Source organism: Phycicoccus endophyticus (assembly GCF_011326735.1).
Lineage (GTDB): Bacteria > Actinomycetota > Actinomycetes > Actinomycetales > Dermatophilaceae > Phycicoccus > Phycicoccus endophyticus.
In genome coordinates, this window is the sequence record NZ_JAANCN010000001.1 from 1 (window position 1) to 112,185 (window position 112,185).

The window sequence follows — 112,185 nt, forward strand, 5'->3', positions numbered from 1 at the left end:
GCCGGCCGTGGTGTCCTCCCGGCCGTCGTCCTCGCCGCCGTTCGCGTCGTCCGCCGCGCTCGGCTGCTCGGCGGAGGCCTCCGGCGGGGTCTGCGCACCGCCGTCGGTGGGGGTGTCGGCCGAGGCGGCGCCGTCCGGGTCCGGCGGCGCGGGCGGCCCGGGCCCGTCGTCCTGCGGGCCCTCGCCGCCGGGGTCGGGCGGCTCGGGGTCGTCCTCGAGGTCCTCGAGCAGCCGGTCGAGCAGGCCCTCGTCGAGTCCGGGCGCGTCGAACGGGTTGCGCCGGCGGCGGTGGGGGAGGGAGAGGCGGGCGGCCGCCCGCACGTCGGCCCGGGTCACCCGGGTGCGGCCGTGCCAGGCGGCGTGCGCCTTCGCCGCCCGGGCGGTGACGATGTCGGCCCGCATCCCGTCGACGTCGAAGCCGGCGCAGACCCGGGCGATGGCCGCGAGCGCGGCATCGGTGAGCTCGACGTCGCCGACGGCCTCGCGGGCGGCGGCGACCCGCCGCGCGAGGTCGGCCTGGGCCGGCGCGTAGCGCGCCGCGAAGGCTCGCGGGTCCGCGTCGAAGGCGAGCCGGCGGCGGACGACCTCGGCCCGCTCGTGCGGCTCACGGCTCGCGGCGACCTCGACGGTCAGGCCGAACCGGTCGAGCAGCTGGGGGCGCAGCTCACCCTCCTCGGGGTTCATCGTCCCGACGAGGACGAGGTCGGCCGCGTGGCTCACCGAGACCCCGTCGCGCTCGACACTCGTGCGGCCCATCGCCGCGGCGTCGAGCAGCAGGTCGACGAGGTGGTCGTGCAGGAGGTTGACCTCGTCGACGTACAGCAGCCCCCGGTGGGCGGCCGCGAGCAGACCGGGCTGGAAGGTCGCGCGGCCCTCGCCGAGCGCGCGGCCGAGGTCGAGGGAGCCGACGACCCGGTCCTCGGTGGCACCGACGGGCAGCTCGACGAGCCGGGCCGGACGCTGCTCGACGGGGGCGTCGGCCGCGTGCGGGCCGTCGGGGCAGCCGGGGTCCGGCGCGTGCGGGTCGCAGGCGAACCGGCATCCGGCGACGACCCGCTGGGCGGGCAGCAGGTCCACGAGCGCGCGGACGATCGTCGACTTGGCCGTCCCCTTCTCCCCACGCACGAGGACGCCGCCGACCGACGGGGAGACGGTGGTCAGGACGAGGGCTAGGGCCAGGTCGTCGGAACCGACGACGGCGGAGAACGGGTAGCGGACCACGGGGTGACGGACTCCTCCTGCGGCGAGTGACCACGCTCGCCCGAGCGACGGACGCCGCCGGTGTCGCGCGGCGGCGGGCCGACGCGACGTCCTGGCTCTCCCCGGGGGGATGACAGTGGCGGGACCGCTCCGGACTCTCACCGGATTCCTCGCGTCGGCCGGGGACATCATGGCACGGGCGCCGACCGCGCGCCGGGGGCCGGCCGCCGCGGCCTACGCTGAGCGCCGTGATCGACGTCGTCGGGGTCCCCGCGGACGGGCCGGAGGCCCTGCCGCCCGCGATCCGCGCCCTCGTGCGGGACGCCCGCGTCCTCCTCGGCTCGCCCCGCCTGCTCGGGCTGCTCGGGCCGCAGGACCCGGCCGACCGCCGGCCGTGGCCGGCGCCGCTCGCCACGGGGCTGCCCCGGCTGCTCGCCGACGTCGCCGGTGAGGGCGTCGTCGCGCTCGCCAGCGGCGACCCGATGGTCTCGGGCATCGGCACCACCCTCGTGCGCCACCTCGGGGCCGAGGCGGTGCGCATCCACCCGGCCGTCTCGTCGGTCGCGCTCGCGCGCGCGGCGATGCGCTGGTCGGCCGAGGAGGCGCGCGTCGTCGGCCTCGTGTCGGCACCGCCCGCCGCGCTCGTGCCCCACCTGGCGCCCGGTGCCCGGCTGCTCGTGCTGTCGGCGGACGAGACCACCCCTCTCGCGCTCGCGCGCCTGCTCGTGCAGCACGGGTGTGGGCGGGCCGAGCTCACCGTCCTCGGCGACCTCGGTGCGCCCTCCCAGAGCCGGCACGAGGTGACCGCGGAGGCCCTCGTGGCCTCCCCGCGGCCGCTGCCGCGGCTCCACGTGCTCGCGGTCCGGCTGCCGGACGACGTCGGCCTGCCCGGTACCGCCCCCGGCCTGCCCGACGACGCCTTCGCGCACGACGGCCAGCTGACCAAGGCCGAGCTGCGCGCGCTCGCCGTCTGCGCCCTGCGTCCACTGCCCGGACAGCTGCTGTGGGACCTCGGTGCCGGGGCCGGCTCGGTGGCCGTGGAGTGGTGCCGGTCCGCGGACCGCGCGCGGGCGCTCGCCGTGGAGCGCGACCCCCGGCGAGCAGAACGCATCCGGGAGAACGCGGCCCGGCACGGGGTCCCCGTCCAGGTGGTCGTCGGCGACGTGCAGGGTGCGGTGGCCGGGCTGCCGGAGCCGGGCGCGGTGTTCGTCGGGGGCGGGGCGAGCGAGCCGCTGCTCGAGGCGGCCTGGGCGGCGCTGCGCCCCGGCGGCCGACTCGTCGTGCACGCCGTGACCCTCGGCACCGAGGCGCTGGCCGTGGCCGCCCACGCACGCCACGGTGGTGCGCTGCGCCGGTTCACCGTCGAGCGCGCCGAGCCGCTCGGCCGGCACCTGTCGTGGACCCCGGCCCGGCCCGTCACCCAGTGGTCCGCGACGAAGGAGAGCCCGTGACCGTCCACTTCGTCGGTGCCGGGCCCGGAGCCGCCGACCTGCTCACCCTGCGCGCGGTCCGGCTGCTGCAGGAGAGCCCGGTGTGCCTGTACGCCGGCACCTACCTCGACGCCGAGGTCCTCGCCCACTGCCCGCCGGGGGCCGAGCTCGTCGACACCCAGCGACTCGACCTCGACACGATCACCGCGCATCTCGTCGACGCCCACGCGAGGGGCCTCGACGTCGCCCGGCTGTGCTCGGGCGACCCGTCGCTGTACTCCGCGGTCGCCGAGCAGGGCCGCCGGCTCGACGCGGCCGGTGTGCCCTGGGACGTCACGCCGGGGGTGCCGGCGTACGCGGCGGCGGCGGCGCTCGTCGGGCGCGAGCTCACCGTGCCGGAGGTGGCCCAGACCGTCGTCCTCACCCGGGCCCAGCGGGACTCGACGGCGATGCCCGCCGGGGAGGACCTCGACGCGTACGCCGCCACGGGCGCGACGCTCGTGCTCCACCTCGCCATCCGGCACACCCGAGTCCTCGCCGAGCGGCTCGCCGCGCACTACGGCGCCGACTGCCCGGTCGTCGTCGGTGCCGCCGTGAGCACCCCTCGCGAGGTCGTCATCCGGACGACCCTGGCCGAGGTCGCCGACCGGGTCGAGCAGGCCGGCCTGCGGCAGGCGTCGGTCATCCTCGTCGGGCGCGCCCTCGCCGCGGAGGGGTTCGCCGAGAGCCACCTCTACGGCACGCGGGAGCGGCGCGCCGGGGTGCCGCGCCCGGGCGCCGACCCGACGGGGATCGGGTAGCCTCGCGCCACCAGCGTCTGCGTCGAGGAACCCGGTGAGAGTCCGGGGCGGTCGCGCCACTGTGAGCGGGTCTTCCGCGAGCCAGGAACTCGGGGCGCTGGTCTCGTCATCCGGGACGCGTCATCCCGGGGAAGGGGTGCATCCACATGCACATCGCCGAAGGGTTCCTCCCACCACTGCACGCGGCCGCCTGGACGGTCATCGCCGCACCGTTCGTCGTCCACGGCGCCCGCGAGGTGGGCCGCGTGGCCCGCGAACGGCCCGAGGCGCGGCTGCTGCTCGGCGCCGCCGGGGCGTTCACGTTCGTCCTGTCCGCGCTCAAGCTGCCGTCGGTCACCGGCTCCTCGTCGCACCCGACGGGCACGGGCGTCGGCGCCATCGTCTTCCGGCCACCGGTCATGGCCCTGCTCGGGTCCGTCGTGCTGCTCTTCCAGGCGCTGCTGCTCGCGCACGGCGGCATCACGACCCTCGGGGCCAACGTCTTCTCGATGGCGGTCGTCGGCCCCTGGGCCGGGTACGGCTGCTACCGGTTGCTCCGGCGGGCCCCGCTCGCCGTCGCGGTCTTCGTCGGGGTCGCGGTCGCCGACCTCGCGACGTACGTGACGACCGCGGCCCAGCTCGCGCTCGCCTTCCCCGACCCGGTCTCCGGCCTGCTCGGAGCCTTCGCCCGGTTCTTCGGGATCTTCGCGGTCACCCAGGTGCCGCTCGCGGTCGTCGAGGGCATCCTCGGCGTCGTGCTCGTCCGGGCCCTGCACTCCTGGGCCGGGCCCGAGCTCGAGGGCCTCGGCCGGGTCGGCGCCCGCGAGGAGGGGGTGAGCGTCGATGCGTGAGCGGCGCACCACCATCCTCTTGCTCGCCGTGGCCGTGCTCGTCGTCGTCGGCTGCCTGCTCGTCGCGGGCAACGGCGACTACGGCGGTACCGACGGGGCCGCCACCGACGCGATCACCGCGAGCGACCCGTCCTACCGGCCGTGGTTCTCCCACCTGTGGGCGCCGAACAGCTCCGAGGTGGAGTCCGGGCTGTTCGCCCTCCAGGCCGCCCTCGGGGCGGGGTTCGTCGGCTTCGTCCTCGGCACCCTGCGCGAGCGGTGGCGCGCCCGCACCGCCCGGGCGGAGGCCGGTCGCTGAGATGGCGCGGCTCGCCGTCGACGACGCCGCGTGGGCCAGCCGATGGCGCTCGCGCAGCACCGAGGAGAAGGCACTGCTCGCCCTCGGGCTGCTCCTGATCGCGGTGACGACCGGCTCGGCGCCGGTCGTCACCGCGGTGGCGCTGCTCGCCGTCGGCTGTGCGCTCGCCGGCGCCCGGGTGCCGTGGCGCACGTACCTGCGGGTGCTCCTCGCCCCGGCCGCCTTCGTCCTCCTCGGGGCCGCGAGCGTCGCGGTGACCGTCGGCGACGGCTCGACCGGCGCCGTGTGGTCCGCCGGCCCGGTCGCGGTGACCGACGAGACGCTGGGGCGCGCGCTGCACGTGCTCGGGCGCTCGCTCGCGGCGACCTCGGCGATGGCGCTGCTCGCGACGACGACCCCGGTGGTCGACCTCGTCGCGGGGCTGCGTCGCCTGCGGGTGCCGGACGCGGTCGTCGACGTCGCCGAGCTGACCTACCGGATGCTCTTCCTCCTGCTCGACACGGCGGCGACGGTGCGCGAGGCGCAGGCGGCCCGGCTCGGCTACTCCGGGGGGCCCGCCGCCCGGCGCTCCCTCGGGATGCTCGGGTCGGTCGTCCTCGTCCGCGCGGCGGGGCGGGCGAGACGGCTGGAGGCCGGGCTCGCCGGTCGTGGCTCGAGCGGGACGCTGCGCACCCTCGCCCCGGCGCGGCCGGTGTCGTGGACGTTCGTCACGCTCTCGGTGACCGTGCTGGCCGCGCTCGCCGCCTGGTCGGTGACCGGGTGACCCACCGGCTGACCCGGCACGAGCCCCCGGCGGTGCCCGCGGTGCTCGCGGCCGCCGGGGTGCACGCGGGCTACCCCGGCGGGCCGGACGTCCTCGACTGCGTGTCGCTCGAGGTCGCGCGGGGGAGGCGGGTCGCGCTGCTCGGGGCCAACGGGTCGGGTAAGACGACGCTGCTGCGCTGCCTCTCGGGGGCCCACCGTCCCGGCGCCGGCGAGGTCCTCGTCGACGGGCGCCCGCTGCGTCACCGGTCGGGCGCGCTGGGGGAGCACCGCCAGCGCGTCCAGCTCGTCCTGCAGGACCCGGACGACCAGCTGTTCTCCGCGGACGTGCGTCGCGACGTGTCCTTCGGCCCGGTCAACCTCGGGCTGCCCGACGCGCAGGTGCGTACCCGGGTCGAGGAGGCCCTCACCGCGCTCGGCGTCGCCCACCTCGCCGACCGGGCGGTGCACCAGCTCTCCTACGGGCAGCGCAAGCGGGTCGCCGTCGCCGGGGCGGTCGCGATGCGTCCGGAGGTCCTCCTCCTCGACGAGCCGACCGCCGGGCTCGACCCGCGCGGCGTGGGCGAGCTGCTGGCGGCCCTGGAGCGTCTCGAGGGGCTCGGCACGACGGTCGTCATGGCGACCCACGACGTCGACCTGGCGTGGTCGTGGGCGGACGAGGTGGCCGTCGTCGTCGACCGGGTCGTGCGCCAGGACGTCCTCGTCAAGGTGCTCACCGACACCGACCTGCTCCGGTCGGCCGGGCTCACCCCTCCGTGGCCGGTACGGCTGCTGCGAGCCCTGGGACGGGAGGTCGACGTCCTCGACCCACCCCGTACCGCCGCCGACGTGGCGGCCCTGCTCGCCTGAGCCGCCGCGGCCCCGGCCCCGGCACACCACACCCGACCGTCCTCCATTTGACCAATAGGTCACGTGAGGCACAGCCGACCGTCCCTGTCGTGACCAATAGGTCACCTCAGGCACAGTCGAGCGTTCCTGTCGTGACCAATAGGTCACCTCAGGCACAGTCGAGCGTTCCTGTCGTGACCTATTGGTCAAATGGAGGACGGGGAGGTGGAGGGGAGCGGGCGGACGGAGCGGGGGGTCCAGACCCGGCCGGCCGGGGTGACCCGGGTGCGGGAGGCGCCGATGACGACGAGGCAGCGCATGTCGACCGTCTCCGGGTCGAGCGCGCCGACGGTGGTGACCCGCAGCTGCTCGCCCGCCCGCCCGACGTCCCGGGCGACGACGAGGACCCGGTCGGGCCCCACCACCTCGCGCACGGCCTCGAGCGCGGCGGCGAGCTGGCCCGGGCGCGAGCGCGAGCGCGGGTTGTACAGGGCCACGACGAGGTCGGCCCGCACGGCCGCGGTGAGCCGCTCGAGCAGCACCTCCCACGGCTTGAGCCGGTCCGAGAGCGAGATGAGCGCGTGGTCCGCCCCGAGCAGCGCGCCGGCGAGCGCCGCGGCGGCGTGCGCGGCGGTGACGCCGGGGACGACGTGGACCGGCACCGACCCGTAGCGCGGGTCCTCGGCGGCCTCGAAGACCGCGGCGGCCATCCCGAAGACCCCGGCGTCGCCGCCGGAGACGACGGCGACCTGCTCCCCGGCCAGTGCGAGCTCGAGAGCCTCACGGGCGCGCTCGACCTCGACGGTGTTGCCGCTGGCGTGCCGGGTCAGGCCCGCGCGCTGGGGAACCCGCGCGACGTAGGGCGCGTAGCCGACCACGTGTGCCACCGCGGCGAGCACCTCGCCGGCCTCCGGAGTCACCCACCGCTGCGGCCCCGGGCCGAGCCCGACGACGTGGACCGTTCCGGTGGCGGAGACCTGGACGGAGGACGCGCAGCCTGCCGAGGGGGAGCCGTCCGGCGCCGTCGAGAGCGGGCCGTCGGCCGCCGCCCGCCCCGCGGCGTCGGCCCGCAGGTCGGCACCCGGGACGACGACGAGGGACATGTACGGGACGGTGCCCGGGTCGACCTCGGCGGCGGGCAGCACCCGCTGCCCCGGCGCGCTGGCCCGCTCGACGTACACCGCCTCCTCGAGCCGGCCGGCCTGGCGCAGCGCCTCGCGCACCGCGGCGAAGGTGCGGCCGAGCTTCATGACGACGGCCGCGTCGGTGTCGGCCAGGCGCCGGGCGAGCTCGGGCACGGGGAGCGTGCCGGGGAGCACGGTGAGGGTGTCCTCGTGCCGGCTCAGGCCCGTCCCGGCGGCCGCGCTGGCCGCCGAGACCGACGTCACCCCGGGCACGACCTCGGTCGGGAACTCCTCGCGCAGGACGTCGTGGACGTACATGAACGAGCCGTAGAAGAGCGGGTCGCCCTCGGCGAGCACGACGACCGAGCGGCCGGCGGCCAGGTGGCCCCGCAGCCGGTGTGCGCACTCGAGGTAGAACTCGGCGAGCGCGCCGTAGTAGCCCCCGTCGTGGTCCGTGGTGCCCGTCGTCACCGGGTAGACGAGCTCCTCCTCGAGCACGTCGTCGCGCAGCTGCCCGGAGGCGATGGCCCGGGCCGTCGAGTCCCGGTGTGCCGCACGGTGGTAGGCGACGACGTCGGCGGAGGAGACGAGAGCGGCGGCCCGCAGCGTCATGAGGTCGGGGTCACCCGGCCCGACCCCGACCCCGTAGAGATGTCCCGGGAGTGCACCGCCGCTCATGCGAGCTCGTCCGGGTCGGCGAGCGCGTTGACCGCGGCGGCGGCCATCGCCGAGCCGCCGCGGCGGCCGTGGACGACCAGCCACGGCACCTGGCCCCCGCCGGGCAGCTCGTGGTGGGCCAGCGCGACCTTCGACTCCGCCGAGCCGACGAAGCCGACGGGCATCCCCACGACCGCCGCCGGGCGCGCGGCACCGTCGAGGAGCATCTCGAGCAGGTGGAACAGGGCCGTCGGGGCGTTCCCGACCGCGACGACGGCCCCGTCGAGCCACGGCTCCCACAGCGAGACCGCCGCGGCGGCGCGGGTCGTCCCCCAGCGGCGCGCGAGGTCGGGCACCGGGGCCTCGCGCAGGGTGCACACGACCTCGTTCTCGGCGGGCAGCCGCCGGCGGGTGATGCCGGCCGCGAGCATGTGCGAGTCGGTGAGCACCGGAGCCCCGTCGTGCAGGGCCGAGCGGGCCGCCCACACGACCTCCGGGTGGGCCGCGAGGTCGGCGACGACGCCGACGTCCCCGGCGGCGTGCGCGACCCGGGTGGCCACGCCGTGCAGGTCGACCGGGAGGGTGGACAGCTCGGCCTCGGACCGGATGGTCGCGAACGAGTGGCGGTAGATCGCCTGGCCGTCGGTCTCGTACTCGTACCGGCGGGTGGGGCGCTCCAGGAGGCTCATGCGCCCTGCGCCCCGAGCCCCGCGAGGACGGCGTCGGCCCCGGCCGGCGCGACGGCGACGAGGTCGCCGGACCGGGCGCCGCACCGTCGGGCGCAGCCGACGACGTGGACCGGGGCGTGGGTGCCACCGGTGCCGGCGTCGAGCCGGCGGACCACCTCGCGCGCGACCGGCAGCGTCTCGGTCTCGCCCTTGGCGCAGTAGGGCGCGCCGACGCAGGCACTGACCCGCGAGGCCGCCGACGGGGCGTCCGGCACGAGCCCGGCCTGTGCGAGGCGTCCGGCCACGGCCGCACCGTCCGGGACGAGGACCGAGCGCCACGGCGTGACGACGACGAAGCGCGCGACGTCCGCGAGGGCGGCGGCGTGCTGCGCGGTGAGGAGCCCGAGCGGCACCCCGGCGACGAGGTCGGCCCCGACGGGACCGGGCGGCAGCGGCGGGGCGAGCGACGGCGAGCACGGGAAGAGCCCGTCCAGGACGGGCGAGTCCGCGGGCAGGTCGCGGACGTTCCACACCCCCTCGGGGGCCGCGGCGAGGAAGGCGTGGGCGACCTCGAGCATCGCCTCGACGGCGTCCTGCGGCGCGACCGGCCGGCCACGGCCGCCGGCGAGCAGGAGGCCCCCCTGCGGGGAGAGCTGCTGGTAGGCGACGTCGTAGGGCTCGGACAGCGGGGAGCCGTGGGCGTCGGCCACGGCGAAGAGGAAGCGCCCGGGGAGGCCGGCGAGCGCCCGGTCGGCACACAGCGCCCGGTCGAGGGCGTGGACGAGCGGCTGCAGGCCGGGGCTGAGCGGCGAGGCGAGGATGTTGCGCACGCGCTCGTGGCTCGCCGAGGGCAGCAGGCCGGTGCCCTCGACGGCGGCGACGAAGGGCTCGGGCAGCGGGTCCGGCAGGCCCCGCAGCTGGAGGTTGCCGCGGCTGGTCAGTTGCACCAGGGGCGCGCCGGTGTCACCGGCCAGCGCGACGAGCCGGCCGAGCACGTCGGTGCGGACGACGCCGCCGGGCACGCGCAGGCGCACGAGCGCACCGTCCTCGGCGACGTGGGGGCGCAGCAGGCCCGGGCAGCGGTCGGCCGCGGGCCGGGCGGGGGTGGTGGACATCGCCGCCAGCGTACGCGCGCCCGCCGGGTAGGCTGCGCGGGTCCGACGTCGGCGGAACCCGGTGCGAGTCCGGGACGGTCCCGCCACTGTGAGCCCCCGGACGGGGGTGAGTCAGGAACGCCGCCGCGGATGCCCGTGGCCGCGCCCCGGGCCCACGCCGACAAGGGGGCGAGGACACCCCCGGAGGAGTCCGCCGTGCCGCGCATCGCGTTGCTCTCGACGTCCGACACCGACCTGCTCTCGGCCCGCGCCAGCGGGGCCGACTTCGTCGTCGCCAACCCCACCCGCCCCGGGCACGCCGACCTCGCCGCGCTGCTGGAGTCGGCCGACGTCGTCGTCGCCCGCATCCTCGGGACGCCCGAGGACCTGTGCTCCGGCTTCGCCCGGATCCGGCAGGCCGGGGTCCCCGTGGTCGTCGTCGGCGGCGAGCAGGCGCCCAACGCCCAGCTGATGGCCGAGTCCACGGCGCCCCAGGGGGTGGTCCGCGAGGCCCACGAGTACCTGCGCCACGGCGGTGCCGGCAACCTCGCTCAGCTGCACGCGTTCCTCAGCGACACCCTCCTGCTCACCGGTGAGGGCTTCGAGGCACCGGTCGAGCTGCCCGGCTGGGGCGTCCTGGAGCGTCCCGCCCCGGAACCGTCGGCCACGCCCCGTCCGCGGGTGGGCATCCTCTTCTACCGCGCGCAGTACGCCGCCGGGAACACCGCCTACGTCCACGCCCTCGCCGACGCCGTCGACGCGGCCGGCGGCGTCGGCGAGCCGGTGTTCGCGACCTCCCTGCGCGACGCGCCGGCTGGCCTGCTCGAGCAGCTCGCCACCTACGACGCGGTCGTCACCACCGTGCTCGCCGCCGGTGGGTCCCGCCCGGCCAGCGCGTCCGCCGGGGGTGAGGACGAGGCCTGGGACGTCGCCCGGCTGGCCGCCCTCGACGTGCCGCTGCTCCAGGGGCTGTGCCTCACGTGGAGCCGGGCGCAGTGGGCTGCGGCGGCCGACGGCATGTCCCCGCTCGACGTCGCCACCCAGGTCGCGATCCCGGAGTTCGACGGGCGCGTGGTCACGGTCCCGTTCTCCTTCAAGGAGACCGACGAGGAGGGACTCGCCCGGTACGTCGCCGACCCCGAGCGGTGCGCCCGCGTGGCCGGCATCGCCCTCGGCCACGCCCGGCTGCGGCACGTGCCCCCGGCGAAGCGCAAGGTGGCCGTCGTGCTGTCGGCCTACCCGACGAAGCACTCCCGCATCGGCAACGCCGTCGGCCTCGACACCCCGGTGTCGACCGTGCGCCTGCTGCGGATGATGCGCGCGGCCGGCTACGACCTCGGTGAGCCCGGGGCGGTGCCGGGGCTGGACCCGCTGCCTCCGGTCGAGGGTGAGGCGCCGGACACGACGGCGGGCAACGCGCTCGTCCACGCCCTGATCGCCGCCGGCGGCCAGGACCCGGAGTGGCTCACCGAGACCCAGCTGACCGAGCACCACGTCCGCATCCCGGCCGCCCGCTACCGGGAGTGGTTCGAGCGCTTCCCCCAGGACCTGCGCGACGCCGTCACGCAGGCCTGGGGCGAGGCCCCCGGCGAGGTCTTCGTCGACCACAGCGGGGCGGAGCCGGCGATCGTCACCGCGGCGCTGCGGGCCGGCAACGTCGTCGTCCTCGTCCAGCCGCCGCGGGGGTTCGGCGAGAACCCCATCGCGATCTACCACGACCCTGACCTTGCGCCGAGCCACCACTACCTCGCGACGTACCGGTGGCTGGAGGAGGAGTTCGGGGCCCACGCCGTGGTCCACATGGGCAAGCACGGCAACCTGGAGTGGCTGCCCGGGAAGAACCTCGCGATGTCGGCCTCGTGCGGCACCGACGCCGCCCTCGGCAGCCTCCCGCTGGTCTACCCCTTCCTCGTCAACGACCCCGGCGAGGGGACCCAGGCCAAGCGCCGGGCGCACGCCACCGTCGTCGACCACCTCGTCCCGCCGATGGCCCGTGCCGAGTCCTACGGGGACATCGCGCGCCTCGAGCAGCTGCTCGACGAGTACGGCAACGTCTCGGTCATGGACCCGGCCAAGGCGCCGGCGCTGCGCGGTGAGATCTGGACCCTCATCCAGGCCGCGCAGCTGCACCACGACCTCGGCATCGAGGAGCGCCCGGACGAGGAGACCTTCGACGACTTCGTCATGCACGTCGACGGTTGGCTGTGCGAGGTCAAGGACGTCCAGATCCGCGACGGCCTGCACGTCCTCGGGCAGCCGCCGGAGGGGCAGGCGCTGGTCGACCTCGTCCTGGCCGTCCTGCGCGCCACGCAGGTGTTCGGCGGTCGCCGCGGCGCGGTCCCGGGCCTGCGGACGGCGCTCGGGCTGGCCGAGGGTGCCTCGAGCACGGCACGCACCGACGAGGTCGAGGCCCGCGCCCGGGAGCTCGTCGAGGCGCTCGCCGGGGCCGGCTGGGACGCCGGGTCCGTCCCGGCGCTCGTCGCCGGCTCGCTCGGCGAGCCGGACCCCGGCGTCGAGGCGTCGCTGACCTTCGCCTGCGAGGAGGTCGTACCCCGCCTGCGCCGGACCACCGACGAGCTGGCGATGGTCCTGCACGCGCTCGAGGGTGGGTACGTCCCCGCCGGGCCCTCCGGGTCGCCGTTGCGCGGTCTCGTCAACGTCCTGCCGACCGGCCGCAACTTCTACTCGGTCGACCCCAAGGCCATCCCCTCGCGGCTCGCCTACGAGACCGGGACGGCGATGGCCGACTCCCTCCTCGCGCGCTACCGGGAGGACCACGGCGGCGTGCCGCAGTCGGTCGGCCTCTCGGCCTGGGGCACCTCGGCGATGCGCACCTCGGGTGACGACCTTGGCGAGGTGCTCGCGCTCCTCGGCGTCACCCCGGTCTGGGACGAGCAGTCGCGCCGGGTCGTCGGGCTCGAGGCCATCGCGCTCGAGGAGCTCGGCCGGCCGCGGGTGGACGTCACGGTGCGGATCTCGGGGTTCTTCCGGGACGCCTTCCCGCACGTCGTCGACCTGCTCGACGACGCCGTCGCGCTCGTCGTCGGCCTGGAGGAGCCGCTGGAGCTGAACCACCCCCGTGCGCACGCCCTGGCCGACGAGGCCGAGCACGGCGACGCGCGCCGCGCGCGCACCCGCATCTTCGGCTCCAAGCCCGGCTCGTACGGCGCGGGCGTCCTCGAGGTGCTCGAGCAGGGCAGCTGGCGCGACGACGCGGACCTCGCGGAGGTCTACACCGCCTGGGGCGGGTTCGCCTACGGCCGCGACCTCGACGGCGCACCGGCGCGCGAGGACATGGAGCGCAGCTACCGGCGCATCCAGGTCGCGGCGAAGAACGTCGACAACCGCGAGTCGGACATCCTCGACTCCGACGACTACTTCCAGTACCACGGCGGCATGGTCGCGACGGTGCGGGCGCTCACCGGCACGGCCCCGACGGCCTACGTCGGCGACTCGACGACGCCCGACCTCGTGCGCACCCGCACGCTGCACGAGGAGACCAGCAGGGTGTTCCGGGCCCGCGTGGTCAACCCGCGGTGGGTCGCGGCGATGCGCAGGCACGGGTACAAGGGCGCCTTCGAGCTGGCCGCCACGGTGGACTACCTCTTCGGCTTCGACGCCACGACCGGGGTCGTCGAGGACTGGATGTACGACCGGGTCGCACGCGAGTACGTCACCGACGAGGAGACCCAGGCCTTCCTGCGGCACGCCAACCCGTGGGCGCTGCGCGGCATCGTCGAGAAGCTCTCCGAGGCCGCCGACCGGGGCCTGTGGCAGGAGCCCGACCCCGGGCTGCTCGCCGAGATGCACCGGGTGTACCTCGAGGTCGAGGGTGACATCGAAGCCGGTCAGGAGGCCTGAGGTGGCCCGTGTGCCCACGGCGCCGGGGTCGCCCACGCCGGAGCCGGCCGGCCCGGCCTACCGCCGGCCCGTCCCGCTCGTCGGGGACGACTCGAGCGCGGCCGCCCGGGCCGCGGCCCCGGACGGCTGGGCGATGGGCGAGGACGTCGTCGCCGCGCTCGGGCGGGTCGTCGCGGGCCGGCGGGACATCCGCCGCTTCCGTCCCGACCCGGTGCCCGAGCCGCTGCTCACGGCGGTGCTCGAGGCGGGGCACCGCGCCCCGAGCGTCGGGCACTCCCAGCCCTGGCGCTTCGTCGTCGTCCGGGACGCCGGCACGCGCGACCGGGCGGCGGCCCTGGCCGACGCGGCCCGCCTGCGCCAGGCGGAGGGGCTCACCGAGGACCGCGCCGCCCGGCTGCTCGACCTCAAGCTCGAGGGGCTGCGCGAGGCGCCGGTCGGCGTCGTCGTGGCGTGTGACCGCCGCACCCCGGCCGCCGGGGTGCTCGGGCGCGCGACGTTCCCCGACACCGACCTGTGGTCGTGCGCGACGGCGGTGCAGAACATGTGGCTCACGGCCCGGGCGCTCGGGCTCGGGATGGGGTGGGTGACGCTCTTCGAGCCGGCCGACCTCGCCGGGCTGCTCGGCCTGCCCGACGGCGTCGAGACGCTCGGCTGGCTGTGCCTGGGCTGGCCGGACGAGCGGCCGCCGGAGCCGGGCCTGCAGCGTGCGGCCTGGTCGACGCGGGCACCGCTGGCGGACGTCGTGCTCGAGGAGCGGTGGCCGGCGGAGGGGGAGGGGCCGACGGCTCCGGTCTCGCACCTGCGGGGCCCGTCGTCCGCGCGGCTGGTCGGGGCGACGGACGCGGCGGACGCCCAGCTCGCCGCCCCCGAGGCGCTCGGGGTGCTCGACCGGGTCGTGGCCCGGGTGCGGGCGCTCGGTGCGGGCGAGGTGCGGGGCGGGGTGCTCGTGCTGGCCGCCGCCGACCACCCGGTGGCCGGGCTCGGCGTCAGCGCGTTCCCCTCGTCGGTGACCCGTGACGTGGCGCTCGCCGCGGTGGCCGGTGAGTCGGCGGGGGCGCTCGCGGCCCGTGGCGCCGGGCTCGGCGTGGTCGTCGTGGACGCGGGGGTGGCCGGTGGCCCGGTCCCGGGCGCGCTCGACGCCCGACCGGCCGCGGCCCGGGGCGACCTGGTCTCCGGCGACGCGCTCGCGGCAGCCGACGTGGACCGGCTCCTCGAGGCGGGGGTCGCGGTCGGCCGGGATGCCGCGGCGTCGGGCCTCGTCGTCCTCGGCGAGGTCGGCATCGGGAACACCACCGTGGCCGCGGCGCTGGCCGCCGCGCTGCTCGGGCTGGGCCCGCACGACGCCGTCGGGCTCGGGGTGGGGGCGGACGCCGGGACCCTGGAGCGCAAGCGCGCCGTCGTGGCCCGTGCGCTGGAGCGGGTCGGCGACGTCTCCTCGCGCTCGGCGCGTCAGCTGCTCGGGGCGCTCGGTGGGGGCGAGGTCGCCCTGCTCACCGGGGTCGTGCTCGGTGCCGCGCGCGCCGGGGCGCCGGTCGTCCTGGACGGGCTCGCCGCGAGCGTGCCGGCCCTGCTGGCGGTCCGGGAGGAGCCGGCGGTGCAGGCCCACCTCGTCGCCGGCCAGCGCAGCCGGGAGGTCGCGCACGCCGCCGTCCTGCGCGAGCTCGGCCTCGAGCCGGTGCTCGCGCTGCGGCTGCGTGCCGGCGAGGGGGTCGGCGGGTCGCTCGCGGCCTCGCTCGTCCTGCAGGCCCTGCGCGTGCGGCAGGCCCTGGCGGTCACCCGCGAGTCCCGCTGACCGCCCGCGCGTCGTCCTCGGGCAGGCTGAGGGCGTAGGTGTCCATGACCCAGCCGTGCCGGGCACGCAGGTCGAGGCGCAGCGCCACCAGCTCCTCGGCGAGGTCGGCCAGGCGCCCGGCCCTCAGCTCCTGCTGGGGCAGACCGAGGTAGGCGCCCCAGTGGACCACGAGGTCCGGTGCCCGCTCGAGCAGCTCCACGCAGCGCAGCCGGGCGTCGAGCATGACGACGACCGTGCCGAGGTCGGGGCGCCACTCCTGGAGGAGCCGCCGGCCGGTGGTGACGTGCACCGGGCCACCGATGCCGTTGAGGACGATGCCGTGCTCGGCCGCGAGCACCTGGAGCGCCGAGATGCCGGGCACGACGTGCACCGTCACCGGGGTCAGCCGTCCGACGGCCCGCACGATGCGGAGGGTGGAGTCGTAGAAGGCCGGGTCGCCCCAGACGAGGAAGCCGACGACGGCGTCCTCGGGCAGGGCGTCGACCACCGCGGCGTACCGCCGGGCGCGCTCGGCGTGCCAGGCGTCGACGCCGGCCCGGTAGGCGGCCGCGTCCCGGCGGGCGTCCGGCCCACGCTCGGGGTCGGGAACGGTGACGACCCGGTAGGTCCCGGGCTCGAGCAGCGCCTCGCACAGCCCCCGGCGCACCGCGACGAGCTCGTCCTTGGCCTCGCCCTTGTCGGCGACGAGGAACACGTCGCACGAGGCCATCGCCGCGGCCGCCTGGGCGGTCACGTGCGCGGGGCTGCCCGGGCCGATGCCGATGACCTGGACGGTGCGGCTCATCGGGCCGCCCCGGGGGCCTGCCGCGCGAGCTCGAGGAGCGCCCCGAGGTCGAGGTGCTCCTCGACGGCGTCCGCGAGGCGCTCGACCATGGCCTCCCGGCGGGCCGCGAACCCCGGCGCCGCGGTGTCGGCCACCCACCGTGAGCCGCTGGCGGCCGCGACCTCGGCGAGCCAGGCGCGCCGGAAGGCGTCGCCCTCGAGGGTGCCGTGCCAGATCGTGCCCCAGACCGCGCCGGCCCGCGTCCCCCCGGGGAAGGCGCCGTCGTCGTCGACGACGCCGTGGTGGATCTCGTACCCCTCGACCGGCAGCCCGTGCCAGGTCGTCGCCGGGCGGGCGAGCACCTTGCGCGGGGAGAACGCGACGTCGGCGGCGAGCAGGCCGAGCCCCTCGACCAGCCCGTCCCGGCTCTCCACCGGGTCGTCGATGGTGCGGCAGAGCATCTGGTAGCCGCCACACACCCCGAGGACCGGCCGCCCGGTCCGTGCGCGCTCGCGCACGACGTCGGCGATCCCGGTGCGCCACAGCCACTGCAGGTCCGAGACGGTCGCGCGGCTCCCCGGCAGGACGACGAGGTCGGCCTCGCGGCAGCGGTCGGGGTCGGTCGTGACCCGCACGTCGACCCCGGGCTCGCAGGCCAGGGCGTCGACGTCGGTGGCGTTCGACGTGCGGGGCAGCCGGACGACGGCGACCTCCAGCCGCTCCGGCGCGGCGTCCGACGGCGGTCGCCAGCGACCCACCGAGAGGGCGTCCTCGCTGTCGATCCACACCTCCTCGAGCCACGGCAGCACACCGACGCACGGCATCCCGGTGCGCTCGGTGACCGTCGCGAGCCCGGGCTCGAGCACCGTGGGGTCGCCCCGGAACTTGTTGACGGCGTAGGCGCGCAGGTGGGCGCGGTCGGCGTCGTCGACGAGGGCCCACGTGCCGTAGAGGGCCGCGAGCACGCCGCCGCGGTCGATGTCGCCGACGAGCACGGCGGGCAGCCCGGCGCGCCGGGCGAGCCCGAGGTTGACGTAGTCGCCCGCGCGCAGGTTGACCTCGGCCGGCGACCCCGCGCCCTCGGCCACGACGAGGTCGACCGAGGCCGCCAGCTCCTCGTAGGCCTCGAACGCCGCCTGCGCCAGGTGGCGCCGCCCGGTGGCGTACTCGCCGGCGCGCAGCCGGCCCGCCGGAGCGCCGCGCACGACGACGAACGCCTCGCGGTCGCTGCCCGGCTTGAGCAGCACGGGGTTGTGCACCGAGGACGCCTCCACCCCGGCGGCCTGACACTGCAGGTACTGGGCCCGCCCGATCTCCGAGCCGTCACGGCAGACCATCGAGTGGTTGGACATGTTCTGCGCCTTGAACGGGGCCACCGCCAGCCCCTGGCGCCGCCACGCCCGGACCAGACCGGTCACGACGAGCGACTTGCCGGCGTCCGAGCTCGTCCCCGCCACCAAGAGCCCAGCCACGGGAGGGAGTCTAGGCGTGCGGCTAGCGTGGGCGGCGTGCCGGCCGACCGCGTCCACCTCGTCCGCCACGGCGAGTCGACGTGGAACCTCCAGCGGCGCCTCCAGGGGCAGACCGCCCACCCGCCGCTCACCGGCCGGGGCCGCGAGCAGGCGGCCCGCGCCGCGGCCACCCTGCGTCGCCTCGTCGCCGGACCGGTACGCCTGCTCTCCAGCGACCTGATCCGGGCCCGGCAGACCGCCGACATCCTCGCCGGGACCCTCGGGGTGGAGGTGCACGAGCGCGCGGAGCTGCGCGAGCAGGCGCTCGGGGCGCTCGAAGGGCGTCTCACCCGCGAGCTGCGGGCGCAGCCGGTGCCCGCGGGCCTGGACGTCACCGAGGTGCGCTGGGGTGGGGGCGAGAGCATCGCCGACGTCCACGCCCGGGTGGGGCTCCTGCTCGCCGAGGTCGCGCTCTGGCCGGTACCCGACATCGTGCTCGTCACCCACGGCGACACCCTGCGCGTCGCGCTCGCCGTGCTCGAGGGCCGGGGCCACCGCGAGGTCGCCTGGGAGGTCGTGGGCAACGGGGAGGTGGTCACCCGGTCCCTCGGCAACCCGTTCGGCACACCGGCACCCGGCCGCTAGACTCGGCGGCACAGGCGTTCGAGCCGTCATCAGCGGCGAGCCTCCGGAAGAACGGGACGGCCCGCCGTCCTCACTAGACCCGGACGTCGGGGTCACGTCACGACCTGGTGCAAGAGCGGTCGCCCCCGGGCGGCAAGCGAGGTGGTACCGCGGTGGTGCCCGGCCGGTGGGCCGGTGCCGTCGTCCTCGGCCCGAGGAGCCGACGACCCGCAGGAGCAGCCCGAGATGACCTACCCGAAGGTGTCCACGACCGGTGACCACACCGGCGAGGCGTTCGGCGTCCCCGCGAGCCCGCGTCTGCCGCAGGTGGAGGAGGCCGTCCTCGCGCACTGGGCGGCCGACGGCACCTTCCGCGCCTCGGTCGACCAGCGCGACCCGGGCGAGCGGGGGGAGAACGAGTTCGTCTTCTACGACGGCCCGCCGTTCGCCAACGGCCTGCCGCACTACGGGCACCTGCTCACCGGCTACGTCAAGGACGTCGTCCCGCGCTACCAGACGATGCGCGGCCGGCGGGTCGAGCGCCGCTTCGGCTGGGACACCCACGGCCTGCCCGCCGAGCTGGAGGCGATGCGGCTGAACGGGATCAAGACGACCGACGAGATCCTCGAGCTCGGCATCGAGAAGTTCAACGCGGCCTGCCGCGACTCGGTCATGACGTACACCGGCGAGTGGCGCGACTACGTCACCCGGCAGGCGCGCTGGGTCGACTTCGACCACGACTACCGCACGATGAACCCCGACTACATGGAGTCGGTCATCTGGGCGTTCAAGTCCCTCTACGACAAGGGATGGGTCTACCAGGGCTTCCGCGTCCTGCCCTACTGCTGGAACGACGAGACGCCGCTGTCGAACCACGAGCTGCGGATGGACGACGACGTCTACCAGAGCCGGCAGGACCCGGCGGTCACCGTCGGCCTCCTGCTCGAGGACACCGGCACCGACCCGGTGCTCGACGGCGCGCACCTGCTCGTGTGGACGACCACGCCGTGGACGCTGCCGAGCAACCTCGCGGCCATGGTCGGCTCGCAGGTCGAGTACGTCGTCGTCGAGGCACCGGTCCCGGGCACGGACGCCCGCGCGCGCTACGTCCTCGCCGAGGCCCGGCTGGCGGCCTACGCGCGTGAGCTGGCCGACGACGAGGGCGAGTTCGCCGTCCTCGGGCGCTACCGCGGCGCCGACCTCGTCGGGCGCACCTACGTCCCGCCGTTCTCCTACTACGCCGGGCACGAGAACGCCTTCCGCGTCGTGGCCGCCGACGACGCGGTGACGACGACCGACGGCTCCGGGGTCGTGCACACCGCCGGCGCGTTCGGCGAGGTCGACAAGGAGGTCACCGACCGGGAGGGCATCGAGGCGGTCATGCCGGTCGGCCGGGACGGCCGGTTCACCGCACCCGTCACCGACTACGAGGGCGTCCACGTCTTCGACGCCAACGCCCTCGTCATCGACCACCTGCGGGCCGCGACCCGCGGCGAGGGGCCCACCGGGTCGGTCTCGCCGGGCACGGTGCTCCTGCGGCGCGAGACCTACGAGCACAGCTACCCGCACTGCTGGCGCTGCCGCGAGCCCCTCATCTACAAGGGCGTCGAGTCGTGGTTCGTCGAGGTCACGGCGTTCAAGGACCGCATGGTCGAGCTGAACCAGCAGATCACCTGGGTGCCCGAGCACGTCAAGGACGGCCAGTTCGGCAAGTGGCTGGAGAACGCGCGCGACTGGTCGATCACCCGTAACCGGTTCTGGGGCAGCCCGGTGCCGGTGTGGACGTCGGACGACCCGCGCTACCCCCGGGTCGACGTCTACGGCTCGTTCGCCGAGATCGAGCGCGACTTCGGCGACCTGCCGCGCGACCGGGACGGCAACCCGGACCTGCACCGGCCGTTCGTCGACGAGCTGACCCGGCCCAACCCCGACGACCCCACCGGGCGCTCGACGATGCGGCGGGTCAGCGACGTGCTCGACGTGTGGTTCGACTCCGGCTCGATGAGCTACGCGCAGGTGCACTACCCCTTCGAGAACGCCGACTGGTTCGCCGGCACCGAGGACGAGGACGCGCACTTCCCGGCCGACTTCATCGTCGAGTACATCGGCCAGACGCGCGGCTGGTTCTACACGCTGCACATCCTCGCGACCGCGCTGTTCGACCGGCCTGCCTTCCGCTCGTGCGTCAGCCACGGGATCGTCCTCGGCAACGACGGCCAGAAGATGAGCAAGTCGCTGCGCAACTACCCGGACGTGCGCGAGGTGTTCGAGCGCGACGGCGCCGACGCCATGCGCTGGTTCCTCATGGCCAGCCCCATCCTGCGCGGGGGCAACCTCGTCGTCACCGAGGAGGGCATCCGCGAGGGGGTCCGCCAGGTGATCCTCCCGCTGTGGAACGTCTGGTACTTCTTCTCGCTGTACGCCAACGCCGCCCGGGGCGGTGCGGGCTACGACGCCCGGTGGTCCACGTCCTCGGAGGACCCGCTCGACCGGTACCTGCTCGCCAAGCTGCACGACCTCGTCGGCACGGTCACCGGGCAGATGGATGCCTACGACGTGCCGGGTGCGTGCGACTCGGTGCGCTCGTTCGTCGACGTCCTCACCAACTGGTACATCCGGCGCTCGCGAGAGCGCTTCTGGGACACCGGGTCCGGCTCATCGGATGCGGCCGGTCCGGCGTTCGACACGCTGTACACGGCGCTCGAGGTGCTGACCCGGCTCGCGGCGCCGCTGCTGCCGCTGGTCACCGAGGAGGTCTGGCGCGGGCTCACCGGCGGTCGGTCCGTGCACCTCGCCGACTGGCCGGACGCCACCGACCTGCCCGCCGACGACGCCCTCGTCGCCGCGATGGACCAGGTGCGGGCGGTGTGCTCGACCGGCTCCTCGCTGCGCAAGGCCGAGGGGCTGCGGGTGCGGCTGCCGCTGCGCGAGCTGACCGTCGTCACCGCCGACCCGGCGGGCGTCGAGCCGTTCACCGGCATCGTGCGCGACGAGCTGAACGTCAAGGCGGTCAACTTGGTCTCTACTACTGAGGCGGAAGAGACAGGTCTTGTGCGGCAGCGCCTCGTCGTAAATGCGCGGGCAGCTGGCCCTCGGCTTGGGCGGGATGTCCAGAAGGCAATCACCTCGAGCAAGGCTGGTGATTGGTCCGTCGATGCGGATGGTGAGGTTGTCGCAGGTGGGATTCGTCTCAAGACTGGTGAGTTCGACCTCGTGGTGGAAGTGGAAGAGCAAGCCTTCTCATTCCGCATAGCTCCCGTCGACGATGTTCCGGGAATCAAGTCCAGCCGCACGGCGTCGCTGCCAGGCGGCGGGTTCGTCGTCCTCGACACCACGGTGACCCCCGAGCTGGCCCGCGAGGGCCTCGCTCGCGACCTCGTGCGCGCCGTGCAGCAGGCCCGCAAGGACGCCGGCCTGGACGTCTCGGACCGGATCCTCCTCGAGGTCTCCGGTGACGGCGAGGTCGAGGCCGCGCTCGAGGCCCACGGCGGCCTCGTCGCGGGGGAGACCCTCGCCGAGGAGGTCGCGCCACTCGTCACGCCCGACGGCGAGCGCGTCGCCGTCGTCACCGTCGGCGAGGGCCACAAGGCACACGTGCGGGTGACCCGGCGCTGACCCGCCGGCTCAGCCCCGGGGAGCCCGTCGGCGCAGCCAGCCGAGCGTGCCCGGCGGCATGCCCTTGAGCTTGGGTACGTCGCCGAGCGGCGCGACGAACAGGGCGGTGTCCGGCGGGAGGGACCACTTCAGCTCGTGGTAGACCCGCGAGAGGGCCTCCTCGCTCGCGAGGAGGCTGAGGTCGTCCGAGAGCACGCGCAGCTCCTCCCACGGGCCGACGAGGTCCGCGGGGACCGGGGCGCCGGTCCACGCCACGTACACCGCCATCGGCGTCTCCTGTCTCGGGGGAGGACGAGCCTAGTGGCTCGTGAGCCCGGTGCCCGTGGACAATGGTGTGGTGAGCCCTGCACCCGACGCCGCCCAGCGCGAGGCCGCGCACAACCTCGAGGTGCGCCGGCGGCTGCGCGAGGCCGAGGAGGCCGTCCTCGGCCGTGCCCCCGAGCACGACCTGCAGCCGTCGCTGGAGCGGATCAGCGCCGTCATGGAGCTGCTCGGCGACCCCCAGCGCGGTTTCCCCGTCATCCACGTCACGGGCACGAACGGCAAGACGAGCACGGCGCGCATCATCGAGGCGGTGCTCGCCGAGGCCGGGCTCAAGGTCGGCCGGTTCACCAGCCCCCACCTGCACTCCATGCTCGAGCGGATCGCCGTCGGGGGCCGTCCGGTGGACCCCGAGCGCTTCCTCGCCGCGTACGAGGACGTCCTGCCGTTCGTCGACGCCGTCGACGCCCGGTCGCAGGCCGCCGGCGGTCCGCGGATGACCTACTTCGAGGTGCTCGTCGCCGTCGCCTACGCGGCCTTCGCCGACCTTCCCGTCGACGTCGCGGTCGTCGAGGTGGGGATGGGCGGCTCGTGGGACGCGACGAACGTCGTCGAGGCGCCCGTGTCGGTCCTCACCCCCATCGACGTCGACCACCGCAGCTTCCTCGGTGACACCCCGGAGGAGATCGCCCGGGAGAAGGCGGGGATCATCAAGACCGACGGGATCGCGGTGCTCGCGCTGCAGCCGGACCGGGACGCCGCCGAGGTGCTGCTCGAGCGGGCGGCCGAGGTGGGTGCGCGGGCGGTCACCGAGAGCGTCGACTTCGGGGTCCTCGCCCGTGAGGTCGCCGTCGGCGGCCAGCAGCTCTCGCTGCGCGGGCTGGCCGCGGACTACCCCGACCTCTTCCTGCCGCTGCACGGGGCCCACCAGGCACAGAACGCGGCCGTCGCGGTCGCGGCCGTCGAGGCGTTCCTCGGCGGGGGCGAGCAGGCCCTGGACCTCGGGCTGCTCCGGGCGGGCCTGGCCCGCGTCGAGTCCCCGGGCCGGCTCGAGGTGGTCCGCCGCAGCCCGACCGTGCTCGTCGACGCGGCGCACAACCCCGCGGGTGCCCGGGCGCTGCGGGCCGCCCTGGAGGACTCCTTCGCGTTCGTCAAGCTCGTCGGGGTGCTCGCGGTCATGAAGGACAAGGACGCGGCCGAGATGCTCGAGGCCCTCGAGCCGGTCGTCGACGAGGTCGTCGTCACCCGCAACAGCTCGCCGCGCTCGATGCGCCCGGCCGAGCTCGGGGAGATCGCCGCCGACATCCTCGGAGAGCACCGGGTCACCGTCGTCGACGACCTGCCGGACGCGCTCGACCGGGCCGCCGGGCTCGCCGACGAGGGCGGGGTCGGCGGTGGGGTGCTCGCCACCGGGTCGGTGGTCACCGCCGCCGAGGTGCGCATGCTGCTCGGCACGACCGACGTCTGAGCCCGCTCACAGCCAGCCGGCGTCGCGCGCGATCCGCACCGCGTCGGCGCGGTTGCGAGCCGTCGTCTTGCCGATGACCGAGCTGAGGTGGTTGCGCACCGTGCCCTCGGTCAGGTGCAGGGTGCGGGCGAGCTGGGCGACGGTTGCGCCGCTCGAGGCGGCGCGCAGCACCTCGGTCTCGCGCGGCGTGAGTGGCGAGTCCCCGAGCGCGACGGAGTCGGCGGCCAGGGCCGGGTCGACGACCCGCAGGCCCGCGTGCACCCGGCGGACGGCGTCGGCGAGCGCGTGCGCCGGGGTGTCCTTGACGACGAACCCGGAGGCGCCGGCCTGGATCGCCCGCCGCAGGTAGCCGGGCCGTCCGAAGGTCGTCACGACGAGGACCCGCACCTCGGGGTGGCGCTCGTGCAGCCGCACGGTGGCCTCGATACCGCCCCCACCGGGCATCTCGACGTCCATGAGGACGACGTCGGGAGCGCTCTGCGCGACGACCCGCAGCACCTCGTCCCCGCTCTCCGCCTGCCCGACGACGCACAGGTCGGGCTCGAGGTCGAGCAGGGCGGCGAGCGCCCCGCGCACGAGCGCCTGGTCGTCGGCGAGGGCGACCCGGATGGGGGTCATGCCCCGCCCCCGGCGGCCGGTGTGGAGACGACGAGCTCGAACCCGCTCGGCTCGAGGCGGCGGGCGCGCACGGTGGCGCCGGCCGTCCGGGCCCGTTCGGCCAGGCCGCGCAGGCCGTGGCCGGCGGCCCGTCCGGCGGCGGAGGCCACGGCACCGTCGTCGCTGAGGCGCAGGCCGCGCTCGTCGATCGTCACGGTGCAGCGCCGGGCCCCGCTGTGCCGGATGACGTTGGTCACCCCTTCGCGCACGGTCCACGCGTAGAGCTCGTCGAGGACCGGGTCGATGCCCTCGACGCGCCACGGCAGCTCGGCCTCGATGCCCGCCGAGCCCAGTGCCGCCCGGGCCCGCGCGAGCTCGGCGGCGAGCGAGATGTCCCGGAAGCCCTCCACGGCCGCCCGGACGTCCCCGAGCGCCTCTCGGGCGAGCGTCTCGACCGCCTCGACCTCGGCACGTGCCCGGGCGGGGTCGAGGTCGACGAGCCGGGCGGCCAGCTCGGACTTGACCCGGATGACGGTGAGCGAGTGGCCCAGCACGTCGTGCAGGTCGCGCGCCATCCGGTTGCGCTCCTCCTCGACCGCCAGCCGCGCGTTCTCGCGGCGGGCCTCCTCGAGGTCGCGGGAGCGGCGCAGGGCGAGCATCACCCCCGACACCGCGACGACCGCCAGCGCGAGCGCGATGCTCAGGCTGTCGTCGCGCTCCCACGACGGTGCCCGGTGGGCGAGCACCTCGTAGAGGACGATGAGCCCGACCGCGAGCACGTAGGGCACCCAGCGGCGGAAGGTCCACAGCCCGGCGATGGCGAGGAAGACCCAGGTGGCCGTCGCGTCCTGGCCGAGGGTCAGCGTCGCGAGCGCGACGAGGCCGGCGAGCAGCCCGTAGCGGGCCCGGGCGGCCCACGGGAGCGGGGCCGGGGCCGGCCCCTCGAGGCCGGCGAGGTGCAACGGGCGGGAGCGCACGAAGTGCCAGGCGTAGACCGCGGCGAAGGCGAGGACCGCCGCGAGGCCGAGCGCGCCGGGCACGGTGTCCCGCGCCCGCCAGCCGGCGAGCACGGGCTGGGCGAGGTAGGCCAGCCAGAGCAGGCCGAGCGCGCGGTAGACGGCGACGAGGTCGCGGGGAGCGGGCGGCAGGAGGTCCTCGGCCTCCCGCCTGCTGACCCACGGCCACCCCGTCACGGCCCATAGCGTGGCAGACGGGCCGCCCCGGGTGGGGCCCCGGGACGCACGTCCTGCCCGGCGGGGCACCTAGGCTGGCGCCATGTTCCTGCTCAAGCTGCTCCTGCTCGCCGCGGTGGTGGTGGCCGTCTGGTACGTCGTGCGCGCCGTGCGCTCGACGTCCGCGTCCGGTGAGGTGAGCTTCGCCCCGGTCGAGACCCTGCCCGCCGAGGCCCGCCAGGTCATCGACGCGGCGCTGGCGCGGGGCGAGACGCTGGCCGCCGCGCGCCACTACCGGGCGGCGACCGGTGCCGGCCTCGCCCAGTCGAGGGCGGCCGTGGAGACCTACCGGTGGAAGCAGGGCGGTCCGGCCGCATGAGCGGGCTGCCGCTCTACGGGCGTCAGGGCCGGCTGACCTTCCGGCTGCTCGCGGTGGCCCTCGGCGGCCAGGCCGTCGTGCTGTTCTTCTTCGCGCTCGTCGCCCGCGCGCTCGCCGTGGCCGACTCCCGGCCCGCCGACGGCGACCGGCTGCTGTGGGTCGGGGTCGGGCTCGCGGTCCTCGCGCTCCTCGGCGCCGGCCTCATGCGGCGCCCGGTCGGGATCACCGTGGGCTGGCTGGTCCAGGCGCTGACCTGGGCGAGCGCGCTGCTCGTCACGGCGATGGTCGGCGTCGCCGTCGTCTTCACGGCCGTGTGGGTGCTGCTCCTCGTCCAGGGGCTGCGCGCCGACGCCCTCGTGGCCCGGCACGAGGCCCAGGCGGCCGGCAGCACCACACCCGGGGCGGACTAGGCTGGCGGCGTGACCAGCGAACGCTCACTCGTCCTCGTCAAGCCCGACGGCTTCGCCCGCGGCCTCACCGGTGAGGTGCTGCGCCGGATCGAGGCCAAGGGGTACCGGCTCGTGGCGCTGTCGGTACTCACGGCATCCCCCGAGATGCTCCACCGGCACTACGCCGAGCACGAGGGCAAGCCGTTCTTCGAGGCGCTCGTGGAGTTCATGTCCTCGGGCCCGCTGACGGCGGCGGTCATCGAGGGCGAGCGGTGCATCGAGGGATTCCGCTCCCTGGCCGGGGCGACCGACCCCACCCTCGCGCCCCCCGGCTCCATCCGCGGTGACCTCGGCCGCGACTGGGGCGAGGGCGTGCAGAAGAACATCGTCCACGGGTCGGACTCCCCGGAGTCGGCGGCCCGCGAGATCGGCATCTGGTTCCCGCAGCTCTGAGCGGGCTCGCGCGCCCCTGCGGCGCGGCACCGACGACACCGGTGGCCGGCGACCTAGCCTGCTGGCCATGAGCGGATGGTCGCGCGGCTGGGTCCGGGGGAGGGACCTGGCGATCGACCTCGGCACCGCGAACACCGTCGTCTACGAGCGTGGGCGGGGCGTCGTCCTCGACGAGCCCTCGGTGGTCGCCGTCGCGGCCGGCACGAGCCGCCTGCTCGCCGCCGGGCGCCGCGCCAAGGACATGCTCGGGCGCACCCCGGAGACGGTCACCGCCCTGCGGCCGCTGCGGGACGGGGTGATCTCCGACGCCGACGTCACCGAGTCGATGATCCGCTGGTTCGTCGACCGGGTGGCCCCCTCGCGCCTCGTGCGCCCTCGCGTGGTCGTCTGCGTCCCGAGCGACATCACGAGCGTCGAGCGGCGGGCGCTCGAGGACGCGACCCTGCGCTCGGGGGCCCGTCGGGTGTACGTCGTCGAGGAGACGATGGCCGCCGCGATCGGGGCCGGGCTGCCCGTCGAGGGCACCCAGGCCTCGATGGTCGTCGACGTCGGCGGTGGCACGACCGACGTCGGCGTCATCAGCCTCGGCGGCATCGTCACCTCCCGGACGGTGCGCATCGGCGGCGACGAGATCGACGAGGCGATCGTCGCCCACGTCAAGGCCGAGTACTCCCTCCTGCTCGGGGAGTCCAGCGCCGAGGCCCTGAAGATCGCCGCCGGGTCCGCCTTCCCGCTGCGCGAGGAGGTCCTCGAGCGGGTCCGGGGGCGTGACCTCGTCACCGGGCTGCCCAAGACGGTGGCCATCTCCTCGGCCGAGGTGCGCCGGGCGATCGAGACCCCGGTGGCCCAGATCGTCGAGCTCGTCCGCTCGGTGCTCGACGTCTGCCCGCCCGAGCTCGCCGGCGACGTCGTCGAGCGCGGCATCGCGCTGACCGGCGGCGGGGCACTGCTGCGAGGTCTGGACGAGCGGCTCACCCACGAGCTCGGCGTGCCCGTCCGGGCGGCCGAGGACCCCCTGCACGCCGTCGCCCGGGGGGCCGGGCGCTGCGTCGAGGAGTTCGGCACCCTCGAGCGCGTCCTCGTCGACACCCGGCGGCCGTGAGGCGCGCGCCCACGCTCCGGAGGGTGGCCCTGGCCGCCGTGGCCCTCTCGGTGCTCGTCCTCCTCCTCGACGTCTCGGGTGCGGTCGACCTCGACCCCGCCCGACGGTTCGCGGCCGCCGGCCTCGGGCCGCTGGAGCGGGCCGTGGGCCCCCGGGAGGACGAGGTCTCCCGCCTGCGCGCCGAGACCACGCGGCTGAGCGCCCGGCTGGCCGACGCCGAGCGCGAGCTCGCCGACACCGCTCAGGCCCGGGCGCTGCTCGCGGACCCGGCGGTCGACGGGATGCCGCTGGTCCTCGCGCGGGTCGTCGCCGTGGGCGACCCCGGCCCGGCCGGCCCCGAGCGGGTGACGATCGACGTCGGGACCCGTGACGGCGTCGAGGCCGACCGCACCGTGCTCTGTGCCGACGGGCTCGTCGGCCGCGTCGAGCGGGCCGGGCCGTGGACGAGCGACGTGCTCCTCCTCGGGGCCGCCGAGGTCACCGTCGGCGTGCGCGTCGGCACCGCCGGCACCCTCGGCGAGGCGTCGGGGACGGCTCAGCCGGGGGCCCCGGTGGCCGACCCGGGCACGTTGTCGCTGGCCCTGCTGGACACCGCGCCGCTGCGCCGCGGGGCGACGGTCCGCACCCTCGGCAGCCCCGGAGGGCGCCCCTTCGCCCCCGGCGTCCGCGTCGGTGTCGTCACCCGCGTGCGCTCCGGCGCCGGCCGGCTCGCCGCCACCGGCGTCGTCACCCCGGCGGTCGACCCCGGCACGCTCGACGTCGTCGGGGTCGTCGTCGGCGCCAGCCGCAGCCGGCCGCGCCCGGCCGCGACGGGGGGCCGATGACAGGCCCCGCCGCTCTCCTGCTGCGGGCGCTCGCGCTGCTCGCGGCGGTCGTCCTCGCCGTGACGCTCGCCGCGCGGCACGTGGCCCCCGTGCCCGACCTCCTCCTCGTCCTCGTCGTCGCCTGGGCGCTGTGGCGGGGCCCGGTGGCCGGGCTGCTCGCCGGGCTCGCCGGTGGCTGGGTCCTCGACGTGGTCCCCCCGGGCGGGGGGCTCCTCGGCGCACACGCCCTCGTCTACGCCGCGGCCGGGGCGCTCGCCGGTCGGTGGCGGGTCGAGGGCCCGGTGGCCGCGCCCCGGGTCGCGGCCGTCGCGCTGGCGGCGGCCGTCGTCGTCGAGGGCCTGGCGGTGGTGCGGGCGCTGGCGGTCTCGGCGCCGGTCTCTCTCCTCGACGTCGCCGTCCGGTGCCTGCTCACGGCGAGTGCCGCGGCACTGGCCGTCCCGCTCGTCGTCGGTGCCGAGCGTGCGGCGCTGCGCAGGCGGTTCGGATGACGGACGTGGGCCGACACCGGGGCCGCCTGGCCGCCGCGTTCGTCGTCGTCGTGCTCGCCTTCGCCGGGCTCGCGACCCGGCTGGGCCAGGTGCAGCTCGCCGGTGCCGACGGCGTCTCGGCGCAGGCGTCCTCGCTCGACACCCGCACCGTCGTCGAGCCCGCCCTGCGCGGGCGGATCCTCGACCGCACCGGGCGGGTGCTCGCCGAGAACCGGGCGAGCACGGTGGTGACCCTCGAGCGGCGGGTCATCGCCGAGGACCGCCCGTCCGCCGAGGCCGAGGTCCGGGCGGTGGCCAGGGTGCTCGGGCTGCCCGCTGCCCGCCTGCTCGGGCGGACCTGGCTGTGCGGGGAGGAGGGGGCGCCGGCGGCACCGACCTGCTGGTCCGGCTCGCCCCAGGTCCCGGTGCCGCTCGCGACCGGCGTCGACCCGCAGCGTGCGCTCGCGCTCGTCGAGCGGCCCGACCGGTTCCCCGGCGTGGCCGTCGACTCCGTCCCCGTGCGCGTCTACCCGCGCCCGGAGGGGGTGAGCGCCGCCCACGTCCTCGGCTACCTCGGGCAGGCCACCGCACAGGAGGTCGCCGACGACCCCGACATCGGTGCCGGCGACCTCGTCGGGCGCTCGGGGCTGGAGCAGGAGTACGACGACGTCCTGCGCGGCACCCCGGGCCGGACGGTCGTCGCGGTCGACGCCCGGGGGCTCGTCACGGGGGTCGTCTCGCGGACCGAGCCGGTTCCCGGGCGCGACCTGGTCACCTCGCTCGACGTGGACGCCCAGGCCGCCGCCGAGCGCGCCCTGGCCGACGCCATCGCCACCGACCGGGCCCGCGGCGGGGGCGGCCGGGCGGACTCCGGTGCCGTGGTGGCCCTCGACGCCACGAGCGGTGCCGTCGTCGCCCTCGCCAGCGCCCCGACGTACGACCCGAACGTGTGGACCGGCGGGATCTCCGCGGCCGACTACGCCGACCTGACCGACGAGGACGCGGGGACCCCCCTGCTCTCGCGCGCCACCGCCGTCGCCCTGCCCCCGGGCAGCACGGTCAAGCCCTCCTCCGTCGTCGCCGCGGTGCGCGCCGGCAACCCGCTCTCCGGGCTGTACGACTGCCCGGCGCAGTACCGCATCGGCGACCGGGTCTTCCGCAACCACGAGAGCTACGACCGGGGCCTGATGAGCCTGGAGCGCGCCGTGGAGACCTCGTGCGACACCGTCTTCTACGACGTCGCCTACCGGGCCTGGCAGGACCAGGGCGGGGTCTCGGCAGGCGTGGACGCCGCGGACCCGTTCGCCCGGGCGGCCCGGGGGTTCGGCCTCGGGACCCGGACCGGGGTCGACCTGCCCGGGGAGAGCGCCGGTCGGGTCCCGGACCGTGCCTGGCGGCGGCAGACCTGGGAGGCGAGCAAGGAGGAGCTGTGCCGGCGTGCCCGGGAGGGGTACCCCGAGGTGGCCGACGCCGCCCGCCGCCGCTACCTGCGGGCGGTCGCCCGGGAGAACTGCGCGTCGGGGTGGCAGCTGCGCGGGGGAGACGCCGCGAACCTCGCCATCGGGCAGGGCGACACCCTCGCGACGCCGTTGCAGCTGGCGGTCATGTACGCGGCGCTCGGCAACGGCGGCACCCGGCCGACCCCCCGGGTGGCGGCGGCCACGGTCGACACCTCCACCGGGGAGCGCACGGCCGTGCCGGCCGGCCCGCGGGTCTCTGCACCCCTGGACCGGCGCCTCGGGCGCTACCTGCGCCGGGCGCTGCGGGGGGTCGTGACGGACGGGACCGCGGCCCGGGTCTTCGCCGACGAGCCCGCGGACTGGCCGGTGGCGGGCAAGACCGGCACGGCGGAGCAGGTCGGGGAGCGGGACACCTCGTGGTTCGCGGCCTACGCACCGGCGGACCACCCACAGTGGGTGGTCACGGCCGTCGTGCACCGCGGCGGCTACGGCGACGCCTCGGCGGCCCCGGCCGTCCAGCGGGTGCTGCTCGCCCTGCGCGGCCTGGGGTGAGCGGCGCGTCGACCGGCGGATAGGCTGAGCGCCATGGCTGACTTCGACGTCGTGGTGCTCGGTGCTGGACCCGGTGGGTACGTCGCGGCGATCCGCGCCGCGCAGCTGGGCAAGACGGTCGCGGTCGTCGAGAAGAAGTACTGGGGCGGCGTCTGCCTCAACGTCGGGTGCATCCCCTCCAAGGCGCTCATCAGGAACGCCGAGCTGGCCCACACCCTGCAGCACGACAAGGAGCTGTACGGCATCGAGGGCGAGGCGACGATGAAGTACGGCGTCACCCACGCGCGCTCGCGCAAGGTCTCCGCCGGCATCGTCCGGGGCGTCCACTTCCTCATGAAGAAGAACAAGATCGAGGAGATCGACGGCTGGGGCACGCTGACCAGTGCCACCTCGATGGACGTGGCGCTGAACGACGGCGAGACCCGCAGCCTCACCTTCGACCACCTGGTCATCGCCACCGGTGCGGTCACCCGGATGTTGCCCGGGGTCGAGGTCAGCGAGAACGTCGTCACCTACGAGGAGCAGATCCTCGACGAGAACCTGCCCGGCTCCATCGTCATCGCCGGCTCGGGCGCCATCGGCGTCGAGTTCGCCTACGTCATGAAGAACTTCGGCGTCCAGGTGACGATCGTCGAGTTCCTCGACCGGATGGTCCCGACCGAGGACGAGGAGGTCTCCAAGGAGCTGCTCAAGCACTACAAGAAGCTCGGCGTCGACGTCCGCCTCGGGACCAAGGTGGAGTCGGTGGAGGACACCGGCAGCGGTGTCAAGGTCACCGTCTCCAAGGACGGCAGCGAGGAGGTGCTCGAGGCCGACAAGCTGCTCTCGGCGATCGGCTTCGCCCCCCGGACGCAGGGCTTCGGCCTGGAGTCCACCGGCGTGCAGCTCACCGAGCGCGGTGCGGTCGCCATCGACGAGTACTGCCGCACGAACGTCGAGAACGTCTACGCCATCGGCGACTGCACGGCCAAGCTCATGCTCGCCCACGTCGCCGAGGCGCAGGGTGTCGTCGCGGCCGAGCACCTCGCCGGGGCCGAGACGATGCCCGTCGAGTACGACTTCGTCCCCCGCGCCACCTACTGCCACCCGCAGATCGGCTCCTTCGGGTACTCCGAGGCCCAGGCCAAGGAGAAGGGCTACGACGTCAAGACGGCCAAGTTCCCGTTCAGTGCCAACGGCAAGGCGATGGGGCTCGGCGACGGCGTCGGCTTCGTCAAGGTCGTCGCCGACGCCGAGCACAACGAGATCCTCGGCGCCCACATGATCGGCCCGGACGTCACCGAGCTGCTGCCCGTGCTCACGCTGGCCCAGAAGTGGGACCTCACGGCCGACGAGGTGGCCCGCAACGTGTTCGCCCACCCGACGCTCTCCGAGGCGGTCAAGGAGACCGTCGAGGGCATCGCCGGCCACATGATCAACCTCTGAGCGCGATGGCGACCCAGCACGGCGACGTCGTCGACCTCGCGGAGAAGCTCGCTCTCTTCTCCGAGCACTGGGCGCCCAAGACCGTCGCCGAGGTCGGGGACGACGAGGTCAAGGTCGTCAAGGTCAAGGGCGAGTTCGTCTGGCACACGCACGAGGACGTCGACGAGCTCTTCCTCGTCCTCGCCGGTGTGCTGACCATCCAGCTTCGCGACGGTGACGTCGTCCTGCACCCCGGGCAGCTGTTCGTCGTCCCGCGGGGCGTCGAGCACTGCCCCCGGGCCGAGGAGGAGGTGCACGCGGTGATCATCGAGCCGCGCGGCGTCGTCAACACTGGCGACGCGGGCGGCCCGCTCACCGCCACGGTCGAGCGGATCTGAAGCCGCGGCGGGTCTGGCCGGCACGCCGGTCTCCTCGCTACGCTCTCGCCAGCCCTTCGCTGGAGAGGACGAGCGATGCCCCGCAACGGTGACCGCCGGCTAGACCCCGAGACGGGTCGACCCGAGATCTTCTACGACCCACCGGGGGAGTGGGAGGTCCTGGACGTCGCGACGTCGCCGGGAGACCGACCGGTCGACGCCGACCGGCCTGACGAGCGCGGGCCGGACCCCTTGCTGTGAGTGACGGTCCCGACCCGTCGTGGACGCTCTCGGCCACGGTCCGGCCGGCCCGGCCCTCCGCGGGCCCGACATCGCCCGAGGACCCGACACTCCCCGCCCCCCGGGAGTGGGCGGCGGGCGCAGAGGCGGTGCGCACGACCGTCCGGTGGATGGTGAGCGCACTCGCCGCCGTCGGTGCCCTGCTCTTCGCGAAGGGCTTCGTGGCCACCCCCCGGATCGACTGGCAGGAGCACCCGTGGCAGCTGAGCCTGGCGTTCGCCGCGGGTGTCGCCGGGCTGCTCGGCGTGGGGTGGCTCATCACGCTGGCGATGGGTGTGCTCCGACCCCAGATGTACGAGCTGACCCGGCTGCCGGCCGCCTTCGTGGCCGAGGTCGAAGGGGCCGGGGCAGGTGCGGTCCTGCCGGACGACTGCCCCACGGTGGCGCGCCTGCAGACGCGGCTGAACGCGGTGCGTCGCGCCCTCTACACCGTGGGCGAGGAGGTCAGCTCGGCCGAGGCGGCGCTTCAGCAGGGGGACCCACCGGCAGGGACCGCAGCCCGGCTGGAGGATCTCCAGCGGGAGCGCAGAGTGCTGCTGCACAACCTCGCGGTCTACCGGGCGGCCCGCGCCGACCTGCTCGACCGTGCCGAGTACTTCACCCTCTCCCGAGGCCTGTCCCGCTCGGCGACCCTCCGCATGGTCGGCGCGGGGGTCGTGGCGGCCACCGGTGGCATCGGCTTCCTGCTCGCCCTCTCGAGCTCCGGCACCGGTACCGCACCGGCGGTGCCGGCGGTCGGTGAGCTGGTCCGGGTGGACTCGGCGGCGGGTACCCGGCTGTGGACCCTGCTCGGCCTCGAGGCGTGCCAGGCCGAGTCCGGCACTCCTCGTGTCCCGGTCGTCGTCGGCGGGGGCGACGGCTCGTCCCGGTCGCCGTACACCGTGACCACGCTCCCGACGGCGACCTGCCATGCCCAGACCTTCACCGTCACCGACTCCTCGGCCCTGGTCTCGGTGCCCGTGAGGACGACGCCCGAGACCGCTCCCGGCGACCTCGGCGGGACGCCTCGGGTGAGCGCTCGCACCTCGTAGCCGGGGGGCGGGCGCCCTCCGTGCGCCGCCGGTCTGCGAGGAGAATGGCGCCATGACGCCCGAGGAGTTCCGCACCGCCGGCCACGCGCTGATCGACTGGATCGCCGACCACCGCGCGCGTGTCCCCGATCTGCCGGTCGCGGCGCAGGTGCGGCCCGGCGAGGTGCGCGCCGCCCTTCCGGCGCACCCGCCGACGGCTCCGGAGGCGTTCGACGAGGTGCTGGCCGACCTCGAGGCGGTCGTCGTGCCCGGGGTGACCCAGACCCAGCACCCGGGCTTCTACGGCTGGTTCCCGAGCAACGCCGGTCTCGCCTCGGTCCTCGGCGACCTCGCCTCCGGTGGCCTGGGCGCGCTCGGCATCACCTGGCAGTCGGCGCCGGCGCTCACCGAGCTCGAGCAGGTCCTCACCGACTGGCTGCGCGAGCTGTGCGGGCTCTCGCCGCACTGGCGTGGCGCCATCCAGGACACCGCCTCGACCGGCTGCCTCGTCGCGCTGCTCGCCGCCCGGGAGCGCGCCGGCGACGGCTGCGAGCACCGTGGCGGTCTCCAGGCTCTTCAGGCGCCGCTGGTCGTCTACACCTCGCCCGAGGCGCACAGCTCGGTGGCCAAGGGTGCGCTGCTCGCGGGCTTCGGTGCCGACAACCTCCGGCAGGTCGCCGTCGACCCCGCGACGTACGCCATGGACACCCAGGACCTGCGCCACGCGATGGCCGAGGACGCGGCCGCGGGCCGGGTCCCGGCGGCAGTGGTCGCCACGGTGGGCACGACGGCGACGACGGCGATGGACCCGGTGCGGGCGGTGGTCGAGGTGGCCCGCGAGCACGGCGCGTGGGTCCACGTGGACGCCGCCATGGCGGGCTCGGCGATGCTCCTGCCCGAGATGCGCCACCTCTTCGACGGCGTCGACTCCGCCGACTCCCTGGCGTGGAACCCGCACAAGTGGATGGGGACCGTCCTGGACACCTCGCTGCTCTACGTCCGCGACGTCGACCACCTCGTGTCGGTGATGTCGACGACGCCGAGCTACCTGCAGGCCGCGACCGACGAGCAGGTCGTCCAGTACAAGGACTGGGGGATCCCGCTCGGTAGGCGCTTCCGCGCGCTCAAGCTGTGGTTCCAGCTGCGGCTCGACGGCGTCGAGTCCGTCCGGCACCGCCTGCGGCGCGACCTCGCCAACGCGCGCTGGCTGGCGGCACAGGTCGAGGCCGAGCCGGGGTGGCGGGTCCTGGCGCCGGTCACGCTGCAGACCGTGTGCATCCGGCACGAGCCGGAGGGCCTGACGGGCGACGCCCTCGACGCGCACACGCTGGCCTGGGTCGACGCTGTCAACGCCACGGGCCGGGCCTTCCTCGGCGCGAGCCGGCTCGAGGGCCGCTGGATGGTGCGGGTGAGCATCGGCGCCGAGGCCACCGAGCGCGGGCATGTCGAGCAGCTGTGGCAGCTCCTGCGGGAGACGGCGAGCGGGTCATCCGGCTCCGAGCGCCCCGGGCAGGGGCTCGGAGTGGACCACGGTGAGGCCGGAGACCGCGCGGGTGAGGACGACGTAGAGACGCCGTAGTCCGGTCCGCTCGTCGGGTTCCGCGGCGGCGATGGCGGACGGTTCGACGACGACGACCCGGTCGAACTCCAGGCCCTTGGCGATGCTCGCCGGGACCAGCTCCACCTGCCGGTCCTCGTCGTCCCCGTGGTCCGCGTCGAGCCGCCCGTGGGCGATGCCCGCCCGCTCGAGCGCCCGGGCGATCGCGTCGGTGAAGGCATCCGGGACGATGACCCCGACCGACCCCGGCTCGCCGGTTGCCGCGCCGACCGCCTCCACGACGGCGGCCGAGCGCCTCGCGGGGTCGGCGGCCACGATGTCGAGCCGGCCCGGGTTGTCGCGGACCGAGCGGGGGGCGCCCAGCCCCGGGGCGATCACCGGCAACAGGCGGGCCGCGAAGTCGATGACGAGACCGGGCACCCTGAAGCCGCGGTCGAGGACGACGAGCTCGTGCTCGGGACGCCCGAGGTGACCCATGGCCTCCCTCCACGAGGTGGCCGCCCAGGGGGTCGTGCCCTGGGCGAGGTCCCCGAGCACGGTGATGCTGCCGGTGCTCGCCCGGCGCCCGACCGCGCGCAGCTGCATGGGGGAGAGGTCCTGTGCCTCGTCGAGGACCACGTGCCCGAGGCTCGGGGTGCGCTCGAGCAGGTCGGCGAGCTCGTCGAGCAGTGCCATGTCCGCGCGGCTCCACCGGGCCGCCCGCGCGCTGCGGGGCGGGGCCGACCACCGCAGGGTGTGCTGCTCGGCCTCGGTGAGGAGGCCGTCGGCCGCGGCCGCCAGGGCGTCGGCGTCCGAGAGCAGCCGGGCGAGCAGGGTGGCCGGGTCCAGAGCGGGCCACAGCGCCGCGGCGTAGGCCCGGACCGGCGCCGAGCGGGCGATCGCCTCCTGGGCCCGGTCGCCCGGGAAGTCACCGGAGCGCTCCAGGCGCAGCATCACGAGGTGGGCGAGCCGCCGGGGGAGGAGCTCGCGGGCCGCGGAGTACCGCAGCCCGCGTCGGACGAGGGCGTCCATCTCGTCCTGCACCTCGGATGCGGGCACCTGCCAGCGCCGCGCCCCACGGGGGAGGACGAGTGGTTCCCGAGGACGGCCGAGGTCCTGCCACACGGCGCGGCGCAGCACCTCGGCCATCCGCTCGTCCCCCTTGAGGAGGGCGACCTGCGGGGAGTCCTCGGCGCGGACGGTGTCGTGGGCGAGCAGCGCGTCGACGGTCGCGTGCCGGACACGCACCTCGCCGAGCGAGGGCAGGACGGCGCCCACATGCTCGAGGAAGGCCCGGTTGGGTCCGACGACGAGCACGCCCGAGCGTTCCAGCCGGCCGCGGAAGGAGTAGAGCAGCCAGGCGGCGCGGTGCAGACCGACGGCGGTCTTCCCGGTCCCCGGCGCGCCCTGGACGCAAAGGCTCCTCCCCAGGTCGGAGCGGACGACCTCGTCCTGCTCGGGCTGGATCGTCGAGACGATGTCCCGCATCGGCCCCGAGCGGGGGCGTTCGACCTCGGCCGCGAGCAGGGCGGAGCGAGCGCTGCGCTCTCCGCTCGTCAGGTGCTCGTCCTCGTAGGCCGTCAGCCGGCCCTGGTCGACCCCGAAGCGGCGGCGCAGCTCGACCCCCATCGGGTCGGTCGCGGAGGCCCGGTAGAACGCCGTCGAGACCGGAGCGCGCCAGTCGACGACGACCGGGTCACCCCGGACGTCACTGACGTGCCGCCGGCCGATGTGGAAGGTCTCCGACCCGTGCGCGCTGCGCTGGTCCATCCGGCCGAAGAACAGCGTCGTGCTGGGGTCCTCCTGCAGCGAGGCCACGCGACGGGCGAGGACGCCGCTGAGCACGGCGGCGTTGAGCGGGTCGCTCGCGGTGCTGGCGTCGAGGGAGGCGGCGCTCGCCTGCATGCGGCGCAGCTGGTCACGGGCGTACTCGAGGTGGGCCCGCTCGGCGGCGAGCACGGTGTCGGGGGATGAGGTGGTCAGGTCGGCGGCGGGCGTGGGCACGGCGGGTCCGCCTCCTGGGTGGGGTGTTGGTCGCATGCTGGCGAACCGAGGAGAGTAGCACCCCGCGCGGCACGCCCCGACGGCTCGAGGTGGTCGCGCCGACCGGCTAGCGACCTCGGGCCGTCGGGTCCTGGTGCGGGTAGAGGGTGTCCGCCACCTGCCGTCGCTCCTCGCTCGCCCGGAGCGCCCGCTGCGGAAAGGTCGGATCCACCGTGGCCGACGGCCAGGGTGCCCCCGCCTCGGCGAGAGCCCACCCGGTGCCGAGCCGAAGCAGTGACTCGTGCTTGACCCGGTAGTACTCGAGACCGGTGTTGACGGCGATGCCGCGAGCTCCGACAGCGGCGGCGACCAGGTGGATGTGGAAGCGGCTCGTCACCCACACCTGGTCGGGACCGACCGGCAGGCCCTCGGTCCAGACCTCACCGAAGGGGTAGAACCGCACGGACGGCCAGCGCTCGCGCACGGCGTCCAGCAGCCAGGAGTCCTCCGGGGGGATGGCCTCGACCACGCCGATCTCCTGCCCTTCCAGGCCCTCCGCGCGCATGACATCCAGCGAGGCATCGAGGGCCTGGGTCATTCGCGCACGGTCGTGGAGGTCGCCCTGGAGGAGGACCATCCCCCGAGGCGCGGGTCGACGGTCGAGGACGACCGCACCCTGCCCGAGGGCAAGGAACGCGTCGTCCGGGCGCACGGGTATCCCGAAGCGCTGGGCCGAGAGGGGGTCGCGGGCATCCGCGTACGCGAAGTCGGCCAGTGCGGCACGCACCAGCTCGGTGTCCGCGTCGCCCATCGGGACCAGCCCCACCCCTGTCATGACGACGGGGACGTCGTGCTCGCGCGCCATCTGGGAGGCCAGCGAGGTCAGCAGGAGGTTCGCCGGCCAGGCTGCCACCAGGTGACCCCCGCCGAGCAGGTGCACCGACCGCGCCCTGGCGGCGAGCTGGAGGCCCAGGTCCTCCCGGGGGGTCCCCAGGTGGCTGACCCGGTGTCGCACGGCGGCGTGGGCGGCCCCGCGGTCCTCACTGTCGTGGCTCAGGGCCACGCGCCACATCGTGTCGGTGACGTGCAGGCGTGGGTGGGCGCCTGCGAGGAGCACGGCCGCCCGACCGGGCTCGGGGCAGTCGAGCCAGACGTCGGCATGCGGCCGCCGGGCCGCGAGGTAGGCCAGCCAGCCCCGTGCGATGAGCTCGTCGCCGTAGTTGGGGTGCCCGGCCGTCGAGACCAGGTACACGATGTCGGGTGCTGCCACGTTGCCCTCCAGGCCGAGAGCACCGGCTGCCCCGGTGCCTGCACATCATGCCCAACATCGGCGCGGAGGGGCGCATCCTCAGACGGAGCGAGGCACCTTCCCGGTCCAGGTGAACAGGCGGCACATCATCCGGTGGCCCCGGTCGCCCTCGGGGTGGAACATCAGCGGACAGCCGCCGTCGATCACCGTCATCCCGTGGGCCCGCCCCCAGGCGGCGGCCTCCGGGGAGACCGAGCCGCCGCCGATCGAGCGGTGCATCCACACGGTGCGCACCCCGCAGTCCGCGGCTTCCTCCATCGTCTGCTGGGCGCGCTCGGGTGCGGTCGCGATGACGACGGCCTCGACGCCGCCGGGCACCGACTGGAGGTTGGGGTAGGCCGGGTCGCCCTCGACCTGCTCGACCGTGGGGTTGACCGCGAAGACCTCGTAGCCGTGGTCGCGCAGGAAGGTGTAGACGGCGTTGCTCCCGTGGCCCTTGGGCGCGTGGGACACGCCGGTGACGGCGACCCGGTGGTGGGCGAGGAAGTCCTGGGCTGCGTCCTTGGTCGTGGTCATGGGGGCATCCCTTCGGTTGCGCCTTCGATGCTCCCACCGGCGCGCGGGACGCGCTGTTCCGCGCGCCACACCCGGCGTGCCGGCTCGACGACTGCGCGGCTGGGCCGCGCCGGGTGTCGGCTGGGGTCGGACGGGGTAGTGCGACGGTGTCCCCGACGAGGTGAGGAGAGGCCGATGAGCACCGGGACGGACCGGGGTCGCGCCCCGGCCGACGAGGTCCGGGCCCTGCTCGAGGAGCACGGTCGTACCCTCGCGCGGGAGGCCGGCATCACCCTGCGCGACAAGCCCGCCCCCCTGTTCCAGCTGCTCGTGCTCACGCTGCTCGCGTCGACCCGTATCTCGGCCGGGGTCGCGGTCGCCACCGCGCGCGAGCTGTGGGCCGCGGGCTGGCGCACCCCGACACGGCTGCTCGGCTCGACCTGGCAGGAGCGCGTCGACGCGCTGGGCCGGGGCGGGTACCGGCGCTACGACGAGTCGACGGCCACCCGGCTCGAGGAGCTGTGCCACCGCCTCGAGCAGGACCACGGCGGTGACCTGCGACGGCTGCGTCCCCCCGACGGCGGTGACCTGACGACCCTGAGGGAGGGGCTGACCGCGTTCACCGGGATCGGGCCCACGGGCGCCGACATCTTCTGCCGCGAGGTCCAGGCGGTGTGGCCGCAGGTCGGTCCGTTCTTCGACGAGCGCGCGCTCGCCGGCGCGCGGACCCGTGGGCTGCCCACCGACCCGCGCCGGCTGGCCGAGCTGGCGCCGCGGGGCCGGGTCGCCGAGCTCGCCGCCGCCCTGGTGCGGGTGGGGTGACGGCCAGCGCGTGTCAGAGGGGTGGGGTGTCCGGACGCCGGGGTGGCCGTGGGGGCCCGTGGCGGTCGGCGGCCAGCAGGAGCCGGTCGACCGGCCGCCCCACGGCCCGGCTGAGCTCGACACGGCAGCCCCGGGGGCGAGGTGTGCGCCCGCCCAGGCGCTGGTCGAGGTGGAGCTCCAGCGCGGAGTGTGGTCCGTCCGGGAGGACCAGGCTCGGCTCGCCGCGCGGGTCGTCGGCGTCGGTCCCGGTGTCGGGCAGCACGAGGGCACGGTGGTCGACCGGATGTCGCAGAAGCGGGCGGCGACGTGGCAGCCGGGGAACCTGCAGCGTCCGTCGCGGGCCTTGACGGGCCGGCCGTACCGGTCGGCGCGCCGAGGGGTCGCGGCGACGGCCCGGTCGAGCCAGCCACGGGCGACGAGCACCGGACCGCCCGGCACGGCGCCGTGGAGGACGACGAGGTCGCCGGGCTCCCCGGCGGGTGCGGGGCCGGCGGGGAGCCCCGGGTCCGGAGTCTGCGCGGGGCTGAGCACGTGGACGCGCAGGTCGACGGTGGCGTGGCCCGTCACGAGGTCGGTGAGTGCCTTGGCGCGAGCCCGGTCCACCCGCTCGAGCAGGCCGTCGGCGACGTACTGCTGGGCGAGGGCGTCGATCGCCGGCCAGGGCACGGCGGGCCCGCGCGCGCAACCGGGTGCCGTCCTCCCGCTCGAACCACCCCTGGAGAGCCTCGACGGCGGTGGCCGCCACCGCGGCGGGGACCTCCTCCAGCTCGTCGGCGACGACCCCGGCCCGGTAGCCGTCGAGCCGCCCCGCGGCCATCGCCGCGTGGAGCCCGCCGAGACCGGTGTGCGAGGCGGTTCCTTCGGGGCCGTCGGCGGCGCGGCGGGCGGCCTCCCGCACCCGACGCTCCGCATGGACGGCCGTGACGTTGAGGACCCCGGACACGATCGGCGGGGCGTCGAGCGAGACGTGGCCGAGCGCCCGGTGGGTCTGGACCACCTCGCCGGTCTCGAGGACCTCGGGCTCGATGGCGGCGAGCCGGACGATCGCCTCGTCCTGCGCGGCCGTGACGACACCGGCCAGCGCCTGCAGCTCACCGAGGGCGGCCGACCACTCCTGGACCGACCCCGTGCAGGTGGCTGGGCGGAGGGCCCGCTCGACCAGCCCACGCGCGAGGCGTGCGGCCTGGGCGACCTCGCCGGGACCCGGCCTCGTGGCGGTTGTGGTGAGCACCAATTTCTCTCGGAGGCAGGTCGATTGGCCCCCGGGTGACCGAGTGCTGCTGCCGGTGAGTCGCCGGTGCAGGCTGTCGGGCCGGCGCTCCCGGGAGGGGGGAGACGATCAACCGCCGGACGGCTCGCGGACCTCCTCGCGGTCGATGTCCCCGTCGACGAGGTCCTCGGCCGCCCGGACGAGCAGGGGGTGCAGGTCGGTGTCGCCGCGCCGGATGCGTGCCAGCAGCTCGTGGCGCATCCGGGGCTCCCAGAACTTCTTGATGTGCGTCGCGAGCTCCTCGGCCGCCTTCTCCCGCGGGAGGGACTCGAAGTTGCGGACGAGGTCGTGCCCGAGCCGGACGACGGGCGGCTCCCCGGTGCTCACCGGCGCTGTCTCGCCATCGCCCCGGCGGGCACCGGTGTCGCGGACGCCTCGGGAGCCTCACCGGCGCGCGCGCGCGAGGCCTGCGTCGCGACGGTCACCTGCACCGCCGTCACCTTGTACTCGGGGCAGTTGGTCGCCCAGTCCGAGTTCTCCGTGGTCACGACGTTCGCCCCCGTCACCGGGTGGTGGAACGTCGTGTAGACGACACCGGCCGGCATCCGCTCGGACACCAGCGCGGTGAGCCGGGTGGCCCCGACCCGCGAGGAGAGCTCGACGACGTCTCCGGTGCGGATGCCCCGCAGCTCGGCGTCGGACGGGTGGATCTCCAGCACGTCCTCGGGGTGCCACGTCGAGTTCGGCGTGCGTCGGGTCTGGGCACCGACGTTGTACTGGGACAGGATCCGGCCGGTCGTCAGGACCAGCGGGAAGCGTCGGGTGGCCCGCTCGGTCGTCGGGACGTACACCGTCGGGGTCAGCTGCCCGAGGCCGCGGACGAACTTGCCGACGTGCATCGTGGGGGTTCCGTGCGGCGCCGCCTCGGTCACCGGCCACTGCATCGAGCCCTCGGCGTCGAGCCGGGCGAACGAGACGCCCGCGAACGTCGGGGTCGTGGCCGCGATCTCGTCCATGATCTCCGCCGGGGAGGCGTAGGACATCGGGTAGCCCATCGCCGTCGCGACCTCGCACACGACCTGCCACTCGTCCTTCCCGACCCGGCTCGGCATGACCGGGCGGACCCGGTTGATGCGCCGCTCGGCGTTGGTGAACGTGCCGTCCTTCTCGAGGAAGGAGGTGCCCGGGAGGAACACGTGGGCGAACCGCGCGGTCTCGTTGAGGAAGAGGTCCTGGACGACGACCATCTCCATCGAGCGCAGCGCGGCCTCGACGTGCTGGGTGTTCGGGTCGGACTGGGCGATGTCCTCGCCCTGGACGTAGAGGCCACGGAACGTGCCGCCGATCGCGGCGTCGAACATGTTGGGGATGCGCAGCCCGGGCTCGGGCTGGATGCTCACTCCCCACCTGGACTCGAAGACCTGGCGGACCTCGGGCCGGGAGACGTGCCGGTAGCCGGGCAGCTCGTGGGGGAAGGAGCCCATGTCGCACGAGCCCTGGACGTTGTTCTGCCCGCGTAGCGGGTTGACCCCGACGCCCTCGCGCCCGAGGTTGCCCGTGAGCATCGCGAGGTTGGCCATCCCCATGACCATCGTCGAGCCCTGGCTGTGCTCGGTGACCCCGAGCCCGTAGTAGATGGCCGAGTTCGGGCCGGCGGCGTACAGCCGGGCCGCCGCCCGCAGCTCCCCGGCGGGGATGCCGGTCTCGTCCTCGGTGGCCTCGGGGGAGTGCTCGGGTCGCGCGATGAACTCCAGGTACCCGTCGGCGCCCTCGGTGCGGGTGCGGACGAACTCCTCGTCGAGCAGGCCCTCGCTGACGATGACGTGGGCCATCGCGTTGACGAACGCGACGTTCGTCCCCGGCCGCACGGGCAGGTGGTGGGTGGCCTCCACGTGCGGGCTGCGGACGAGGTCGGTGCGGCGGGGGTCGGCGACGATGATCCGCGCACCGGCCCGCAGCCGCTTCTTCATCCGCGAGCCGAAGACCGGGTGGGCGTCGGTCGGGTTGGCACCGATGAGGAGGATGACGTCGGCCTGCTCGACCGAGCGGAAGTCCTGGGTGCCCGCGGAGGTCCCGAAGGCGTGGTTGAGCCCGTAGCCGGTGGGGGAGTGGCAGACGCGGGCGCAGGTGTCGACGTTGTTGTTGCCGAAGGCCGCGCGCACCATCTTCTGGACGACGTAGACCTCCTCGTTGGTGCACCGCGAGGACGAGATGCCCCCGACCGCCCCGACGCCGTGCTCGGCCTGGATGCGCCGGAAGCCCTCGGCGACGGTGGCGATCGCCTCCTCCCACGACACGACGCGCCACTCCTCGTCGGTCGAGGCCCGCACCATCGGCTCGAGGCGGCGGTCCTCGTGGCCGGCGTACCCGTACGCGAAGCGGCCCTTGACGCAGGAGTGGCCCTCGTTCGCGCCGCCGTCCTTCCACGGGGTCATCCGCACGACCCGGGTGTCCGCGCCCGATCCCTGCACCTCGGCCTTGAACGAGCAGCCCACCCCGCAGTACGCGCAGGTGGTGACGACCGACCGGGTCGGCATCCCGAGCTGGACGACGGACCGCTCGGTGAGCGCGTCGGTCGGGCAGGCCTGCACGCAGGCGCCACACGAGACGCACTCGGAGTGCAGGAAGTCGGTACCGCCGGCGCTGACCCGCGAGTCGAAGCCGCGCCCCTCGACGGTGAGGGCGAAGGTGCCCTGGGTCTCGCTGCAGGCCCGCACGCAGCGCGAACACACGATGCAGGCCGCGGGGTCGTAGTCGAAGTACGGGTTGCTCTCGTCGGTGCGCTCGTGGAGGTGGTTCGCGCCGTCGAGGCCGTAGCGGACCTGCGCCACGCCGGTCTCCCGGGCCCACTTCTGCATCTCGCAGCTGCCGCGGGCACAGCCGTCGCAGTCCGTCGGGTGGTCCGAGAGGTAGAGCTCCATGACGTTGCGGCGCAGGTCCTGCACCTGCTCGGTGCGGGTGCTCACGACCATGCCGTCGCTGCACGGGGTGGTGCAGGACGCCGGGGTGCCCTTGGCACCCTCGACCTCGACGAGGCAGAGCCGGCAGGAGCCGAACGCCGTGAGCGAGTCGGTGGCGCACAGCTTCGGGATCTCGATGCCGGCCTCGGCCGCGGCGCGCAGCACCGACGTCCCGGCCGGGACCTCGACCTCGCGCCCGTCGACCGTCACGCGTGCCGTGTCGGCCGCGGCCACGCGCGGCGTGCCGTAGTCCGTCTCCGCCGGCGCGATCGGTCCGCTCTTCTCGCTCGTCGTCATGGCCGGGCTCCTCCGTCGGTGCTCGTGGCGGACTCGGGCATCTCCCCGGCGACGGCGTCCGCCGTGCCGGCGTCGACGCCGAAGTCCTCGGGGAAGTGCTCCAGGGCGCTGCGGACGGGCATCGGCGTCAGGCCGCCCATCGCGCACAGCGAGCCCTTGGTCATCGTCGCGCAGAGGTCCTCGAGGAGGACGAGGTTGGCCTCGCGCTGCACGCCGCCGCGGATCCGGTCGATGACCTCGACCCCGCGGGTGGAGCCGATCCGGCAGGGCGTGCACTTGCCGCAGGACTCCTTGGCGCAGAACTCCATCGCGAACCGGGCCATCGCCCCCGCGTCCATCGAGTCGTCGAACACGACGATGCCGCCGTGCCCGACCATGGCGCCGGCCTCGGCGAAGGCCTCGTAGTCCATCGGCAGCCCGAACCTCGCGGGTGGCAGGTACGCACCGAGCGGCCCACCGACCTGGACGGCCTTGACCGGCCGGCCCGAGGCCGTGCCGCCGCCGAACCCCTCGACGAGCTCGCCGAGCGTGATGCCGAAGTCGGTCTCGACGACCCCGCCCCGGGCGACGTTGCCGGCGAGCTGGAAGACCTGCGTGCCCCGGGAGCGTCCCGTGCCGAGCGCGGCGTAGGCCGCCCCGCCGTCGGCGAGCACCATCGGGACGGCGGAGAGTGTGAGGACGTTGTTGACGACCGTCGGGCGCCCGAAGAGCCCGTGCAGCGCGGGGATCGGTGGCTTGGCGCGCACCTCGCCCCGGCGGCCCTGCAGGGACTCCAGCATCGAGGTCTCCTCGCCGCAGATGTAGGCCCCGGCCCCCACCCGCACGTCGAGGTCGAACCGACGGCCGCTGCCGAGGACGGACTCGCCGAGCACGCCGTGGGCGTAGGCGATGTCGATGGCGCGGCGCAGCGTGCGGATCGCGTGCGGGTACTCGCTGCGCAGGTAGACGAAGCCCTCGCTCGCCCCGGTGGCGACGGCGGCGATCGTCATCCCCTCGATGAGCGTGAAGGGGTCGCCCTCGATGAGCATCCGGTCGGCGAAGGTGCCGGAGTCGCCCTCGTCGGCGTTGCAGCAGACGAACTTGACGTCGGCCTCGGCCGTGCGGACGGTCTCCCACTTGATGCCGGCGGGGAACCCGGCGCCACCGCGGCCGCGCAGCCCGGAGTCGGTGACCTCGCGCACGACGTCCTCGCCGCTCAGGGTGAGGGCCCGCTCGAGCCCGGCCAGCCCGCCCCGCTCGCGGTACGCCGCGAGGTCCGTGGGCTCGATGACACCGACCCGGGCGAAGGAGACCCGGTGCTGGCGGGCGAGCCACGGGTAGTCGTCGACGACGCCGACGCAGCGCTCGCCGTCGTCGAGGTCACCGGCGAGCAGCCCGGCCACCTCGGCCGGCGCGACGTTCGCGTACCCGACCCGGCCGCGCTCGGTCTCGACCTCGACGAGCGGCTCGAGCCAGAGCATCCCGCGCGACCCGTTGCGCCGGACCGTGGCGCCGGCCGCGGTGAGGGCCTCGGCCACGGCGTCGGCACCGACCGAGACCGCCGCGGCGTCGCAGGGCACCCAGACGACGGCGCTCACCGGTCCCACCCCGCCGTGAGTGCCTCGAGGCGCTCGGGGGTCAGCCGGGCGTGCAGGGCGCCGTCGAGCGTCCCGGCCGGGCCGAGCGCGCAGTTGCCGAGGCAGAAGACCTCGCCGAGCTCGACGTCGCTCGAGCCCGCCCACCGGTCGGTGGCCGCCGCGTACGTGGCCTCGCCGCCACGGGCCTGGCAGGCCTCGGCGCGGCACAGGGTGACCCGGTGCGCGGTCGGGGGAGTGCGGCGGAAGTCGTGGTAGAAGCTCACGACGCCGAGCACGTCGGCGCGGCTGAGGTTGAGGACGTCGGCGATGACCGGCACGTCGTCGTCGTGGACGTAGCCGTGCCGCTCGAGCACGGCGTGCAGGACCGGCAGCAGGGGCCCGCGCAGGCCGGCGAGCTCCTCGGCGATGCCGCGCACGGACGCGGCACGGACGGCGTCGGCGGGGGCCGCGGTCGGCGCCGGGCCGGGTCCTCGCTGGGGCACGATGTCCACCTCTCTGTGGCATGGCTGACCTTGGTGTCGAAGACTACGACGCCGAGGCGCCGTGCGGGGGGTCGAACGCCCGGGGGGCGGCCGGCCGATTAGGCGGTCGGTACCCCCGCTGGTAGCCTTGAGCACTGCCGTGAGATCGGCCGCGGACCCAGAGAGCCCCGGTGAACCAGCCCGGGCGCGCCGCGCAGCACACCAGGAACAGGAGAGTCGTCGCCCCATGCCTCTGAGCACCGAGGTCAAGCAGCAGATCATCACCGAGTACGGCACGTCCGAGGGCGACACCGGCTCGCCCGAGGTGCAGGTCGCGCTGCTCACCCAGCGCATCAAGGACCTCACCGAGCACAGCCGCCAGCACGGGCACGACCACCACTCCCGCCGTGGCCTGCTCCTGCTCGTCGGCCGTCGCCGCCGGCTCCTGCGCTACCTGGAGAGCATCGACGTCGAGCGCTACCGCTCGCTCATCAAGCGGCTCGGTCTGCGCCGTTGAGACTTCCGAGAGGGCGGTCCCCGCATCCGCGTGGGGGCCGCCCTCTCGTGTGAGCGGCCCCCGGCCGCTCGTGGAGAACCACAACTGAACATCGTCAGCACGTCCGGCGCCGCACCGCGGCGCCACCCGAAGGAACACCCGCGCACAACGACGATGCGCGCGGTGCGACACCCGAAGAAAAGGAGGGCCCATGGAGGGTCCCGAGATCACCGCCACCGAAGCCGTCATCGACAACGGCAGCTTCGGTACCCGTACCGTCCGGTTCGAGACCGGGCGCCTGGCCAAGCAGGCCGGAGGCGCAGTCGCCGCCTACCTGGACGAGGACACGATGCTCCTGTCCACCACCACCGCCGGGAAGTCCCCGCGCGAGGGTTTCGACTTCTTCCCCCTGACCGTCGACGTCGAGGAGCGGATGTACGCCGCGGGCAAGATCCCCGGCAGCTTCTTCCGTCGTGAGGGCCGCCCGTCGACCGACGCGATCCTCACCTGCCGGCTCATCGACCGCCCGCTGCGCCCCACGTTCACCAAGGGTCTGCGCAACGAGGTGCAGGTCGTCATCACGGTCCTGTCCCTCAACCCCGACCACCAGTACGACGTCCTCGCCATCAACGGCGCGAGCGCGTCGACGCAGATCTCGGGCCTGCCCTTCTCCGGCCCGATCGGCGGCGTGCGCGTCAGCCTCATCGACGGCCAGTGGGTCGCGTTCCCGAACTTCAGCGACATCGAGCGCTCGACGTTCGACATGGTCGTCGCGGGCCGGATCGCCGGCGACGACGTCGCGATCATGATGGTCGAGGCCGAGTCCACCGAGTCCACCTGGGACCTCGTGACCGTCGGCGGCAAGCAGGCGCCGACCGAGGAGGTCGTCGCCGAGGGGCTCGAGGCCAGCAAGAAGTTCATCAAGGTCCTCTGTGAGGCCCAGAGCGAGCTGGCCGAGAAGGCCGCCAAGCCGGTCGAGCAGTTCCCGATCTTCCTCGACTACGAGGACGACGCCTACGCGGCGGTCGAGGAGGCCACCTCGGCCGACCTCGCCTCGGCGCTGCAGATCGCCGGCAAGACCGAGCGCGAGAGCCGCATCGACGAGATCAAGGAGTCGATGAAGGCCTCCCTCGCCGAGCGCTTCGAGGGCCGCGAGAAGGAGTTGTCCGCCGCCTACCGCAGCGTGCAGAAGAAGCTCGTGCGCGAGCGCATCCTGCGCGACAAGGTCCGCATCGACGGCCGTGGCCTCGCCGACATCCGCGCCCTGAGCGCCGAGGTCGAGGTCCTGCCCCGCGCCCACGGCTCGGCGATCTTCGAGCGCGGCGAGACCCAGATCATGGGCGTGACGACGCTGAACATGCTCCGGATGGAGCAGCAGCTGGACACCCTCTCGCCGGTGACCCGCAAGCGCTACATGCACAACTACAACTTCCCGCCGTACTCGACCGGTGAGACCGGCCGGGTGGGCTCCCCGAAGCGCCGCGAGATCGGCCACGGCGCGCTCGCCGAGCGGGCCCTGATGCCGGTGCTGCCCACCCGCGAGGAGTTCCCCTACGCGATCCGGCAGGTCTCCGAGGCGCTCGGCTCCAACGGGTCGACGTCGATGGGGTCCGTGTGTGCCTCGACCCTCTCGCTGCTCAACGCCGGGGTGCCGCTGCGCGCACCGGTCGCCGGCATCGCGATGGGTCTGGTCTCGGCGGAGGTCGACGGGCAGACGCAGTACGCGGCGCTCACCGACATCCTCGGTGCCGAGGACGCCTTCGGCGACATGGACTTCAAGGTCGCCGGGACGCGGGAGTTCGTCACCGCCATCCAGCTCGACACCAAGCTCGACGGCATCCCCGCCGACGTGCTCGCCGGTGCGCTGACCCAGGCCCGTGACGCCCGCCTGCACATCCTCGACGTCATGCACGAGGCGATCGACGCCCCGGACGAGATGTCCCCGTACGCCCCGCGCGTCATCTCGGTGAAGGTCCCGGTCGACAAGATCGGCGAGGTCATCGGCCCCAAGGGCAAGATGATCAACCAGATCCAGGAGGACACCGGCGCCGACATCTCCATCGAGGACGACGGCACGGTCTACATCGGCGCCACCGACGGCCCGTCGGCCGAGGCGGCCCGTGCGGCGGTCAACGCCATCGCCAACCCGCAGATGCCGGAGGTGGGCGAGCGCTTCCTCGGGACCGTCGTGAAGACGACGACGTTCGGGGCGTTCATCTCCCTCCTGCCCGGCAAGGACGGCCTGCTGCACATCTCCGAGGTGCGCAAGCTCGTCGGTGGCAAGCGGATCGACGCCGTCGAGGACGTCCTCTCGGTCGGCCAGAAGATCCAGGTCGAGCTCAAGGAGATCGACCCGCGCGGCAAGCTCAGCCTCGCCGCCGTGCTCGCCGACGACGAGGGTGGCGCGGACGCCGAGCCGGCGTCGAACGCCCCCGTGGACGAGGCCGTGGACGAGGCCGCCGACGACGCCGAGCCCGCCGAGGGCGAGGGCGGCGAGCGGTCCGAGCGGCCCCGCCGCACCCGTCGCCGCCGCGGCGGCCGCGGTCGTGGTGAGCGCTCGGACGAGGGCGCCAGCGCCGACGTCTGACCCGACCGACGCCCAGGGGCCCCGGCACACCGACGGTGTGCCGGGGCCCTGGCGTCGGTGCCCCCGGCACGTCGGTGTCGGTGTCCGCTTGCTGCCACCGCGGTGTCCGGGAGTGGATTACCGTGGGCGCACGACGGCCGGGGGGTGGTCGTGGATGCAGGAGGAGGGGTGGCCCGTGGAGGAACCGACGGACGACACGGCGGTCGGCGAGGGCACGGCCGCGCCACCGGACCGACCAGAGCCGGTGCCCCCCGCTGCGGCGCCCGAGGTCGACGGGAGGGACCACGGGCGCGACGGCGGCGTGGCGCTGCCCGAGGGCGGTGCTGCCTGGGCCTGAGCCGCCGCAGCGGCCCGGACGCACCGGAGCCCGCACCGGCTGGGGTGCGGGCTCCGGGGGAGTGGCTCAGGCGGCGGCGCGGGCGCGCAGCTGGTGGGGCGCGCTCCAGCGCATCTCCATGCGCGTGCGGCCCGTGGTGTCGGTCACCGGGACCCAGCGCACGGCCAGGCCGGTACGGGTCGTCGTGGGTGCGACCTTCTTCATCTCAGGCCCCCTTTCCGTGTCGTTCATCTGCTGTTCACCTTCAGGGTACCTCAGTCCTCGCCTGAAGATGAACTTCCGGTGAACGAACGGCGCGGTCCGGGGCCCTGCCCGCCACGGGCACCGGCGGCCGCCGAGGCGCGGCCCCGGCGCTGGCTACAGTGGCGGTCATGAGTGGGACGAAGGTGGCCGTCGTCGGGGCCGGTGGGCGGATGGGCCGGGCCGCCTGCGCCGCGGTCGAGGCCGCCGACGACCTCGAGCTCGTCGGCCGGTTCGGTCGCACCGACGAGCTCGGCGACCTCGCCGGCGCCGACGTGGCCGTCGAGCTCACGGTCCCGGACGCGTCACCGGCCACGGTCGCGCACTGCGTCGGCCGGGGCGTGCACGTCGTCGTGGGGACGAGCGGGTGGGACGAGGAGCGTCTGGGGCGCCTGCGCGACCAGCTCGAGGAGGCGCCGGGAGTCGGGGTTCTCGTGGCCCCGAACTTCGCCGTCGGCGCGGTCCTGATGATGGAGCTCGCCCGCCGCGCGGCGCCGTTCTTCGAGTCGGTGGAGATCCTCGAGATGCACCACCCGGACAAGGTCGACGCTCCCTCGGGCACCGCGGCGCGCACGGCCGAGCTCGTCGCCGAGGCCCGCTCACACGCCGGTGTGCCTCCTGCCCCGGACGCCACCGCCCGCGACCCCGACGGGGCGCGCGGCGCCCGGCTGCACGGCGTCCCGGTCCACTCGGTACGGCTGCGCGGTCTCGTGGCCCACCAGGAGGTGCTGCTCGGCAACCCCGGCGAGGTGCTCACGCTGCGTCACGACTCGCTGGAGCGCAGCTCGTTCATGACGGGCGTGCTCACCGGGGTGCGCCGGGTGGCCGAGCACCCGGGGCTGACGGTCGGGCTCGAGCACTACCTCGGCCTCGACGCCTAGGCCGGGGATGGGCCCCGTCCTCGTCCTGTGCGCCCACGGCACCCGGGACCCGCACGGCCGCGCGACCGTTGCCGACGCCGTGGCCGCGGTGGCGGCGGCGGCGCCGGAGACCGAGGTCCGTGAGGCCTACGTCGACGTCCACGGACCGCGGGTCGAGGACGTCGTCGCCGCCCTGCCCACCGCCGCGAGCGGGCCGGCGGGCGTCGTCGTGCCCCTGCTGCTCGCCGCGGGCTACCACGTGCGTGTCGACCTCGCCGCGGCGGTCGCGGGGCGCCCGGACGTGCTCCTCGCGCCGGCCCTCGGCCCGGACGAGCGCCTCGTGGGGGTCCTCGCGGACCGGCTGGCCCGGCGGCTGCGACCCGGGGACGCGGTCGTCCTGGCCCCTGCAGGCTCGAGCGACCCCCGGGCCCAGGCCGACTCGGAGCAGACCGCCCGGATGCTCGGTGCCCGGCTCGGCACGGCGGTCGGCGTCGGCTACGCGGCCGGTCCGTCGCCGAGCGCCGCGCGGGCCGTCGCCGATGCCCGTGCCGCCGGTGCCCGCCGCGTCCTGCTCGCCTCCTACCTGCTGGCGCCCGGCTTCTTCCAGGGCCGCCTGGAGCAGGCCGGCGCCGACGTCGTCACCGGGCCGCTCCTGCCCGAGCCGCGGGTGGTCCAGCTCGTGCTCGACCGGTACCGGGCCACCGGGTCAGCCCCAGCCGAGGGCGCGTAGCCCGGCCGCGACGAGCGCGGCCGCCGCGACGACGACCAGGAAGTCGGCGCGCAGCGCGAGCAGGACCACCGCAACGCCGAGCGCGGCAGCCCGGGCGTCGAGCACGAGCTCCCCACCGCCGGCGACGAGCGTCTGGACCACGACGAGGGCGGCGAGCAGGGCCACCGGGAGCAGGGCGACGACCCGTGAGCTCCGCTCGTCCTGCACCCAGCGGGCCGGGAGGAGGTATCCGGCGAGCTTGAGGGCGTAGGCGGCGGCGCACGCGAGGAGCACCGTGGTCCAGGTCGTCACGGCAGCGGGTCCGCCCCGGGCAGCTCGCCGGTGCGCGAGGTCGGTGGCCCCTCGTGGCGGCCGCCGCGGCGCAGCCCCACCACCAGGGCCGCGAGCGCGGCGAGGACGACGGGCGCGCCGGCGGGGAGGGCGGGGCTGGCCAGGAGCGCGACGAACCCCGCGAGAACGGCCGTCGCGGCCGCGTCTGCGCTGCGCAGCCGCGGCCACAGAAGGGCCGCGAACGCCGCAGCGGCCGCCGCGTCCAGCCCGTACCGCCGCGGGTCGCCGAGGGCGTTGCCGACGACCGCGCCGAGCAGGGTCATCAGGTTCCAGCCGACGAAGACCGCGAGTCCGGTGCTCCAGAAGCCGAGCCGCTGCGCCGCCGGCTCGGGCTGCCCGACGCCGACCGCCGTCGACTCGTCGATCGTCAGCTGGGCCGCCGCCAGCCGCCGCAGGCCACGGACCTCGAGGATGCGGGAGGTCTGCAGCCCGTAGAGGCCGTTGCGCACCCCGAGCAGGGTCGAGGTCGCGACCGCCGCGGCGCCACTGCCACCGGCACCGAGGACCCCGACGAGCGCGAGCTGGGACCCGCCGCTGAACAGCAGCAGCGAGAGTGCCTGGGTCTGCCACACGTCCAGGCCCGAGGCGACCGACAGCGCACCGAAGGAGACGCCGTAGGCGCCGGTCGCCGCACCGACCGAGAGCGCCTGGCGGCGGACGGTGCGCCGGCGCTGCGCGGACAGCGGTGCGGCGCCCTCGGCGCTCATCCCTCGTCCGGCTCGCCGACCCGGACGAGGAGACGGACCTCCCGCAGGGTGGCCCCGTCCGGGGAGACCACCCGGTCGCGGTAGGCGCCGTCCGGTCCGAACCCCGAGGCGGTGAGGAAGCCTCGGGTGTGCTCGTCGTCGGCGGGCAGCCAGGCCGTGACCGCCTCGGCGCCGGCCTCACGCAGGACGTCGACCGAGGCGTTGAGCAGCCGGGAGCCGTGCCCCTGGCGGCGCGCGTCGGGGTGGACCGCCAGCAGGGTGACCTCGGCCCAGGCCGGGTCGGCGTCGGGGTCCTGGGAGGGGCCCACGGCCAGGGCGCCGACGACCTGGGCGCCGGCGAGGGCCACGAGCAGCCGGTGCACCCCGGGCGGCGGGTGGGCGAGGCTCTCGCGCCAGGCCCGCGCGAACGCGTCGGGCTCGAAGAGGGCGAGGACGTCCTCGGGCAGGCGCCTGGCGTAGGCGTCGCGGAAGACCGCCGCCTGGACCCGGCCGACCGCCGGCGCGTCGTTCGGGCCCGCACCGCGCACGCTGGCGTCGGCCACCGGCCCGGTGCCGGGATGCCCGTGCCCGTGCCCGTGCCCGTGCTCGGGGGCGGGCATCAGTGGCCCCGGAACCGGGGCTCGCGGCGCTCGGCGAAGGCCGCTCGGCCCTCGGTGAGGTCCTCACTGGCCCAGGCCCGCGCGAACGCCGCCTCGTAGCGCGCCACGGCCGGGGCGTCGTCGTGGGGGGTGTCGAGCCCGAGCTTGGACCCCGCCTGGCTCAGGGGCGCCAGGCCGGTGCAGCGCTGCGCCAGGGTGCGGGCCTCCTCGAGGCCGCCGCGCACCTGGGTGAAGCCGAGGCGCCAGGCGTCCTCGGCGTCGAGGACGGCGGCGGTGAGCACGAGGTGGCGGGCCGCGCCCTCGCCCCAGACCCGGGCCAGCCGGTCGAGGGTCCAGTGGTCGACCATGAGCCCGAGGCGCGCCACCGGGACGGCGAAGCGCGCGGAGTCCGCGACGACCCGGACGTCGCAGGCGAGCGCCAGCTGCATGCCCAGGCCCATGCACGAGCCCTCGACGGCCGCGACCGTGACGAGGGGGAGACCGGCCAGGTGCTCGAGGACCTCGGCGAGCCGCCGGGTGAACGAGACGTCCTCGAGCTCGGTGAGGTCGGCTCCGGCGCAGAAGTGGCCCTCGGCGCCGGTGACCACGAGCGCGCGCGCCCCGGCGTCCACGGCCGAGACGACGGCGGCGTGCAGCTCCTCGAGGGTGGCCAGGTCGAGGGCGTTGCGGCGGTGGGTGCGGTCGATGGTGAGGACGGCGACGTGGTCGGTGAGCGCGGCGTGGACGGACACGCCGACGACCCTACCGATGACCGGCCAGGGGCTCAGCGGCGCTCGTAGGTGACCCAGGCGAAGTGCTCGCGCGGCTCACGCGCGCTCTCCCGCCAGGTGCTCGGGTCGACCGGGGGGAAGTGCACGTCGCCGGCGGGCTCGAGGTCGACCTCGGTGAGCAGCAGCCGGTGGGCGTAGGGCATCGCCGCCGCGTACACCTCACCGCCACCGGCGACGAAGACCTCGTCGGCGGGCCCGGCGAGCGAGAGCGCCTCGGCGAGGGAGTGGGTGGTCTCGACCTCGGCGTGCGACCAGTGCGGCTGGCGGGTGATGACGATGGTGCGCCGCCCGGGCAGGGCCCGGCCGATGGAGTCGAAGGTGCGGCGCCCCATGACGAGCGGGTGGCCCATCGTCGTGCGCTTGAAGAAGGCGAAGTCCTCGGGCAGGTGCCACGGCAGCGAGCTGCCCGAGCCGATGACCCCGTTACGGGCGACGGCGGCGATGAGGGAGACGCGGGTCATACCGCGATCGGGGCCTTGATCGAGGGGTGGGCCTCGTAGCCGACGAGCTCGAAGTCCTCCAGCTCGTAGGCGTCGATGCTCTCGCGCGGGGTGATCCGCATCGTCGGCAGGGGGCCCGGCTCGCGGCTGCGCTGGAGCGCCGCCTGCTCGAGGTGGTTGAGGTAGAGGTGGGCGTCGCCGAGGGTGTGGACGAGCTCGCCGGGGCGCAGGTCGGTCTGCTGGGCGACCATCATCGTGAGCAGCGCGTAGCTCGCGATGTTGAAGGGGACCCCGAGGAAGACGTCGGCGCTGCGCTGGTAGAGCTGGCAGTCCAGGTGGGCCGGGCCGCCGTCGTCGGCGGGGCGGACGTAGAACTGGAACATCGTGTGGCACGGCGGCAGGGCCATCGCCTCGACCTCGGCCACGTTCCAGGCCGAGACGAGGTGCCGGCGCGAGTCGGGGTTGGTCCGCAGGGACTCCAGGACGGCGGCGATCTGGTCGACCGTGCGGCCGTCCGGCGTCGGCCAGGAGCGCCACTGGTGCCCGTAGACCGGCCCGAGGTCGCCGTGCTCGTCGGCCCACTCGTCCCAGATGGTGATGCCGCGCTCCTGCAGCCAGCGCACGTTGGTGTCGCCGCGCAGGAACCACAGCAGCTCCCCGATGATCGAGCGCAGGTGCAGCCGCTTGGTGGTGAGGACGGGGAAGCCGGCGGTGAGGTCGAAGCGCATCTGGTACCCGAAGACGCTGCGTGTCCCGGTGCCGGTGCGGTCGGACTTGCGCACACCGTGGCTGGCGACGTGGTCGAGCAGGTCGAGGTACTGGCGCACGCCGCGAGACTACTCGGCACCGCCGACTCACCGGTCGCCCGACGGGTGGGCCGGCCCGCGCGGGCGAGCACTACGCTGGAGGGCATGCCTCCCTCACCCTTCGGCCGGGTCCTCACCGCGATGGTCACGCCGATGGTGCCGGGCGGGGCGGTCGACGAGGGTGGTCTCGAGGCCCTCGTCGAGCACCTGCTCGCGACCGGCCACGACGGGCTCGTCGTCAACGGCACGACGGGGGAGGCCTCGACGCTCACCGACGAGGAGAGCATCGCGACGGTCGCCCGGGTCTCCCGGGCCGCGGCCGGGCGAGCCCGGGTGGTGGCGGGTGTCGGGTCCAACGACACCGCGCACGCCGTCCACATGGCCACCGAGGCGGCCCGGGCCGGGGCCGAGGGTCTGTTGCTCGTCTCGCCGTACTACAACAAGCCCACCCAGCCCGGCCTCGTCGCCCACTGTCGTGCGGTGGCCGACGCCACCGACCTGCCGGTCATGCTCTACGACATCCCCGGGCGCACCGGCATCGCGTTCGCCCACGAGACGCTGCTCGCCCTCGCCGAGCATCCCCGCGTGCTCGCCGTCAAGGACGCCAAGGGCGACCTGTGGGCGGCGACCCGCGCGATGGCCGCGACCGACCTGCTGTGGTTCAGCGGTGAGGACGCGCTCAACCTGCCGCTGCTCGCCCTGGGGGCCACCGGCGTGGTCTCGGTCGTCGGCCACGTCGCCGGTGCGCACTACCGGGCGATGGTCGAGGCCGTCGACCGCGGCGACCTGGTGAGCGCGCGGCGGCTGCACGCCGGCCTCGTGCCCGTCGTCGAGGCGCTCATGACCACCTCGCAGGGCGCGATCATGGCCAAGGCCGCGCTCGTCGAGCTCGGCGTCCTCGAGCACGCCACCGTCCGCCTGCCCCTGGTCGAGTCGCCGCCCGAGCACCTCGCGCTGCTCCGCACGGCCCTGGCCACCCTCCCCACCCCGAAGGACTCATGAGCCACCCCCACCCCGACCTGGACACCCCCGCCCCGCTCGCCCCCGGAGGCGTCCGGGTGACCCCCCTCGGCGGCCTCGGCGAGATCGGCCGCAACATGACGGTCGTCGAGCACGAGGGGCAGCTGCTCGTCATCGACTGCGGCGTCCTCTTCCCCGACGACCACCACCCGGGGATCGACCTCATCCTGCCGGACTTCTCCTCGATCGAGGACCGCCTCGAGCAGGTGCAGGCCATCGTCCTCACCCACGGCCACGAGGACCACATCGGGGCGGTGCCCTACCTGCTGCGCCTCAAGCCGGACATCCCGCTCGTCGGCTCGCAGCTGACCCTGGCGCTCGTCGAGGCCAAGCTCAAGGAGCACCGGATCACCCCGTTCACCCTCGGGGTGGCCGAAGGGGCCCGGGAGCGGCTCGGGGTGTTCGACTGCGAGTTCGTCGCCGTGAACCACTCCATCCCCGACGCGCTCGCGGTGTGCGTGCGCACCTCCGGGGGGACCCTGCTGCACACCGGTGACTTCAAGATGGACCAGCTCCCGCTCGACGGGCGCCTGACCGACCTGCGCGCCTTCGCCCGGCTCGGGGAGGAGGGTGTCGACCTGTTCCTCACCGACAGCACCAACGCCGAGGTCCCCGGCTTCACCACCCCCGAGCGGGAGATCGCGCCGGCCATCGACAAGGTCTTCCGGCACGCCGAGCGGCGGATCATCGTCGCCTGCTTCTCCTCGCACGTCCACCGGGTCCAGCAGGTGCTCGACGCCGCGTCCAAGGCCGGCCGCAAGGTGGCACTCATCGGCCGTTCGATGGTGCGCAACATGGGCATCGCCGCCGAGCTGGGCTACCTGCACGTGCCCGACGGCGTGCTCGTCGACGTCAAGGCGCTCGACGACCTGCCCGACCGCAAGGTCGTCCTCGTGTGCACGGGGAGCCAGGGCGAGCCGATGGCCGCCCTCTCGCGGATGGCCAACCGCGACCACCGGATCGAGGTGGGGGAGGGCGACACCGTCCTGCTCGCCTCCTCGCTCATCCCCGGCAACGAGAACGCCGTCTACCGCGTGATCAACGGCCTGATGCGGCTCGGCGCGACCGTCGTCCACAAGGGCAACGCGAAGGTGCACGTCTCCGGGCACGCCAGCGCCGGCGAGCTGCTCTACTGCTACAACATCGTCAAGCCGCGCAACGTGCTGCCGGTGCACGGGGAGTGGCGCCACCTCAAGGCCAACGCCGAGCTCGCGGTCCAGACCGGGGTGCACCCCCGGGGGGTCGTCGTCGTCGAGGACGGCGTCGCCGTCGACCTCGTGGGCGGGCGGGTCCGGGTGGCCGGTGCGGTCGAGTGCGGCTACGTGTACGTCGACGGGTCCTCGGTCGGCGAGGCGGACGAGACCCTGCTCAAGGACCGTCGGATCCTGCGCGACGAGGGGTTCATCTCGGTGGTGGTCGTCGTCGACTCCAGCAGCGGGAAGCTCGTCGCCGGGCCGGAGATCATCGCGCGCGGGTTCACCCCCGACGACATCGTCTTCGACGAGGTCCGGCCCCGCATCGAGGAGGCGCTGGCCCAGGCGACCGCCCAGGGGGTCACCGACTCCTACCAGCTCCAGCAGGTCGTCCGCCGGACCCTCGGCACCTGGGTGGGGCGCAGGATCCGCCGGCGGCCGATGATCATCCCGACGGTCATCGAGGCCTGAGCCCGCCCGAGCGACGGGCGGCCGGCAGGTTCTCGGATCTTTTTTCGCCGATGAGCACGTGCCAACAGTAAAGAGTTAGTAAAGTGGGAGTCAGCGCAGGGTCAAGCCACTCTCCGGGCAGGGCTCTTCGCCCGCCCCGGAGGTCCCCCATCCGCCCAGCGCGTCCCCCGCTTCGGCGGGGGGCTCCCAGGGTGGGAGACACAGGTGCCGGCCTCGACCCTTCCACGGGGCCGGCAGGTGCGGCGTCCCACTCGAAGACAGGGGTCGAGCGGGACGCCGCACTCCTGTCTGGCGTGGCGGTGCTCCGCGTGTGACGCGTGAGTCCTGTGTGACTCTCGCGTAGCCTGCGGGCATGGCGACACGCACGTCCACGACCTCGCGCGCCCGCGGCGGCACCCGACGCCCCGCGAGCCGCTCGGGGTCGGCGGCGCCCCGGGCCCGGCGGCGCACCCCACCCAAGGGGGGGCTCCCGCTGCCGCTGCGGGCCGCCCAGAGCACGTGGATGGGCCTGGCCCACGCGACCGGCGCCGTGGCGCGCAAGGTCGGCGACACCGGCCGCGACCTCGAGCCCGAGCACCGTCGTGACGGGGTGGGGCTGCTGCTCGTCGCCCTCGCCGTCGTCGTCGCCTCGCGGGAGTGGTGGGGGATGCCCGGCGCGGTGGGGACCATCGTCCACGCCGTGGTCGCCGGCACCCTCGGCAAGGTCGGGTACGCCGCCCCGCTCGTGCTCCTCGCGTTCGGGCTGCGCATCCTGCGCGCTCCCGCCGACGACGCGGCCACCTCGCGGATGGCGGTGGGCACGGTCGCGCTGACCTTCGCCACCTGTGGCCTCGTGCACGTCTCGGCCGGCATCCCGACCCCGCCCGAGGGGGCGGACGGCATGCGGGCCGCGGGGGGCATCATCGGCTTCCTCGCCTCCAGCCCGCTCGAGGCCGCGGTCTCGGTGTACGGCACCGTGCCCCTCCTGCTGCTCCTCGGACTCTTCGGGGTCCTCGTCCTCACCGCGACCCCGCTGCACCAGGTACCGCAGCGGCTGCGCGAGGTCGCCGACCGGCTCACCGGTGCCCAGCCGGCCACCGCCGAGGACCCGGAACCGGAGCCGGAACCGCGGCGCCGGCGCCCCCGCCGGACGCCCGAGACCGACGAGGTCGCCGAGCGCGAGGCCTTCGAGCAGGCCGTCGCCGTCGACCCCCGGACCGGCAAGCGGCTGCGGCCGGGCCAGAAGCGGCCCGCCGCGCCCGACGCCGCGGCTGCCGGGGGAGACCCGGCCGGGTCCGCCGGGCTCGCCCCCTCCGCGGCGGCCGCCAAGACCTCCCTGGAGGCCCCGCCCACCTCGCAGCTTCCCCAGCGCGTCGAGCAGCTCTCGCTCGCCGGCGACGTCACCTACGCCCTGCCCGACTCCGGGATCCTCTCGGCCGGCAGCCCGCACAAGACGCGCAGCGCGGCCAACGACCGGGTCGTCGAGGCGCTCACCCAGGTGCTCGAGCAGTTCGACATCGACGCCCAGGTGACCGGGTTCACCCGCGGGCCGACGGTCACCCGCTACGAGGTCGAGCTCGGCCCCGGGATCAAGGTCGAGCGGGTGACCGCCCTCTCGCGCAACATCGCCTACGCGGTCGCGAGCGCCGACGTGCGCATCCTCTCGCCGATCCCCGGCAAGTCCGCGATCGGCATCGAGATCCCCAACACCGACCGCGAGAAGGTGAGCCTCGGGGACGTGCTGCGCAGCCAGGTGGCCCGCGGGACCGAGCACCCCATGGTCATGGGCGTCGGCAAGGACGTCGAGGGCGGGTACGTCATCGCCAACCTCGCCAAGATGCCGCACATGCTCGTCGCCGGGGCCACCGGCGCGGGCAAGTCCAGCTTCGTCAACTCGCTCATCGTCTCGGTCCTCATGCGGGCCACCCCGGACGAGGTTCGCCTCGTCCTCGTCGACCCCAAGCGGGTGGAGCTGACCGCCTACGAAGGCATCCCGCACCTGATCACCCCGATCATCACGAGCCCGAAGAAGGCCGCGGAGGCCCTCCAGTGGGTCGTGCGGGAGATGGACACCCGCTACGACGACCTCGCGCAGTTCGGCTTCAAGCACATCGACGACTTCAACAAGGCGGTGCGGGCCGGCAAGGTCTCGCCCGTGCCGGGCTCGGAGCGGGTCATCGCGCCCTACCCGTACCTGCTCGTCATCGTCGACGAGCTCGCCGACCTGATGATGGTCGCCCCCCGCGACGTCGAGGAGTCGATCGTCCGGATCACCCAGCTCGCCCGGGCGGCGGGCATCCACCTCGTCCTGGCGACCCAGCGACCCTCGGTCGACGTGGTCACCGGCCTGATCAAGGCCAACGTGCCCTCCCGGATGGCGTTTGCCACCTCCTCGCTCGCCGACAGCCGGGTCGTGCTCGACCAGCCCGGCGCCGAGAAGCTCATCGGCCAGGGCGACGCGCTCTTCCTGCCGATGGGCGCGAGCAAGCCGATGCGCGTCCAGGGCGCGTGGGTGACCGAGTCCGAGATCCACGGCGTCGTCGGGCACGTCAAGGGCCAGCTCGCGCCGGCCTACCGCGAGGACGTCACCGTCGCCGCGCCGAAGAAGCAGGTCGACGACGACATCGGCGACGACCTCGACCTGCTGCTCCAGGCGACCGAGCTCGTCGTGACGACCCAGTTCGGGTCCACCTCGATGCTCCAGCGCAAGCTGCGGGTCGGCTTCGCCAAGGCCGGCCGGCTCATGGACCTGCTCGAGTCGCGTGGCGTCGTCGGCCCGAGCGAGGGCTCCAAGGCGCGCGACGTGCTCGTCAAGGCCGAGGACCTGCCGACCACCCTGGCGCTGCTGCGCGGCGAGGACGTCCCCGAGGCCGAGGAGCCGTTCGACGGCGAGGCGATGGACGGCGACGCCCACACCCTCGCCCGGGCGGCCGCGCCCGGGGGTGCGACCCCGCCTGCCGGTCCGAGCGGCGAGGACACCGCGGAGGTGCCCGTCGTGCGCTACGGGGTCGACGCCGTCGCCGAGGACCTCGACCGCTACCCGGTCGCCGTCGACCACGGCGACGGCGAGGACGGCTCCGAGGACGCCTGGGACCTCACCGGCCGGCGCTGACCGGCATCCCCGCCGGGCGCCGCCCGGGGACTACGGTGTCGGCCATGGCGGTGATGTGGGACGAGCTCCAGGAGCCGGCCTCGACGTGGGGCCGGTGGCGGGCGACGCTGCGCAAGCAGCCCTCGGCCTTCCTCCTGATGGCCCAGGTGCTCGTCATCCTCCTGCTGCCCTTCCTCCAGGACAGCGGCCCCCAGAGCACGGGCCTGGGCCGGGCGCTCATCTCCCTGCTCAGCCTCGCTGCGGTCACCGCGGCGGTGTTCACCGTGCGCAGCACGCCGGCCCTGACCTGGCTGTCGGTGATCTTCGCGCTCCCCGCTGCCGTCTTCGAGGTGTGGAGCATCCTCAGCCCGGAGTCGCTCGTGCTCGTGCTGGCCCACACGGCCCTCGCGGTCTTCTACGTCTACACGGCCTACGCGCTCATCTCGTACATGTTCGAGGACGCCTGGGTCACCAAGGACGAGCTGTTCGCCGTCGGCGCCTGCTTCACGGTCCTCGTCTTCGCCTTCGCCTACGTCTTCTTGGCCATCCAGGAGGTCTGGCCGCACTCGTTCACCTCGGTCGACGGGCCCGGGCAGCGCAGCCTGCTCGAGCTGCTCTACTTCTCCGGCGCCAACCTCACGAGCGTCGGGCTCTCGGACGTCGGGCCGGTGCGCCCGCAGGCCCGGGCCGTGGTGACGATCGAGCAGCTCGGCGGCGTGCTCTACGTCGCGATGGTCATCTCCCGGCTCGTCGCCCTCACGGTGATGCGCGCCCGGCAGTGACCCGGCCCGCCGGTCAGGCCGGGACCCCGTCGAGGTCCTCGATCCGGGCCAGCGACGGGCCCCGGGTGGCGGCGAGGGCCCCGGCGCGCTCCTCGGCCTCGCCGAGGACCCGCAGGGCGTTGCCGCTGGTCAGTGCGGCGAGGTCGGCGTCGCTCCAGCCGCGCTCGGCGAGCGCGGCGAGCAGCCGGGGGTACCCGCGCACGTCCTCGAGCCCCACCGGCTGGACGTCGACGCCGTCGTAGTCGCCGCCGAGCCCGACGTGCTCGACCCCGGCGGCCTCCCGGACGTGCTCGCAGTGCGCCACGACGTCCGCGACCGTGGCCTGCGGTGCGGGGTGGGTGCGTCGGCGGGCAGCCGCGAACGCCGTGTACGCCACGTGGTCGGCGGGAGAGACGCCGGCGGCGAGCGCCGCGTCGGCCGCCTCGAGGTCCCACTCGCGCACCGCGGGGCTGACGAACTTCGGCACGAACGTCACGAGGCAGACCCCGCCGTTGGCCGTGAGCCGCTCGAGGACGTCGTCGGGCACGTTGCGGGGGTGGTCGCAGACGGCCCGGGCCGAGGAGTGCGAGAAGAGCACCGGGGACTCGGCGACGTCGAGGGCGTCGTGCATCGTCGTGGCCGCGACGTGGGAGAGGTCGACGAGCATCCCGAGCCGGTTCATCTCCCGCACGACCTCCCGCCCGAACGTGGTCAGGCCGCCGTGGCAGGGCTCGTCGGTCGCGGAGTCGGCCCACGGCACGTTGTCGTTGTGCGTCAGGGTGAGGTAGCGCACGCCGAGCGCGAAGAGCATCCGCAGCGTCCCGAGCGAGGAGTCGATGCTGTGCCCGCCCTCGGCCCCCATGAGCGAGGCCACCCGTCCGCGGGCCACGGCGGCCTCCACCTCGCGGCGGGAGGTGGCCAGGGCCAGGTCGCGCGGGTAGCGGCGGACCATCGAGTGGACCGCGTCGACCTGCTCGAGGGTGGCCGCCAGCGCGGCGTCGCCCTGGAGGGTCGCCGGCACGAAGACCGACCAGAACTGCGCGCCCACGCCGCCCTCGCGCAGGCGGGGCAGGTCGGTGTGGGTCGGGAGACCTCCGGCGGCCAGGTCCAGCCGGCCCCAGTCGTAGCCGACGCGCTCGCGCGCCTCCCACGGCAGGTCGTTGTGGCCGTCGAGGACCGGGTGGTCGCGCAGCAGCGCGCGGATCCGCTCGCTCGTGTGCTCGGGCATGCGCGCGACCCTACCGGGGGCCGCGGGGTCAGCCGCGGCGCGCAACTAGAGTGACGGCATGACCACCCGTGCGACCCGCGGCAGCGTGGCGCTCGTCACCCTCGGCTGCACCCGCAACGAGGTCGACTCCGAGGAGCTCGCCGGGCGGCTGGCCGCCGACGGGTGGCGCCTCGTCGAGGACGCCGCCGACGCCGACGTCGCGGTGGTCAACACGTGCGGCTTCGTCGAGCAGGCCAAGAAGGACTCCATCGACACCCTCCTCGAGGCCGCCGACCTCAAGGAGAGCGGACGCACCCGGGCCGTCGTCGCCGTCGGCTGTCTCGCCGAGCGCTACGGGCGCACCCTCGCCGAGGAGCTCCCGGACGCCGACGCGGTCCTCGGCTTCGACTCCTACGCGCAGATGTCCACGCATCTGCAGTCGGTGCTCGCCGGCGGGCGGCCGCCGGCCCACGTCCCTGGCGACCGCCGCCGGCTGCTGCCGCTGGCGCCGCTCGCCCGGCCGGCGGCCTCCGGCGCGGTCGCGCTGCCGGGCCACGGCGGGCCGGTGGTGCGCGCCCGGCTGGGCTCGGCTCCCTGGGCTCCCTTGAAGATCGCGAGCGGCTGCGACCGGCGCTGCGCCTTCTGCGCCATCCCCTCCTTCCGGGGCTCGTTCGTCTCCCGCCGTCCCTCCGAGGTCCTCGACGAGGCCCGCTGGCTCGCCGGCGAGGGGGTGCGCGAGCTGCTCCTCGTCAGCGAGAACTCGACGTCCTACGGCAAGGACCTCGGCGACCTCGCACTGCTCGAGGCGCTGCTGCCCGAGCTCGCGGCGGTCGAGGGGGTCGAGCGGGTCCGGGTGTCCTACCTCCAGCCGGCCGAGGTCCGCCCCGGGCTGCTCGAGACGATGGCCGCGACACCCGGCGTGTGCGCCTGGTACGACCTGTCCTTCCAGCACGCCTCCACGCCGGTGCTGCGGCGGATGCGGCGCTTCGGGGGGACCGAGGCCTTCCTCGGGCTGCTCGAGGGGGTGCGCGAGCGGCAGCCGGCCGCGGGGGCCCGCAGCAACGTCATCGTCGGTTTCCCCGGCGAGACCGAGGCCGACGTCGAAGAGCTCGAGCGGTTCCTTCTCGCCGCCCGGCTCGACGTCGTCGGTGTCTTCGGGTACTCCGACGAGGACGGCACCGAGGCCGAAGGGCTCCCGGGCCACCTCCGCCCGGAGGTCGTTGCCGAGCGGGTCGAGCGGGTGACGGGGCTCGTCGAGGAGCTCACGGCGCAGCGGGCGCTCGAGCGGGTCGGCGAGCCGGTCACCGTCCTCGTCGAGGAGCACGACGAGGACGAGGACGGCCTCGTGCTCGGGAGGGCCGAGCACCAGGGGCCGGAGGTCGACGGCGTCTGCCTTCTGCGCGTCCCCGCCGGGCGGCCCCGCCCGCAGGTCGGCACGTTCCTCCAGGGTGCCGTCGTCGGGGCCGAGGGGGTCGACCTGCTCGTGGAGGCCCGATGAGCGAGCACCCGCCGCGCCCCCCGCGGCCCGTGCGGCCCGGGCCGCTCGCCGACGGGCGGATGAGCGACCCGTACCGCGTCGGCATCGACCCGGCGAGCCCCGCCGTCCCCGAGACCGGCCCGAGCGTCTGGAACATCGCCAACGTTCTCACGCTCGTGCGGCTGGCGCTCGTGCCCGTCTTCGGCTGGCTGCTCCTGGCGCACGGCGGCCAGCAGCCCGGCTACCGCTGGGCCGCGTTCGCGGTGTTCGCCCTCGCGATGGTCACCGACCGGGTCGACGGCGACCTCGCTCGCAGCCGAGGCCTCGTGACGAACGTCGGGAAGGTCCTCGACCCGATCGCCGACAAGGCCCTGGTGACGATGGCGCTCGTCGGGCTCTCGAGCGTCGGTGAGGTGATGTGGTGGGTCACCGGGCTCGTCCTCCTGCGGGAGTGGGGGGTCACCGCGCTGCGGTTCTGGGTGATCCGGCACGGGGTCATGGCCGCCAACCGCGGTGGGAAGCTCAAGACCCTCCTGCAGACGATCGGCATCGGCCTCTTCCTGTGGCCGCGCTGGACGATGCCGGCGCCGGGCCTGTGGGACGCGCTGGCCTGGGTGCTGCTCGGTGCGGCCGTCGTGCTCACCGTCGTCACCGGCCTGGACTACCTCGTGCAGGCCCTCCGGCTGCGCCGCACGAGCGAGCGGGCCGAGCGCAAGCGGGCCGAGCGCGCCGCGCGGCGGGCCGGTGAGGCGGGGCCGGCGTCGTGAGCGGCGAGGCCGCACGGCTCGTCGCGGACCTGGCCGAGGCCGGGCTGAGCGTCGGCACGGCCGAGTCGCTGACCGGTGGGCTGGTCTGTGCCGCGCTCGTGGACGTCCCGGGGGCCTCTGCGGTCGTGCGCGGCGGGGTCGTCGCCTACGCCACCGACCTGAAGGCCTCGGTGCTCGGGGTCGACGAGGAGCTGCTGCGGCGCGCCGGGGCGGTCGACCCGCAGGTGGCCGCCCAGCTGGCCCGTGGGGCGTGCCGGGTGCTCGGCAGCGACCTCGGGGTGTCGACCACCGGGGTCGCCGGCCCGGAGCCGGCCGACGGTGCGCCGGTCGGCACGGTCTTCCTCGCCGTCGCGGGGCCCGGTGGAACAGCCGTGGAGGAGCACGCGTTGACCGGTGACCGAGCCGCCGTGCGCGCGGCCACCGTGTGGCTCGCCCTCGACCTGCTCTCCCGCGCCGTCCAGGACCTGCGGGACGCTGCGGGTGGTGCGCGGTACGGTGGTGGCACGACCGACGGGCCGAGGTCCACCGAGGAGACACCGTGATCCTGCTTCGCCACGAGCTGGGCGAGGTCCTGCGCGAGGTGCGCACGGGCCAGGGCCGCACGCTGCGCGACGTCGCCGCGACCGCCGCGGTCTCCCTCGGCTACCTCAGCGAGATCGAGCGCGGGACCAAGGAGGCCTCCTCCGAGCTGCTCGCCTCGGTCTGCGACGGCCTGGGGGTCAGCCTCTCCGAGCTGCTCGGCCTGGTCCAGCAGCGGGTCGAGCACGTCGAGACCCTCCGCGCGCCGGTCACCCTCCCCGTCGGGCCCGCCGCCGGCGAGGTCTCGGCCTCCGCCGCCTGAGCGCGCGCGACCCTCACGGGGTGCGGCGCCGGTAGGCCCCCCGGGGCCCGGGGGTGCTCCCCAGGGGGCGCTGTACCCGCCCGTCGTCGCCCGGCGCGAGGCCGCCCTGGCACGTGGGGCACGAGAACACGGTGCGCTCGTGCGGGGCCCGCCCCGCCAGGGCGACCCGGACCGTGTCCCCGCACCGGCGGCACGGACGGCCCGAGCGGGCGTGGACGTAGCCGTCCTCACCGGCGCGGGCGACCCCGGTGCTCGTTTGCCAGCCGGAGCGCTCGGCCGCGGCCATGAGCCGGTGCAGGCGCGTGAGCAGCCGGTGCACGGTGTCCGGGTCGGTCCCTGCCGCGGGAGCCCACGGGTGCAGCCCGTGGAGGAAGAGCAGCTCGCTGGCCCAGAACGTCCCGACACCGGCGAGGACCCGCTGGTCGAGCAGGGCCTCGGCGAGCGTCCCGGGGTGCCGGTGCAGGTTCGCGGCGGCCCGCGCCGGGTCCCAGTCGGGCCCGAGCACGTCCGGCCCGAGGTGCCCGACGAGGTCGCCTTCGCGCGCCGTCGGGAGGACGTCGAGCATCCCGAGCCGGAGCCCGAGGGCCGACCAGTCCTCGGTGAGCACGGCGGCCCGCAGGTCGTGGCGGCGCAGTGCCCGCTCGGTGCGTGCGCCGGGGTGCTCCACCCGCCACTGGCCCTCCATCCGCAGGTGGGTGTGCAGCGTCGTGCCCGTCGCGAAGCGGTGGAGGATGTGCTTGCCGCGAGCGACCACCTCGAGGGTCACCACCCCCCGCAGGTCCACGTCGGGCACGCTCGGCCAGCGCAGCTCGGCCCGGGTGACGAGCCGCCCGGCGAGCGCCCGGTGCAGCCGGTCCGCGGTGCGGTGGACGGTGTCACCCTCCGGCACAGGCCCTCACCGCCGCATCCGCAGGCCACGCGGGGTGAGGTGGAAGCCGGCCGCCTCGAGCGCGGCCGCCACCGGGTGGTCCGAGCCGAGCAGCCGGTCACCGTCGGCCCGCTCGACGGTGACCCGCCCGAGATGCCCCTGGCGCACCGCCGCGCCGAGAGCCGTCGCGGCCACCGTGAGCACCTCGACGTCGTCGCTGTAGGTGAGCAGCGTGCGGCCGCCCCGCTCGACGTAGAGGGCCAGCAGGCCACCGACGAGCACGACGACCGCACCGGCCTTGCGCCCCGCCTGGTGGCGCCGACGGCGGCCCTCGGGTGCGTCCTCGGGCGCGGTGTCGAGGACGCGCTCGGGCCACGGGAGGGCGGCGCCGTAGGGGTTGGCCGGGTCGCTCGCGGCGAGCACGACGGCGTCGGCACCGCCCCGGTGGTGGCCGCCGGCCCGGAGCCGGTCGATGGCGCCCGACGTGCCGAACTGCGAGGCGCCCAGCCCCTCGACGAAGTAGCCGCGGCGCACCCGGCCGCTCTCCTCCGCCCGGCCGTAGACCCGGTACACCCCGGCGAACCCCCCGGGGACGTCCTCGGCGGCGACGGCCCCGCGCGTCACCACGCCGTACCGGTCGAGCAGCAGCTCGGCCGTGGCGAGCGCGCGCAGGGTGGGCTCCTGGTCGACCGGCGACAGCAGGGACCACCGCCCGGTGGTGCGTGGCGGCCCGGAGCGCAGGGGCAGCGCGGGGCGGGTGGGGGCGGACCCGAGGGCGCCCAGGGGTCCACGCCGCCCCCCGTAGCGGGTACGCCGCGGCCCGCTCGCCGCGCGGCGGTGCGCCGTCCGCCCGCCGGCGAGCAGCGCGCGGACGGGGGCGAAGGTGTCGCCGGTGACCCGGCCGGACCACACGAGTCCCCACAGCGAGGTGGCCAGCGCCTCGTCGTCGCTGGACCCCAGGCGGTCGGCCAGACCACGGAAGAAGTGCCCGCCGCCCCCGGCGAGCGCGTCGAGCAGCGCCCGGCCGTCCTCGTCGGGGACCTGGTCGGGGTCCGGTCCGGGGAGGGTGAGCTGGGCCGAGTCGGCGACGTGCAGCGAGACCCAGCCGTCGTCACCGGGCAGGGACCCGTGACCGGCCCAGAGCACCTCACCGCTGGCGAGGAGCTCGTCCAGCAGCGCGGGGGAGTAGTCGGCCACCCGGGCGGGCAGCACGAGGGACTCGACCGCGCTCGCGGGCAGCACCGCACCGCTGAGCTGCTCGACCACGCGCAGGACTCCGTCGCGACCCCGCAGCCGGCCGCCGACCCCCTGCCACTCGGCGAGGAAACGGCCGAACGCCTCGGGCGGCACCGGCTCGACCTCGGCCCGCAGCGCCGCGAGCGAACGGCGGCGGAGGGTGCGCAGCACCTCGGCGTCGCAGAGCTCGGTGCCTCCGCCGCCGGTCGGCAGCAGCTCGCCCTCGACCACCCGGCCGCTCGCGACGAGGCGGGCGAGGGCGGGGGCCACGACGGCCACGCCGAGGCCGTAGGCCTGCGCGACCTGGGCGGGACGGAACGGCGCGTGGGTGCGCGCGTAGCGCGCGACGAGGTCGCCGAGCGGGTCCGCGACCGGCTCGAGGAAGGTCTGCGCCACCCCCGGCGGGAGGGAGGCACCGAGGGCGTCGCGCAGCCGGGAGGCGTCCTCGACCGCGGCCCACCGTTCCTCGCCGGCGACCCGGACGGGGATGACCTGCCGGACGGCCTCGAGCCCGCCCAGCCACGCCTCGACGTCGTCGCCGGTCACCCCCTCGCGGCAGCGCTGCAGCACGGCGTCGACGCTCAGCGGGCCGAGGGCGCGCAGCAGGTCGAGCACGTCGTCGCCGTCGCGTGCGGCACGCTCGGGGGTCAGGCGCTGGAGCTCGGCCTCGGTGCGGGCGACCTGCTCGGCGTCGAGGAGGTCGCGCAGCGCGAGCCCCTCGGAGCCGCCGAGGAGCTCTGCGAGCAGGCCCGGGTCGAGGGCGAGGGCGGCGGCCCGGCGCTCGGCGAGGGGGGTGTCTCCCTCGTAGAGGAACTGGGCGACGTAGCCGAACAGGAGCGAGGCGGCGAACGGGGACGGCGTGGCCGACTCGACCTCGACCACGGTGACCCGCCGGGCGGCGACGTCGCGCATCAGCTCGGTCAGGCCCGGCACGTCGAAGACGTCCTGGACGCACTCGCGCACGGCCTCCAGGACGATGGGGAAGGTGGGGAAGCGGCTGGCGACCTCGAGCAGCTGCGAGGCCCGCTGGCGCTGCTGCCACAGCGGCTGGCGACGGTCGGGGCGCCGGCGGGGCAGCAGCAGCGCCCGGGCGGCACATTCGCGGAAGCGGGAGGCGAACAGCGCCGAGCCACCGATCTCGTCGGTGACGATGCCCCGCACCTGCTCGGGGTCGAGGGTCACCAGCTCGAGCAGCTCGCGGCCCACGCCCCGCCGGTCGAGGCCCTCGACGTCGTCCCACTCCAGGTCCGGCAGCCGCAGGACGATGCCGTCGTCGCCGTGCATCGCCTGGACGTCGACGCCGAACCGGTCGCGCATCCGGGCCGAGAGCGCGAGCGCCCACGGGGCGTGGACCTGGGCGCCGAAGGGGGAGTGGACCGCGATGCGCCAGTCGCCGAGCTCGTCGCGGAAGCGCTCGACGACCACGGTGCGGTCGTCGGGCAGGTGCCCCGTGGCCTCCCGCTGCTCGCGCAGGTAGGTGAGCAGGTTCTCGGCCGCCCAGGCGTCCAGCCCCGCCGCCATCACGCGCTCGTGGGCCGCGTCGTCCGACAGCGCGCCCACCTCCCGGACGAACTCCCCGACGGCCCGGCCGAGCTCGGCGGGACGCCCGAGGGAGTCGCCCTTCCAGAACGGCAGCCGACCCGGCAGCCCGGGTGCCGGGGTGACGAGCACCCGGTCGTGGGTGATGTCCTCGATCCGCCAGGTGCTCGTGCCGAGGGTGAACAGGTCACCGACCCGGGACTCATAGACCATCTCCTCGTCGAGCTCGCCGACCCGCCGGCCCGGACCCTCACCGGTTGCGAGGAAGACCCCGTACAGCCCGCGGTCGGGGATGGTCCCGCCGGAGGTCACCGCGAGCCGCTGGGCGCCGCGTCGGCCGACCAGGGTGTCGGAGAGCCGGTCCCAGGTGAGCCGGGCACGCAGCTCGGCGAAGTCCTCGCTCGGGTAGCGGCCGGCGAGCATGTCGAGGACGGACTCGAGCACCGGGCGGGTCAGCGTGGCGTAGGGGGCGCTGCGACGGGCGAGCGCGAGCAGGTCCTCGACGCCCCACTCCTCGAGCGCGCACATGGCGACGACCTGCTGGGCGAGGACGTCGAGCGGGTTCTGCGGGACCCGCAGCGCCTCGATCGACCCGGTGAGCATGCGCTCGACGACCACCGCGGTCTGCACGAGGTCGCCGCGGAACTTGGGGAAGAGCACCCCTCGGGAGACGGCCCCGACCTGGTGACCGGCCCGGCCGACCCGCTGCAGGCCGGAGGCCACCGACGGCGGGGACTCGACCTGCACGACGAGGTCGACCGCCCCCATGTCGATGCCGAGCTCGAGGCTGCTCGTCGCGACGACCGCCGGCAGCCGGCCGGACTTCAGCTCCTCCTCGATCTGGCCCCGGTGCTCCTTGCTCACCGAGCCGTGGTGGGCCCGGGCGATCACCGGCGCCGCCCCCGCGCTGCGCCCGGACTGGGCCATCACCTGGGCCGGCGCGGCGGCGAGGGTGGCCGGACGTGGGTCGGCACCCGGGGCGCCGACGGCGGCGTCGCCGTCGGCCGCCTCGAGCCGCTCCTGCCAGATCTCGTTGAGCCGGGAGGTCAGCCGCTCGGCGAGCCGGCGGCTGTTGGCGAACACCAGGGTGGAGGTGTGCTCGGCGACGAGGTCGACGATCCGCTCCTCGACGTGCGGCCAGATGCTCGCCCGCCGCTCGGGCCCGGCCGCGGCACCCGCGAGGTCGCCCGTCGGCTGCCCGAGCTCGGACATGTCGGGGACGGGCACGACGACCCGCAGGTCCCACTCCTTGGCCGCCGGCGGCTGGACGACCTCGACGGGCCGGCCGCCGGCGAGGAAGCGGCCCACCTCCTCGACGGGGCGCACCGTCGCGGAGAGCCCGATCCGCTGCGCCGGGGCCGGCAGCAGGGCGTCGAGCCGCTCGAGGGAGAGGGCGAGGTGGGCGCCCCGCTTCGTGCCGGCGAGGGCGTGCACCTCGTCGAGCACGACCGTCTCGACCCCGGTGAGGGCCTCCCGGGCGGCGGAGGTGAGCAGGAGGAAGAGCGACTCCGGGGTCGTGATGAGGATGTCGCTCGGGGTGCGGGCGAACGCCCGGCGCTCGTCCGCGGGGGTGTCGCCGGACCGTACGGCGACCGTGGTCTCCGGTTCGGGCAGGCCGAGGCGGGCCGCGGCGTGCCGGATGCCGACGAGCGGGCTGCGCAGGTTGCGCTCGACGTCGACGGCGAGCGCCTTCATCGGCGAGACGTAGAGGACGCGGCAGCGCCGGAGCCGTTCGGCCGGCACCGGCCGCGAGGCCAGCCGGTCGAGGGCCCACAGGAAGGCCGCGAGCGTCTTGCCCGACCCGGTGGGAGCCACGACGAGGGCGTGGTGGCCGCCGGAGATCGCCTCCCAGGCGCCGGCCTGGGCCGGGGTGGGTGCGCTGAAGCTGCCCCGGAACCAGGCGGCGGTGGCGGGGGAGAACCGGTCGAGGACGTCACCATCCATGCTGGTGACACCCTCTCACCCGGCACCGACACCGGGCCGCGTGCGTGGCTAGGCTCGAGCGGTGGCCGGTCCGCGGCCCCAGCGACGGAAAGGACGCCCATGGAGCAGCGACCCCTCGGACGCACCGGCCGCGAGGTCTCGGCCGTCGGCCTCGGCACCTGGCAGCTCGGCGCCGACTGGGGCGAGGTCAGCGAGGACGACGCGCGCACCGTGCTGCGGGCCGCCGTGGACGGCGGGGTCACCCTCCTGGACACCGCGGACGTCTACGGCGACGGCCGCAGCGAGTCGCTCATCGGTGCCTTCCTCGCCGAGAACCCCGGGCACGGGGTGGCCGTGGCGACGAAGATGGGCCGGCGGGTCGAGCAGGACCCCGCCAGCTACACCCTCGAGCACTTCCGCGACTGGACGGCACGCAGCCGGCGCAACCTCGGCGTGGAGAGTCTCGACCTGGTCCAGCTGCACTGCCCGCCGAGCGCCACCATCGAGGACGAGGCGACCTACGACGCGCTCGACACCCTGGTCGCCGAGGGCGCCGTGCGGGCCTACGGGGTGTCGGTCGAGACGTGTGCCCAGGCACTGGCCGCGATCGCCCGCCCCCACGTGACGAACGTCCAGATCATCCTCAACGCCTTCCGTCTCAAGCCGCTCGAGGAGGTCCTGCCCGCCGCGCGCGAGGCCGGCGTGGCGGTCTTCGCGCGGGTCCCGCTCGCGTCCGGGCTGCTGTCGGGCAGGTACACCCGGGAGACGTCGTTCGCGGCGGAGGACCACCGCAGCTACAACCGCCGGGGCGAGGCCTTCGACCGTGGCGAGACCTTCTCCGGGGTCGACTTCGACACCGGCCTCGAGGCGGCGGCCCGGCTGGCCGAGACGCTGCCGCACGGGGTGTCGCTGGCGGCCGCGAGCCTCGCGTGGGCGGCCTCGCGGCCCGGGGTCACCTCGGTCATCCCCGGAGCCCGCAGCGCGGCGCAGGCGCGGGCCAACGTCGAGGCCGCCTCACTGCTCGAGGGCGGTCTCGACCTCGAGGCGTTCGACGCCGGCGTGCGCGAGGTGTACGACGACCTGCTGCGCGCCGAGGTCCACCCGCACTGGTGAGACCACCGGGGCCGGGCCGGGCCGGACGCACCGCCTACCATCGCGGCATGCGTCACTCGCGCTTCTGGGAGCTCATGGACGAGGAGTTCGGCGACGCCTACGCCCGCTCCCTCGCCCGCACCCAGCACCTCACCGCGCTCGAGGGGCGGACCGCGCAGGACGCCCTCGAGGCCGGGCTGCCCCCACGCACCGTGTGGCTGGCGCTGTGTGCGCAGATGGACGTCCCGGAGGAGCGCCGGCACGGCCGCGACCTCCCGCCGCGCCGCTGAGCACCCGCGCTCACCCGACCTCGAGGCGCAGCCGCACCTCCGTTCCGGCGCGCCGGCCCTGCGGCCCGGTCAGCGCGAACCGCACGACACACGGGCCGGGGTGCAACGGCGCCGTGACGGTCACGGGCACCGAGGTCGTGGCGCCGGGCGCCGTGGCCGGGACGGGCACCTCGGGGATCGTCTGGCAGTCCTCGGCGTGCTGCGGCGGGCCGAGCCGGCGCAGCACGTAGGAGCGCCACGTGAGCGTGCCGGTGTTGCGCAGCCGCACGGTCGCGGTGTGGGTGCCGCCCGGGCTCAGGGCACCGCTCGAGGGGCCGGCCTGCACGGCCGCCCCGCCCGGAGCGGGCCGGGCGCCGGCCGAGGGCAGGTGCGCCGCAGCCTCCGCACCGCCGAGGACGGCCAGAGTGGCCACGGCCGCGCCGAGCACCGCGAGCACGCGGCGACCGCTGCCGCCGGCGGTCGGCCGCCGACGGGGCCCGGCCGCCCCGGGACGGCTGCACGCGAGCACCTCTCGGCGGGCGGCCTCCCACCGGCCGCGGTACCCCGCGGGGTCGGCCCCGCACGCCCGGACGTACTCGACGGTCGTCTCCCAGCTCGGCAGCCGCCGACCCTGGGAGGCCTCGTGCAGGGTCGTGTGCGAGATCGCCCCCGAGCGCCCCGCCAGGACGCGGAACGAGGGGCGCCCGGCGTCCTCGCGCAGGTCCGCGAGCACCCCCGCGAACCCCTCGACCGCCCGTGCCCTCGTGCTCACACTGCCGCCCATGGCGCATCCCCTCCCGGCCGGCCCGTTCCCCCCGGGCCGTGCACCGCTGCGAGCGTACCGCGGGTGGCGGGGGTGCGCGCGGGGAGCGGGCCGGGCACCGACGGCCCGAGGCGCCGAGGCGCGCGAGCGCCCCCGGTGGCCGGCACGGGTGGGTGACCCGGTCGTCGCGACGACCGGGTCACCCACGACGCTGCGGTCGGTCAGTGGTTGGTCTTGAACCAGGGCTGGGCCCAGCCGAGGTAGGGCTTGCCCCACTTATTCTTGATCTCGGCGATGGTCGTCTTCGTGTACGAGCCGTTGCCGTGGATGTCGTTGGAGATGAACGTGCCCCCGCCGATCGAGATCATCACGTGGCCGGAGCCGCCGCCGAAGAACGCGAGGCCGCCCGCCGGCACGTTCGTGGAGCCGGCGTGCTTGTACGTGGCGGGGATCTGCGTCCAGTGGACGTAGGCGGTGCTCGAGCCGCTGTGCGCCCAGCCGTAGGCGAGACCGACGAGGTGGTCGCAGAGGTTGTAGTAGCCGGCCTGGTTCCCCGAGTGGATGTGGTTCTTGGCCCAGGTGACCGCCTGGGCGCAGGTGTGCGGGTCGCCGGTGCCGGCGGTGGAGCACGACGCGCTGCCGAGCCCGATCTTGTGCGAGGCGTTGTTGTTCTTCAGGCTCGCGTTGAGGTTCTTCTTCGCTCCGGGCGCGAAGTCCTGGTAGTGGTTGCTGCCGTCGTAGCCGCTGTTGTAGTAGACGCGGACCTTCTTGCCCGTGCGGTTCCACACCGAGGCGGCGTTGTTCTTGATGCACTGGCCCTTGCCGGCGCCCGCGCCCTTGAACTCGTAGCAGCCGGGCTGGGTGGTGCCGTAGTCGCCGACGGAGCCGGCGAAGTCGGAGACGGAGCCGGCGTTGCCGCTGTTGTAGTAGTAGCAGAACTCGCCGGAGTTGCAGGAGCCGTCGCGGGCGGCGGCCTGGGCCGGCGCGGCGGTCGCGAGCAGGGGTGCGGCGACCGCCGCCGCGGTGGCAGCCCCCGCGAGCAGTCTCTTCGTGGTCCTCATCGTGTTTCCCTCCTGTGTCGTCCTGCGACCGATGTCCCCCCGTGGGTCTGCGCAGGTACCGTCAGCGTGCGCCCGGGTGCGGGCGAGCGCCAGGCCCGGGGCGTCCGAGAGGTGTCAGCGACCTGTCAGCACGGGGCTGACCTGGGCGGACACCGGCGGCGTGGCCGCGGGCCGGACGGTCGCGGGACGCCGGGGCGGACGGGCGAAACCCGGGTGACCGCTGTCGGCACCCTCGGCTAGCGTCGTCCCTCGTGACCGACGAGGTGCTGCTCGAGGCCCGGGGGCTGACGAAGTCCTTCGGGGAGTTCGTGGCGGTCGACGGCATCGACGTGCTCGTGCGGCGCGGCGAGGCCTTCGGCTTCCTCGGCCCGAACGGCGCCGGGAAGTCCTCGACGATGCGGATGGTCGGCTGCGTCTCGCCGGTCACCGGCGGGCGGCTGCGCATCCTCGGGCTCGACCCGGCCGTCGACGGTGCCGCCATCCGCGCCCGGCTCGGGGTGTGCCCGCAGCAGGACATGCTCGACGAGGACCTCTCCGTCGAGGAGAACCTGTGGGTCTACGGTCGCTTCTTCGGCCTCTCCCGGCGCGAGGTGCGCGCCCGCACCGACGAGCTGCTCGAGTTCGCCCAGCTCACCGACCGGCGGCACGATCGGGTCGAGCCGCTCTCGGGCGGGATGAAGCGCCGGCTGACCATCGCCCGGGCGCTCGTCAACAACCCCGAGGTGCTCCTGCTCGACGAGCCGACGACCGGGCTGGACCCCCAGGCGCGCCACGTCCTGTGGGACCGGCTCTACCGGCTCAAGCGCGAGGGCGTCACCTTGATCATCACCACGCACTACATGGACGAGGCCGAGCAGCTGTGCGACCGGCTCGTCGTCATGGACCACGGCCGGATCGTCGCCGAGGGCAGCCCGCGCGAGCTCATCGAGGCCTACTCCACGCGCGAGGTCGTCGAGCTGAGGTTCGAGGACGAGCAGCAGGAGCGCCACCTGGGGAGCGTCGAGGCTCTCGCCGAGCGCGTCGAGGCACTGCCGGACCGGCTGCTCGTCTACACCGCGGACGGTGACGACACCCTCGCCGCCCTGCACGGGCGCGGCGTGCGGCCGCTCTCGGCGCTCGTGCGGCGCTCGACGCTCGAGGACGTCTTCCTCCACCTCACCGGCCGCAGTCTCGTCGACTGATGCGCGCCGATGCGACGCAGACCGCCCCGCCGAGCGGGCGGCTGCAGCCGGGGCCCCGCCCGGCGATGCGCCTCGGGGAGCGGGTGCGGGCCGCGACGGGTCACCACCTGCGCGTGTACCGGCGCACCTGGCGGGGCTCGGTCATCAGCCGCTTCCTCTCGCCGCTGTTCTTCCTCGCCGCGATGGGCCTCGGGCTCGGGGCCCTCGTCGACGCCGGCTCCGGCGGGGTCGGGCAGCAGTCCTACCTGCAGTTCGTCGTCCCGGGCATCGTCGCCTACCAGGCGGCGCTGCTCGGTTTCGGCGACGCCACCTACCCGGTGCTCGGCTACATCAAGTGGAACCGGATGTACGCCGCGACCCTCGCCACGCCCCTCGGGGTCACCGACATCCTCCTCGGGCACCTGTCGGTCCTCGCGGCCAACCTCGCCGTCGCCACCGCCATCTTCGTCGGCGTCTCGGCCCTGTTCGGTGCCTTCGCCTCGTGGTGGGTGCTGCTCGCGGTGCCCGTCGGCCTGCTCACCGGTCTCGCGTTCGCCGTGCCCACGTTCGCCATCAGCGCCACGATCGAGACCGACAACGTCTTCGGCATCCTCTACCGGTTCGTCCTCACCCCCGTGCTGCTGTTCTCGGGCACCTTCTTCCCGCTCGAGCAGCTCCCGGGGTGGCTGCGGCCGATGGCCTGGCTCACCCCGCTCGGGCACGGGGTCGTCCTCACCCGGGACGCGGCGCTCGGCCGCTGGCCGGGGCCGGTCGCCCTCGTGCACCTGCTCGTCATCGTCGTCGTCATCGCCGTCGGGTGGGTCCTCGCCCACCGGCAGCTGACCCGCAGGCTGCTCTCGTGACCGCCCCCGCCTCGCACGGCACTCGCTGGCGCGCCGTGCCGTTCCCCCCGGGGCTGGGGATGGCGCGCTTCGTCCTCGCGCGCAACGCGGCGGCCTTCCGGCGCTCGTGGGTGCTGCTGCTCAGCGGCTTCGTCGAGCCGGTGTTCTACCTGTTCTCCCTCGGGGTCGGGCTGGGCGCGCTCATCGGCGGCGTGCGGACCGACGGCGGCGCGCTCGTCTCGTACGCCGCGTTCGTCGCGCCGGCGCTGCTCGCGGCCTCGGCGATGAACGGGGCCATCTTCGACGCCACGTTCAACGTGTTCTTCAAGCTGAAGTACCAGCGCCTCTACGACGCCATGCTCGCGACGCCCGTCGGTCCCCGGGACATCGCCGTGGGGGAGATCGCCTGGTCGCTCGTGCGGGGTGGGCTGTACTCGGCGATGTTCCTGCTCGTCGCCCTCGTCGCCGGGCTCGTGCGCTCCTGGTGGGCGCTGCTCGCGGTGCCGGCGGCCCTGCTCGTGGGGCTGGCGTTCGGGGCGGTGGCGATGTTCACGACGACGTTCATGCGCTCGTGGCAGGACTTCGACTACGTCACCCTGGCGATCCAGCCGATGTTCCTCTTCTCGGCCACCTTCTTCCCGCTCTCGACCTACCCCGAGGCCCTCCAGTGGGTCGTGCGCGCGACACCGCTCTACCACGGCGTCGTCCTCGAGCGCGCACTCCTCCTCGGCGAGGTCGGCTGGGGGCTGCTCTGGCACGTCGGCTACCTCCTCGTGCTCGGCGTCGTCGGCGTCGTCGGCACCTCGCGCCGGATCGCGACGCTGCTGCTCACCTGAGGCCGGGACACGCCGGCGTGTCGGCGCACACCTCCCGACCTCGAACACGTGTTCGTCTACGCTCGTCCCCAGGTGGTGGCACCGGGGCATCCGTCCACAGGTCCCACGGCGACCGGTGACCGCTGTCGGTGCCTCCACCTAGCGTCTGACCCGACCTCGCGACGAGACCGACGGCGGGGGCCGGTCGCCGGTAGGCGCGCCCGAGACGAACACGAAGGACTGGTGTGACATGGCTGGACCCAACGGCGCTCGCGGTGCCGTCCTGAACCCTCCCGCGGCGCGGGACGCCGGAGCCGGCGACGAGAAGGGCAAGGCCATCGCCTCGGTGATGGCCCAGATCGAGAAGGCCCACGGCAAGGGTGCGGTCATGCGCCTCGGCGACGACGTCCGCCCGCCGATCGCGGTCATCCCCACCGGGTCGATCGCCCTCGACGTCGCGCTCGGCATCGGCGGCCTGCCGCGGGGCCGGGTCGTCGAGATCTACGGCCCGGAGTCCTCGGGCAAGACGACCGTCGCGCTGCACGCGGTCGCCAACGCCCAGAAGGCCGGCGGCATCGCGGCGTTCATCGACGCCGAGCACGCCCTCGACCCCGAGTACGCCAAGAAGCTCGGCGTCGACATCGACGCGCTGCTGGTCTCCCAGCCCGACACGGGGGAGCAGGCGCTCGAGATCGCCGACATGCTCATCCGCTCCGGCGCGCTCGACATCATCGTCATCGACTCCGTCGCGGCGCTCGTGCCGCGGGCCGAGATCGAGGGCGAGATGGGCGACAGCCACGTCGGCCTCCAGGCGCGGCTGATGTCGCAGGCGCTGCGGAAGATCACCGGTGCCCTCAACAGCACCGGCACGACGGCGATCTTCATCAACCAGCTGCGCGAGAAGATCGGCGTGATGTTCGGCTCGCCGGAGACGACCACCGGTGGCAAGGCGCTGAAGTTCTACGCCTCCGTGCGCCTGGACGTGCGGCGGATCGAGACCCTCAAGGACGGCAGCGACCCGGTCGGCAACCGCACGCGGTGCAAGGTGGTCAAGAACAAGGTCTCCCCGCCGTTCAAGCAGGCCGAGTTCGACATCCTCTACGGCCAGGGCATCTCCCGCGAAGGTGGGCTGATCGACATGGGGGTCGACCACGGCTTCGTCCGCAAGGCCGGCGCCTGGTACACCTACGACGGCGACCAGCTCGGCCAGGGCAAGGAGAACGCCCGGGCCTTCCTCAAGGACAACCCCGAGCTCGCCGACGAGCTCGAGCGCAAGATCAAGGACAAGCTGGGCATCGGCGTCCGCCCCGAGCCGGAGGCCGTCCCGGACGTCCCGGTCGACTTCTGAGGTGGCACCCGGTCACCCGGCCCCCGACCCCGAGTCCGACCCGCGGACCCGGGGTCGGGAGCCCGACCCGCACGACTGGGCCCGCGAGATCGTCCTGCGTCAGCTGACCGCCGCTCCCCGTAGCCGCTCCCAGCTCGAGGGTGTCCTGCGCCGCAAGGGCTGCCCCGAGGACGTCGCCCGCGAGGTCCTCGACCGGATGGAGCAGGTCGGTCTCGTCGACGACGAGGCCTACGCCGGGATGCTCGTGCGCTCCCAGCAGGCCGGGCGCGGCCTGGCCCGTCGAGGGCTGCGCCACGAGCTGCGCCGGCGCGGCGTCGACGACGAGACCGCCGCGGCGGCCGTGGCACAGGTCGACCCCGCCGAGGAGGAGGAGCGGGCCCGGGCCCTCGTCACCGCCCGGCTGCGCTCGATGCACGGGCTCGAGCCGCACGTGCAGACCCGCCGGCTGGCCGGCATGCTCGCCCGCAAGGGCTACGACGCCGAGACGGCGATGCGGGTCGTGCGCCAGGCGGTCCGCGAGGCCCCCGAGCACCGACGCGACTGACGGCCCCGGGAAACACGCCGGAGACACGGCGGTGATGACACGGTTACCGATGCCCCCTAGGTTCGGGGGCGTGAGCGAGCCGACGAGTCCCGAGGCGCCGGGGGGCCTGTTCGACGGCTACCAGCTCGGTGGCGGCGCCTGGGACGAGATGCTCGCCGGGAACAACGAGCCGCGCACGCCGTACAAGGCCGTCTTCCACACCCTGCGCTCGACGACCGGGGGCACCCTCAAGGAGCGGGCCGACATCCTCGCCCGCTCCTACCTCGACCAGGGCGTCACCTTCGACTACGCCGGGGAGGAGCGCCCCTTCCCGCTGGACGCGGTCCCGCGGGTGATCTCCGCGCACGAGTGGCAGGTCATCGAGTCCGGGGTCGCGCAGCGGGTGACCGCGCTGGAGACCTTCCTCGACGACATCTACTCGCGCGAGGGGGAGATCCCGCGGGCGGTCCACGAGGGGGTCGTGCCCTGGCACCTCATCGCGAGCTCGCACCACTACCACCGGGCGGTCATGGGCATCCGGCCGGCCAACGGGGTGCGGGTGCACGTCGCGGGGGTCGACCTCATCCGGGACGAGGAGGGGACCTTCCGCGTCCTCGAGGACAACGTCCGGGTGCCCTCGGGGGTCAGCTACGTCATCGCCAACCGGCGGGCCATGGCCAACGTCTTCCCCGAGGCCTTCGCGACGATGCGGATCCGTCCGGTCAACGACTACCCGCGGATGCTGCTGTCCGCGCTGCGTGCCGCGGCGCCGGACGGCGCGAGCGACCCCACGGTCGTCGTCCTCACCCCCGGCGTGTTCAACTCCGCCTACTTCGAGCACGCCCTGCTCGCCCGGATGATGGGTGTCGAGCTCGTCGAGGGCCGCGACCTGGTCTGCGTCGGCGGCCAGGTCCGGATGCGCACGACGACCGGCGACCGCCCGGTCGACGTCATCTACCGGCGCGTCGACGACGAGTTCATCGACCCCGTGCACTTCCGGGGCGACTCCGTCCTCGGGGTCGCGGGCCTCGTCTCCGCGATGCGGTCCGGGCGGGTCACCGTCGCCAACGCCGTGGGCAACGGCGTCGCGGACGACAAGCTCATCTACAGCTACCTGCCCGACCTCATCCGCTTCTACCTCGACGAGGACCCGATCCTGCCCAACGTCGAGACCTACCGGTGTGCCGACGGCGGGCCGGCGATGACCCACGTCCTGGACCACCTCGAGGAGATGGTCGTCAAGCCGGTCGACGGCTCCGGGGGCAAGGGCCTGGTCGTCGGCCCCGCCGCCGACGGCCCGACGCTGGACCGTCTGCGCCGGGCCCTCGAGGAGGACCCTCGCGGCTGGATCGCCCAGCCGGTCGTGCAGCTGTCCACGGTGCCGACGCTCATCGACGGCGCGCTGGCCCCGCGGCACGTCGACCTGCGACCCTTCGCGGTCAACGACGGCGAGCGGGTGCGGGTGCTGCCCGGTGGCCTGACCCGGGTCGCGCTGCCCGAGGGGGAGCTCGTCGTCAACTCCAGCCAGGGCGGCGGCAGCAAGGACACCTGGGTGCTCTCGGACCGGCGGGCGAGCATCCCGGCCGCCTCCTCCGCATCCGGCGACAACCGCGAGGTCGTCGTCATGAGCGCCCCCACGGCCTCGCTCGAGGACAGCATGCGCGCCCAGCAACAGCAGCAGCAGCAGGCCCGGCGCCGGCGCGCCGTCGCGGATGCCACCGAGGGCGGTGAGGGCGCGTGCTGAGCCGGATCGCCGAGTCGCTGTTCTGGATCGGGCGCTACACCGAGCGGGCCGACGGCACCGCCCGGATCGTCGACGTCCTGCGGCTGCAGCTGCTCGAGGACCCCGCGGCCGACGAGGGCGCGGTCGCGCACACCGTGCTCTCGGTGATCATGGGCCTGCCGCACGAGGGGCCGGTGACCTACGACGACGTCGGGGCCTCGCTCGTGTTCGACCGCGCCAACCCCAGCTCGGTCACCGGTGCGTGGTTCGCGGCTCGGGAGAACGCCCGGCGGGCCCGCGAGACGCTCTCGACCGAGCTGTGGGAGGGCATCAACACGACGTGGCACCGGTGGAACGGCTTCGGCCGGGGCATGGTCACCGAGCGCCACCTGTCGTGGGTGCGTGAACGGGCCGCCCTGGTCTCCGGCATCGCCGACTCCACGATGTCCCACGACGAGGCGTGGGACTTCCTCGTCCTCGGCCGCAGCATCGAGCGGGCGGACATGACCGCGCGGCTCGTCGCCACCGGCGGCTTTCCCCGCGGTGGTGCTCCGTGGTCGGTCGTGCTCTCCAGCTGTGGTGCGCAGCAGGCCTTCATGCGCAGCCAGCGCGGGCTGCTCTCCGACGAGCGGGCGGCCGCCTTCCTCGTCCTCGACCGCGAGTTCCCCCGCTCGGTCTTCTTCTCCCTCCTCGAGGCCGAGCGCCGCCTCGAGGCGCTCTCCCCGCCGCAGACCGAGCGGATCGGGGTCTCGGACGAGGCACGCCGCCAGCTCGGGCGGGTCCGGACCTCCCTGGAGTACCGGTCCACGGCGGAGGTCATCGCCGACCTGCCGGCGCAGATGCGCCGGGTCCAGTCGGCGGTCACCGCGGCCTCGTCGGCGATCGCCTCGCGCTACTTCCAGTCCGGCCCGCTGCCGACGTGGACCAAGGACGTGGGCTGAGGTGCGCCGCTACCGCATCGTCCACACGACCACGCTCGCCTACGACGGGCCGGTCCGGGCCGCGCACAACGAGCTGCGGATGACCCCCCTGAACGAGCCGGGCCAGACGACCCTGGAGAACCGCATCCGGATCCGGCCGATGACGTGGAGCCACGTCTACCGGGACCACTGGGGCACCCACGTCATGGCGATGGAGAGCCTCGCCGAGCACTCCGCCCTCGACATCGAGGCGACCTCGACCGTCGAGCGCACCGCGCTGGACCCGCCGGCACCGACCTGCGACTGGGAGACCGTCCACGACCCCTCGGTCCAGGACCGGCTCTACGAGTGGCTCATGCTCTCCGGGCGCACCCGGCCCGGGCAGGGGCTCGGCGAGCTCGTCGAGGACGCTCGCTCGCTGCCCTCGCCGCGGGCCGCCGCTGAGGAGGTGTGCCGCCGCGTACGGGCCGGGATGGAGTACCGCCCGGGCGTCACCGGGGTCCACAGCCACGGCGAGGAGGCCTGGGCCGAGGGTGCCGGCGTGTGCCAGGACTTCGCCCACGTCACGGTGGGGACCCTGCGCAGCCTCGGGATCCCGGCCCGGTACGTCTCGGGCTACCTCGTGCCCCGCAAGGGGCTCGAGGTGGGCATGAGCGCGACCGGCGAGAGCCACGCCTGGGTCGAGTTCTGGGACGACGCCTGGGTGCCCGCCGACCCGACGAACGGCACCGAGGTGGGCCTGGAGCACGTCGTCGTCGCCCGGGGCCGTGACTACGACGACGTGCCGCCCTTCAAGGGCATCTACTCCGGGCAGGCCACGGCCACCCTGACGGTCGACGTGAGCATCACCCGCCTCGCCTGACCGTGGCGCCGGGGAGGGCCGTCCCCGACGTACCCTGGGTGCGCCATGACTGCTGCGAGGACCTACGACGTGCGCACCCACGGGTGCCAGATGAACGTGCACGACTCCGAGCGCCTTGCCGGGCTGCTCGAGACCGCCGGGTACGTCGACCTGCAGAGCGTGCCCGAGGCCGACCGGGCCGAGGTCGCCGACGTCGTCGTCTTCAACACCTGCGCCGTGCGCGAGAACGCCGACAACAAGCTCTACGGCAACCTCGGCCAGCTGCGCCCGGCCAAGGAGCGCAACCCGGGGCTGCAGATCGCCGTCGGCGGCTGCATGGCCCAGAAGGACCGCGAGACGATCGTGCGCCGGGCCCCGTGGGTCGACGTCGTGTTCGGGACGCACAACATCGGCAGCCTCCCGGTCCTGCTCGATCGGGCGCGGCACAACAAGCGCGCCGAGGTCGAGATCCTCGAGTCGCTCGAGACCTTCCCCTCGACCCTGCCGACCCGCCGTGACTCCGCCTTCTCGGCATGGGTCTCGATCTCCGTCGGCTGCAACAACACGTGCACGTTCTGCATCGTGCCGAGCCTGCGCGGCCGGGAGCAGGACCGCCGCCCCGGGGAGGTCCTGGCCGAGGTGGAGGCCCTCGTGGCCCAGGGCGTGGTCGAGGTGACCCTGCTCGGCCAGAACGTCAACACCTACGGCGTCCAGTTCGGCGACCGGCTCGCCTTCGGCAAGCTGCTGCGGGCGTGCGGGCAGGTCGAGGGCCTGGAGCGGGTGCGGTTCACCAGCCCGCACCCGGCCGCGTTCACCGACGACGTCATCGCGGCGATGGCCGAGACCCCCAACGTCATGCCCAGCCTGCACATGCCGCTGCAGTCCGGCTCGGACCGGGTGCTCAAGGCGATGCGGCGCAGCTACCGCAGCGCGCGCTTCCTCGGCATCCTCGAGCGCGTGCGGGCCGCGATGCCCGAGGCCGCGATCACCACCGACCTCATCGTCGGGTTCCCCGGCGAGACCGAGGAGGACTTCGCGCAGACCCTGCGGGTCGTCCGGGAGGGCCGCTTCTCCAGCGCCTTCACCTTCCAGTACTCGGTGCGCCCCGGCACGCCGGCCGCCTCCATGGCCGACCAGGTCCCCAAGGAGGTCGTCCAGGAGCGCTTCGAGCGCCTCGTCGCCCTCCAGGAGGAGCTGTCCTGGGCCGGCAACCGGGCCCTGGAGGGCCACGAGGTGGAGGTGCTCGTCGCACCCGGCGAGGGTCGCAAGGACGGCGAGACCTCCCGGGTCTCCGGACGAGCCCGCGACAACCGGCTGGTGCACGTCGGCGTGCCGGCCGGGGGTGAGCGTCCGCGCCCCGGCGACGTCGTCACCGCCGCGGTCACCTACGGGGCGCCGCACCACCTCGTCGCGGACAGCGGCCTGGACGGGGGCACCTACCGGGTGCGCCGGACCCCCGGTGGCGAGGCCTGGGCCGCCCTGCAGGACGCCGCGGTCCCGGGGCGGCCGGCGGTCTCCCTCGGGATGCCGGGTGTGGGGGCACCCCCGCTCGCGGTGGCCCCGGCCTGCTCGGCCTGACCCCACCGACGCGACGAGGCCCCCGCCCGCCCGGGCGGGGGCCTCGCGGCCTCGGTGGGCTCAGCGCTCGCCGATCGCCTCGTCGGCCTTGGCCTGGGCCTGGTCGACCTGCTCGGCGTACCTGCCCCCGGTCGCCGAGTCGACGGCGTCGCCGCCGCGCTCGATGGCCTGGTCGCTCAGCGACTCGACCGTGTCCGGGTGCTGCTCGGCCAGCTCGCTGAGCTTGTCCTTGGCGCGCTCGAGAAATCCCATGGGCGACCTCCTCGTGTCCGGGAACGGGGCATGCCCCCCTGAGGGGGCAGCTCCAGTGCACGCCCGATCGGCGCCCGGCGCCACCCCGGTGCCGGGACTCGGGCGCACGGGCGGGCTCTGGAAGAATCACGGGCATGACCGTCCGTCCTGTCGTCATCACCGGGGAGCCCGTCCTCCATCGTCGTGCCCAGCCCGTCGAGGTCATCGACGACGGCATCCGCGAGCTCGTCGCGGACATGTTCGAGACGATGGACCGCGCCCGGGGGGTGGGCCTGGCGGCACCGCAGGTCGGGGTGGGTCTGCGGATCTTCACCTGGCAGCTGGGGAACGAGGACGGCATCCCCGCCCGGGGGGTCGTCATCAACCCCTACCTCGTCCCCGCCAAGCCGGCACCGGGCGAGCCGGACCCGCACGAGGAGTCCGAGGGCTGCCTGTCGGTGCCCGGCGAGGCCTACCCGCTGCGTCGTGGCGAGTCCGCCGTGCTCACCGGGCAGGGCCTGGACGGCGAGGACCTGCACTACGAGGGCACGGGCTGGTTCGCCCGGATGCTCCAGCACGAGTACGACCACCTCAACGGCTTCCTCTACGTCGACCGGCTCTCCCCGAAGTGGGCGCGCCGGGCCAAGAAGGCCGTCAAGGCCAACGGCTGGGGGGTGCCCGGCCTGAGCTGGATGCCCGGCGAGGACCGCGACCCGTTCGGGCACGACGACACGGACGAGGACGCCGTCGGCGGCGACGTGTCGGTCGGCGACGAGGTCCGCTGACCCGCGTGGCGCTCGTCGTCGCCGTCGTCGGCGCCACCGCGACGGGCAAGTCGCAGCTCGGGCTGGCGCTCGCGCGGCGGTTCGGCGCCGAGGTCGTCTCGGCGGACGCCTCCCAGCTGTACCGGGGGATGGACATCGGGACCGCCAAGCTGAGCGTCGCCGAGCGGGCCGGCGTCCCCCACCACCAGCTCGACGTGCTCGAGGTGACCCAGGAGGCGAGCGTGGCGGCCTACCAGCGCCACGCCCGTGACGACGTCGACGGCATCCTCCGCCGTGGCGCCCTGCCACTGCTCGTCGGCGGCTCCGGGCTGTACGTGCGGGCCGTGCTCGACCGGCTGGAGATCCCGCCGACCGACCCGGTCGTGCGTCGGCGGATCGAGGAGCGGGCGGAACGCGAGGGGGGCGCCGCCCTGCACGCCGAGCTCGCCCGGCGCGACCCGGTGGCCGCGGCGGCCCTGGCGCCCGCCAACACCCGTCGGGTCGTCCGCGCGCTCGAGGTGCTCGAGCTGACCGGTGCGCCGTTCAGCGCGACGATGCCGCGGCGGGAGTTCCTCCGCCCGACGCTCGTGCTCGGCCTGCGCGCCCAGCGGACCGCTCTCGACGCCCGGGTCGAGCGGCGTGCCCGGGCGATGTTCGACGCCGGGCTGCTCGAGGAGACCCGGGCGCTGCTCGAGCGGGGGCTGCGCGCGGGCCGCACGGCGAGCCGGGCGCTCGGCTACGCCCAGGCGCTCGCGGTCCTCGACGGGTCCATGGACCGCGAGGAGGCCGTGGCCGAGACGGCGGGGCGCACCCGCAGGCTCGTGCGTCGCCAGGAGTCCTGGTTCGGCGCCGACCCGCGCGTCGTGTGGCTCGACGCGCTCGCCCCCGACCTCGCCCGGGTGGCCGGCGCCCACGTCGAGCGGGCGCTCGAGGACGCCGACGGGCGGGGATGGGACGATGGGTGCCATGGCTGACCGGCTGGCGGTGACCAAGGGGCACGGGACGGAGAACGACTTCGTCCTCGTGCCCGACCTCGACGGTGCCCTCGGGCTGTCGCCCGCCCGCGCGGCCTGGCTCGCCGACCGGCGGGCCGGCCTCGGGGGCGACGGCGTCATCCGGGTGGTCCCCACCGAGCGCGCCGAGGAGAGCGCGGTGCGCGACCAGGCAGGGGTCGCCCGCTGGTTCATGGACTACCGCAACGCCGACGGGTCCGCGGCGGAGATGTGCGGCAACGGCACCCGGGTCTTCGCCGAGTACCTGCGCCGCGAGGGCCTGGAGAGCGCCGACGAGTTCGTCATCGCCACCCGCGCCGGGGCCAAGCAGGTCCGCCGGGAGGGCGGCCAGTGGACGGTCGCCCTCGGTCCCTGGCGGCTGGTCGACCCGGTGACCGCCGACCGCGACGGCTCCGACGCCCGGGTGCACATCGGCGACGGCGAGCCCTTCTCCGCGCTCTCGGTCGACCTCGGCAACCCGCACACGGTCGTCGCGCTGCCCGAGGGCGTCGACCTGGCCGGGCTCGACCTCGGCCGCGCACCGCTCGTGCGGCCCGCGCCCGCCGAGGGCACCAACGTCGAGCTCGTCCGGCCCATCGGGCCGGGGCACGTCGCGATGCGCGTCCACGAGCGGGGCGTGGGCGAGACCCGCTCCTGCGGCACCGGTGCCTGTGCGGCCGCCGTGGCTACGAGCTTCTGGGCCGGGTCGCTCGACACCGGTGCGACGTGGCGGGTCGACGTGGCGGGGGGCCGGCTCACCGTGCACCTCCTGCCCGGGCACGGCGTCGAGCTCGCCGGGCCGGCGGTGCTCGTCGCCGACGGCAGCGTCCCGCTGGCGCTGCTGCCGGACTGATCAGCCGGGGCGGCGTACCTGCAGCACCCGGAACCCCTTGCTCGAGGCCGTCCGCGCGCACGGCATCCCGAGCTCGCCGTCGACCCACCGCTGGAGGCTGTCCGCGCCGAGGTTCTTCTGGACCACGAGGTGGGCCACCCCGTCGGGAGCCAGCCGCGGGAGCCACGTCCGCAGGAGGTCGTGCAGGACCGCCTTGCCGACGCGGATCGGCGGGTTGGACCAGATGACGTCGAAGCGCGCGTCCGCCGGCAGCTGCTCGGCAGTCACCGCGTGGACGCGGCCCAGCCCGAGCGCGGCCGCGTTGCGCCGGCACAGGTCGAGGGCCCGGGCGTTGACGTCGAGCGCCCACACCGTCGCGGCGGGCGAGCGCAGGCCCAGGCTGAGCGCGAGCGGGCCCCAGCCGCAGCCCAGGTCGAGGAAGACGCCCTCGGGCGGGGGAGGCGGTGCCTCCTCGAGCAGGACGGCCGTGCCGCGGTCCACGGCGCCGGGGGAGAACACCCCACCGGCGACCTCGACCTCGACGTCTCGCCCTGCGAGGCGGACGGTGAGCCGTCGACGCTGTGCGTCGCTCGCCGGCTCGGCGGTGAAGTAGTGCTCGCCCATCGCGACCGAAGGCTAGCGCCCGCCCGGCCGGTCGGGCGAGACCGGGGAAGAAACGCCTCGCTCGCCGGCGTTGCCTCGTGGGACAGTAGGGAGAACATGACTGCACGAGACATCCTCACCGGCCGGGCCGCCGCCCTGGCCTCCACCGGCTCCGAGCGCGCGGACGACGCGGCGGTCGTCCTCGACGACCAGTGGGCCGGCCACGACGGCGACCAGTACGACCGCGAGGAGCGAGCGGCCCTACGGCGCGTCTCCGGACTCTCGACCGAGCTCGAGGACGTCACCGAGGTCGAGTACCGGCGGCTGCGCCTCGAGCGTGTCGTCCTCGCTGCCGTGTGGTCGCACGGCACGCTGACCGACGCGGAGAACTCGCTGCGCGAGCTCGCCGCGCTCGCCGAGACCGCCGGCTCCCAGGTGCTCGCCGGGGTGGTGCAGCGCCGGCCGCATCCCGACCCGTCCACCTACCTCGGCAAGGGCAAGGCGGCCGAGCTGCGCGACCTCGTCATCGCCGAGGGGGCCGACACCGTGGTCGCCGACACCGAGCTCGCCCCCAGCCAGCGTCGGGCCCTCGAGGACGTCGTCAAGGTCAAGGTCATCGACCGCACCGCCCTCATCCTCGACATCTTCGCCCAGCACGCCAAGAGCCGGGAGGGCAAGGCGCAGGTCGAGCTCGCCCAGCTGCAGTACCTGCTGCCGCGGCTGCGTGGCTGGGGCGAGTCGATGTCCCGGCAGGCGGGGGGACAGGCCGCGGGCGGCCAGGGGATGGGCTCGCGCGGGCCCGGTGAGACCAAGATCGAGCTCGACCGGCGGCGGATCAACTCGCGCATCGCCCGGCTGCGGCGCGAGATCGCCGCGATGAAGACCGTCCGGGAGACCAAGCGCGGCGGGCGTCGGGCCCACCGGGTCCCGAGCGTGGCCATCGCGGGGTACACCAACGCCGGCAAGTCCAGCCTGCTCAACCGGCTCACCGGTGCGGGCGTGCTCGTCGAGGACCAGCTCTTCGCGACCCTCGACCCGACCGTCCGCCGCGCCGAGACCCCGGACGGGCGGCTCTACACCCTGAGCGACACCGTCGGCTTCGTGCGCCAGCTACCGCACGAGCTCGTCGAGGCGTTCCGCTCCACCCTGGAGGAGGTGGCCGACGCCGACCTCCTGCTCCACGTGGTCGACGGCAGCCACCCCGACCCCGAGGGGCAGATCTCCGCGGTGCGGTCCGTGCTCGCCGAGGTCGGTGCGGACGACGTCAAGGAGGTCGTCGTCGTCAACAAGGTCGACCTCGCCGACCCCGAGGTCCTCGACCGCCTCCGTCGGCACGAGACGCACTCCATCGCGGTCTCGGCGCGCACCGGCGCCGGGGTCGACGCGCTGCGGGCGCTCGTCGCCCAGGAGCTGCCCCAGCCCGACGTGGACGTCGAGGTGCTCGTTCCCTACGACCGGGGTGACCTGGTCAGCCGCGTCCACGAGACGGGCGAGGTGCTCGCGAGCGAGCACCTGGCCGAGGGCACCCGGCTGAGCGCCCGGGTCGACGCCGAGCTCGCCCACGACCTCGCCGCGTACGCCCGCTGACCATCCGCCGCAGCGGGGCTGAACCCCGGCGGTGGGCGAGGCCTGTCGGTGCCAGCGGGCAGGCTCGCGCACGTGAAGGTCTACCTCGCCGCGCCGATGCCCGCCGTGCAGCTCGTGCGGGACGCGCGCGACGTTCTGCTCACGGCCGGTCACGAGCTCACCCTCGACTGGACCCGCGAGATGCCGCCGACCGAGGGCGTGGACCTGGATCCGGCCGTCTCGGCGGCGATGGCGTCGGCCATGCTCGAGGCCGTGTGGACCGCTGACGCGCTGGTCGCGCTCGCCACCGGGTATGAAGGACGGGGCATGTTCGTCGAGCTCGGCGCGGCACTGAGCCGGGCGGCCCACGAGAGCGCGTACACCGTCGCCGTGGTGGGCGACATCATCCGGGGGAGCGTCTTCTACAGCCATCCCGCGGTGACGCGCTTCCGCAGTGTCGAGCAGTGCGCCGCGGCGTTGCGCACCGCCGGCGGCGATACTGTTGCGAACCCTGTGCAATAGGCTGGTCGAGTGCACGCCCCGACGACCCTGAGGACCACCCGCCTGACGCTGCGCCCGCCGACCCCTGCGGACGAGTCGCTGTGGGTCCGGCTGCACCGCGACCCGGGCCTCTACGGGCACTCGCCGCACTCGATGGCGGCGACCGACGACGCCGCGGCAGCCGCCTTCGCCGCCGTGCTCGACCACTGGCGCGAGCACGGTGTCGGGTACCACGTCGTCGAGGAGGCAGGCTCGGGCGAGGCGTTCGGGTTCGGCGGGCTGCGCACCCGGCCGGCCACCGGTGTCCTCAACCTCTACTACCGCCTGGCCGCCTCGCACCACGGGCGGGGGCTGGCGCGCGAGGCGGCCCGGGCCTGGGTCGCCGACGCGCTCGAGTGGCGCCCGGACCTGCCCGTCGAGGCGGTGGTCCGGCCGGTCAACGTCGCGTCGGTGCACACCGCGCAGGCGGCCGGCCTCGAGCGCGCGGGCACCACCCGCCACCCCGACGACCTCCCCGACGCCGAGCCGTCCCTCGTGCTGCGTGCACCGCGGATGCACCTGTGCCGCAGTGGTTTCGACGACGCCACTCGAGAGGAGGTGCTCGACCTCTGGTGTGCCGTCAACGACGCGGGCGGGGCGGTCGGCTTCCTGCCCGGGGCGCCGCGGGAGCGGGTGGCCGAGGCGCTCGGCGCCCACGAGGAGGCGATGGCCACCGGCTCCGCCGTCGCGGTGCTGCTCCGGGCCGCCGACGGCTCCCTCGCCGCGCTCGGTTGGTGGGCCGCCGGGCCGAACCCCCTGCTCGGGCACCGGCGGACGGCCTACCGGGTCATGACGGACCCCGCTCGGCGCGGTCGCAACCTCGGCCGCCTGCTGATGTCCGCGATGCACCGGGTGGCGCGTGCCGAGGGCGTCGAGCTCGTCGAGCTGGGCGTGCGGGGTGGGACCGGGACGGAGGAGTTCTACGGGCGGCTGGGCTACCGGGAGGTCGGCCGTCTGGCCGGCGGCATCCGGGTCGCCCCCGACGACGAGCGCGACGACATCTGGATGGCGCGGTGGCTCGAGGAGGCCGCCCCCGAGGTCAGCTGAGCCCGACGATCCGGCCGTCGTCGTCGACGTCGATCCGGGTGCTGGCGGGCACCTTGGGCAGCCCGGGCATCGTCATGATCTCGCCGGTGACGAGGACGACGAAGCCGGCCCCCGCCGAGAGCCGCACCTCCCGCACGGTCACCGTGTGGCCCTCGGGGGCGCCGCGCAGGCTCGGGTCGGTCGAGAACGAGCTCTGCGTCTTGGCGATGCACACGGGCAGGTGGCCGTAGCCCTCGGCCTCGATGGCCGCCAGCCGGCGGGCCGCCCTCGGCTCGAACGTCACGGCCGCCGCGCCGTAGACCCGGGTGGCGACCGCCTCCGCCTTGCGGGCGAGCGGAGCGTCGTCGGGGTAGACGAGCTGCATGTCCGCCTCCGCGGCCTCGATGACCTCGAGCACCCCGCGGGCCAGCGCCTCTGCGCCGCGTCCACCCTCGGCGAAGTGCGTCGCCTCGTAGCAGCGCACCCCCTCGGCCTCGACCAGCCGGCCGACCTCGGCCACCTCGGCGTCGGTGTCGCTCGGGAACCGGTTGAGCGCGACGACCGCCGGCAGCCCGTAGACCTCGCGGACGTTGGCCAGGTGGCGACGCAGGTTGGCCATCCCCGCCGCGAGCGCCTCGAGGGACTCCGTCGCCAGGTCGGCGACCTCGACGCCACCGTGGTACTTCAGGGCCCGGACGGTCGCGACCACGACGACCGCCGCGGGGCGCAGCCCGGAGGCGCGGCAGGTGATGTCGACGAACTTCTCCGCGCCGAGGTCGGCGCCGAACCCGGCCTCGGTGACGACGTAGTCCGCGAGCCGCAGCGCGGTGCGGGTGGCCACGACCGAGTTGCAGCCGTGGGCGATGTTGGCGAACGGGCCGCCGTGGACCAGCGCGGGGGTGTGCTCGAGGGTCTGGACGAGGTTGGGCGCCAGGGCGTCCTTGAGGATCGCCGTCATCGCACCGTGCACCTGCAGGTCGCGCGCCCGCACCGGCTCCCGGCCGCGGGTGTACCCGACGACGATGGCGCCGAGCCGCTCGCGCAGGTCGGCGACCGAGGTGGCGAGACAGAGGATGGCCATGACCTCGGAGGCGACGACGATGTCGAACCCGTCCTCGCGGGGGACGCCGTTGGTCGGGCCGCCGAGGCCGACGACGACCTCTCGCAGGGCGCGGTCGTTGAGGTCGACGACGCGCTTCCAGGTGATCGTGCGCGGGTCGACGTCGAGCTCGTTGCCGTGGTGCAGGTGGTTGTCCAGGACCGCGGAGAGCAGGTTGTGCGCTGCCGCGACGGCCGCGAAGTCGCCGGTGAAGTTGAGGTTGATGTCGGCCATCGGCACGACCTGCGCGTACCCGCCCCCGGCGGCGCCACCCTTGATGCCGAAGACCGGGCCCATCGACGGCTCGCGCAGCGCGACGACCGTCCGCTCGCCGAGGCGGGAGAGCGCGTCGGCCAGGCCAACCGAGGTCGTCGTCTTGCCCTCACCGGCCGGGGTGGGCGAGATGGCCGTGACGAGGACGAGCGCTCCTTCGGGCCGCCCCTCGAGCGAGCGGACGTGCTCGAGCGCGATCTTGGCCTTGGTGTGCCCGTAGGGCAGGAGGTGCTCGGCGGCGATCCCCAGCCGGTCCCGGGCGAGGTCGACGACGGGGAGGAGGTCGGCTGCCTCGGCGATCTCGATGTCCGCGGGGACGGGCCCGGTGTGCGCGTCGGTGGTCACACGGGCCATCGTGGCACCCCGCTCCGGCGGCCGACAACCGGCCCGATGCGCTGCGCGCAACGAGGTGCGCACTGAGCAACGCGCACCCGTCGCGGTGGCACCCCTCGTCCACAACCCCCCTCCGGCGGCGCGGCGCCGCCGGGCCCGGGCCTAGGCTGCTCGGGTGCCCTCTCTCGACGACCTCCTGCGGGCCGCCGTCGCCGGGGTCGGGGGCAGCGAGCGCACCGGCCAGGTGGAGATGGCCCACGCCGTCGCCGACGCCGTCGAGCGGGGCGAGCACCTGCTCGTCCAGGCCGGCACCGGGACGGGGAAGTCCCTGGCCTACCTCGTGCCCGCCGTGCAGCACGCGGTCGACTCCGGGCACACCGCCGTCGTCGCGACGGCGACGTTGGCCCTCCAGGCGCAGGTGGTCGACCGCGACATGCCGCGGCTCGCGCGGGCTCTCGAGCCGCTGCTCGGCCGGCGTCCCACGTACGCCCTGGTCAAGGGGCGGCGCAACTACGTCTGCCGGCACAAGCTCGAGGGCGGCTTCCCGGACGACGACGCCGACACCCTGCTCGAGCTCGGGGAGGTCGACCGGGCCGCGTCCCGGCTGGGGCAGGAGGTCGTGCGGCTGCGGGCGTGGGCGGAACAGACCGAGTCCGGCGACCGCGACGAGCTCGTGCCGGGGGTCTCCGAGCGGGCCTGGCGCCAGGTCTCGGTGAGCGCCCAGGAGTGCCTGGGCTCGCGCTGCCCGATGGCCGCCGAGTGCTTCGTCGAGCGCTCGCGGGCGGCGGCCCGCGAGGTCGACGTCGTCGTGACCAACCACTCCTTCATGGCCATCGACGCCTTCGAGGGCCGGGCGCTGCTGCCCGAGCACGACGTCCTCGTCGTCGACGAGGGGCACGAGCTCGTCGACCGCGTCACCTCGACCGTCACCGACGAGCTGACCGCTGCCGCCGTCCGGGCGGCCGGCCGGCGGGCCGGGCGCCAGGCCGAGGCAGCCGAGGCGCTCGAGGACGCCGCCGCGCTGCTCGAGGCCACCCTGGAGCCGATGGCCGAGGGTCGCCTCACCGGGGTCCCCGACGCGCTCGCGCTGGCGCTCGGGCGGGTCCGCGACGTCGCCCGGCAGGCCCAGAGCGAGCTGAAGCCGGCGGCGGGGGAGGAGCCGGACGGTGCCCGCAAGGTCGCGCAGGCGGCCGTCGAGGAGCTCTTCGACACCGCGGCGCGGATGCTCGAGGAGCGCGAGCTCGACGTCGTCTGGCTCGCCAAGGACCCTCGTCGCGGTCCGGTGCTACGGGTCGCGCCGATGAGCGTCGCGATGCTCGTGCGCGAGCGGGTCTTCGACGAGCGCACCGTCCTGCTCACCTCCGCGACGCTGGAGCTGGGCGGCAGCTTCGAGGCCGTCGCCGGGACCCTCGGGCTGCGCGGCGAGGGCGCCCCGCGGTGGCGCGGCCTCGACGTCGGCAGCCCCTTCGACTACCCGCGTCAGGGCATCGCCTACGTCGCGAGACACCTCCCGGCCCCCGGGCGGGACGGGACGGCGCCGCAGACCCTCGACGAGCTGGAGGCCCTGGTCCGGGCCGCCGGGGGGCGCACCCTCGGCCTGTTCTCCTCGATGCGGGCCGCCCGCGAGGCCACGGAGGAGCTGCGCTCGCGGCTCGAGGACACCGACATCGTCCTGGCGTGCCAGGGGGAGGACCAGATCGCCACCCTCGTGCGGGAGTTCGCCCGGGACGCCCGCACCTGCCTGTTCGGGACCCTGTCGCTGTGGCAGGGCGTCGACGTGCCCGGCTCCTCGTGCCAGCTCGTCGTCATCGACCGCATCCCCTTCCCCCGCCCCGACGACCCGCTGGCCTCGGCACGTTCGCAGGCGATCGCCCGGATGGGCGGCAACGGGTTCATGGCGGTCTCGGCGACGCACGCGGCCCTCCGGCTGGCCCAGGGCGCCGGGCGGCTCATCCGCCGGGCCGACGACCGCGGCGTCGTCGCCTTCCTCGACTCGCGGATGATGACCGCCCGCTACGCCGGGTTCCTCCAGCGCTCGCTGCCGCCGTTCTGGCCGACGGCCGACCGCGACCTCGTCCTCGGGGCGCTGCGCCGGCTCGACGAGACCGCACCCCCGCCGCTGCCGGTCGCGGAGCCGACCCTGCGGGGGCTGACCGGCGCCGTCGCCGGCACGTCGATGGCCGCGGCGGCGCCGCCCGTGCCGCCGGACGCGGCGCGCACGGCCGTCACCCGCGGGCACGCCTGGGGCGCGGCGGAGGACGAGGAGCTGCGCGACGGGGTGGCCCTCGGGCTGACGAGCGAGGAGCTGGCCGAGTCGATGGAGCTCCCGCTCGACGTCGTGCGGGCGCGCCTCGACGGGCTGGGGCTGCAGGCGGGGACCGGCCCGACGCTGACCTTCGAGTGACGTCCGAGCGCGGCTCAGGCCGCGGCGCGCTCGAGCGAGCGCAGCCAGGCCTGGGTGTCCCGCGGGTCCGTGAACCGCAGCACCGGTGGCCCGTCGGGGGCCGCGCACAGCTGCTCGACCTGGGCGCGCTTGCGGTCGAAGGAGCGGACGTGCCAGGCGATGATCGAGTCGCTCGAGAGGGTCCCTCGCCAGGACTCGTGGTTGCCGCCGCAGACCTCCTCGTGCTCGCGCAGCCGTCGCACGGTCCGGTTGAGCAGCCGGGCCAGGCTCACCCGGCGGGGGTAGTCGAGGGCGATGACGAGGTCGGCGTGCGCCAGCACGAGCTCGCGGGTCGCGCTCCACATCGCGTCCATGACCCAGGCCGGCCCGGCGAGGTGCTCGCGGACCGCCTCCACCTGCCCGGCCGGGCCGAGCTGCACCCAGCCGGGGCGCCACATGAGGTCGTCCACGGCGACGTACGGCATCCCGCCCACGGCGGCGAGGCGGACCGCGAGGGAGGACTTGCCCGAGCCCGTGACGCCGATGACGACGACCCGACGGTGGCGTGCGAGGTCGAAGTCGCCGTCGGGGGTCACCGGGTGATCGTAGGCCAGCGGGCGGCCCTCTGTGGGCGCTGCACCCGGTCGGCGGGGGATGGCAGAGTGAGCGCCATGACCGAGGTGGTGGGAGCGGGCAGCGCACGGGTGCCCCCGTACGTCCTCGTCACCGGCCCCGAGGAGATCCTCGCCGAGCGCGCCGTCGCCCAGACGCTCGACGAGCTGCGGGTCACCAGCCCCCAGCTCGAGGTCGTGCGCGTGTACGCCGGGGGCTACGAGCCCGGGGCGTTGGCCCTCCACGCCAGCCCCTCCCTCTTCGGCGGGGCCACGTGCGTCGTCGTTCACGACCTCGACGAGGCGGGGGAGGAGCTGCAGGGTGACCTGCTGCGCCTGCTCGGTCAGGAGCCTGCGCCCGACCTCACCCTCGTGGTCCAGCACCGCAGCGGGCAGCGGGGGCGCAAGGTCCTCGACGCGCTGCGGGGGGCCGGCGCCCGGGTCCTCGAGGCGCCCGCGGTCCGCACCGACCGCGACAAGTCCGACTTCGCCGCGCACGAGTTCCGGCGGGCCCGGCGCAAGGCGACGGGCGAGGCGGTACGCGCCCTCGTCGAGGCGGTCGGCAAGGACGTGCGCGAGCTCGCCGCCGCCTGCCAGCAGCTGATCGAGGACACGACCGGCGTCATCGACGAGCAGGTCGTCCTCACCTACCACGGGGGCAAGGTCGAGGCGACCGGCTTCCGGGTCGCCGACGCCGCCCTGGCCGGCGACCCCGGCGAGGCCCTGCGCCTGCTGCGGCACGCCATCGCCGTCGGGGTCGACCCGGTGCCGATCGTCGCCGTCCTCGCCCAGCAGGTCCGCCAGCTCGTCGGCGTCGGGTCCGCGGGCCGGGGCCGCTCGGGCGACATCGCCCGTGAGGTCGGGATGGCACCGTGGCAGGTGGACCGGGCGCGACGCACCCTCGCGGGCTGGACCGCCGAGGGGCTGGCGACCTGCCTCCAGGCGGCGGCCGCCGCCGACGCCGAGGTCAAGGGGGGCGGGCGCGACCCGGTCTACGCCGTCGAGCGGCTCGTCCTGACGATCACCGGCCAGCACACCCGCCACCAGGGGGGCTGAGCCGGCCTCGCCCGTTTTGGCCACCGCGGGCCGCCCCTGGTATTTTGGGCGACTGCGTGCGCGTGTGGTCGCGCGCGCACGAGCATCACCAGCGCGAGTCAACCACGGGTGCCCCACGCCCGGTCCCGACCCGCGACTGCCGCCCTCTACGGCAACCGAAACCCGACCGAAGGCAAAGAACCAGTGGCGAACATCAAGTCCCAGCTCAAGCGGATCAAGACCAACCAGCGCGCGACCGAGCGCAACCGGGCGGTCAAGTCCGAGTTCAAGACGGCCATCCGTCGCTTCCGCGAGGCCGCGGACGCCGGGCAGGCCGACGCGGCGCGCGAGGCGCTCAAGGTCGCCTCGACGACCCTCGACAAGGCCGTGAGCAAGGGCGTCATCCACCAGAACCAGGCCGCGAACAAGAAGTCCGCGATGGCCAAGCGGGCCGCTCAGCTCTGAGCCCGGGCCCCCGACGCCGACGGGCCCGTCACCCCCAGGGGTGACGGGCCCGTCGGCTTCCTGGCTCAGGAGGCCGCGCGGACGGCGGCGGCGACCTCCTCGAAGCGCTCCCGGGCCAGGACCGCGCCCTCGCGGCGGACCGCCTCGGGGTCGACCCGGATGACCCGGTTGACGCGCACCTCGCTCGCTCGCCCCCGCGAGTCCCACGCACCCGAGCCGATGTCGACCCACAGCCGCCCGGCGCGCCGCTCCTGCTCCTCGTCGCGGTCGTGGTCCTGGCTGGTCAGCTGCAGGGCGAGCAGCCACGGGCCGTCCCGGCCGACGAGCAGGACCGGGCGGTCCTTGCCCTGGGCGTGGTCCTCCTCGTAGGGCACCCACGTCCACACGATCTCGCCGGGGTCCGGCTCGCCGTCCGGGTGCGGGGCGTAGACCGGCTCGAGCGCTCCCTCGTAGTCGCCGGGGTAGCCCCCCGCCGAGGGCGTGCCGGCCTCCGGCCGGCGCCGGGTGCCGGGGCGCGTACGGGTCGCCGCGCGGACCGCCTCACGCACGGCCGAGGTGACGATGGGGCGGAGGATGCGCTGCCACTGCATGGCCCGACCCTACTGAGCGGACCGAGCGGCCACCGCCGTCCCGCGCGTTCGGGGGCGGCGGCGCGACGTGGGAGACTGGGGGCCAGCGCCCCGCCCCGCCGACCCCGAGGAAACCAGCCGCCCGTGTCCCCCCGCGCCCGCACCGTGCTGCCGCCGCACGCGACACCGCCGGAGGCGATCCGCAACTTCTGCATCATCGCCCACATCGACCACGGCAAGTCGACCCTCGCCGACCGCATGCTCCAGATCACCGGGGTCGTCGAGGAGCGCGCGATGCGCGCCCAGTACCTCGACCGGATGGACATCGAGCGCGAGCGGGGGATCACGATCAAGTCCCAGGCGGTCCGGATGCCCTGGGAGGTCGAGGGCCACCCCTACGTGCTCAACATGATCGACACCCCGGGGCACGTCGACTTCACCTACGAGGTCTCCCGCAGCCTCGCCGCGTGCGAGGGTGCCGTCCTGCTCGTCGACGCGGCCCAGGGCATCGAGGCCCAGACGCTGGCCAACCTCTACCTCGCGCTCGAGAACGACCTGACGGTCATCCCCGTGCTGAACAAGATCGACCTGCCGGCCGCGCAGCCGGAGAAGTACGCCGAGGAGCTGGCCGGGCTGATCGGCTGCGACCCCGCGGACTGCTTCCAGGTCTCCGGGAAGACGGGCGCGGGCGTCGAGCCGCTCCTGGACGCCATCGTCGGCCAGGTCCCCCCGCCGGTCGGCGACCCGGCCGCCCCCGCCCGGGCGATGATCTTCGACTCGGTCTACGACACCTACCGCGGCGTCGTCACCTACGTCCGGGTCGTCGACGGCGACCTCAACCCGCGCGAGCGGATCGCGATGATGTCGACCAAGGCCACCCACGAGCTGCTCGAGATCGGCGTGATCAGCCCGGAGCCGACGCCGGCCGACGGCCTCGGCGTCGGCGAGGTCGGCTACCTCATCACGGGTGTCAAGGACGTGCGCCAGAGCCGGGTCGGCGACACCGTGACCAACGCGCGCACACCGGCCGACAGCCCGCTCGGCGGCTACCGCGACCCCAAGCCGATGGTGTTCTCCGGCCTGTACCCGATCGACGGGAGCGACTACCCCGACCTGCGCGACGCGCTCGACAAGCTCAAGCTCAACGACGCCGCGCTCGTCTACGAGCCGGAGACCTCGGCCGCCCTCGGCTTCGGCTTCCGGTGCGGCTTCCTCGGGCTGCTCCACCTGGAGATCGTCCGCGAGCGGCTCGAGCGCGAGTTCGACCTGGACCTGATCTCGACCCAGCCCAACGTCGTCTACGACGTGACGATGGAGGACGGCACCGAGGTCGTCGTCACCAACCCCAGCGAGTTCCCCGGGGGGAAGGTGGCCGACGTCCGCGAGCCCGTCGTGCGCGCGACGATCCTCGCGCCCAGCGAGTTCATCGGGGCGATCATGGAGCTGTGCCAGGGCAAGCGCGGCACGCTGCTCGGGATGGACTACCTCTCCGAGGACCGCGTCGAGATGCGCTACACCCTGCCGCTCGCCGAGATCGTCTTCGACTTCTTCGACGCCCTGAAGTCCCGCACCCGCGGCTACGCCAGCCTCGACTACGAGCCGGCCGGGGACCAGAGCGCCGACCTGGTCAAGGTCGACATCCTCCTCCAGGGCGAGCAGGTCGACGCCTTCTCGGCGATCGTCCACAAGGACCGCGCCTACGGGTACGGCGTGATGATGGCCGGCAAGCTCAAGGAGCTCATCCCGCGCCAGCAGTTCGAGGTGCCGATCCAGGCCGCCGTCGGCGCCCGGGTCATCGCCCGCGAGAACATCCGCGCCATCCGCAAGGACGTCCTCGCCAAGTGCTACGGCGGCGACATCTCCCGCAAGCGCAAGCTGCTCGAGAAGCAGAAGGAGGGCAAGAAGCGGATGAAGATGGTCGGCCGGGTCGAGGTGCCGCAGGAGGCCTTCATCGCCGCGCTGACCTCCGACGGAGCCGGCGGGTCGGCGACCCGCTCGTGAGCCTCGCGCCCGCCGACCCCCACGCGTCGGGCGCCGGCCTGCGACACCCGAGCCCGCGGGTGCTCGTCCCGGTCTCGGCGCTGCTGTGGGGCACCCAGTTCGCCTTCCTCAACCCGGCGATCGGCATCATCCTCGTCGCGCTCTACGGTGCGGACGCGCGCGAGGTCGGCATCGCCCTGGCCGCCTACAACGTCAGCGGCTTCGTCTCCACGCTCGTCGTGCCCAGCCGGGCGGACCGCTCCGGGGACTACCTGCGGCCCCTGCTGTGGTGCGGGGTGTTCACCATCGCCCTGACGACGGCGCTCGCGCTCGCGACGACGCTGCCGCTCGCGGTGCTGGCCCTCGTCGCGCTCGGCGGGCCCGCGGGGATCGCCATCGGCCTGATCTTCGCCTACCAGCGCTACACCGGCGCGAGCGTCGAGCAGATCATGCGCACCCGGGCCGTGTTCTCCTTCGCCTGGGTCGGCGGGCCGCCGCTCGCGGCCTTCCTCATGGGGTTCTTCGGCAACCGCTCGGTGCTGTGGGCGGTGGCGGGCCTCGGGCTGCTCGGCCTGGGCCTGACCCGGGTGATGATGCGTGCGCACGCCCGCTCCGCGTACGCCGACGCGCCGCCACCGACGGGGGAGAGCATGGGGCGGGCGGTCCGCCGCCCGGAGGTCCTCGTCCTCCTCGGGGCGTTCGTCGCGTTCGGTGCCGCCCTGAGCGCGGCGGTCTCGGCGGTCCCCCTGTTCGTCACCCAGGAGCTCGGCCTCGACATCGAGTGGGGCGGTATCGCGCTCGGCACGTGCGCGGCGCTGGAGATCCCGGTCCTCATGGTCCTCGGCCGGGTCACCGCCCGCTTCGGCCCACGCCGCGTCGTCGTCGCGGGGTCGAGCCTCGGCCTCGCCTACTACCTGCTCATGACCGTGACCTCCGGGCCGGTCCTCCTCGTCGCCGGGCAGGCCCTCAACGCGGTCTTCATCGCGACGATGTCCGGGGTGGGACTCACCCTCTTCCAGGACGTCGTCGGCCGACCGGGCCTCGCGTCGTCGTTGTTCATGAACACGACACGGGTCGGGGCGGTCGTCTCCGGGCCGGCGATCGCCCTCGGGGGCAGCGGGGGCCTCGGCTACGGCGGTGTCTTCGCCGTGTGCGCGCTCCTGCTCGTCCTCGGGTCGGGGACCCTCGTCGTCAGCGGCGTGGGGCGGCGGCGGCGCGCCCGCGCCCGGTAGGCGGGCTCAGGCCGGGAGGGTCGACTCCTCGACGGTCGGGCCGAGCACAGGTCCCTCGCGCCACTCGTGCGGGCGCTCGAGCAGCGACAGCACGGCCAGCACGTCCCGGGGCCAGACGTCGTCGACCGTGGTCGCCAGGTCCGTCCGCCGCCACCACCTCGTGTCGATGATGCACAGCCGCTCCTCCTCGGTGTGGCCCGCCGGGTCCACCTCGAAGGCGGGCATCCGCAGGCCGAAGTACACCTCGGTCTGGTCGACGACCTTGTCGCTGTACCCGTGGACGACGACCCGCTCGAGCAGCGGGCCGGCGAGCCGGTCGGGGTGCACCCGCTGCCCGGTCTCCTCCACCAGCTCGCGCACCGCCGCCTGCCGGTCGGACTCGCCGGGGTCGACGCCACCGCCGGGGGTGTCCCAGAAGTGCGCGCTCGGGTCGAGCCCGTGGTCGGAGTCGTGGAAGAGCAGCACCCGGTCCTCGTCGTCGACGACGAGGACGCGCACCGCGCGCCGGGTGAGCCGGGGCCGGTCCTCGGGTGCCGGGCGGACGAAGCCGGGCTGGCCGGGCAGGGGAGTCTCGGGGCTCACCCCGCCACGGTAGCCGTCGCCCCGAGCGGCTCAGGCCCGGGTGAGCCGAGCACGCAGGTGGGCGACGTCGTCCTCGCTCCAGCCGTTCGCGCGCAGCCAGCCGGGCGCCCCACCCCAGCCGTCGTCGACGGCCGCGAGGATGGTCGTCATCGTCTCGGCCCGCGGGGTCTGGTCCGAGACCGTCTGGCCCCTCAGGGCCGGGCCCTGGGAGTGGGTGCGGGACACCCGCTCGATGATCCGCTCGATCCGTTCGGCGGACAGCACGTAGTCGGCGACGATCTCCTCGCGCGGGACCCCGGCGACGTCGAGCGCCATCGCGACGACGGTGCCGGTGCGGTCCTTGCCCGCCGCGCAGTGGACCACCGCCGCCCCGGAGGCGTCGGCGACGGCCCACAGCGCGGCCGACACCGAGTCGGGACGCTGCGCGAGGTAGCCGAGGTAGTGCGTCGACCAGAACTCGGCGTCCCGGGTCCCCTGCTCGCGGGGCGGCAGCGCCAGGGCGCGCGCCGCGACCTCGTCGGCCGACTCCGGCGGACGCGGAGGCAGCAGCGAGTGGTGGTGGTGGGTGAGGCTCTCGAGGCGGCGCAGCGGCCCCGGACCCTCGAGGTGCAGCTCGGTCTCGGTCCGCAGGTCGACGACGTCGGTGACCCCGACCTCGTCGACGAGCCGTGCGATGTCGGCGTCGGTGAGGTCCTGGAGGTTGTCGGAGCGGATGAGCCGGCGCGCGACGGTCGTGCCGCCGTCCCGGGTCGGCAGGCCGCCGAGGTCGCGCATGTTGACGAGTCCCTCGAGGTCGATCCAGCGCTGCGCCACGGCGTCCATCGTAGGGAGTGTCGGTGACCTCGGGTGGACGGGGGAGTGGCGAGGTGTCGTCGCCCCGGGGCGCGATGATGGGGCCGTGCCACGACTACCCGACGGCGAGCCCGCGCCCCCGACGGGCGAGCTGCCCGCGGCGGCGCTCGCCGGTCTGCCGGAGACCTCGTTCGGGGTCTACCTGCACGTGCCGTTCTGCGCCGTGCGCTGCGGGTACTGCGACTTCAACACCTACACCCTGCCCGAGCTCGGCCCCGGTGCCTCGGTCGACGACTTCGCCGACACCGCCCTGCGCGAGCTCGACCTCGCCACCCGCGTGCTCGGCGACGCCGCGCCGCCCGTCGCCACGGTCTTCGTCGGCGGGGGCACCCCGACCCTCCTGCCCCCGGGCGACCTCGTGCGGCTGCTGGACGGCGTGCGGACGCGCTTCGGGCTCGCCGAGGGCGCGGAGGTGACCACCGAGGCCAACCCGGACTCGGTGACGCCCGAGGGGCTCGCGACCCTGGCCGCCGGTGGTTTCACCCGGGTCAGCCTCGGGATGCAGAGCGCCGTCCCGCACGTCCTGCGCACGCTCGAGCGTACGCACGACCCGGCCCGGGTCGGCCTGGCCGTGGCCGCCGCCCGGGCCGCCGGGCTCGCCGTGAGCCTCGACCTCATCTACGGCACGCCGGGGGAGTCGCTCCAGGACTGGCGCACCAGCCTGGAGGCCGCGCTCGCCCACCGTCCCGACCACGTCTCGGCGTACGCCCTCGTCGTCGAGGAGGGGACGAGGATGGCGGCGCAGGTGCGCCGTGGCGAGCTCCCCGTGCCCGACGGGGACGACGAGGCCGACAAGTACGAGCTCGCCGACGCCGTGCTCAGCGCCGCCGGCTACGGCTGGTACGAGGTGAGCAACTGGGCCCGCACTCCGGCCGACCGCTGCCGGCACAACGAGGGCTACTGGCGCGGGGACGCCTGGTGGGGCGTCGGGCCCGGGGCACACGGGCACGTGGGCGGGGTGCGCTGGTGGAACGTCAAGCACCCCCGGGCCTACGCCGCCCGCCTCGGGACGGGCGAGTCCCCCGCGGCCGCCCGTGAGGTCCTCACCGCCGAGCAGCGCCGCGACGAGACGGTGCTGCTCGGCGTGCGGCTGCGCGAGGGGCTCGCGCTGGAGCGCCTCGACCCCGCCGGCCGGGAGGCCGTGGCAGGGCTCGTCGCCGAGGGGCTGCTCGAGGGTGACGCGGCGGTCCGGGACCGCCGCGCCACCCTCACGCTGCGTGGCCGGCTGCTTGCCGACACCGTCGTGCGGCGGCTGCTCGGGGTGTGACCCGCGCCGGGCGGGCGCTCAGCGGACGAACTTCGGGGTGAGCGGCGGGTCCCACCACTCGCCGTTGCTCGCCTTGACCATGCCGAGGATGTGCACGACGACGGCGAAGACGCAGGCGGCGGGGTAGGTGACGAAGCCGACGAGGACCAGCATGAGCGGGAACGAGACGAGCAGCACGATGCCCACGATGATCTGGACGTTGAGCGCGTTCGCGGTGTGCGCGCGCACGAAGGGCCCGCGGTCCTTGACGACGAGGTAGATGACCAGCGCGGCGACGAAGCCCAGCGTGCCGGCGCTGAGGACGGTCGCGGCGAGCGCGATCCCGTGGGAGGCCATGCCCCACGTCTTCTCCTCCTGGGGGGACATCGGCGCGGCCACCGGGTAGCCCGGCGGCGGAGCGGGGGCCGGGTCGGGGGTGCCGGGGCCCGTGCTCGGGCCGGCCTGGGGGGCGTCGTCGCGAGGGGTGTGCTCGCTCATGGTTCCTCCTTGGTCGTTGTCCCTATCGAACACCCGACGCGGCCACGGCGCACGGGGTTCCCGGGACGGCTCCGGGTCGGGCTCGGGGTCCGCTCAGGGGCGACCCCTAGCGCGGCCGGCCCCGCTCCCGCCACACTGGGCCCATGGAGCTCGTCGACCGGGTGCGTGCGGCGCTCCCCCGGGCGCAGGAGCGGCGGATGTTCGGGGGCACCGGCTTCCTCGTCGACGGCGCCCTCGCGTGCTCGGTCAGCCCGCGGGGGCTCCTCGTGCGGACCGGGCGGGAGCTGTTCGCCGGCCTCGTCCGCCGCCCGGGGGTCGCCCCGATGGTCATGGGCGGGCGCACGAGCCGCGGCTGGGTCCACGTCGCGCCCGACGCCCTCGGCGACGACGCCTCGCTGCGGGAGTGGGTCGAGGTCGCGGTGAGCGCGGCCCGCGCCGCGGGCTAGGGGGCCGGCGGCGCGGTGACGAAGTCGATGAGCTCCTCGACCCGCCCGAGGAGCTCGGGCTCGAGGTCGGTCCACGAGCCGACCGAGCCGAGGATGCGCTTCCAGGCCCGCGCGATGTCGGCCTGGGTGTCGTGCGGCCAGCCGAGGTGGGCACAGATGCCGTGCTTCCACGAGGTCCCGCGGGGGATGACCGGCCAGGCCCGCAGGCCAAGACGGGCCGGCTTGACCGACTGCCAGACGTCGACGTAGGGGTGGCCGAGCACGAGGACGTGCTCGGCCCACGGCCGCAGGGCCCGGACCTCCTCGACGACCCGCGACTCCTTGCTGCCCGGGACGAGGTGGTCGACGAGGACCCCCATCCGCCGCCCGGGGCCGGGGTCGAAGGCGCGGACGGCGCCGGCGAGGTCGTCGACGCCCTCGAGCAGCTCGACGACGACGCCCTCGAGACGCAGGTCCTCCCCCCAGACCTTCTCGACGAGCTCGGCGTCGTGGCGGCCCTCGACGAAGATGCGCGACGCGGCCGCGACCCTGGCCCGCTGCCCCTGGACGGCCCGCGAGCCGCTCGCCGTGCGGTCGGCGGCCGCGCGCGCGTCCGCGAGCCGGCGGTCCTGCGCCGCCCGTGGCGGCACCAGGGTGACGGGAGCGCCGTCGAGGAGGAAGCCGGGGCCGAGCCGGAAGCCCCGGACCCGCCCGGCCCGGTCCTCGAGGTGGACCACGTGGACGCCGCCGGCCTTCTCGACCCGCACCACGGCGCCGCACCAACCGGTCTCGACGTCCTCGACGACGGTCCCCGGCTCGGCCGGCAGCTCGCGCGAGCGGCCCCGCGGTGGGCGGCGCCAGTCGCCCGAGAGCACGTCGCCGCCGTACCTGTCCGCCACGGCGGCGACGCTAGCCGCTCCCCGCCGGCGCGGTGGGGAGCGCCGCGCGCCGGGCCGTGCCGACTTTCGCGTCACGGGGACGGACGACGTAGGATTGGCACTCGGACGGCGAGAGTGCCAGCCCGGTGCCGCCGTGAGACCGCCCGAGCACCCGGACCGGAGGTGGAGCATGAGCGAGGACCGTCGTCTGCGCGTCCTGCGCGCCATCGTCCAGGACTACGTCGAGACCTCCGAGCCGGTCGGCTCCAAGGCCCTCCTCGAGCGCCACCGGCTCGGCGTCTCCGCGGCGACGGTGCGCAACGACATGGCCGCCCTCGAGGAGGACGGGCTGATCGCCGCACCCCACACGAGCGCGGGCCGGGTGCCCACCGACGCCGGCTACCGGCTGTTCGTCGACCGGCTCTCGCAGCTGAAGCCGATGACGAGCGCCGAGCAGCGAGCCATCGCGCACTTCCTCGAGGGGGCCGTCGACCTCGACGACGTCGTCGACCGTACGGTCCGGCTGCTCGCGTCGCTGACCCGTCAGGTGGCCGTCGTCCAGTACCCCTCGCTCTCGCGCTCCTCGGTGCGGCACGTCGAGCTCGTCCCGATCGGCGGCCCGCGCCTGCTCGTCGTCCTCATCACGACGACCGGCCGGGTCGAGCAGCGGGTCGTCGACGTCGGTACCGACCTGCTCTCGGCCGACGGGGAGGACACCCTCGCGACGCTGCGCGCCGAGCTGAACGGAGCGGCCGCGGGCCGCACGCTCGCCGACGCCTCCTCCGAGCTCGCGGCGCTGCCCGAGCGCGTCGACCCGGGGCTGCGCGAGGTCGTCCGCGCCGTCGTCGCCGCCCTCGAGGACTGCCTCGTCGAGGAGCGCGAGGAGCGGCTCGTCCTCGCCGGCACCGCCAACCTCGCCCGGGCGGGGTCGGACTTCGTCTCGAGCCTCGGACCGGTGCTCGAGGCGCTCGAGGAGCACGTCGTGCTGCTCAAGCTGCTCGGCACCGTCGCCGAGCAGGGCGGCACCCTCGCGGTGCGCATCGGCCACGAGAACCCCTACGCCGGGCTGCAGTCGACGTCCATGGTGAGCACCGGCTACGGCGCCGGCACCGACCTCGTCGCCGGGCTCGGCGTCGTCGGGCCCACCCGCATGGACTACCCGTCGGCGATGGCCTCGGTCCGGGCCGTCGCCACGTACGTCTCCCGGATCCTCGCCGACTGACGCGAGCGACCCGCCACCCACCGACCACGGAGGACTCCCCACCCGTGAACGACTACTACGCCGACCTCGGGGTCGCCCGCGAGGCGAGCCCCGAGGAGATCAAGCGGGCCTACCGCCGCGCGGCACGCACGCTGCACCCCGACGTCAACCCCGGTCCGGAGGCCGAGGAGCAGTTCAAGAAGGTCTCCCAGGCCTACGACGTCCTCTCCGACCCCGACAAGCGCCGGCAGTACGACATGGGCGCCGACCCGTACTCCGGCGGGGCGGCGAGCTTCGGCCAGGGCTTCTCGTTCAGCGACATCATGGACGCGTTCTTCGGCGGCACCGCCGCGGGCGCGGGCGCCGGGCCGCGCTCGCGCACGGCGCGCGGCCAGGACGCCCTCGTCCGGCTCGACATCGACCTCGGCGACGCCGTGTTCGGGGCCGAGAAGGAGCTGACGGTCGAGACGGCCGTCGCGTGCGGCACCTGCCACGGCGACGGACGCCAGCCCGGCACCTCGACCCGCACCTGCGACGTGTGCGAGGGGCGCGGCGAGATCCGCCAGGTGCAGCGCAGCTTCCTCGGCCAGGTGATGACCACCCGGCCGTGCATGACCTGCCACGGCTTCGGGCAGATCATCACCGACCCCTGCTACGAGTGCAGCGGCGACGGCCGGGTGCGTACCCGACGCACGCTCACCCTCAAGGTGCCCGCCGGGGTCGACACCGGCACCCGCATCCAGCTGGCGGGGGAGGGCGAGGTCGGGCCGGGAGCCGGCCCCGCCGGTGACCTCTACGTCGAGGTCTCGGTGCGCCGGCACCCGGTCTTCCAGCGCCGCGGCGACGACCTGCACGCCACGATCGAGCTGCCCATGACCGCCGCCGCCCTCGGTGCCACCCTCGCGATGGACACCTTCGACGGCAGCCAGGACCTCGACATCCGCCGGGGCACGCAGTCGGGTGACACGTTGACCCTGCGCGGGCTCGGGGTCACCCACCTGCGCGGCGGCGGCCGGGGCGACGTCGTCGTCCACGCCATCGTCCAGACCCCGACCAAGCTCGACCACGAGCAGGAGGAGCTGCTGCGCAAGCTCGCCGCCGCGCGCGGCGAGGAGCGGCCGCAGGGCCGGGTCGCGAACCCGGCCGAGGGCGGCCTCTTCGGCAAGCTGCGCGACGCCTTCAAGGCCCGCTGAACGGCCAGCGCATGACCCTGCCCGTCCACCTCGTGCCGGCCGGCGCCCTCGACGGCCGTGCGGTCGGTGACGTGGTCCGGCTCGACGGTGCCGAGGGCCGCCACGCGGTCGCGGTGCGCCGCACCCGCGCCGGGGAGCGGCTGGTCCTCGCCGACGGCCACAGCCGCTGCGTCGAGGGCGAGGTGGTCCAGGTCGGCCGCGACGTGCTCGACCTGCGCGTCGACGCCGTCCGCGAGGACCCGCAGCCCAGCCCGCGGTTCGTCCTCGTCCAGGCCCTCGCGAAGGGCGACCGCGACGACCAGGCGGTCGAGGCCGCGACCGAGTGCGGGGTCGACGAGGTCGTGCCCTGGCAGGCGGCGCGCAGCATCGTGCGCTGGCACGGGGAGCGCGGGGAGAAGGCCCGGCGCAAGTGGGACGCCGTGCTCGTGGCCGCGACGAAGCAGTCGCGGCGCACCCGGCGCCCGGTCCTCGCCGCGACGGCGTCGACCGGCGACATCGCCGCGCGGGTGCGCACGGCCACCCTCGCGCTCGTCCTCCACGAGGACGCCACGGCACCGCTCGCGGGGGTGGCGCTGCCGGACGCGGGCGACGTCGTGGTCGTCGTCGGGCCCGAGGGCGGCATCGCGCCGGACGAGCTCGCGGCGCTCGAGGAGGCCGGGGCCCGCACCGTGCGGCTCGGGCCCACCGTGCTGCGCTCGTCGAGCGCCGGCCCGGCCGCGCTCGCGGTGCTCAGCGCGGCGCAGCGCTGGCGCTGAGGCGCCGCCGGGACCCCGGCCGGGGTGCAGGCCCTAGGGTTGGGGGATGAGCGAGCCGAGCGAGGACTGCGTCTTCTGCACCATCGCGGCCGGGGGCATCCCCGCCGACGTCCTCGCCAGCAGCGAGCACTCGGTCGCCTTCCGCGACCTCGACCCGCAGGCGCCCACCCACGTCCTCGTCATCCCCCGCCGGCACGTGGCGAACCTCGGCGAGCTCGCCGACCACCCCGCGGAGCTGGCGGACGCCGTCGTGCTCGCGCGGCTCGTCGCCACCCAGGAGGGGCTCGAGGACGGCTACCGGCTCGTCGCCAACACCGGCGCCCGTGCCCAGCAGAGCGTCTTCCACGCCCACCTGCACGTCCTCGGTGGGCGCGACCTGACCTGGCCGCCCGGCTGACCCGTGCGCCGCGGGGGTGAACGACGTCGGTGCGGGCCCGTAGACTCGACCCACGATGACTGACGCCCCCATCGACGAGCCGATCGTCCCCGCCGGCAGCGCGCCGACCCATCCCCACGTGCCCCAGCACACGGTCGCGATCCCGGCCGACGTCCCGATGGTCACCCTGCTCGGCCCGCGCGACGAGCTGCTGCGCACGATGGAGCGCCAGTTCCCCCTCGTGGAGATCCACGTCCGGGGCAACGAGTTCCGCATCGGCGGTCCGAGCGCCGAGGTGGCGCTCGTCGAGCGTCTCCTCGACGAGCTGCTCGACGTCATCGACGGTGGCCAGCCGCTGAACCGCGACGCGGTCGAGCGCTCCATCCAGATGCTGCGCGCCCAGACCGCCGAGCGCCCCGCCGACGTCCTGACGATGAACATCGTCTCCAACCGGGGCCGGACGATCCGGCCGAAGACGCTGGGGCAGAAGCGCTACGTCGAGGCGATCGAGGACCACACCATCGTCTTCGGCATCGGCCCCGCGGGTACCGGCAAGACCTACCTCGCGATGGCCAAGGCGGTCGCGGCGCTCCAGGCCAAGCAGGTCAACCGGATCATCCTCACCCGCCCGGCGGTCGAGGCGGGGGAACGGCTCGGATTCCTCCCCGGCACCCTCAACGACAAGATCGACCCCTACCTGCGGCCGCTCTACGACGCCCTCCACGACATGGTCGACCCCGACTCCATCCCCCGGCTCATGGCTGCGGGGACGATCGAGGTCGCCCCGCTGGCCTACATGCGCGGACGCTCGCTCAACGACGCGTTCATCATCCTCGACGAGGCCCAGAACACCTCGCCGGAGCAGATGAAGATGTTCCTCACCCGGCTGGGCTTCGGCTCCAAGATGGTCGTCACCGGCGACGTCACCCAGGTCGACCTGCCCGGCGGCACGAGCAGCGGGCTGCGGGTCGTGCGAGACATCCTCGGCGACCTCGAGGACGTCCACTTCGCCGAGCTGTCCGCCGTCGACGTCGTCCGCCACCGGCTGGTCAGCGAGATCGTCGACGCCTACGGCCGCTGGGACGCCGCCCAGCAGGCGGGGCCGCCCCGCGGCGTGGAGCGGGCGCGTCGCGGTGCCGAGCGCGGCGGGGCGCGGTCGTGAGCATCGAGGTCCTCAACGAGACCGAGACCGCCGTCGACGAGCTCGAGCTCGTCGCGTGCGCGCGCTACGTGCTCGATCGGATGCGCGTCCACCCGCAGGCCGAGCTGTGCCTCCGTCTCGTCGACGAGCCGGCGATGGAGACCCTCCACGTGCAGTGGATGGACCTGCCCGGCCCGACCGACGTCATGAGCTTCCCCATGGACGAGCTGCGCCCCGGCCGTGACGGCGTCCCCCCGGACGAGGGGGTGCTCGGCGACATCGTGCTGTGCCCGAGTGTCGCCGCCCGGCAGGCCCGCACCGCCGGGCATGCGCTCGAGGAGGAGCTGCTGCTGCTCACCACCCACGGCATCCTCCACCTGCTCGGCTTCGACCACGCCGAGCCCGCCGAGGAGGCCGAGATGTTCGAGCTGCAGCGCCAGCTGCTGCTCACCTTCCTCGCCACCCGCGGCCGTCCGGGCGCCTGAGTCGGAGGACCCGATGACCCGGCTCGTCGTCGCGGCGGTGGTCGCGACCCTCGTCGCCTTCCTCATCTCGATGGCCGAGTCCGCCCTCCAGCGGATGTCCCGCGTGCGCGCCGAGGAGCTCGCCGAGGAGGGCCGTCCCGGCGCGAGCGCGCTGCTGCGGGTGATGGGCGAGACCGCCGCCTACCTGTCGGTCCTGTCCTTCGTACGGGTCATCGCCGAGTCCACGGCGGCCGTCATGGTCACCCTCGGGGCCGTCGACCTCGTCGAGGGCACCTGGCAGCCCTTCCTCGTGGCCATCGGTGTCATGGCGCTGATCAGCTTCGCGATCGTGGGCGTCTCGCCGGGCACCCTCGGGCGTCAGCACAGCACCCGGGTGGCCCTCCTCGCGGCGCCCGTCGTCATCTGGCTGCGCCGCGTCCTCGGGCCGTTCGCGCGCCTGCTCGTGGCCCTGACCAACGCGGTGACGCCCGGCAAGGGGTTCCGCGACGGGCCGTTCGAGAGCGAGTCCGAGCTGCGCGACCTCGTCGACGTCGCCCGGGAGAACCGGCTCATCGAGGCCGGCGAGCGCGAGATGATCCACTCCGTCTTCGAGCTCGGCGACACCTACACCCGCGAGGTCATGGTCCCGCGCACCGACATGGTCGCCATCGACGCCGACCGGGTCTGCCGCCAGGCGATGAAGCTGTTCATCCGCTCCGGCTTCTCCCGCATCCCCGTCGTCGGCGAGAGCGTCGACGACGTCGTCGGCATCCTCTACCTCAAGGACGTCGTGCGCCGGGTCAACGCCGACCCCGCCGCGGAGGCGCTGCCGGTCACCGCGCTCGCCCGCCCGGTGCGCTTCGTGCCCGAGAGCAAGCCGGTCGACGACCTCCTGCGGGAGATGCAGCTCGAGCAGACCCACCTGGCCGTCGTCGTCGACGAGTACGGGGGCACGGCGGGGATCGTCACCATCGAGGACATCCTCGAGGAGATCGTCGGCGAGATCACCGACGAGTACGACCGCGAGGGCCCCGAGACCGAGCAGCTGCCCGACGGGCGTACCCGTGTCCCGGCGACGATGCACGTCGACGACCTCGCCGAGCTGTTCGACGTCGACCTCGACGAGGACGAGGTCGACACCGTCGGCGGGCTCATCGGCAAGACGAC

Annotated in this window: 106 protein-coding genes and 3 riboswitches (1 of these 109 only partly in view); of the genes, 68 read left to right on the forward strand and 38 right to left on the reverse strand. The window is 74.9% G+C overall.

The features are described from left to right. A partial coding sequence (locus G8D98_RS00005; protein ID WP_166097480.1) for a magnesium chelatase ATPase subunit I occupies window positions 1-1,221 on the reverse strand: 1,221 nt, incomplete at its 3' end. 88 nt (window positions 1,222-1,309) lie between these two features. After that, a riboswitch (cobalamin riboswitch) is annotated at window positions 1,310-1,370 on the reverse strand. A 78-nt stretch (window positions 1,371-1,448) separates the two neighbouring features. On the opposite strand from G8D98_RS00005, the gene cbiE reads away from it, so the two are divergent. From cbiE to G8D98_RS00035, 6 genes are all read left to right on the forward strand, one after another. Then, on the forward strand, window positions 1,449-2,651 hold the full coding sequence (cbiE, locus tag G8D98_RS00010) for a precorrin-6y C5,15-methyltransferase (decarboxylating) subunit CbiE (RefSeq protein WP_205859654.1): 1,203 nt from the start codon (window positions 1,449-1,451) through the stop codon (window positions 2,649-2,651). Then, window positions 2,648-3,430: a cobalt-precorrin-4/precorrin-4 C(11)-methyltransferase gene (locus G8D98_RS00015; protein ID WP_166097494.1), complete on the forward strand. Its 783-nt coding sequence runs from the start codon at window positions 2,648-2,650 to the stop codon at window positions 3,428-3,430. Before cbiE ends, G8D98_RS00015 begins: the two co-directional genes overlap by 4 nt. Further along, window positions 3,427-3,544: riboswitch (cobalamin riboswitch) on the forward strand. It overlaps the preceding gene by 4 nt. 32 nt (window positions 3,545-3,576) lie before the next feature. Beyond that, complete coding sequence (locus tag G8D98_RS00020) at window positions 3,577-4,260, forward strand: energy-coupling factor ABC transporter permease (RefSeq protein ID WP_166097496.1); 684 nt, start codon at window positions 3,577-3,579, stop codon at window positions 4,258-4,260. Then, on the forward strand, window positions 4,253-4,558 hold the full coding sequence (locus G8D98_RS00025; protein WP_166097498.1) for an energy-coupling factor ABC transporter substrate-binding protein: 306 nt from the start codon (window positions 4,253-4,255) through the stop codon (window positions 4,556-4,558). The genes G8D98_RS00020 and G8D98_RS00025 overlap by 8 nt, the downstream gene beginning before the upstream one ends. Window position 4,559: 1 nt before the next feature. Continuing rightward, a complete protein-coding gene (gene cbiQ / locus G8D98_RS00030; protein ID WP_166097500.1) occupies window positions 4,560-5,321 on the forward strand; it encodes a cobalt ECF transporter T component CbiQ in 762 nt (253 codons plus the stop codon). Continuing rightward, the gene (locus G8D98_RS00035) at window positions 5,318-6,169 is read left to right on the forward strand and encodes an energy-coupling factor ABC transporter ATP-binding protein (protein ID WP_205859655.1); all 852 of its coding nucleotides are present in this window, start codon (window positions 5,318-5,320) and stop codon (window positions 6,167-6,169) included. The genes cbiQ and G8D98_RS00035 overlap by 4 nt, the downstream gene beginning before the upstream one ends. A 185-nt stretch (window positions 6,170-6,354) precedes the next feature. On the opposite strand, the gene G8D98_RS00040 is transcribed toward G8D98_RS00035, so the two are convergent. From G8D98_RS00040 to G8D98_RS00050, 3 genes are read right to left on the reverse strand one after another with little or no spacing between them, the layout of a single operon-like run. Beyond that, a complete protein-coding gene (locus G8D98_RS00040; protein WP_166097502.1) occupies window positions 6,355-7,950 on the reverse strand; it encodes a precorrin-2 C(20)-methyltransferase in 1,596 nt (531 codons plus the stop codon). After that, window positions 7,947-8,618: a precorrin-8X methylmutase gene (locus tag G8D98_RS00045; protein WP_166097505.1), complete on the reverse strand. Its 672-nt coding sequence runs from the start codon at window positions 8,616-8,618 to the stop codon at window positions 7,947-7,949. The genes G8D98_RS00040 and G8D98_RS00045 overlap by 4 nt, the downstream gene beginning before the upstream one ends. Further along, window positions 8,615-9,712 carry a cobalamin biosynthesis protein CobG gene (locus tag G8D98_RS00050; protein WP_166097507.1) on the reverse strand — a complete coding sequence of 366 codons (1,098 nt, stop codon included), beginning with the start codon at window positions 9,710-9,712 and terminating at the stop codon, window positions 8,615-8,617. Before G8D98_RS00050 ends, G8D98_RS00045 begins: the two co-directional genes overlap by 4 nt. 53 nt (window positions 9,713-9,765) lie before the next feature. After that, window positions 9,766-9,831, forward strand: a riboswitch (cobalamin riboswitch). Between the two features lie 76 nt (window positions 9,832-9,907). Here G8D98_RS00050 and cobN point away from each other — a divergent pair. Both cobN and bluB read left to right on the forward strand, forming a co-directional pair. After that, the gene (gene cobN, locus G8D98_RS00055; protein ID WP_166097509.1) at window positions 9,908-13,552 is read left to right on the forward strand and encodes a cobaltochelatase subunit CobN; all 3,645 of its coding nucleotides are present in this window, start codon (window positions 9,908-9,910) and stop codon (window positions 13,550-13,552) included. Between the two features lies 1 nt (window position 13,553). Continuing rightward, window positions 13,554-15,344: a 5,6-dimethylbenzimidazole synthase gene (gene bluB / locus G8D98_RS15590; protein ID WP_276509383.1), complete on the forward strand. Its 1,791-nt coding sequence runs from the start codon at window positions 13,554-13,556 to the stop codon at window positions 15,342-15,344. On the opposite strand, the gene cobF is transcribed toward bluB, so the two are convergent. Next, the gene (cobF, locus tag G8D98_RS00065) at window positions 15,325-16,128 is read right to left on the reverse strand and encodes a precorrin-6A synthase (deacetylating) (RefSeq protein WP_166097511.1); all 804 of its coding nucleotides are present in this window, start codon (window positions 16,126-16,128) and stop codon (window positions 15,325-15,327) included. The two genes, bluB and cobF, sit on opposite strands and share 20 nt — an antisense overlap. Continuing rightward, window positions 16,125-17,579 (reverse strand): cobyric acid synthase, encoded by a 1,455-nt coding sequence (locus tag G8D98_RS00070; RefSeq protein WP_166097513.1) that lies wholly within the window; start codon window positions 17,577-17,579, stop codon window positions 16,125-16,127. The genes cobF and G8D98_RS00070 overlap by 4 nt, the downstream gene beginning before the upstream one ends. A gap of 36 nt (window positions 17,580-17,615) precedes the next feature. Here G8D98_RS00070 and G8D98_RS00075 point away from each other — a divergent pair, with 36 nt between their 5' ends. Together G8D98_RS00075 and ileS are read left to right on the forward strand one after the other, a co-directional pair. After that, on the forward strand, window positions 17,616-18,203 hold the full coding sequence (locus G8D98_RS00075) for a histidine phosphatase family protein (protein WP_166097515.1): 588 nt from the start codon (window positions 17,616-17,618) through the stop codon (window positions 18,201-18,203). 225 nt (window positions 18,204-18,428) lie between these two features. Then, window positions 18,429-21,797 (forward strand): isoleucine--tRNA ligase, encoded by a 3,369-nt coding sequence (gene ileS / locus G8D98_RS00080; protein WP_166097517.1) that lies wholly within the window; start codon window positions 18,429-18,431, stop codon window positions 21,795-21,797. A gap of 9 nt (window positions 21,798-21,806) precedes the next feature. Here the strand turns inward: ileS and G8D98_RS00085 are convergent, their stop codons facing one another. After that, window positions 21,807-22,064: a hypothetical protein gene (locus G8D98_RS00085; RefSeq protein WP_166097519.1), complete on the reverse strand. Its 258-nt coding sequence runs from the start codon at window positions 22,062-22,064 to the stop codon at window positions 21,807-21,809. A gap of 70 nt (window positions 22,065-22,134) precedes the next feature. On the opposite strand from G8D98_RS00085, the gene G8D98_RS00090 reads away from it, so the two are divergent. After that, window positions 22,135-23,526 carry a bifunctional folylpolyglutamate synthase/dihydrofolate synthase gene (locus G8D98_RS00090; RefSeq protein ID WP_166097521.1) on the forward strand — a complete coding sequence of 464 codons (1,392 nt, stop codon included), beginning with the start codon at window positions 22,135-22,137 and terminating at the stop codon, window positions 23,524-23,526. Window positions 23,527-23,532: 6 nt separating this feature from the next. On the opposite strand, the gene G8D98_RS00095 is transcribed toward G8D98_RS00090, so the two are convergent. Both G8D98_RS00095 and G8D98_RS00100 read right to left on the reverse strand, forming a co-directional pair. Further along, window positions 23,533-24,144, reverse strand: a complete 612-nt coding sequence (locus tag G8D98_RS00095; RefSeq protein ID WP_166097523.1) for a response regulator transcription factor — start codon at window positions 24,142-24,144, stop codon at window positions 23,533-23,535. Further along, window positions 24,141-25,316, reverse strand: coding sequence for a sensor histidine kinase (locus G8D98_RS00100; protein ID WP_166097526.1), 1,176 nt, complete (start codon window positions 25,314-25,316; stop codon window positions 24,141-24,143). The genes G8D98_RS00095 and G8D98_RS00100 overlap by 4 nt, the downstream gene beginning before the upstream one ends. 82 nt (window positions 25,317-25,398) lie before the next feature. On the opposite strand from G8D98_RS00100, the gene G8D98_RS00105 reads away from it, so the two are divergent. The 11 genes from G8D98_RS00105 to G8D98_RS00155 all read left to right on the forward strand — a co-directional run bounded on the left by G8D98_RS00105 (window position 25,399) and on the right by G8D98_RS00155 (window position 35,591). Continuing rightward, entirely contained in the window at window positions 25,399-25,674 is a 276-nt protein-coding gene (locus tag G8D98_RS00105; protein WP_166097528.1) for a hypothetical protein, read from the forward strand. After that, a complete protein-coding gene (locus G8D98_RS00110; protein ID WP_166097529.1) occupies window positions 25,671-26,084 on the forward strand; it encodes a DUF4233 domain-containing protein in 414 nt (137 codons plus the stop codon). Before G8D98_RS00105 ends, G8D98_RS00110 begins: the two co-directional genes overlap by 4 nt. 9 nt (window positions 26,085-26,093) lie before the next feature. Further along, entirely contained in the window at window positions 26,094-26,516 is a 423-nt protein-coding gene (gene ndk / locus G8D98_RS00115) for a nucleoside-diphosphate kinase (protein ID WP_166097531.1), read from the forward strand. 67 nt (window positions 26,517-26,583) lie between these two features. Continuing rightward, window positions 26,584-27,618, forward strand: a complete 1,035-nt coding sequence (gene mreB, locus G8D98_RS00120) for a rod shape-determining protein (protein WP_166097534.1) — start codon at window positions 26,584-26,586, stop codon at window positions 27,616-27,618. Between the two features lie 23 nt (window positions 27,619-27,641). Further along, window positions 27,642-28,442 carry a rod shape-determining protein MreC gene (gene mreC / locus G8D98_RS00125; protein WP_166097536.1) on the forward strand — a complete coding sequence of 267 codons (801 nt, stop codon included), beginning with the start codon at window positions 27,642-27,644 and terminating at the stop codon, window positions 28,440-28,442. Beyond that, window positions 28,439-28,930 carry a rod shape-determining protein MreD gene (gene mreD / locus G8D98_RS00130; RefSeq protein ID WP_166097538.1) on the forward strand — a complete coding sequence of 164 codons (492 nt, stop codon included), beginning with the start codon at window positions 28,439-28,441 and terminating at the stop codon, window positions 28,928-28,930. Before mreC ends, mreD begins: the two co-directional genes overlap by 4 nt. Next, on the forward strand, window positions 28,927-30,921 hold the full coding sequence (gene mrdA / locus G8D98_RS00135) for a penicillin-binding protein 2 (RefSeq protein WP_166097540.1): 1,995 nt from the start codon (window positions 28,927-28,929) through the stop codon (window positions 30,919-30,921). Before mreD ends, mrdA begins: the two co-directional genes overlap by 4 nt. A gap of 33 nt (window positions 30,922-30,954) precedes the next feature. After that, window positions 30,955-32,346 carry a dihydrolipoyl dehydrogenase gene (gene lpdA, locus G8D98_RS00140; RefSeq protein WP_166097544.1) on the forward strand — a complete coding sequence of 464 codons (1,392 nt, stop codon included), beginning with the start codon at window positions 30,955-30,957 and terminating at the stop codon, window positions 32,344-32,346. A gap of 5 nt (window positions 32,347-32,351) precedes the next feature. Further along, window positions 32,352-32,723, forward strand: a complete 372-nt coding sequence (locus G8D98_RS00145; protein WP_166097547.1) for a cupin domain-containing protein — start codon at window positions 32,352-32,354, stop codon at window positions 32,721-32,723. 389 nt (window positions 32,724-33,112) lie between these two features. Next, on the forward strand, window positions 33,113-34,033 hold the full coding sequence (locus tag G8D98_RS00150; protein ID WP_166097550.1) for a hypothetical protein: 921 nt from the start codon (window positions 33,113-33,115) through the stop codon (window positions 34,031-34,033). 52 nt (window positions 34,034-34,085) lie between these two features. Beyond that, on the forward strand, window positions 34,086-35,591 hold the full coding sequence (locus G8D98_RS00155) for a pyridoxal phosphate-dependent decarboxylase family protein (protein ID WP_166097553.1): 1,506 nt from the start codon (window positions 34,086-34,088) through the stop codon (window positions 35,589-35,591). On the opposite strand, the gene G8D98_RS00160 is transcribed toward G8D98_RS00155, so the two are convergent. The 3 genes from G8D98_RS00160 to G8D98_RS00170 form a co-directional block, all read right to left on the reverse strand. Beyond that, entirely contained in the window at window positions 35,499-37,553 is a 2,055-nt protein-coding gene (locus G8D98_RS00160; RefSeq protein ID WP_229661725.1) for a HelD family protein, read from the reverse strand. The genes G8D98_RS00155 and G8D98_RS00160 overlap by 93 nt on opposite strands. Window positions 37,554-37,659: 106 nt before the next feature. Continuing rightward, entirely contained in the window at window positions 37,660-38,802 is a 1,143-nt protein-coding gene (locus G8D98_RS00165) for a polysaccharide pyruvyl transferase family protein (protein WP_166097555.1), read from the reverse strand. Window positions 38,803-38,880: 78 nt separating this feature from the next. Continuing rightward, window positions 38,881-39,357 (reverse strand): CoA-binding protein, encoded by a 477-nt coding sequence (locus G8D98_RS00170; RefSeq protein ID WP_166097558.1) that lies wholly within the window; start codon window positions 39,355-39,357, stop codon window positions 38,881-38,883. A 174-nt stretch (window positions 39,358-39,531) separates the two neighbouring features. Between G8D98_RS00170 and G8D98_RS00175 the strand changes: the two genes are divergently transcribed. Continuing rightward, on the forward strand, window positions 39,532-40,158 hold the full coding sequence (locus G8D98_RS00175; protein WP_166097560.1) for an HhH-GDP family DNA glycosylase: 627 nt from the start codon (window positions 39,532-39,534) through the stop codon (window positions 40,156-40,158). Window positions 40,159-40,171: 13 nt separating this feature from the next. Here the strand turns inward: G8D98_RS00175 and G8D98_RS00180 are convergent, their stop codons facing one another. Next, a complete protein-coding gene (locus tag G8D98_RS00180; protein WP_166097562.1) occupies window positions 40,172-40,420 on the reverse strand; it encodes a hypothetical protein in 249 nt (82 codons plus the stop codon). A 561-nt stretch (window positions 40,421-40,981) separates the two neighbouring features. On the opposite strand from G8D98_RS00180, the gene G8D98_RS15290 reads away from it, so the two are divergent. After that, a complete protein-coding gene (locus G8D98_RS15290; RefSeq protein WP_187566777.1) occupies window positions 40,982-41,428 on the forward strand; it encodes a hypothetical protein in 447 nt (148 codons plus the stop codon). Between the two features lie 69 nt (window positions 41,429-41,497). Here the strand turns inward: G8D98_RS15290 and G8D98_RS00185 are convergent, their stop codons facing one another. Genes G8D98_RS00185 through G8D98_RS15295 form a run of 4 tightly spaced genes read right to left on the reverse strand, consistent with a single transcriptional unit; the run spans window position 41,498 to window position 46,684 of the window. Then, complete coding sequence (locus tag G8D98_RS00185) at window positions 41,498-41,755, reverse strand: formate dehydrogenase subunit delta (RefSeq protein ID WP_166097564.1); 258 nt, start codon at window positions 41,753-41,755, stop codon at window positions 41,498-41,500. Further along, the gene (fdhF, locus tag G8D98_RS00190) at window positions 41,752-44,625 is read right to left on the reverse strand and encodes a formate dehydrogenase subunit alpha (RefSeq protein WP_166097567.1); all 2,874 of its coding nucleotides are present in this window, start codon (window positions 44,623-44,625) and stop codon (window positions 41,752-41,754) included. Before fdhF ends, G8D98_RS00185 begins: the two co-directional genes overlap by 4 nt. Next, on the reverse strand, window positions 44,622-46,202 hold the full coding sequence (locus G8D98_RS00195; RefSeq protein ID WP_205859656.1) for a formate dehydrogenase beta subunit: 1,581 nt from the start codon (window positions 46,200-46,202) through the stop codon (window positions 44,622-44,624). The genes fdhF and G8D98_RS00195 overlap by 4 nt, the downstream gene beginning before the upstream one ends. Further along, window positions 46,199-46,684, reverse strand: coding sequence for an NAD(P)H-dependent oxidoreductase subunit E (locus tag G8D98_RS15295; RefSeq protein ID WP_229661724.1), 486 nt, complete (start codon window positions 46,682-46,684; stop codon window positions 46,199-46,201). The genes G8D98_RS00195 and G8D98_RS15295 overlap by 4 nt, the downstream gene beginning before the upstream one ends. Window positions 46,685-46,910: 226 nt before the next feature. Between G8D98_RS15295 and rpsO the strand changes: the two genes are divergently transcribed. The 3 genes from rpsO (at window position 46,911) to G8D98_RS00210 (ending at window position 50,083) form a co-directional block, all read left to right on the forward strand. Next, entirely contained in the window at window positions 46,911-47,180 is a 270-nt protein-coding gene (gene rpsO, locus G8D98_RS00200) for a 30S ribosomal protein S15 (RefSeq protein WP_166097572.1), read from the forward strand. A gap of 190 nt (window positions 47,181-47,370) precedes the next feature. Then, window positions 47,371-49,746, forward strand: a complete 2,376-nt coding sequence (locus G8D98_RS00205; RefSeq protein ID WP_166097575.1) for a polyribonucleotide nucleotidyltransferase — start codon at window positions 47,371-47,373, stop codon at window positions 49,744-49,746. A 175-nt stretch (window positions 49,747-49,921) separates the two neighbouring features. After that, entirely contained in the window at window positions 49,922-50,083 is a 162-nt protein-coding gene (locus G8D98_RS00210) for a hypothetical protein (protein ID WP_166097577.1), read from the forward strand. Window positions 50,084-50,149: 66 nt separating this feature from the next. Here G8D98_RS00210 and G8D98_RS00215 read toward each other — a convergent pair whose 3' ends face one another. Beyond that, window positions 50,150-50,287 carry a hypothetical protein gene (locus G8D98_RS00215; protein WP_166097580.1) on the reverse strand — a complete coding sequence of 46 codons (138 nt, stop codon included), beginning with the start codon at window positions 50,285-50,287 and terminating at the stop codon, window positions 50,150-50,152. Window positions 50,288-50,454: 167 nt separating this feature from the next. Here G8D98_RS00215 and dapB point away from each other — a divergent pair, with 167 nt between their 5' ends. Beyond that, entirely contained in the window at window positions 50,455-51,204 is a 750-nt protein-coding gene (gene dapB / locus G8D98_RS00220) for a 4-hydroxy-tetrahydrodipicolinate reductase (RefSeq protein WP_166097582.1), read from the forward strand. 7 nt (window positions 51,205-51,211) lie between these two features. Continuing rightward, complete coding sequence (locus G8D98_RS00225) at window positions 51,212-51,913, forward strand: sirohydrochlorin chelatase (protein WP_166097584.1); 702 nt, start codon at window positions 51,212-51,214, stop codon at window positions 51,911-51,913. Here G8D98_RS00225 and G8D98_RS00230 read toward each other — a convergent pair. From G8D98_RS00230 to G8D98_RS00255, 6 genes are read right to left on the reverse strand one after another with little or no spacing between them, the layout of a single operon-like run. Further along, entirely contained in the window at window positions 51,890-52,204 is a 315-nt protein-coding gene (locus tag G8D98_RS00230; protein ID WP_166097587.1) for an AzlD domain-containing protein, read from the reverse strand. The two genes, G8D98_RS00225 and G8D98_RS00230, sit on opposite strands and share 24 nt — an antisense overlap. Further along, window positions 52,201-52,950, reverse strand: coding sequence for an AzlC family ABC transporter permease (locus G8D98_RS00235; RefSeq protein ID WP_166097590.1), 750 nt, complete (start codon window positions 52,948-52,950; stop codon window positions 52,201-52,203). The genes G8D98_RS00230 and G8D98_RS00235 overlap by 4 nt, the downstream gene beginning before the upstream one ends. Further along, entirely contained in the window at window positions 52,947-53,549 is a 603-nt protein-coding gene (locus tag G8D98_RS00240; RefSeq protein ID WP_166097594.1) for a GNAT family N-acetyltransferase, read from the reverse strand. The genes G8D98_RS00235 and G8D98_RS00240 overlap by 4 nt, the downstream gene beginning before the upstream one ends. Then, window positions 53,549-54,280 (reverse strand): enoyl-CoA hydratase-related protein, encoded by a 732-nt coding sequence (locus G8D98_RS00245; protein ID WP_166097597.1) that lies wholly within the window; start codon window positions 54,278-54,280, stop codon window positions 53,549-53,551. Before G8D98_RS00245 ends, G8D98_RS00240 begins: the two co-directional genes overlap by 1 nt. A gap of 32 nt (window positions 54,281-54,312) precedes the next feature. After that, on the reverse strand, window positions 54,313-54,780 hold the full coding sequence (locus tag G8D98_RS00250; protein ID WP_166097599.1) for a dihydrofolate reductase: 468 nt from the start codon (window positions 54,778-54,780) through the stop codon (window positions 54,313-54,315). After that, entirely contained in the window at window positions 54,777-55,586 is an 810-nt protein-coding gene (locus G8D98_RS00255) for a thymidylate synthase (RefSeq protein ID WP_166097602.1), read from the reverse strand. Before G8D98_RS00255 ends, G8D98_RS00250 begins: the two co-directional genes overlap by 4 nt. 84 nt (window positions 55,587-55,670) lie before the next feature. On the opposite strand from G8D98_RS00255, the gene dapA reads away from it, so the two are divergent. The 4 genes from dapA to G8D98_RS00275 all read left to right on the forward strand — a co-directional run bounded on the left by dapA (window position 55,671) and on the right by G8D98_RS00275 (window position 62,101). Beyond that, window positions 55,671-56,567, forward strand: coding sequence for a 4-hydroxy-tetrahydrodipicolinate synthase (gene dapA, locus G8D98_RS00260; RefSeq protein WP_166097605.1), 897 nt, complete (start codon window positions 55,671-55,673; stop codon window positions 56,565-56,567). Further along, a complete protein-coding gene (locus G8D98_RS00265; protein WP_166097607.1) occupies window positions 56,564-58,249 on the forward strand; it encodes a ribonuclease J in 1,686 nt (561 codons plus the stop codon). Before dapA ends, G8D98_RS00265 begins: the two co-directional genes overlap by 4 nt. 352 nt (window positions 58,250-58,601) lie before the next feature. Further along, on the forward strand, window positions 58,602-61,340 hold the full coding sequence (locus G8D98_RS00270) for an FtsK/SpoIIIE family DNA translocase (RefSeq protein ID WP_166097610.1): 2,739 nt from the start codon (window positions 58,602-58,604) through the stop codon (window positions 61,338-61,340). A 44-nt stretch (window positions 61,341-61,384) separates the two neighbouring features. Then, a complete protein-coding gene (locus tag G8D98_RS00275) occupies window positions 61,385-62,101 on the forward strand; it encodes a two pore domain potassium channel family protein (RefSeq protein WP_166097612.1) in 717 nt (238 codons plus the stop codon). Window positions 62,102-62,114: 13 nt separating this feature from the next. Here G8D98_RS00275 and G8D98_RS00280 read toward each other — a convergent pair whose 3' ends face one another. Next, window positions 62,115-63,308, reverse strand: a complete 1,194-nt coding sequence (locus G8D98_RS00280) for a dipeptidase (protein WP_166097614.1) — start codon at window positions 63,306-63,308, stop codon at window positions 62,115-62,117. Between the two features lie 58 nt (window positions 63,309-63,366). Here G8D98_RS00280 and rimO point away from each other — a divergent pair, with 58 nt between their 5' ends. From rimO to G8D98_RS00300, 4 genes are read left to right on the forward strand one after another with little or no spacing between them, the layout of a single operon-like run. Continuing rightward, on the forward strand, window positions 63,367-64,785 hold the full coding sequence (rimO, locus tag G8D98_RS00285) for a 30S ribosomal protein S12 methylthiotransferase RimO (protein WP_166097617.1): 1,419 nt from the start codon (window positions 63,367-63,369) through the stop codon (window positions 64,783-64,785). Continuing rightward, a complete protein-coding gene (gene pgsA / locus G8D98_RS00290; protein WP_229661723.1) occupies window positions 64,782-65,531 on the forward strand; it encodes a CDP-diacylglycerol--glycerol-3-phosphate 3-phosphatidyltransferase in 750 nt (249 codons plus the stop codon). Before rimO ends, pgsA begins: the two co-directional genes overlap by 4 nt. Next, window positions 65,528-66,073: a CinA family protein gene (locus tag G8D98_RS00295; RefSeq protein WP_166097619.1), complete on the forward strand. Its 546-nt coding sequence runs from the start codon at window positions 65,528-65,530 to the stop codon at window positions 66,071-66,073. Before pgsA ends, G8D98_RS00295 begins: the two co-directional genes overlap by 4 nt. Continuing rightward, a complete protein-coding gene (locus G8D98_RS00300) occupies window positions 66,070-66,372 on the forward strand; it encodes a helix-turn-helix domain-containing protein (protein ID WP_166097622.1) in 303 nt (100 codons plus the stop codon). The genes G8D98_RS00295 and G8D98_RS00300 overlap by 4 nt, the downstream gene beginning before the upstream one ends. Window positions 66,373-66,385: 13 nt before the next feature. Here G8D98_RS00300 and G8D98_RS00305 read toward each other — a convergent pair whose 3' ends face one another. After that, the gene (locus tag G8D98_RS00305; RefSeq protein WP_166097624.1) at window positions 66,386-67,261 is read right to left on the reverse strand and encodes an Fpg/Nei family DNA glycosylase; all 876 of its coding nucleotides are present in this window, start codon (window positions 67,259-67,261) and stop codon (window positions 66,386-66,388) included. Window positions 67,262-67,267: 6 nt separating this feature from the next. After that, complete coding sequence (locus tag G8D98_RS00310) at window positions 67,268-71,959, reverse strand: ATP-dependent helicase (RefSeq protein WP_166097626.1); 4,692 nt, start codon at window positions 71,957-71,959, stop codon at window positions 67,268-67,270. 99 nt (window positions 71,960-72,058) lie between these two features. Between G8D98_RS00310 and G8D98_RS00315 the strand changes: the two genes are divergently transcribed. Continuing rightward, entirely contained in the window at window positions 72,059-73,051 is a 993-nt protein-coding gene (locus tag G8D98_RS00315; RefSeq protein WP_166097628.1) for an aldo/keto reductase, read from the forward strand. Between the two features lie 47 nt (window positions 73,052-73,098). Beyond that, on the forward strand, window positions 73,099-73,320 hold the full coding sequence (locus tag G8D98_RS00320) for a DUF3046 domain-containing protein (protein WP_166097630.1): 222 nt from the start codon (window positions 73,099-73,101) through the stop codon (window positions 73,318-73,320). Window positions 73,321-73,330: 10 nt separating this feature from the next. Here G8D98_RS00320 and G8D98_RS00325 read toward each other — a convergent pair whose 3' ends face one another. Then, complete coding sequence (locus G8D98_RS00325; RefSeq protein WP_166097632.1) at window positions 73,331-74,071, reverse strand: NBR1-Ig-like domain-containing protein; 741 nt, start codon at window positions 74,069-74,071, stop codon at window positions 73,331-73,333. A 212-nt stretch (window positions 74,072-74,283) separates the two neighbouring features. After that, a complete protein-coding gene (locus G8D98_RS00330; RefSeq protein ID WP_166097635.1) occupies window positions 74,284-75,123 on the reverse strand; it encodes a peptidase inhibitor family I36 protein in 840 nt (279 codons plus the stop codon). 251 nt (window positions 75,124-75,374) lie between these two features. Between G8D98_RS00330 and G8D98_RS00335 the strand changes: the two genes are divergently transcribed. From G8D98_RS00335 to miaB, 9 genes are all read left to right on the forward strand, one after another. Next, a complete protein-coding gene (locus G8D98_RS00335) occupies window positions 75,375-76,304 on the forward strand; it encodes an ABC transporter ATP-binding protein (protein WP_166097638.1) in 930 nt (309 codons plus the stop codon). Continuing rightward, a complete protein-coding gene (locus G8D98_RS00340) occupies window positions 76,304-77,146 on the forward strand; it encodes an ABC transporter permease (protein ID WP_166097640.1) in 843 nt (280 codons plus the stop codon). The genes G8D98_RS00335 and G8D98_RS00340 overlap by 1 nt, the downstream gene beginning before the upstream one ends. Beyond that, window positions 77,143-77,961: an ABC transporter permease gene (locus G8D98_RS00345; protein WP_229661722.1), complete on the forward strand. Its 819-nt coding sequence runs from the start codon at window positions 77,143-77,145 to the stop codon at window positions 77,959-77,961. The genes G8D98_RS00340 and G8D98_RS00345 overlap by 4 nt, the downstream gene beginning before the upstream one ends. A gap of 229 nt (window positions 77,962-78,190) precedes the next feature. Further along, complete coding sequence (gene recA / locus G8D98_RS00350) at window positions 78,191-79,288, forward strand: recombinase RecA (protein WP_268238608.1); 1,098 nt, start codon at window positions 78,191-78,193, stop codon at window positions 79,286-79,288. A gap of 1 nt (window position 79,289) precedes the next feature. Further along, window positions 79,290-79,832, forward strand: coding sequence for a regulatory protein RecX (locus tag G8D98_RS00355; RefSeq protein ID WP_166097643.1), 543 nt, complete (start codon window positions 79,290-79,292; stop codon window positions 79,830-79,832). A 148-nt stretch (window positions 79,833-79,980) separates the two neighbouring features. Continuing rightward, a complete protein-coding gene (locus G8D98_RS00360; RefSeq protein WP_205859676.1) occupies window positions 79,981-81,555 on the forward strand; it encodes a circularly permuted type 2 ATP-grasp protein in 1,575 nt (524 codons plus the stop codon). Further along, complete coding sequence (locus tag G8D98_RS00365; protein ID WP_166097647.1) at window positions 81,549-82,475, forward strand: alpha-E domain-containing protein; 927 nt, start codon at window positions 81,549-81,551, stop codon at window positions 82,473-82,475. The genes G8D98_RS00360 and G8D98_RS00365 overlap by 7 nt, the downstream gene beginning before the upstream one ends. A 1-nt stretch (window position 82,476) precedes the next feature. Next, window positions 82,477-83,316 (forward strand): transglutaminase family protein, encoded by an 840-nt coding sequence (locus G8D98_RS00370; protein WP_166097651.1) that lies wholly within the window; start codon window positions 82,477-82,479, stop codon window positions 83,314-83,316. 45 nt (window positions 83,317-83,361) lie between these two features. Continuing rightward, complete coding sequence (gene miaB, locus G8D98_RS00375) at window positions 83,362-84,873, forward strand: tRNA (N6-isopentenyl adenosine(37)-C2)-methylthiotransferase MiaB (RefSeq protein WP_166097654.1); 1,512 nt, start codon at window positions 83,362-83,364, stop codon at window positions 84,871-84,873. Window positions 84,874-84,933: 60 nt separating this feature from the next. On the opposite strand, the gene G8D98_RS00380 is transcribed toward miaB, so the two are convergent. Next, window positions 84,934-85,125, reverse strand: a complete 192-nt coding sequence (locus G8D98_RS00380; RefSeq protein WP_166097656.1) for an antitoxin — start codon at window positions 85,123-85,125, stop codon at window positions 84,934-84,936. Between the two features lie 134 nt (window positions 85,126-85,259). Here G8D98_RS00380 and def point away from each other — a divergent pair, with 134 nt between their 5' ends. Genes def through dapF form a run of 3 tightly spaced genes read left to right on the forward strand, consistent with a single transcriptional unit; the run spans window position 85,260 to window position 87,713 of the window. Further along, a complete protein-coding gene (gene def, locus G8D98_RS00385; protein WP_166097659.1) occupies window positions 85,260-85,889 on the forward strand; it encodes a peptide deformylase in 630 nt (209 codons plus the stop codon). A 5-nt stretch (window positions 85,890-85,894) separates the two neighbouring features. Then, a complete protein-coding gene (gene miaA, locus G8D98_RS00390) occupies window positions 85,895-86,842 on the forward strand; it encodes a tRNA (adenosine(37)-N6)-dimethylallyltransferase MiaA (protein WP_229661721.1) in 948 nt (315 codons plus the stop codon). After that, the gene (gene dapF, locus G8D98_RS00395; protein WP_373868489.1) at window positions 86,826-87,713 is read left to right on the forward strand and encodes a diaminopimelate epimerase; all 888 of its coding nucleotides are present in this window, start codon (window positions 86,826-86,828) and stop codon (window positions 87,711-87,713) included. Before miaA ends, dapF begins: the two co-directional genes overlap by 17 nt. Here the strand turns inward: dapF and G8D98_RS00400 are convergent, their stop codons facing one another. Then, a complete protein-coding gene (locus G8D98_RS00400) occupies window positions 87,714-88,316 on the reverse strand; it encodes a class I SAM-dependent methyltransferase (RefSeq protein WP_166097664.1) in 603 nt (200 codons plus the stop codon). Between the two features lie 96 nt (window positions 88,317-88,412). Between G8D98_RS00400 and hflX the strand changes: the two genes are divergently transcribed. From hflX to G8D98_RS00415, 3 genes are all read left to right on the forward strand, one after another. Next, window positions 88,413-89,882: a GTPase HflX gene (hflX, locus tag G8D98_RS00405; RefSeq protein ID WP_166097667.1), complete on the forward strand. Its 1,470-nt coding sequence runs from the start codon at window positions 88,413-88,415 to the stop codon at window positions 89,880-89,882. A 72-nt stretch (window positions 89,883-89,954) separates the two neighbouring features. Beyond that, on the forward strand, window positions 89,955-90,383 hold the full coding sequence (locus G8D98_RS00410) for a hypothetical protein (protein ID WP_166097669.1): 429 nt from the start codon (window positions 89,955-89,957) through the stop codon (window positions 90,381-90,383). Window positions 90,384-90,392: 9 nt separating this feature from the next. Further along, window positions 90,393-91,448 carry a GNAT family N-acetyltransferase gene (locus tag G8D98_RS00415; protein ID WP_166097672.1) on the forward strand — a complete coding sequence of 352 codons (1,056 nt, stop codon included), beginning with the start codon at window positions 90,393-90,395 and terminating at the stop codon, window positions 91,446-91,448. Here G8D98_RS00415 and G8D98_RS00420 read toward each other — a convergent pair. Then, window positions 91,441-93,144 carry a formate--tetrahydrofolate ligase gene (locus G8D98_RS00420; RefSeq protein ID WP_240920854.1) on the reverse strand — a complete coding sequence of 568 codons (1,704 nt, stop codon included), beginning with the start codon at window positions 93,142-93,144 and terminating at the stop codon, window positions 91,441-91,443. The two genes, G8D98_RS00415 and G8D98_RS00420, sit on opposite strands and share 8 nt — an antisense overlap. A gap of 163 nt (window positions 93,145-93,307) precedes the next feature. Here G8D98_RS00420 and G8D98_RS00425 point away from each other — a divergent pair, with 163 nt between their 5' ends. Beyond that, window positions 93,308-95,536, forward strand: coding sequence for an ATP-dependent DNA helicase (locus tag G8D98_RS00425; protein WP_229661720.1), 2,229 nt, complete (start codon window positions 93,308-93,310; stop codon window positions 95,534-95,536). Between the two features lie 14 nt (window positions 95,537-95,550). Here the strand turns inward: G8D98_RS00425 and G8D98_RS00430 are convergent, their stop codons facing one another. Further along, entirely contained in the window at window positions 95,551-96,111 is a 561-nt protein-coding gene (locus tag G8D98_RS00430) for a P-loop NTPase family protein (RefSeq protein WP_166097677.1), read from the reverse strand. 75 nt (window positions 96,112-96,186) lie between these two features. Between G8D98_RS00430 and holA the strand changes: the two genes are divergently transcribed. After that, on the forward strand, window positions 96,187-97,182 hold the full coding sequence (gene holA, locus G8D98_RS00435; RefSeq protein WP_166097680.1) for a DNA polymerase III subunit delta: 996 nt from the start codon (window positions 96,187-96,189) through the stop codon (window positions 97,180-97,182). 183 nt (window positions 97,183-97,365) lie between these two features. Further along, window positions 97,366-97,626 carry a 30S ribosomal protein S20 gene (gene rpsT / locus G8D98_RS00440; protein WP_166097683.1) on the forward strand — a complete coding sequence of 87 codons (261 nt, stop codon included), beginning with the start codon at window positions 97,366-97,368 and terminating at the stop codon, window positions 97,624-97,626. A gap of 65 nt (window positions 97,627-97,691) precedes the next feature. On the opposite strand, the gene G8D98_RS00445 is transcribed toward rpsT, so the two are convergent. Next, window positions 97,692-98,216, reverse strand: a complete 525-nt coding sequence (locus tag G8D98_RS00445) for a type II toxin-antitoxin system PemK/MazF family toxin (protein ID WP_166097685.1) — start codon at window positions 98,214-98,216, stop codon at window positions 97,692-97,694. 123 nt (window positions 98,217-98,339) lie between these two features. Between G8D98_RS00445 and lepA the strand changes: the two genes are divergently transcribed. Continuing rightward, window positions 98,340-100,196, forward strand: a complete 1,857-nt coding sequence (lepA, locus tag G8D98_RS00450) for a translation elongation factor 4 (RefSeq protein WP_166097687.1) — start codon at window positions 98,340-98,342, stop codon at window positions 100,194-100,196. After that, window positions 100,193-101,407, forward strand: coding sequence for an MFS transporter (locus G8D98_RS00455; protein WP_166097690.1), 1,215 nt, complete (start codon window positions 100,193-100,195; stop codon window positions 101,405-101,407). The genes lepA and G8D98_RS00455 overlap by 4 nt, the downstream gene beginning before the upstream one ends. Window positions 101,408-101,413: 6 nt before the next feature. Here the strand turns inward: G8D98_RS00455 and G8D98_RS00460 are convergent, their stop codons facing one another. Beyond that, the gene (locus G8D98_RS00460; RefSeq protein WP_205859658.1) at window positions 101,414-101,989 is read right to left on the reverse strand and encodes an NUDIX hydrolase; all 576 of its coding nucleotides are present in this window, start codon (window positions 101,987-101,989) and stop codon (window positions 101,414-101,416) included. A 30-nt stretch (window positions 101,990-102,019) separates the two neighbouring features. Next, complete coding sequence (locus G8D98_RS00465; protein WP_166097692.1) at window positions 102,020-102,811, reverse strand: tyrosine-protein phosphatase; 792 nt, start codon at window positions 102,809-102,811, stop codon at window positions 102,020-102,022. Between the two features lie 76 nt (window positions 102,812-102,887). Between G8D98_RS00465 and hemW the strand changes: the two genes are divergently transcribed. Beyond that, window positions 102,888-104,108, forward strand: a complete 1,221-nt coding sequence (gene hemW / locus G8D98_RS00470) for a radical SAM family heme chaperone HemW (protein WP_229661719.1) — start codon at window positions 102,888-102,890, stop codon at window positions 104,106-104,108. A gap of 18 nt (window positions 104,109-104,126) precedes the next feature. On the opposite strand, the gene G8D98_RS00475 is transcribed toward hemW, so the two are convergent. Then, entirely contained in the window at window positions 104,127-104,585 is a 459-nt protein-coding gene (locus G8D98_RS00475) for a DUF4870 domain-containing protein (RefSeq protein WP_166097697.1), read from the reverse strand. A gap of 143 nt (window positions 104,586-104,728) precedes the next feature. Here G8D98_RS00475 and G8D98_RS00480 point away from each other — a divergent pair, with 143 nt between their 5' ends. After that, the gene (locus tag G8D98_RS00480) at window positions 104,729-105,031 is read left to right on the forward strand and encodes a TfoX/Sxy family protein (protein ID WP_166097699.1); all 303 of its coding nucleotides are present in this window, start codon (window positions 104,729-104,731) and stop codon (window positions 105,029-105,031) included. Here the strand turns inward: G8D98_RS00480 and G8D98_RS00485 are convergent. After that, complete coding sequence (locus G8D98_RS00485; protein WP_187566778.1) at window positions 105,028-105,909, reverse strand: DUF3097 domain-containing protein; 882 nt, start codon at window positions 105,907-105,909, stop codon at window positions 105,028-105,030. The two genes, G8D98_RS00480 and G8D98_RS00485, sit on opposite strands and share 4 nt — an antisense overlap. A gap of 169 nt (window positions 105,910-106,078) precedes the next feature. Between G8D98_RS00485 and hrcA the strand changes: the two genes are divergently transcribed. The 7 genes in view from hrcA to G8D98_RS00520 are tightly spaced (at most 55 nt apart) and all read left to right on the forward strand, a layout consistent with a single transcriptional unit that may run on beyond the window. Further along, the gene (gene hrcA, locus G8D98_RS00490; RefSeq protein ID WP_166097703.1) at window positions 106,079-107,110 is read left to right on the forward strand and encodes a heat-inducible transcriptional repressor HrcA; all 1,032 of its coding nucleotides are present in this window, start codon (window positions 106,079-106,081) and stop codon (window positions 107,108-107,110) included. A 44-nt stretch (window positions 107,111-107,154) separates the two neighbouring features. Beyond that, complete coding sequence (gene dnaJ, locus G8D98_RS00495; RefSeq protein WP_166097706.1) at window positions 107,155-108,282, forward strand: molecular chaperone DnaJ; 1,128 nt, start codon at window positions 107,155-107,157, stop codon at window positions 108,280-108,282. An 11-nt stretch (window positions 108,283-108,293) separates the two neighbouring features. Then, entirely contained in the window at window positions 108,294-109,037 is a 744-nt protein-coding gene (locus G8D98_RS00500) for a 16S rRNA (uracil(1498)-N(3))-methyltransferase (RefSeq protein ID WP_166097708.1), read from the forward strand. 46 nt (window positions 109,038-109,083) lie between these two features. Further along, the gene (locus G8D98_RS00505) at window positions 109,084-109,434 is read left to right on the forward strand and encodes an HIT domain-containing protein (RefSeq protein ID WP_166097710.1); all 351 of its coding nucleotides are present in this window, start codon (window positions 109,084-109,086) and stop codon (window positions 109,432-109,434) included. Window positions 109,435-109,489: 55 nt separating this feature from the next. Then, entirely contained in the window at window positions 109,490-110,575 is a 1,086-nt protein-coding gene (locus G8D98_RS00510) for a PhoH family protein (RefSeq protein ID WP_166097713.1), read from the forward strand. Continuing rightward, window positions 110,572-111,039 carry an rRNA maturation RNase YbeY gene (gene ybeY, locus G8D98_RS00515; RefSeq protein ID WP_166097715.1) on the forward strand — a complete coding sequence of 156 codons (468 nt, stop codon included), beginning with the start codon at window positions 110,572-110,574 and terminating at the stop codon, window positions 111,037-111,039. The genes G8D98_RS00510 and ybeY overlap by 4 nt, the downstream gene beginning before the upstream one ends. 13 nt (window positions 111,040-111,052) lie before the next feature. After that, window positions 111,053-112,185 carry the 5' portion of a hemolysin family protein gene (locus G8D98_RS00520; RefSeq protein WP_166097719.1) on the forward strand. It continues 160 nt past the right edge of the window, so only the first 1,133 of its 1,293 coding nucleotides appear in the window; its start codon is at window positions 111,053-111,055; its stop codon lies off the right edge, out of view.

Bases quoted from the DNA above. Each gene is read 5' to 3' on its own strand.
- G8D98_RS00020 (WP_166097496.1), top strand. From the start codon at position 3,577: ATGCACATCGCCGAAGGGTTCCTCCCACCACTGCACGCGGCCGCCTGG.
- G8D98_RS00025 (WP_166097498.1), top strand. From the start codon at position 4,253: ATGCGTGAGCGGCGCACCACCATCCTCTTGCTCGCCGTGGCCGTGCTC.
- cbiQ (WP_166097500.1), top strand. From the start codon at position 4,560: ATGGCGCGGCTCGCCGTCGACGACGCCGCGTGGGCCAGCCGATGGCGC.
- G8D98_RS00040 (WP_166097502.1), bottom strand. From the start codon at position 7,950: ATGAGCGGCGGTGCACTCCCGGGACATCTCTACGGGGTCGGGGTCGGG.
- G8D98_RS00045 (WP_166097505.1), bottom strand. From the start codon at position 8,618: ATGAGCCTCCTGGAGCGCCCCACCCGCCGGTACGAGTACGAGACCGAC.
- G8D98_RS00050 (WP_166097507.1), bottom strand. From the start codon at position 9,712: ATGTCCACCACCCCCGCCCGGCCCGCGGCCGACCGCTGCCCGGGCCTG.
- cobF (WP_166097511.1), bottom strand. From the start codon at position 16,128: ATGAGCCGCACCGTCCAGGTCATCGGCATCGGCCCGGGCAGCCCCGCG.
- ileS (WP_166097517.1), top strand. From the start codon at position 18,429: ATGACCTACCCGAAGGTGTCCACGACCGGTGACCACACCGGCGAGGCG.
- G8D98_RS00085 (WP_166097519.1), bottom strand. From the start codon at position 22,064: ATGGCGGTGTACGTGGCGTGGACCGGCGCCCCGGTCCCCGCGGACCTC.
- G8D98_RS00095 (WP_166097523.1), bottom strand. From the start codon at position 24,144: ATGACCCCCATCCGGGTCGCCCTCGCCGACGACCAGGCGCTCGTGCGC.
- G8D98_RS00105 (WP_166097528.1), top strand. From the start codon at position 25,399: ATGTTCCTGCTCAAGCTGCTCCTGCTCGCCGCGGTGGTGGTGGCCGTC.
- G8D98_RS00110 (WP_166097529.1), top strand. From the start codon at position 25,671: ATGAGCGGGCTGCCGCTCTACGGGCGTCAGGGCCGGCTGACCTTCCGG.
- mreB (WP_166097534.1), top strand. From the start codon at position 26,584: ATGAGCGGATGGTCGCGCGGCTGGGTCCGGGGGAGGGACCTGGCGATC.
- mreD (WP_166097538.1), top strand. From the start codon at position 28,439: ATGACAGGCCCCGCCGCTCTCCTGCTGCGGGCGCTCGCGCTGCTCGCG.
- mrdA (WP_166097540.1), top strand. From the start codon at position 28,927: ATGACGGACGTGGGCCGACACCGGGGCCGCCTGGCCGCCGCGTTCGTC.
- lpdA (WP_166097544.1), top strand. From the start codon at position 30,955: ATGGCTGACTTCGACGTCGTGGTGCTCGGTGCTGGACCCGGTGGGTAC.
- G8D98_RS00145 (WP_166097547.1), top strand. From the start codon at position 32,352: ATGGCGACCCAGCACGGCGACGTCGTCGACCTCGCGGAGAAGCTCGCT.
- G8D98_RS00150 (WP_166097550.1), top strand. From the start codon at position 33,113: ATGGTGAGCGCACTCGCCGCCGTCGGTGCCCTGCTCTTCGCGAAGGGC.
- G8D98_RS00155 (WP_166097553.1), top strand. From the start codon at position 34,086: ATGACGCCCGAGGAGTTCCGCACCGCCGGCCACGCGCTGATCGACTGG.
- G8D98_RS00170 (WP_166097558.1), bottom strand. From the start codon at position 39,357: ATGACCACGACCAAGGACGCAGCCCAGGACTTCCTCGCCCACCACCGG.
- G8D98_RS00175 (WP_166097560.1), top strand. From the start codon at position 39,532: ATGAGCACCGGGACGGACCGGGGTCGCGCCCCGGCCGACGAGGTCCGG.
- fdhF (WP_166097567.1), bottom strand. From the start codon at position 44,625: ATGACGACGAGCGAGAAGAGCGGACCGATCGCGCCGGCGGAGACGGAC.
- rpsO (WP_166097572.1), top strand. From the start codon at position 46,911: ATGCCTCTGAGCACCGAGGTCAAGCAGCAGATCATCACCGAGTACGGC.
- G8D98_RS00205 (WP_166097575.1), top strand. From the start codon at position 47,371: ATGGAGGGTCCCGAGATCACCGCCACCGAAGCCGTCATCGACAACGGC.
- G8D98_RS00215 (WP_166097580.1), bottom strand. From the start codon at position 50,287: ATGAAGAAGGTCGCACCCACGACGACCCGTACCGGCCTGGCCGTGCGC.
- dapB (WP_166097582.1), top strand. From the start codon at position 50,455: ATGAGTGGGACGAAGGTGGCCGTCGTCGGGGCCGGTGGGCGGATGGGC.
- G8D98_RS00225 (WP_166097584.1), top strand. From the start codon at position 51,212: ATGGGCCCCGTCCTCGTCCTGTGCGCCCACGGCACCCGGGACCCGCAC.
- G8D98_RS00235 (WP_166097590.1), bottom strand. From the start codon at position 52,950: ATGAGCGCCGAGGGCGCCGCACCGCTGTCCGCGCAGCGCCGGCGCACC.
- G8D98_RS00240 (WP_166097594.1), bottom strand. From the start codon at position 53,549: ATGCCCGCCCCCGAGCACGGGCACGGGCACGGGCACGGGCATCCCGGC.
- G8D98_RS00250 (WP_166097599.1), bottom strand. From the start codon at position 54,780: ATGACCCGCGTCTCCCTCATCGCCGCCGTCGCCCGTAACGGGGTCATC.
- dapA (WP_166097605.1), top strand. From the start codon at position 55,671: ATGCCTCCCTCACCCTTCGGCCGGGTCCTCACCGCGATGGTCACGCCG.
- G8D98_RS00265 (WP_166097607.1), top strand. From the start codon at position 56,564: ATGAGCCACCCCCACCCCGACCTGGACACCCCCGCCCCGCTCGCCCCC.
- G8D98_RS00270 (WP_166097610.1), top strand. From the start codon at position 58,602: ATGGCGACACGCACGTCCACGACCTCGCGCGCCCGCGGCGGCACCCGA.
- G8D98_RS00275 (WP_166097612.1), top strand. From the start codon at position 61,385: ATGGCGGTGATGTGGGACGAGCTCCAGGAGCCGGCCTCGACGTGGGGC.
- G8D98_RS00280 (WP_166097614.1), bottom strand. From the start codon at position 63,308: ATGCCCGAGCACACGAGCGAGCGGATCCGCGCGCTGCTGCGCGACCAC.
- rimO (WP_166097617.1), top strand. From the start codon at position 63,367: ATGACCACCCGTGCGACCCGCGGCAGCGTGGCGCTCGTCACCCTCGGC.
- pgsA (WP_229661723.1), top strand. From the start codon at position 64,782: ATGAGCGAGCACCCGCCGCGCCCCCCGCGGCCCGTGCGGCCCGGGCCG.
- G8D98_RS00310 (WP_166097626.1), bottom strand. From the start codon at position 71,959: ATGGATGGTGACGTCCTCGACCGGTTCTCCCCCGCCACCGCCGCCTGG.
- G8D98_RS00315 (WP_166097628.1), top strand. From the start codon at position 72,059: ATGGAGCAGCGACCCCTCGGACGCACCGGCCGCGAGGTCTCGGCCGTC.
- G8D98_RS00320 (WP_166097630.1), top strand. From the start codon at position 73,099: ATGCGTCACTCGCGCTTCTGGGAGCTCATGGACGAGGAGTTCGGCGAC.
- G8D98_RS00330 (WP_166097635.1), bottom strand. From the start codon at position 75,123: ATGAGGACCACGAAGAGACTGCTCGCGGGGGCTGCCACCGCGGCGGCG.
- G8D98_RS00340 (WP_166097640.1), top strand. From the start codon at position 76,304: ATGCGCGCCGATGCGACGCAGACCGCCCCGCCGAGCGGGCGGCTGCAG.
- recA (WP_268238608.1), top strand. From the start codon at position 78,191: ATGGCTGGACCCAACGGCGCTCGCGGTGCCGTCCTGAACCCTCCCGCG.
- G8D98_RS00360 (WP_205859676.1), top strand. From the start codon at position 79,981: ATGCTCGCCGGGAACAACGAGCCGCGCACGCCGTACAAGGCCGTCTTC.
- miaB (WP_166097654.1), top strand. From the start codon at position 83,362: ATGACTGCTGCGAGGACCTACGACGTGCGCACCCACGGGTGCCAGATG.
- G8D98_RS00380 (WP_166097656.1), bottom strand. From the start codon at position 85,125: ATGGGATTTCTCGAGCGCGCCAAGGACAAGCTCAGCGAGCTGGCCGAG.
- def (WP_166097659.1), top strand. From the start codon at position 85,260: ATGACCGTCCGTCCTGTCGTCATCACCGGGGAGCCCGTCCTCCATCGT.
- dapF (WP_373868489.1), top strand. From the start codon at position 86,826: ATGGGTGCCATGGCTGACCGGCTGGCGGTGACCAAGGGGCACGGGACG.
- G8D98_RS00400 (WP_166097664.1), bottom strand. From the start codon at position 88,316: ATGGGCGAGCACTACTTCACCGCCGAGCCGGCGAGCGACGCACAGCGT.
- hflX (WP_166097667.1), top strand. From the start codon at position 88,413: ATGACTGCACGAGACATCCTCACCGGCCGGGCCGCCGCCCTGGCCTCC.
- holA (WP_166097680.1), top strand. From the start codon at position 96,187: ATGACCGAGGTGGTGGGAGCGGGCAGCGCACGGGTGCCCCCGTACGTC.
- G8D98_RS00445 (WP_166097685.1), bottom strand. From the start codon at position 98,216: ATGCAGTGGCAGCGCATCCTCCGCCCCATCGTCACCTCGGCCGTGCGT.
- G8D98_RS00465 (WP_166097692.1), bottom strand. From the start codon at position 102,811: ATGGACGCCGTGGCGCAGCGCTGGATCGACCTCGAGGGACTCGTCAAC.
- G8D98_RS00475 (WP_166097697.1), bottom strand. From the start codon at position 104,585: ATGAGCGAGCACACCCCTCGCGACGACGCCCCCCAGGCCGGCCCGAGC.
- G8D98_RS00480 (WP_166097699.1), top strand. From the start codon at position 104,729: ATGGAGCTCGTCGACCGGGTGCGTGCGGCGCTCCCCCGGGCGCAGGAG.
- hrcA (WP_166097703.1), top strand. From the start codon at position 106,079: ATGAGCGAGGACCGTCGTCTGCGCGTCCTGCGCGCCATCGTCCAGGAC.
- G8D98_RS00500 (WP_166097708.1), top strand. From the start codon at position 108,294: ATGACCCTGCCCGTCCACCTCGTGCCGGCCGGCGCCCTCGACGGCCGT.
- G8D98_RS00505 (WP_166097710.1), top strand. From the start codon at position 109,084: ATGAGCGAGCCGAGCGAGGACTGCGTCTTCTGCACCATCGCGGCCGGG.
- G8D98_RS00510 (WP_166097713.1), top strand. From the start codon at position 109,490: ATGACTGACGCCCCCATCGACGAGCCGATCGTCCCCGCCGGCAGCGCG.